97 protein-coding genes (2 of these 97 running past the window's edge) are annotated in these 115,343 nt (G+C 40.9%); 43 read left to right on the forward strand and 54 right to left on the reverse strand.

All coding sequences use genetic code 11. From position 1 onward, the window contains the following. The 17 genes from ispG to Q4561_RS04275 form a co-directional block, all read right to left on the reverse strand. Positions 1-713 carry the 5' portion of a flavodoxin-dependent (E)-4-hydroxy-3-methylbut-2-enyl-diphosphate synthase gene (gene ispG, locus Q4561_RS04195; protein ID WP_013783286.1) on the reverse strand. Its footprint begins 406 nt before the window's first position, so only the first 713 of its 1,119 coding nucleotides appear in the window; its start codon is at positions 711-713; the stop codon falls past the left edge of the window. Positions 714-721: 8 nt separating this feature from the next. Next, a complete protein-coding gene (locus tag Q4561_RS04200; protein WP_303457798.1) occupies positions 722-1,783 on the reverse strand; it encodes a RodZ domain-containing protein in 1,062 nt (353 codons plus the stop codon). An 8-nt stretch (positions 1,784-1,791) separates the two neighbouring features. Continuing rightward, positions 1,792-2,814 (reverse strand): type IV pilus biogenesis/stability protein PilW, encoded by a 1,023-nt coding sequence (pilW, locus tag Q4561_RS04205; protein WP_303457800.1) that lies wholly within the window; start codon positions 2,812-2,814, stop codon positions 1,792-1,794. A gap of 24 nt (positions 2,815-2,838) precedes the next feature. Further along, positions 2,839-3,957, reverse strand: coding sequence for a bifunctional tRNA (adenosine(37)-C2)-methyltransferase TrmG/ribosomal RNA large subunit methyltransferase RlmN (locus Q4561_RS04210; protein WP_303457801.1), 1,119 nt, complete (start codon positions 3,955-3,957; stop codon positions 2,839-2,841). A 416-nt stretch (positions 3,958-4,373) separates the two neighbouring features. Next, a complete protein-coding gene (gene ndk, locus Q4561_RS04215; RefSeq protein WP_211070555.1) occupies positions 4,374-4,805 on the reverse strand; it encodes a nucleoside-diphosphate kinase in 432 nt (143 codons plus the stop codon). Between the two features lie 211 nt (positions 4,806-5,016). Further along, positions 5,017-5,427, reverse strand: coding sequence for a SufE family protein (locus tag Q4561_RS04220; RefSeq protein WP_218419163.1), 411 nt, complete (start codon positions 5,425-5,427; stop codon positions 5,017-5,019). Between the two features lie 15 nt (positions 5,428-5,442). Further along, positions 5,443-5,976, reverse strand: coding sequence for a putative Fe-S cluster assembly protein SufT (sufT, locus tag Q4561_RS04225; RefSeq protein WP_303457806.1), 534 nt, complete (start codon positions 5,974-5,976; stop codon positions 5,443-5,445). Between the two features lie 23 nt (positions 5,977-5,999). Then, entirely contained in the window at positions 6,000-6,356 is a 357-nt protein-coding gene (locus tag Q4561_RS04230; RefSeq protein ID WP_303457807.1) for an iron-sulfur cluster assembly accessory protein, read from the reverse strand. 9 nt (positions 6,357-6,365) lie between these two features. Further along, positions 6,366-7,583 (reverse strand): aminotransferase class V-fold PLP-dependent enzyme, encoded by a 1,218-nt coding sequence (locus Q4561_RS04235; RefSeq protein ID WP_303457809.1) that lies wholly within the window; start codon positions 7,581-7,583, stop codon positions 6,366-6,368. Next, the gene (gene sufD, locus Q4561_RS04240) at positions 7,580-8,836 is read right to left on the reverse strand and encodes a Fe-S cluster assembly protein SufD (protein WP_303457810.1); all 1,257 of its coding nucleotides are present in this window, start codon (positions 8,834-8,836) and stop codon (positions 7,580-7,582) included. Before sufD ends, Q4561_RS04235 begins: the two co-directional genes overlap by 4 nt. Further along, positions 8,833-9,594, reverse strand: a complete 762-nt coding sequence (gene sufC, locus Q4561_RS04245; RefSeq protein ID WP_303457812.1) for a Fe-S cluster assembly ATPase SufC — start codon at positions 9,592-9,594, stop codon at positions 8,833-8,835. Before sufC ends, sufD begins: the two co-directional genes overlap by 4 nt. 3 nt (positions 9,595-9,597) lie before the next feature. Then, on the reverse strand, positions 9,598-11,034 hold the full coding sequence (gene sufB, locus Q4561_RS04250; RefSeq protein WP_303457813.1) for a Fe-S cluster assembly protein SufB: 1,437 nt from the start codon (positions 11,032-11,034) through the stop codon (positions 9,598-9,600). A 281-nt stretch (positions 11,035-11,315) separates the two neighbouring features. After that, a complete protein-coding gene (locus Q4561_RS04255) occupies positions 11,316-12,494 on the reverse strand; it encodes an IscS subfamily cysteine desulfurase (RefSeq protein ID WP_303457815.1) in 1,179 nt (392 codons plus the stop codon). Between the two features lie 29 nt (positions 12,495-12,523). Continuing rightward, positions 12,524-13,009, reverse strand: coding sequence for a Fe-S cluster assembly transcriptional regulator IscR (iscR, locus tag Q4561_RS04260; protein WP_057790573.1), 486 nt, complete (start codon positions 13,007-13,009; stop codon positions 12,524-12,526). Between the two features lie 333 nt (positions 13,010-13,342). Beyond that, entirely contained in the window at positions 13,343-13,600 is a 258-nt protein-coding gene (locus tag Q4561_RS04265; protein WP_303457817.1) for a hypothetical protein, read from the reverse strand. A gap of 30 nt (positions 13,601-13,630) precedes the next feature. Further along, on the reverse strand, positions 13,631-17,449 hold the full coding sequence (locus tag Q4561_RS04270; protein ID WP_303457819.1) for an RHS repeat domain-containing protein: 3,819 nt from the start codon (positions 17,447-17,449) through the stop codon (positions 13,631-13,633). A gap of 290 nt (positions 17,450-17,739) precedes the next feature. Beyond that, the gene (locus Q4561_RS04275) at positions 17,740-18,150 is read right to left on the reverse strand and encodes an RHS repeat domain-containing protein (protein WP_303457820.1); all 411 of its coding nucleotides are present in this window, start codon (positions 18,148-18,150) and stop codon (positions 17,740-17,742) included. An 895-nt stretch (positions 18,151-19,045) separates the two neighbouring features. Here Q4561_RS04275 and Q4561_RS04280 point away from each other — a divergent pair. Further along, complete coding sequence (locus tag Q4561_RS04280; RefSeq protein WP_303457821.1) at positions 19,046-20,167, forward strand: hypothetical protein; 1,122 nt, start codon at positions 19,046-19,048, stop codon at positions 20,165-20,167. A gap of 361 nt (positions 20,168-20,528) precedes the next feature. Here the strand turns inward: Q4561_RS04280 and Q4561_RS04285 are convergent, their stop codons facing one another. Beyond that, the gene (locus tag Q4561_RS04285) at positions 20,529-21,554 is read right to left on the reverse strand and encodes an ankyrin repeat domain-containing protein (protein ID WP_303457822.1); all 1,026 of its coding nucleotides are present in this window, start codon (positions 21,552-21,554) and stop codon (positions 20,529-20,531) included. Between the two features lie 118 nt (positions 21,555-21,672). After that, the gene (locus tag Q4561_RS04290; protein WP_303457824.1) at positions 21,673-22,305 is read right to left on the reverse strand and encodes a hypothetical protein; all 633 of its coding nucleotides are present in this window, start codon (positions 22,303-22,305) and stop codon (positions 21,673-21,675) included. 820 nt (positions 22,306-23,125) lie between these two features. Here Q4561_RS04290 and Q4561_RS04295 point away from each other — a divergent pair. From Q4561_RS04295 to Q4561_RS04340, 10 genes are all read left to right on the forward strand, one after another. Then, on the forward strand, positions 23,126-23,791 hold the full coding sequence (locus tag Q4561_RS04295; protein ID WP_303457825.1) for a Tn7 transposase TnsA N-terminal domain-containing protein: 666 nt from the start codon (positions 23,126-23,128) through the stop codon (positions 23,789-23,791). A gap of 19 nt (positions 23,792-23,810) precedes the next feature. Continuing rightward, on the forward strand, positions 23,811-25,844 hold the full coding sequence (locus Q4561_RS04300) for a hypothetical protein (RefSeq protein WP_303457826.1): 2,034 nt from the start codon (positions 23,811-23,813) through the stop codon (positions 25,842-25,844). Beyond that, positions 25,841-26,764: an ATP-binding protein gene (locus Q4561_RS04305; protein WP_303457827.1), complete on the forward strand. Its 924-nt coding sequence runs from the start codon at positions 25,841-25,843 to the stop codon at positions 26,762-26,764. The genes Q4561_RS04300 and Q4561_RS04305 overlap by 4 nt, the downstream gene beginning before the upstream one ends. Further along, on the forward strand, positions 26,754-28,475 hold the full coding sequence (locus Q4561_RS04310; RefSeq protein ID WP_303457828.1) for a hypothetical protein: 1,722 nt from the start codon (positions 26,754-26,756) through the stop codon (positions 28,473-28,475). Before Q4561_RS04305 ends, Q4561_RS04310 begins: the two co-directional genes overlap by 11 nt. Continuing rightward, complete coding sequence (locus tag Q4561_RS04315; protein ID WP_303457830.1) at positions 28,456-28,794, forward strand: hypothetical protein; 339 nt, start codon at positions 28,456-28,458, stop codon at positions 28,792-28,794. Before Q4561_RS04310 ends, Q4561_RS04315 begins: the two co-directional genes overlap by 20 nt. Before the next feature lie 928 nt (positions 28,795-29,722). Next, positions 29,723-30,625, forward strand: coding sequence for an NAD(P)-dependent oxidoreductase (locus tag Q4561_RS04320; RefSeq protein ID WP_303457832.1), 903 nt, complete (start codon positions 29,723-29,725; stop codon positions 30,623-30,625). Further along, complete coding sequence (locus tag Q4561_RS04325) at positions 30,622-31,917, forward strand: glycosyltransferase (protein WP_303457834.1); 1,296 nt, start codon at positions 30,622-30,624, stop codon at positions 31,915-31,917. Before Q4561_RS04320 ends, Q4561_RS04325 begins: the two co-directional genes overlap by 4 nt. After that, positions 31,914-32,945: a radical SAM/SPASM domain-containing protein gene (locus tag Q4561_RS04330; RefSeq protein WP_303457836.1), complete on the forward strand. Its 1,032-nt coding sequence runs from the start codon at positions 31,914-31,916 to the stop codon at positions 32,943-32,945. Before Q4561_RS04325 ends, Q4561_RS04330 begins: the two co-directional genes overlap by 4 nt. After that, positions 32,942-34,603 (forward strand): methyltransferase, encoded by a 1,662-nt coding sequence (locus Q4561_RS04335; RefSeq protein WP_303457838.1) that lies wholly within the window; start codon positions 32,942-32,944, stop codon positions 34,601-34,603. Before Q4561_RS04330 ends, Q4561_RS04335 begins: the two co-directional genes overlap by 4 nt. A 4-nt stretch (positions 34,604-34,607) precedes the next feature. Beyond that, on the forward strand, positions 34,608-35,231 hold the full coding sequence (locus Q4561_RS04340) for a histidine phosphatase family protein (RefSeq protein WP_303457840.1): 624 nt from the start codon (positions 34,608-34,610) through the stop codon (positions 35,229-35,231). 210 nt (positions 35,232-35,441) lie between these two features. On the opposite strand, the gene cysE is transcribed toward Q4561_RS04340, so the two are convergent. After that, entirely contained in the window at positions 35,442-36,266 is an 825-nt protein-coding gene (gene cysE, locus Q4561_RS04345) for a serine O-acetyltransferase (RefSeq protein ID WP_303457842.1), read from the reverse strand. Positions 36,267-36,289: 23 nt separating this feature from the next. Beyond that, positions 36,290-37,051: a tRNA (cytosine(32)/uridine(32)-2'-O)-methyltransferase TrmJ gene (gene trmJ / locus Q4561_RS04350; RefSeq protein ID WP_303457844.1), complete on the reverse strand. Its 762-nt coding sequence runs from the start codon at positions 37,049-37,051 to the stop codon at positions 36,290-36,292. 266 nt (positions 37,052-37,317) lie between these two features. Here trmJ and suhB point away from each other — a divergent pair, with 266 nt between their 5' ends. After that, positions 37,318-38,094, forward strand: a complete 777-nt coding sequence (suhB, locus tag Q4561_RS04355; protein WP_303457846.1) for an inositol-1-monophosphatase — start codon at positions 37,318-37,320, stop codon at positions 38,092-38,094. Between the two features lie 42 nt (positions 38,095-38,136). Here the strand turns inward: suhB and Q4561_RS04360 are convergent, their stop codons facing one another. After that, entirely contained in the window at positions 38,137-39,471 is a 1,335-nt protein-coding gene (locus tag Q4561_RS04360; protein ID WP_303457848.1) for an acyltransferase family protein, read from the reverse strand. Between the two features lie 107 nt (positions 39,472-39,578). Between Q4561_RS04360 and Q4561_RS04365 the strand changes: the two genes are divergently transcribed. Then, positions 39,579-40,484, forward strand: a complete 906-nt coding sequence (locus Q4561_RS04365; RefSeq protein WP_303457850.1) for a LytTR family transcriptional regulator DNA-binding domain-containing protein — start codon at positions 39,579-39,581, stop codon at positions 40,482-40,484. Positions 40,485-40,564: 80 nt separating this feature from the next. Here the strand turns inward: Q4561_RS04365 and secF are convergent, their stop codons facing one another. The 6 genes from secF to Q4561_RS04395 all read right to left on the reverse strand — a co-directional run bounded on the left by secF (position 40,565) and on the right by Q4561_RS04395 (position 46,741). After that, a complete protein-coding gene (gene secF, locus Q4561_RS04370; RefSeq protein ID WP_303457852.1) occupies positions 40,565-41,506 on the reverse strand; it encodes a protein translocase subunit SecF in 942 nt (313 codons plus the stop codon). Between the two features lie 9 nt (positions 41,507-41,515). Next, the gene (gene secD, locus Q4561_RS04375) at positions 41,516-43,360 is read right to left on the reverse strand and encodes a protein translocase subunit SecD (protein WP_303457854.1); all 1,845 of its coding nucleotides are present in this window, start codon (positions 43,358-43,360) and stop codon (positions 41,516-41,518) included. A gap of 55 nt (positions 43,361-43,415) precedes the next feature. Then, on the reverse strand, positions 43,416-43,754 hold the full coding sequence (gene yajC, locus Q4561_RS04380) for a preprotein translocase subunit YajC (RefSeq protein ID WP_303457855.1): 339 nt from the start codon (positions 43,752-43,754) through the stop codon (positions 43,416-43,418). Positions 43,755-43,778: 24 nt separating this feature from the next. After that, on the reverse strand, positions 43,779-44,891 hold the full coding sequence (tgt, locus tag Q4561_RS04385) for a tRNA guanosine(34) transglycosylase Tgt (RefSeq protein WP_303457856.1): 1,113 nt from the start codon (positions 44,889-44,891) through the stop codon (positions 43,779-43,781). 178 nt (positions 44,892-45,069) lie between these two features. Next, positions 45,070-46,134, reverse strand: coding sequence for a tRNA preQ1(34) S-adenosylmethionine ribosyltransferase-isomerase QueA (gene queA / locus Q4561_RS04390; RefSeq protein WP_303457858.1), 1,065 nt, complete (start codon positions 46,132-46,134; stop codon positions 45,070-45,072). Between the two features lie 394 nt (positions 46,135-46,528). Continuing rightward, on the reverse strand, positions 46,529-46,741 hold the full coding sequence (locus Q4561_RS04395; RefSeq protein ID WP_232043593.1) for a DUF6471 domain-containing protein: 213 nt from the start codon (positions 46,739-46,741) through the stop codon (positions 46,529-46,531). Between the two features lie 237 nt (positions 46,742-46,978). Between Q4561_RS04395 and Q4561_RS04400 the strand changes: the two genes are divergently transcribed. The 9 genes from Q4561_RS04400 (at position 46,979) to Q4561_RS04440 (ending at position 53,573) form a co-directional block, all read left to right on the forward strand. Beyond that, a complete protein-coding gene (locus tag Q4561_RS04400; RefSeq protein ID WP_062087694.1) occupies positions 46,979-47,368 on the forward strand; it encodes a DUF2170 family protein in 390 nt (129 codons plus the stop codon). A 23-nt stretch (positions 47,369-47,391) separates the two neighbouring features. Beyond that, a complete protein-coding gene (locus Q4561_RS04405) occupies positions 47,392-48,072 on the forward strand; it encodes a PspA/IM30 family protein (RefSeq protein ID WP_303457860.1) in 681 nt (226 codons plus the stop codon). A 103-nt stretch (positions 48,073-48,175) separates the two neighbouring features. Then, the gene (locus Q4561_RS04410; protein ID WP_303457861.1) at positions 48,176-49,231 is read left to right on the forward strand and encodes a potassium channel family protein; all 1,056 of its coding nucleotides are present in this window, start codon (positions 48,176-48,178) and stop codon (positions 49,229-49,231) included. Positions 49,232-49,245: 14 nt separating this feature from the next. Further along, positions 49,246-49,890 (forward strand): YjfK family protein, encoded by a 645-nt coding sequence (locus tag Q4561_RS04415; protein ID WP_303457862.1) that lies wholly within the window; start codon positions 49,246-49,248, stop codon positions 49,888-49,890. 24 nt (positions 49,891-49,914) lie between these two features. Then, positions 49,915-50,331: a DUF350 domain-containing protein gene (locus Q4561_RS04420; RefSeq protein ID WP_303457863.1), complete on the forward strand. Its 417-nt coding sequence runs from the start codon at positions 49,915-49,917 to the stop codon at positions 50,329-50,331. Positions 50,332-50,367: 36 nt separating this feature from the next. Further along, positions 50,368-51,033 (forward strand): DUF1190 family protein, encoded by a 666-nt coding sequence (locus tag Q4561_RS04425; protein WP_303458121.1) that lies wholly within the window; start codon positions 50,368-50,370, stop codon positions 51,031-51,033. A gap of 2 nt (positions 51,034-51,035) precedes the next feature. Beyond that, positions 51,036-52,205, forward strand: coding sequence for a glutathionylspermidine synthase family protein (locus tag Q4561_RS04430; RefSeq protein WP_303457865.1), 1,170 nt, complete (start codon positions 51,036-51,038; stop codon positions 52,203-52,205). Positions 52,206-52,271: 66 nt separating this feature from the next. Continuing rightward, positions 52,272-52,811: a rhomboid family intramembrane serine protease gene (locus Q4561_RS04435; RefSeq protein ID WP_303457866.1), complete on the forward strand. Its 540-nt coding sequence runs from the start codon at positions 52,272-52,274 to the stop codon at positions 52,809-52,811. A gap of 63 nt (positions 52,812-52,874) precedes the next feature. Next, complete coding sequence (locus Q4561_RS04440; RefSeq protein ID WP_303457868.1) at positions 52,875-53,573, forward strand: VC0807 family protein; 699 nt, start codon at positions 52,875-52,877, stop codon at positions 53,571-53,573. Here the strand turns inward: Q4561_RS04440 and glsB are convergent. The 3 genes from glsB to Q4561_RS04455 form a co-directional block, all read right to left on the reverse strand. Beyond that, positions 53,567-54,475, reverse strand: coding sequence for a glutaminase B (glsB, locus tag Q4561_RS04445; protein ID WP_303457870.1), 909 nt, complete (start codon positions 54,473-54,475; stop codon positions 53,567-53,569). The genes Q4561_RS04440 and glsB overlap by 7 nt on opposite strands. Positions 54,476-54,512: 37 nt before the next feature. Further along, the gene (locus Q4561_RS04450) at positions 54,513-55,973 is read right to left on the reverse strand and encodes an alkaline phosphatase (protein WP_303457872.1); all 1,461 of its coding nucleotides are present in this window, start codon (positions 55,971-55,973) and stop codon (positions 54,513-54,515) included. Between the two features lie 283 nt (positions 55,974-56,256). Further along, a complete protein-coding gene (locus Q4561_RS04455; RefSeq protein ID WP_303458122.1) occupies positions 56,257-57,210 on the reverse strand; it encodes a chemotaxis protein CheV in 954 nt (317 codons plus the stop codon). 305 nt (positions 57,211-57,515) lie between these two features. On the opposite strand from Q4561_RS04455, the gene Q4561_RS04460 reads away from it, so the two are divergent. The 4 genes from Q4561_RS04460 to Q4561_RS04475 all read left to right on the forward strand — a co-directional run bounded on the left by Q4561_RS04460 (position 57,516) and on the right by Q4561_RS04475 (position 63,984). Next, on the forward strand, positions 57,516-59,111 hold the full coding sequence (locus Q4561_RS04460) for an isocitrate lyase (RefSeq protein WP_303457874.1): 1,596 nt from the start codon (positions 57,516-57,518) through the stop codon (positions 59,109-59,111). Positions 59,112-59,368: 257 nt separating this feature from the next. Beyond that, a complete protein-coding gene (locus tag Q4561_RS04465; RefSeq protein WP_303457876.1) occupies positions 59,369-60,313 on the forward strand; it encodes a LysR family transcriptional regulator in 945 nt (314 codons plus the stop codon). A gap of 194 nt (positions 60,314-60,507) precedes the next feature. Further along, positions 60,508-62,694, forward strand: a complete 2,187-nt coding sequence (locus Q4561_RS04470; RefSeq protein ID WP_303457878.1) for a malate synthase G — start codon at positions 60,508-60,510, stop codon at positions 62,692-62,694. Between the two features lie 312 nt (positions 62,695-63,006). After that, entirely contained in the window at positions 63,007-63,984 is a 978-nt protein-coding gene (locus Q4561_RS04475; RefSeq protein ID WP_303457880.1) for a patatin-like phospholipase family protein, read from the forward strand. 23 nt (positions 63,985-64,007) lie between these two features. Here Q4561_RS04475 and Q4561_RS04480 read toward each other — a convergent pair whose 3' ends face one another. The 6 genes from Q4561_RS04480 to Q4561_RS04505 all read right to left on the reverse strand — a co-directional run bounded on the left by Q4561_RS04480 (position 64,008) and on the right by Q4561_RS04505 (position 68,905). After that, positions 64,008-65,024 carry an NAD-dependent epimerase gene (locus tag Q4561_RS04480; protein ID WP_303457882.1) on the reverse strand — a complete coding sequence of 339 codons (1,017 nt, stop codon included), beginning with the start codon at positions 65,022-65,024 and terminating at the stop codon, positions 64,008-64,010. Between the two features lie 9 nt (positions 65,025-65,033). After that, complete coding sequence (locus Q4561_RS04485) at positions 65,034-66,152, reverse strand: nucleotidyltransferase family protein (RefSeq protein ID WP_303457883.1); 1,119 nt, start codon at positions 66,150-66,152, stop codon at positions 65,034-65,036. After that, positions 66,149-67,060, reverse strand: a complete 912-nt coding sequence (locus Q4561_RS04490; protein ID WP_303457885.1) for an HprK-related kinase A — start codon at positions 67,058-67,060, stop codon at positions 66,149-66,151. The genes Q4561_RS04485 and Q4561_RS04490 overlap by 4 nt, the downstream gene beginning before the upstream one ends. Before the next feature lie 49 nt (positions 67,061-67,109). Continuing rightward, on the reverse strand, positions 67,110-67,298 hold the full coding sequence (locus tag Q4561_RS04495) for a hypothetical protein (protein ID WP_303457886.1): 189 nt from the start codon (positions 67,296-67,298) through the stop codon (positions 67,110-67,112). A gap of 66 nt (positions 67,299-67,364) precedes the next feature. Further along, on the reverse strand, positions 67,365-67,925 hold the full coding sequence (locus Q4561_RS04500) for a twin-arginine translocation signal domain-containing protein (protein ID WP_303457887.1): 561 nt from the start codon (positions 67,923-67,925) through the stop codon (positions 67,365-67,367). A 206-nt stretch (positions 67,926-68,131) separates the two neighbouring features. After that, on the reverse strand, positions 68,132-68,905 hold the full coding sequence (locus Q4561_RS04505) for a serine protease (RefSeq protein WP_303457889.1): 774 nt from the start codon (positions 68,903-68,905) through the stop codon (positions 68,132-68,134). A 49-nt stretch (positions 68,906-68,954) separates the two neighbouring features. Between Q4561_RS04505 and Q4561_RS04510 the strand changes: the two genes are divergently transcribed. From Q4561_RS04510 to Q4561_RS19810, 3 genes are all read left to right on the forward strand, one after another. Then, entirely contained in the window at positions 68,955-69,707 is a 753-nt protein-coding gene (locus Q4561_RS04510; protein WP_303457891.1) for a YdcF family protein, read from the forward strand. Between the two features lie 83 nt (positions 69,708-69,790). Next, positions 69,791-70,615: a PEP-CTERM/exosortase system-associated acyltransferase gene (locus tag Q4561_RS04515; RefSeq protein WP_303457892.1), complete on the forward strand. Its 825-nt coding sequence runs from the start codon at positions 69,791-69,793 to the stop codon at positions 70,613-70,615. An 8-nt stretch (positions 70,616-70,623) separates the two neighbouring features. Further along, positions 70,624-72,630 carry a ThiF family adenylyltransferase gene (locus Q4561_RS19810; RefSeq protein ID WP_368411517.1) on the forward strand — a complete coding sequence of 669 codons (2,007 nt, stop codon included), beginning with the start codon at positions 70,624-70,626 and terminating at the stop codon, positions 72,628-72,630. A 353-nt stretch (positions 72,631-72,983) separates the two neighbouring features. Here Q4561_RS19810 and Q4561_RS04525 read toward each other — a convergent pair whose 3' ends face one another. Continuing rightward, a complete protein-coding gene (locus Q4561_RS04525; RefSeq protein WP_303457893.1) occupies positions 72,984-73,730 on the reverse strand; it encodes a PEP-CTERM sorting domain-containing protein in 747 nt (248 codons plus the stop codon). Positions 73,731-73,916: 186 nt separating this feature from the next. Continuing rightward, positions 73,917-76,622: an XrtA/PEP-CTERM system TPR-repeat protein PrsT gene (prsT, locus tag Q4561_RS04530; RefSeq protein WP_303457894.1), complete on the reverse strand. Its 2,706-nt coding sequence runs from the start codon at positions 76,620-76,622 to the stop codon at positions 73,917-73,919. Positions 76,623-76,723: 101 nt separating this feature from the next. Between prsT and Q4561_RS04535 the strand changes: the two genes are divergently transcribed. Continuing rightward, a complete protein-coding gene (locus Q4561_RS04535; protein WP_303457895.1) occupies positions 76,724-77,851 on the forward strand; it encodes a GNAT family N-acetyltransferase in 1,128 nt (375 codons plus the stop codon). Here Q4561_RS04535 and Q4561_RS04540 read toward each other — a convergent pair. Both Q4561_RS04540 and Q4561_RS04545 read right to left on the reverse strand, forming a co-directional pair. Then, positions 77,826-78,407 (reverse strand): acyltransferase, encoded by a 582-nt coding sequence (locus tag Q4561_RS04540; RefSeq protein ID WP_303457897.1) that lies wholly within the window; start codon positions 78,405-78,407, stop codon positions 77,826-77,828. The two genes, Q4561_RS04535 and Q4561_RS04540, sit on opposite strands and share 26 nt — an antisense overlap. Continuing rightward, positions 78,404-79,603 (reverse strand): TIGR03087 family PEP-CTERM/XrtA system glycosyltransferase, encoded by a 1,200-nt coding sequence (locus Q4561_RS04545; RefSeq protein ID WP_303457899.1) that lies wholly within the window; start codon positions 79,601-79,603, stop codon positions 78,404-78,406. The genes Q4561_RS04540 and Q4561_RS04545 overlap by 4 nt, the downstream gene beginning before the upstream one ends. Before the next feature lie 187 nt (positions 79,604-79,790). Here Q4561_RS04545 and Q4561_RS04550 point away from each other — a divergent pair, with 187 nt between their 5' ends. The 11 genes from Q4561_RS04550 (at position 79,791) to Q4561_RS04600 (ending at position 94,973) form a co-directional block, all read left to right on the forward strand. Beyond that, a complete protein-coding gene (locus tag Q4561_RS04550) occupies positions 79,791-82,352 on the forward strand; it encodes a hypothetical protein (protein ID WP_303457901.1) in 2,562 nt (853 codons plus the stop codon). Continuing rightward, positions 82,349-83,314: a glycosyltransferase family 2 protein gene (locus tag Q4561_RS04555; RefSeq protein ID WP_303457902.1), complete on the forward strand. Its 966-nt coding sequence runs from the start codon at positions 82,349-82,351 to the stop codon at positions 83,312-83,314. Before Q4561_RS04550 ends, Q4561_RS04555 begins: the two co-directional genes overlap by 4 nt. Before the next feature lie 3 nt (positions 83,315-83,317). Continuing rightward, a complete protein-coding gene (locus tag Q4561_RS04560; RefSeq protein WP_303457903.1) occupies positions 83,318-84,409 on the forward strand; it encodes a glycosyltransferase in 1,092 nt (363 codons plus the stop codon). 10 nt (positions 84,410-84,419) lie between these two features. Then, positions 84,420-85,439, forward strand: coding sequence for a polysaccharide deacetylase family protein (locus tag Q4561_RS04565; protein ID WP_303457904.1), 1,020 nt, complete (start codon positions 84,420-84,422; stop codon positions 85,437-85,439). Continuing rightward, complete coding sequence (locus Q4561_RS04570) at positions 85,439-86,509, forward strand: GNAT family N-acetyltransferase (RefSeq protein WP_303457911.1); 1,071 nt, start codon at positions 85,439-85,441, stop codon at positions 86,507-86,509. Before Q4561_RS04565 ends, Q4561_RS04570 begins: the two co-directional genes overlap by 1 nt. A gap of 11 nt (positions 86,510-86,520) precedes the next feature. Then, positions 86,521-88,401 (forward strand): asparagine synthase (glutamine-hydrolyzing), encoded by a 1,881-nt coding sequence (gene asnB / locus Q4561_RS04575; protein ID WP_303457912.1) that lies wholly within the window; start codon positions 86,521-86,523, stop codon positions 88,399-88,401. Next, positions 88,382-89,449, forward strand: coding sequence for an acyltransferase (locus Q4561_RS04580; RefSeq protein ID WP_303457914.1), 1,068 nt, complete (start codon positions 88,382-88,384; stop codon positions 89,447-89,449). The genes asnB and Q4561_RS04580 overlap by 20 nt, the downstream gene beginning before the upstream one ends. After that, positions 89,446-90,552, forward strand: coding sequence for a glycosyltransferase family 4 protein (locus Q4561_RS04585; protein ID WP_303457916.1), 1,107 nt, complete (start codon positions 89,446-89,448; stop codon positions 90,550-90,552). The genes Q4561_RS04580 and Q4561_RS04585 overlap by 4 nt, the downstream gene beginning before the upstream one ends. Further along, complete coding sequence (locus Q4561_RS04590) at positions 90,545-91,858, forward strand: O-antigen ligase (protein WP_303457917.1); 1,314 nt, start codon at positions 90,545-90,547, stop codon at positions 91,856-91,858. The genes Q4561_RS04585 and Q4561_RS04590 overlap by 8 nt, the downstream gene beginning before the upstream one ends. 19 nt (positions 91,859-91,877) lie before the next feature. Then, entirely contained in the window at positions 91,878-92,858 is a 981-nt protein-coding gene (locus Q4561_RS04595) for a glycosyltransferase family 2 protein (RefSeq protein WP_303457919.1), read from the forward strand. A gap of 183 nt (positions 92,859-93,041) precedes the next feature. After that, the gene (locus Q4561_RS04600) at positions 93,042-94,973 is read left to right on the forward strand and encodes an acyltransferase family protein (RefSeq protein ID WP_303457920.1); all 1,932 of its coding nucleotides are present in this window, start codon (positions 93,042-93,044) and stop codon (positions 94,971-94,973) included. Between the two features lie 276 nt (positions 94,974-95,249). On the opposite strand, the gene Q4561_RS04605 is transcribed toward Q4561_RS04600, so the two are convergent. The 6 genes from Q4561_RS04605 to Q4561_RS04630 form a co-directional block, all read right to left on the reverse strand. Continuing rightward, the gene (locus Q4561_RS04605) at positions 95,250-96,095 is read right to left on the reverse strand and encodes a polysaccharide pyruvyl transferase family protein (RefSeq protein ID WP_303457921.1); all 846 of its coding nucleotides are present in this window, start codon (positions 96,093-96,095) and stop codon (positions 95,250-95,252) included. Positions 96,096-96,118: 23 nt separating this feature from the next. Beyond that, complete coding sequence (locus Q4561_RS04610) at positions 96,119-97,573, reverse strand: oligosaccharide flippase family protein (protein WP_303457923.1); 1,455 nt, start codon at positions 97,571-97,573, stop codon at positions 96,119-96,121. Between the two features lie 44 nt (positions 97,574-97,617). After that, complete coding sequence (locus tag Q4561_RS04615) at positions 97,618-98,385, reverse strand: sulfotransferase family 2 domain-containing protein (RefSeq protein ID WP_303457925.1); 768 nt, start codon at positions 98,383-98,385, stop codon at positions 97,618-97,620. Next, complete coding sequence (locus Q4561_RS04620) at positions 98,382-99,059, reverse strand: SGNH/GDSL hydrolase family protein (RefSeq protein ID WP_303457926.1); 678 nt, start codon at positions 99,057-99,059, stop codon at positions 98,382-98,384. The genes Q4561_RS04615 and Q4561_RS04620 overlap by 4 nt, the downstream gene beginning before the upstream one ends. 151 nt (positions 99,060-99,210) lie before the next feature. Then, positions 99,211-101,148 (reverse strand): acyltransferase family protein, encoded by a 1,938-nt coding sequence (locus Q4561_RS04625; RefSeq protein WP_303457928.1) that lies wholly within the window; start codon positions 101,146-101,148, stop codon positions 99,211-99,213. Positions 101,149-101,223: 75 nt separating this feature from the next. Next, positions 101,224-102,207: a glycosyltransferase family A protein gene (locus Q4561_RS04630; protein ID WP_303457930.1), complete on the reverse strand. Its 984-nt coding sequence runs from the start codon at positions 102,205-102,207 to the stop codon at positions 101,224-101,226. Between the two features lie 110 nt (positions 102,208-102,317). Here Q4561_RS04630 and Q4561_RS04635 point away from each other — a divergent pair, with 110 nt between their 5' ends. Further along, complete coding sequence (locus tag Q4561_RS04635; protein WP_303457931.1) at positions 102,318-103,400, forward strand: glycosyltransferase; 1,083 nt, start codon at positions 102,318-102,320, stop codon at positions 103,398-103,400. 28 nt (positions 103,401-103,428) lie between these two features. On the opposite strand, the gene Q4561_RS04640 is transcribed toward Q4561_RS04635, so the two are convergent. Beyond that, positions 103,429-104,241 carry a hypothetical protein gene (locus tag Q4561_RS04640; protein WP_303457932.1) on the reverse strand — a complete coding sequence of 271 codons (813 nt, stop codon included), beginning with the start codon at positions 104,239-104,241 and terminating at the stop codon, positions 103,429-103,431. Between the two features lie 86 nt (positions 104,242-104,327). On the opposite strand from Q4561_RS04640, the gene Q4561_RS04645 reads away from it, so the two are divergent. Beyond that, positions 104,328-105,317, forward strand: coding sequence for a right-handed parallel beta-helix repeat-containing protein (locus Q4561_RS04645; protein ID WP_303457934.1), 990 nt, complete (start codon positions 104,328-104,330; stop codon positions 105,315-105,317). Between the two features lie 171 nt (positions 105,318-105,488). Here the strand turns inward: Q4561_RS04645 and Q4561_RS04650 are convergent, their stop codons facing one another. The 6 genes from Q4561_RS04650 to Q4561_RS04675 all read right to left on the reverse strand — a co-directional run. Further along, positions 105,489-106,967, reverse strand: coding sequence for an oligosaccharide flippase family protein (locus Q4561_RS04650; RefSeq protein WP_303457936.1), 1,479 nt, complete (start codon positions 106,965-106,967; stop codon positions 105,489-105,491). Beyond that, on the reverse strand, positions 106,964-108,112 hold the full coding sequence (locus tag Q4561_RS04655; protein ID WP_303457937.1) for a glycosyltransferase family 4 protein: 1,149 nt from the start codon (positions 108,110-108,112) through the stop codon (positions 106,964-106,966). The genes Q4561_RS04650 and Q4561_RS04655 overlap by 4 nt, the downstream gene beginning before the upstream one ends. A 41-nt stretch (positions 108,113-108,153) precedes the next feature. Further along, positions 108,154-111,861, reverse strand: coding sequence for an acyltransferase family protein (locus Q4561_RS04660; protein WP_303457939.1), 3,708 nt, complete (start codon positions 111,859-111,861; stop codon positions 108,154-108,156). Between the two features lie 20 nt (positions 111,862-111,881). After that, positions 111,882-113,399 carry an exosortase A gene (gene xrtA, locus Q4561_RS04665; protein WP_303457941.1) on the reverse strand — a complete coding sequence of 506 codons (1,518 nt, stop codon included), beginning with the start codon at positions 113,397-113,399 and terminating at the stop codon, positions 111,882-111,884. Positions 113,400-113,461: 62 nt separating this feature from the next. Beyond that, positions 113,462-114,301, reverse strand: coding sequence for an XrtA system polysaccharide deacetylase (locus Q4561_RS04670; protein WP_303457942.1), 840 nt, complete (start codon positions 114,299-114,301; stop codon positions 113,462-113,464). A gap of 2 nt (positions 114,302-114,303) precedes the next feature. Further along, positions 114,304-115,343, reverse strand: the 3' portion of a protein-coding gene (locus tag Q4561_RS04675) for a TIGR03013 family XrtA/PEP-CTERM system glycosyltransferase (protein WP_303457944.1). It continues 367 nt past the right edge of the window; the window shows 1,040 of its 1,407 coding nt (coding positions 368-1,407); its start codon lies off the right edge, out of view; it ends in the stop codon at positions 114,304-114,306.

Genomic DNA, 115,343 nt, shown 5'->3' on the forward strand with positions numbered 1-115,343 from the left:
ATACGAATAGTATCGCCGATGCCTTCGGCTAACAGCATACCTAGACCCACTGAACTTTTTACTGCGCCAGCACGTTGACCGCCCGCTTCGGTAATACCTAAATGAAGTGGCTGATCGATTTGCTGTGCTAATAGTCGATAAGCACCTACCGCCAGAAAGACATCAGAGGCTTTAACACTCACTTTAAACTGGTCGAAGTTAAGCTTATCGAGAATATCGACATGTCGCATGGCCGACTCAACCAAGGCTTCGGGCGTAGGTTCACCGTACTTTTCTTGTAAGTCTTTTTCCAGCGATCCCCCATTCACACCAATACGAATGGGGATGTTCTTGTCTTTAGCGCAATCAACAACAGAACGTACACGTTCCATATTGCCGATATTACCTGGGTTAATTCGCAAACAATCAACACCGTATTCGGCCACTTTAAGCGCTATACGGTAATCGAAATGAATATCAGCGACCAAAGGCGTGCTAACTTGCTTACGAATTTCTTTGAATGCTTCAGCGGCGTCCATGGTAGGCACGGACACGCGAACAATTTCGCCACCCACGGCGACAATACGATTAATTTGATCAACCGTCGCAGCCACATCAGTGGTACGAGTATTCGTCATAGATTGAACGGCAATGGGCGCGCCATCGCCAATAGGAATATTACCTACATTAATACGCGTCGACTTTCTGCGTTTAATAGGGCTTTCTGCAAACATCTAATTACCTACATAGGAAGCGAAAATCGTGCTATCTGGCCATTTTGAAAGGCCGTGATATCCACGGGGTCGCCATTAACTGATATACGTACATTATCCGGTTTGCCGAGTGTAACTGCAACAGGAGGCACACCTTGAATTTCCATTACGCGGCCAGATTGCTTAACACCGTACGCAATTGCTTCCCCAGTGGCGTCTTTTATATTCACCCAGCAATCATCATCAAAAGTAAATGTCATTGATATAGGCACTGCCCCGCTCTGACTGCCTGAGGCTGAAGAATTGCTAGCGGCCTGACTACCAATGCGTAATTCGCCATTATCTGAATCACTCACCAATGCAGTAAGGTTGTTACTTTCATTGATACCTGCTGAAGCAGGAAGATTATCTTGGCTTGAATTACTTGATGTTGATTCACTTTCAGGCAAATTCAGCACATCTCGGCTATTAGCCGGTAGAGGGGTGCCTTGGTTAGTAGTACTCTGGCTACTGTTTGCATCACCGCTTTGAGGAAACGTATTACTAGAAGTACTGGTGCCATTCAACGTACCAGAATTACTATTACGTGCGGTCGCAATAGGGGTATTCGACGCTTCTTCTTTAATTCTATCAAGATTAGGCGTTTCAACAATAGCGTCGTCACTAGGTTGCTGTACCCACCACGCCACAATACCACCGATTATCAGCAACAAAATAACATAAGTCACCATCATCCAGCGGTCATCGTGTGTCTGTTTTGCGACACGACGTGAAAAACTTTGCAGCTTTGCTGGTGGCTCTACGCTGGTATGATACTTCTCAAACGCGGCAACAACCTGTTCGGCATTTAGCCCTAGTTGTTTCGCATAGTTTCTTACATAGCCCTTGGTGAAAGTAATAGATGTGGTTTTATCCACAGCATCTTCTTCTAAGGCATTGATTTGCGAGACTTTCAAGAAAAGCTTATCAGCAATTTGCTGCTGAGTTAGCCCTAGCGATTCCCGTCGCTCTCGAAGCATTTGTCCTGGACTTAACACAGTAGATTCTTGTGCTACGCCTGCTTCTTCAGTCGCTTGTTGTTCTGACACCATTCGACTTCCTATTCCCCTTGCATGTTGTGTGGTACTAACCAAAGCTTCATACCGGCAAAAATCGAGCCAGCATTTTCAATGTTATTCCACTCCTTCAGCGAGGTAATTTTAATGTTATGCATTAGAGAAATACGATAAAGGTTTTCGTTAGCCTTTACTATGTGGAATTGCTTTTGATCAGAAGATGTCTCCTGATTTGTCTCTGCATCGTCTGAGCTTGAGACCGCTTCAATAATAGTATCTTCCCCTTTTACTTTTCGTTCAACCTGAGGCGTATACTGGGCAAGTATATTTTTGTATTTGGTTGTATACGAACTATCAGGGAATAAGGTTGATAGTTTATACCCAACTTCCTTTGCGCCTTCCCAGTCGTTAGAGCCCCTTTGTATTTCAAAGGCTAGCCATAAAGAGTCAGGGGATGGTTTGGCCACACGCTGGTATTTATCTAACGTATATTTTGCTGACGTCCACTGCTCGGTAGCCACGTAAAGTTCAGTAAGTAGGTATAAACTTTTGCCCCGTAAAGGCTGATGTTTTAGTGCGCTCTGAAAGTAAGTAATAGCATCATCGATATTCCCTTGGCTTTGGGCACATAATGCTAAATTTTCGTAGGTTTCTGCTGAATTAGCATATTGCTGATTACTTACCGCTTTAAGGAAATAATGTTTAGCGCCATCGTAATCGCCGTCTTGGCACTTGAACGCGCCATAGCTGTTCGCAATGTCACCGTCTGTGGGTGCTAATGACATCGCGGTTTGATATAAATCATCTGCGCGCTGCGAATCCCCTACTAGCTGATAGTAATACGCGATAGCGTAATTAACCTTAGCAGAACGGGGGTCATACTCTAACGCCTGATCTAAATTAACTTTAGCTTGTTGGTAGTTATTGTTTTTAAGGTAAGTTAACCCTAAAGACATACGAGTTTTAGCAGCTTCTTGACGATCAAAGTTACTGTTGTAACTTCCTGGTTGTGAGTTGCTTACGCATCCTGACAAAAAGACTACCGCTGCTATCAATCCTATTCGCATGTTATTACCCTATTATCTTAATGATTATTGGGCCATTTTTACCGAAATCGCTTCGCCCTTCACCTGTTTTTTTAATAATCGTTTAGTTCTGTCTACAACATCACCCACTAATTGCCCACAAGCAGCGTCAATATCATCCCCTCGCGTTTTACGTACAACAGTGGTAAACCCATAATCCATAAGCACTTTTGAAAATCTATCGATACGAGAATTACTTGAACAAAGGTAGGGTGAACCCGGATAAGGGTTAAACGGAATTAAGTTAATTTTACACGGAGTATCTTTCAATACCTTCGCTAATTCATGCGCTTGGTCGGTGCTATCGTTAATCTGCGACAGCATAACGTATTCGACAGTAACACGGCCCTGGTTAGCTTTAGATTTTGCAAGATAACGACGAACGCCGGCTAAAAAGGCTTCAATATTGTATTTTTTGTTCACTGGCACAATTTCATTGCGCAGTTCATCGTTAGGTGCGTGCAATGAAATAGCTAAGGCTACATCAATTTGATCACCTAACATATCTAATGCTGGCACTACGCCTGACGTACTCAAAGTCACGCGGCGCTTAGATAAGCCAAACCCAAAATCATCTAACATGATATTCATGGCTGGCACTACGTTTTTAAGGTTAAGCAAAGGCTCACCCATGCCCATCATTACCACGTTGGTAATAGGACGTTTGCTGGTATCTTTTGATAATCCAAGGAAGGTAGCAACACGCCATACTTGACCAATAATTTCACTGACGCTCAAATTACGGTTAAAGCCTTGTTGAGCCGTAGAGCAGAAGGTACATTCAAGAGCACAGCCTACTTGTGAAGACACACAAAGGGTTGCACGGTCGGCTTCTGGGATCCATACCGTTTCTACTTCTTGTCCGCCTTCAAGGGCTAAAGCAAACTTAATGGTGCCATCACTGGCTTCTTGAAAATAGGCAATTTCTGGCGCTTTCACTTCACAGTGCTCTATCAACATGGCGCGAAGGTTTTTATTCAGGTTGCTCATTTTCTCGAAATCGCTTTCGCCTTGCTGATAAATCCACTTCATTACCTGATCGGCACGAAATGGCTTTTCTCCTTTCTCTTTGAAGAAATTACGCAAGCCTTCGCGATTAAGATTTAACAAATTTGTCTTTGCCATAAAATGATGACCCTTTTACCTATTCAAGGCTCTTGCCTTGTACTGCTAATATGATGACGCGAACTAATGTTGGTGGTTCGAATCCACGTTGCTTTATATCTATTAACTTAAAATAGTAGTGAAAGCCGTTCGCTTGTGGGACGTAAGCAGAGGAAATGCTGCTTAGAAAACCTTACGCCCAAAACTAACTAAAGCCAGAGACTAAAGCCGTTCAAAATTTGCGCGGATTTTACCATACTTGTTCAAGTAGAAAAAGCGTAACCCGCTGACTAAATGTAGAGGAAAACCTGCAATGTCGTAGTCGAAAGTTAACGGTGTAAAACAAAGCAGACGACGCACTAAATGAGTGAGCCTGTGACTTGCAGAAACAAAAAACGAGGCCGAAGCCTCGTTTTTTTAGATTCGGTCGTTTGCGATTAACGCGTACGAGGACAAATCTCTTCTTCAGAGAAGAAGTAAGCAATTTCGCGTGCAGCTGATTCTGGAGCATCAGAACCGTGACAAGCGTTTTCATCAATTGAAGCAGCGTAGTCAGAACGAAGTGTTCCAGCAGCAGCGTCAGCTGGGTTAGTTGCACCCATGATTTCACGGTTTTTAACAACAGCGTTTTCGCCTTCAAGAACCTGAACCATAACTGGGCCAGATGTCATGAAACCAACTAGAGCGCCAAAGAAAGGACGTTCTTTATGTTCTGCGTAGAAACCTTCAGCTTGTTCTTTGCTCATGTGAATCATCTTAGATGCCACGATGCGAAGACCAGCAGATTCGAAACGGTTGTAAATTGCACCGATAACGTTTTTAGCTACCGCATCAGGCTTGATAATCGAAAAAGTACGCTCTAGAGCCATTGTTCTCTCCAAACAAATTAAGTCTTATGAATTTTTGGCCGCGAATTATAGGCAATTATTAACGGCTTGACCAGCGGCGATTTCAACGCCCTCTGCTATATCACTACACGTGATAACAATGACATTATCATGACAGTGGTTATCGCGAGTACAGTTAGGGCCTGTTGTAACACTTAACTTAAGCAAAAGCCCCACACAAATTGAGGTATAACTAACTGTTTTCTTTAGCAAGATGCTGAATTTTTGCCACTATTGCACGAAGACCATTACCGCGAGTAGGCGTGATATGACGTTCTAAATCTAGTGCTTCGAAATAGCCATCGATATCAAATTCAAGAATGTCTTTTGGCGATTTATTATTATAAGCCGCCAGTACCAAGGCCAATAAACCTTGAACAATCACTGCGTCACTGTCTACTTCGAAGGTAATTTGGTTATTGTCGTACGACTCAACTAGCCACACACTGCTTTGGCAACCTTTTACAAGTCTGTCTGGCGTGCGCTTGTCTTCTGGCAAACCCGGCACAGATTTACCTAAGTCGATAATATATTGATAGCGCTGTTCCCAATCATCGAAAAACGCTAAATCATCAATAATTTCTTCAGTAGAGGGTAATGCCATGGATAATCCTGTGTTTTAAAAGAAAAGGCCAGCTTCTAGCTGCGCTTCTTCACTCATCATTTCTCTTGACCATGCAGGGTCAAATACTAACTCTACATTCACGGCGGTAACGAAGGGAACCAATGCTACGCGATATTCAACATCGCCTACCAATACTGGGCCCATGCCACAACCAGGCGCTGTTAGTGTCATATCAATATCGACTTCGCCGTTATCTTGATTAACTTGTACCTTATAAATAAGCCCAAGCGACACTAAATTAATTGGTATTTCAGGGTCGAAGATAGTTTCAAGCGCATCCCACACCTGTTGCTCACTCACTTTGCCATCTTCAGGATCAGCGAAATTGAGTACTTGGGCTTTACGGCCAATGGCATCGGCATCGGTGCCATCAATACGGTACATATTGCCACGCCACGTAACGGTGTAGTTACCGCCTAAATCTTGCGTGATCGTAACAAACTCACCTTCTGGTATGGTTGCAGGATTTCCCGCAGGAACAAGACGTGCTTTACACTCTCGTTCTGTCACCACCATCTTCTGCTTCATGCTATAACTTCTTTATATTGCAGTTAGCCAACGTTGAAGCTTTCGCCACAACCGCACTCATCAACCACGTTCGGGTTGTTATACTTAATAATGCCGTTCACGCCTTCAGTTACATAGTCAATTTCTGTACTACGTACTAATTCGGCAGCATCTTCTGAAACCGCAACACGAAGGGTTGGCGAAATTTCAACAATTTCGTCACTGTCTTTCGCGCTATCAGCAAAGTCGAGTTCGTATGCATAACCTGTACAGCCGCTTACACGGGTAGATAAACGAATCAACTGACCCGGTTTATCTTTAAGCTTGCTTTCAAAGTGCTTAATGGCGCTGTCGCTCAAGGTAATAAGCTTTGTGCTAGGAACAAATGTTTCAACACTCATAGTGCCTCCTTAGGCCAACATCATTTTCGCTTTCTTAAGTGCAGCAAATAAGCTGTCCACTTCTTCAAGCGTATTGTAAATTGCGAACGATGCACGCGCAGTGCCTGGAATACCAAAGCGCTTCATCAGCGGCTGAGCACAGTTATCGCCCGTTCTTATTGCTACACCTTGTCTGTCGAGAATAAACCCAACATCGGCAGGATGTGCACCGTCTAGTAAAAAGCTTAATACGCCCACTTTATTTGGCGCTGTGCCAATTAAGCGCATTCCTTCAAGGGCAAGTGCTTGTTCAGTGGCGTAGCTTAATAATGCTTGTTCATGGTTATGTAGTGCGGCCATATCAAGATTTTTAAACCAATCAACTGCAGCACCTAAACCAATAGCGCCCGCAATATTTGGTGTGCCAGCTTCTAGGCGATTTGGCAATTCGCCCCATGTCGCTTCATGATAAGTCACGTCTTTAATCATTTCGCCGCCGGTTTGCCATACTGGCCAGTCTTCTAGCACCGATTTACGGCCCCATAAAACACCAATTCCAGTAGGTCCAAACAGCTTGTGTCCAGAGAAGGCGTAAAAATCACAGCCTATGTCTTGCACGTCAACGCCGCCGTGGGCAATGCCCTGCGCGCCGTCTACTAACACCCAGGCACCTACTGCTTTCGCTTTTTCAGTTAAAAGCTTAATGGGATTAACCGTACCTAATGCATTAGACACATGAGGAAACGCCACCATTTTAGTGTTGGGTGTTAACAGTCTATCGAATGCGTCGATATCGAGCTCGCCGTTGTCGAATACAGGCACAATGTTTAATGTTGCGCCTGAACGTCGACACGCTTGCTGCCAGGTAACCAAGTTCGCGTGGTGCTCTAGTTCTGTCACCATCACTTGGTCGCCTTCGCGAAGTAACTGCCCCAACCCGTTAGCCACAATATTAATAGCTTCGGTGGTGCCGCTAGTCCAAATTACTTCTTCTCGCGCGTTGGCATTTATAAAACCCGCCACGCTAGTGCGCGCGTTCTCGTAACGACGAGTGGCTTCATCAGACAAATGATGAGCGCCGCGATGCACATTAGCATTGGTATTCGTGTAGAAATCGACAATGGCATCAATTACCACTTGTGGCTTTTGCGTTGACGCCGCGTTGTCTAGGTAAACCAAAGGCTTACCATCTACCGTTTTAGCAAGAATAGGAAACTGGGCGCGAAGCGCAGCAACGTCTAAGCTCATTTAACCTCCATGTGTGCAAAGCGTTCACTTAGCACGGGAAGTAACCAGTCGCGTATAGCAGCATTTGGCATATCGTTAATTAGCTCTTGAATGAAACCAAAGTTCAGCATTACCAACGCTTTGCTGCGCGGAACACCACGAGTCAGCATGTAATAAAGCGCCTCACCTTCAATTTCTGCCACTGTTGCACCGTGAGCACAGCGCACGTCGTCAGCATAAATTTCGAGCTCAGGTTTAGTATTGATAACACCGCGACGAGACAACAACAAATTACGATTGTTAAGCTCTGCCAAGGTTTTCTGCGCGTCACGGTGAATGTGAATACGACCGTTAAACACCGCACGTGCTTTATCGCCAACAATCCCACGAGCGTTTTCTTCCGTAGTGCCATTAGGCATAGCGTGCTCGATGGTTGAATGTAAGTCGAACAACTCACCTTCAGCCAATAAGTAAATTGCGTTCATTTTGGCGTTAGCAAACTCACCGGCATGGTGCATGTCCACATCTAAGCGTGACAACTCACTGCCATAGCCCACTAAGGTGCTATTTAGCGTTGAGCGGTCGTGCAACATAAAGTGGCTACCACCGAGTTGCTTAGCGCTGCCAGTGAACATGGCAAAACGGTAATGTTCTAAGTGCGCATCATCAGAAATATCGTATTCAGCAAATGCCGTAGTAAGGCTATCGGTATCACCTGAACCTTGTTCAATGATAACCGCGCTTGATGCGTTGCCTAGCTTAACCAATACGCGAGTATGGGCATCTACGTTTTTAGTCGCTAAGTTCACAATGCGAATAGGCTTTGTTACTTTTGCGCCGTCTACTACATTGATGAATACACCGTGCTGACAAAGTGCATCGTTAACACGACCAAATAAATGACGTGTTGGCTTCACTTGACCGAACACACTAGCAATGGCTGCTTGTGTGCTAGCATCGTCAACGTTAAGCGATGTAATTGCCATGCCTTCTGGCACGTCTAGTGTGTTAATTTGCGTCACTAACACACCGTCTACAAATACGATATCAAGTGCGTTTAGATTATCGATGTTTGGTACAGGTACGCTGTCAGCTTGGGTAGCAATGGCAACGTTACGCTTTTCAACGGGCGTAAGTGGTGTATTGATCCAGCTTTCGTTTCGGCGTTTCGGCCAACCATCGTTTTTTAACTGTGTTAAGGCCTGCTGACGCACGGGCGCCAGATAATCATCTAGCGCTGCCCCATCAATGACCTGTTCTAGCCATTGACTCATGCTTCAGCCTCCTCGTATGCTTTACCTAAGAAAGCATAACCACTTTTCTCTACTTCTAGCGCCAGTGATGCATCACCACTTTTCACAATTTTACCGTCGGCAAGTATATGTACAAAGTCAGGCTTTATGTAATCAAGCAAACGTTGATAGTGAGTCACTACGATAAAGCTGCGCTCACCGTCACGTTGGCTGTTAACACCATCGGCAACCACTTGAAGCGCATCAACGTCTAGACCTGAGTCAGACTCATCTAGAATACAAAGCTTTGGCTCTAGCAAAATCATTTGCATGATTTCGTTACGCTTTTTCTCACCACCAGAGAAACCTTCGTTAACGCCACGCTTTAAGAAATCTAGCGGCAATTGAACCTGCTTACAGGCTTCTTTCGCTTTCTTTAGAAATTCAGCAGCAGTAAGAGGCTCTTCGCCGCGCTGTTCACGCATAGCGTTTACAGACTCTTTCATAAATTCCATGTTGCTTACGCCTGGAATTTCCACTGGATATTGAAACGCTAAGAACAAGCCTTCGCGGGCACGTTCTTCAACTTCTAAATCAAGTAAATCTTTACCGTTCAGTGTTACATCACCTTCGCTAACTTCGTAGCCATCACGGCCAGAAAGCACATAACCAAGGGTACTCTTACCGGCACCGTTAGGGCCCATGATAGCGTGTACTTCACCAGGCTCAACTTCTAGGTTAAGCCCTTTAATGATGTTTTTCTCTTCTACGCTGGCATGTAAATTCTTGATACTAAGCATTGATTACCCCACTGAACCTTCAAGACTAATTTCGAGCAGCTTGCCGGCTTCTACGGCGAATTCCATCGGCAGCTCTTTGAATACTTCTTTACAGAAACCGTTAACAATCATAGAAACGGATTTTTCTGTGTCTAAACCACGTTGCTTACACAGGAACAACTGCTCGTCACTTACTTTCGACGTTGTTGCTTCATGCTCAACAATGGCACTTGGATTTCTACTTTCAATATACGGGAATGTATGTGCGCCACATTTATCGCCAATTAATAGCGAATCACATTCTGTGAAGTTACGTGCGCCATCGGCACGTGGGCCCATTTGCACTAATCCACGATACGCATTGTTACTGTTACCCGCTGAAATACCTTTAGAGATAATGGTAGAGCGCGTGTTTTTACCAAGGTGAATCATCTTGGTTCCCGTGTCGGCCTGCTGCCTACCACGAGTTAACGCCACTGAGTAAAACTCACCTACGCTGTTATCACCTTTAAGCACACAGCTTGGGTATTTCCAGGTTACTGCTGAACCCGTTTCAACTTGGGTCCACGAGATTTTTGCGTTTTTATGGCAAATACCACGCTTGGTCACAAAATTGTAAATACCGCCTTTACCGTTTTCGTCACCTGGGTACCAGTTTTGTACGGTTGAGTACTTAATAGTGGCATCATCCATAGCAACTAATTCAACTACAGCTGCGTGCAATTGATTTTCGTCCCGCTGAGGTGCAGTACAGCCTTCTAGATAGCTTACATAACTACCTTCTTCGGCAACAATCAACGTACGCTCAAACTGACCGGTGTTCATTTCGTTTATACGGAAATAGGTAGAAAGCTCCATTGGGCAACGTGTGCCTTTTGGAATATAAACGAATGATCCATCGGTAAATACGGCACTATTTAATGCGGCAAAGTAGTTATCAGTGCGCGGTACTACCGAGCCAATATACTTTTTCACTAAATCTGGGTATTTCACAAGCGCTTCAGAGATAGGACAAAAAATAACGCCCGCTTCTTCTAACTTGCTGCGAAAAGTAGTCACTACTGATACAGAGTCGAATACCGCATCTACTGCAACGCCCGCTAGCATTTCTTGTTCATGCAACGGAATACCTAGCTTTTCGTAGGTACGCAGTAGTTCAGGGTCAACTTCATCAAGTGACTGAGGCTTATCTTTCATACTCTTTGGTGCCGAGTAATAAGAAATGGCTTGATAGTCAACTTTAGGATAGTCGACATGGGCCCAATCAGGCTCTTCCATCTCAAGCCACGAATGATACGCCTTTAAGCGCCACTCTAGCATCCACTCTGGCTCGTTTTTCATTGCTGAAATACGGCGAATTACTGACTCGTCGAGGCCACTTTCAAAAGTCTCAGATTCGATCTCTGAATAAAATCCAGCATCGTACTTTCTTTCTAACGCCTGTTCGATCTGTTCACTCATGTTGGGATCTCACTTGTTTGCCTGCGTTTGCTGCCTTCACTACTGGCCTCTCGGTCTTGCCAGTAAGTCACGTTGCCGTTTTAGCTATTTATTTGCCAAAACGTATTTGCGATATTCCTATCGAATATCTAGACAGCCTAAAATTTTGGAGCCGTATTATATAATACCTGAGTATTTCACTCAAATATTCAACAGCCCTGTTAAATAAAAATTAAATATTGTGCTTCTGAACAGTTAAAATACACGTCAGCGAAGCTTGGCTAAACCGGTACAACATAACCTTAACGGCTTGCAGCCAGCACTGTTGCTTTACGTAAACGGGTTACTACATCGGTGACTTTGCTGATGACGTAAGTAATATCATCTACTGTGGTGAACCTACCTATACTAAAACGTATTCCAGCGTGTGCCAGTTCACTACTTCTACCAATGGCACGTAATACATATGAAGGTTCTAAACTAGCCGATGTACAGGCAGAGCCTGAAGATACCGCAATATCATTCATCGCCATCATCATACTTTCCCCATCCACACCACCAAAACTCACATTTAAAATGTTCGCTATACGCTGAGTTTCGTGGCCGTTAAGGTGAATATCATCTAACTGACATAGCCCTTCCCATAATGCTGTTTTCAACTCACTAATGTGGGCTGAATCCTGCTCTAACTGCTTATAGGCCAGATGTATAGCTTCGCCCATCCCCACGATTTGATGGGTTGCTAGTGTGCCTGAACGCATACCCCGTTCGTGCCCTCCGCCATGAATTTGAGCGGTTAAATTAATTTTAGGCCGACGGCGAACGTATAACGCACCCATGCCTTTCGGGCCATAAATTTTATGTGCCGAAATGGATAACAAATCGACTGGCAACGCTTGCAAGTCAATAGGAATTTTACCTACGCTCTGCGCCGCATCTACGTGAAACAAAATGTTCTTCGATCGGCAAAGCTCACCAATCGCGCTGATATCTTGAACAACGCCTAATTCGTTATTCACGTGCATTACTGAGACCAAAATAGTCTCATCAGTTATCGCCGCTTCAAGCTGTGAAAGTGAAACAAGACCAGAAGCATCTACGTTTAGGTAGGTCACTTCAAAACCTTGCTTCTCTAAATGTTCACAGGTATCTAATACTGCTTTGTGTTCGGTATTAACGGTAATGATATGTTTGCCATTATTCGCATAGCCTTCGGCTACACCTTTAATAGCCAAATTGTTTGACTCTGTCGCACCCGAGGTAAATACAATTTCACGTGGGTCACAGTTCAGCGCATCACTTATCTGATTGCGGGCGACGTCCACTGCTTCTTCGGCCATCCAACCAAAACGATACGAACGGGAAGCAGGATTACCGAAATTGCCATCTATAGTCAGGCACTGCACCATTTTTTCTGCAACCCTTGGGTCGACAGGTGTTGTGGCGGCATAATCTAAATAAATAGGTGTTGAACGTGACATAGCGATTAATACATTCTCTAAAGCTGATGTTATAACTGAAAACTAACTTCGATATCGTTGGCAACATTACGTAAAGACGCGCTTTTATCTTGGCGTCCAGCCACTTCCTGAACATCACGCTTGGCCATTAATTCACCAAGGGTAATATCATTTAAAAAGGAGCTTATACGATCGCTCAAATCTTGCCATAAACTATGGGTTAGGCAACGGTCACCACTTTGACAGTCAGCTTGCCCTTGGCAACGGGTAGCATCTACAGATTCGTCTACCGCACGAATAACTTCACCAATTGATATATTGGCTGCATCGCGCCCTAGTAAATAGCCACCACCTGGCCCGCGAACACTATCGACTAATTGATCTTTACGTAATCGAGAGAAAAGCTGTTCTAAATAAGATAGCGAGATAGCTTGGCGTTCAGAGATATCAGCGAGAGGCACAGGACCGCGTGTTGAATGCAATGCTACATCAAGCATTGCCGTTACTGCGTAGCGCCCTTTAGATGTTAATTTCATAGAATCCTCCCGCTATTAAGATAGCAAGAATTTTCACATACCTGACTAAATTGGTCAAGTATAAGACCTAGTAATTTAGTCAAGTATTATTGTGTGTTTTCCAATCCAAAGCTGGAACGGTTTCTAACGAGTCTGGAATGCTCAACCAGAATGGACGTGCGGTCTAGCTGTGTGTTTTTTTCAAACTTCATATTTTTTCTAACTGAGCGGCTTACGTAGCCGCTCGAAAGTAGTTCGGTGCTTGGGGTTTATTTGATTACAAAGGTAAGATGGCGGACTTCGATGTTTAATAACAGCAGTCCGTTCTAGCGAGGCTTTGGATTCAAAAACTAATTAACTAAACATCCAAGCCATATCAGCCCTTTTCGACAAATCATCCTGTGTTTGAAATACTTTTTTTACTTCAGCAATAGAAAAAGGCAATGAAGTTTTTCCATTCATCCCAATTATTTCATTTGGATACATTAGTAATATTTGATGGAACTTCTTACCGGAATTAAGTTCGACACTTACTATACTTACATCTTGTTTGAACTCTTCAAATGGCCCATCTCTTTTTACTAAATTTGGATCTAAATATAAATTGCTCATTTTTTACCTTAACGATTGGCAGACGCTGAATTAACAACTAGTCCTTTTAATTCTGCTTCCAATACATGACATTTTTTTACTTTGATTAAGAGGTTTCCACTCCCCAGTAGAACCAGCAGGCAACCCTCCCGGAACGAGAACTTCGTTTGCACCTCCAGAACCATTATATGGCCCTTCAGCGCCGGGTGTTGTACCTGTCTTAATAGGGGTGCCACCCGGAATATGTACAGGTCTTTTGCCTGTCATGGGCTTAAAGGGATCTAATTTATCCTGCGCTTCATCTTGTGAACCATATTCATCTGGCGTAGTCCATGTATTAGGTCCAGTACTGCCATCATCATTTATTTTAGGATCGTTTTCAGGTCCGTAGATCCAGCCATCCAATCCACCTTCAGGTGCAGGAGTGGGGTCTGCATCAATAGCTCCTTGATTATAAGCGTTGACTGCATCGACTGTCCCATTGACACCATGATAAATTGCTGCACCAGTTAGTGTAACAAGACCCGCAACACATATAGGGTTTGGTCCCACTCCACACGCAGCGACCATCGCATTTTTACCGGATGGGTCATTAAGGTTTACTGGATCATTCCCCACATAAGCATACATGTTCATGCCATCGTCATACCCAATAGGGTCAGTTTGCAGGAATCTACCTAACTTTGGATGATAAATCCGTGCTTTGTAGTAATATAAGTCGGTGTTGGGGAGGCGGATTTGGCCGGTATATCTAAACCTGTCAGAATAACTGTCTTGTAGCTCACCAAATGGCCCATACTTGTAAGTACGTATTATTGAGCCATTATTACGTGTAAGTGCCAAAATCGAACCTCGCTCATCGGCATGGAAAAAGCGTTTATCTCCAGTTCCGCTACCTTCGTACCACAATAAAAGCTGGTCTACCCCCACACCATGTATGTAACGGCGAAGCAGAGTTCCACTATCATTATACTCTGCTACCAATGCATCGCCGTCGTATAAAAACGTAGTCTTTGTTCCATTACTAGTAACACTATCGAGCATGCCTTTAGCGTCATAAGTCAAATCTACTATTTGTCCGGTTTTAGACGCCCGTTTAACCTGATTAAACGCATCGTAGGTATAACCCCAATTGTCAAAGTTTGTTAGGTTGCCATTGTCGTCATATTGTAAAATTTTACCGTCTACATAATCATATTGATTCAGATTATTCGGTACATATTCTTGACGGTTCAATCGGGGTAGAGAGGTTTGAAATGCTGACGATGTCACCATTCGCGTAGTAAGCTGTCCCGCAGGGTTGTAGCTAAAACTGCTGTTATTAATGCCTGTATGGTCATAATGCTCGAGTCGCCCCAACGCATCTAATTCGATTGAAGTATTTTTGGAGTTTGAACGGGTAATTGAGCTAGGGTTATCTAGAATATCGTAACCAAATGAGAAAAGTGTACCAACGCCATTCTCTTTTATGTTTGATAGCTTTCCAGAGCTATTGTAGGCATATGTGACATGAAACCCATCCGGATAGGTGAGTCTTTTTCGTTGACCACCGGGGTAATAGGCGTAGGTTAATTTACGGCTATTCTTATTACTTGTTTCTACCCTACCAAGACCATCGTAGGTTGTTTTTATATAGGAATTACCGCGCTTTACCTGTTCGAGCCTTCCCAATCCATCATATTGATATTCTATATCAGTTTCATTAGGTACCGAAGTTGATGATGGGTTATTCAATGCATCATAGAAATAGGTAAATTGACTCCCGTTTCGTTTACGCCAAGTCTCTTTCATTCCATCTGAATAATAAGAGTGTTGTTCGTATGTACCGTCTGGGTAAGTGGTCCTGTACAATCGGTCAAAGCCATCATACAGGTAGTTAGTGGTGTTACTGTTACCATCTTTACGAGATTCCAAATTTCCATTTTTAGTATAGGAAAATGCGGCTTCCAAACCTTCATCTTCTGTTCCAACCCCTTCTGTTATTGTACTGACATCAGAGTTTGCATTGTAAGTAGTCATTACAATACGGTCAGGCCCTAAATCGCTTTCCTCGTCAAGTTGACACGCTGGGGTAATGCTGTTGTAGAAAAGACTTTGGTTCATACGTGTTGTTGCACATTCTTGCCTGTTCAAACCATCATAACTAAATTGAAGATAGCTCTCGATGTTACTCCCAATGAACGACTTAGTAGAAAGCACTAAGCCATAAGCACTAATTCCATGACTAACTTTTGACTTTACACTTAACGATTCTGATGTGACGCTAGTTAACGTTCCGGTTTCAACGGTACGAACTTGGTTATTTTGTTCACGATAGGTCATTTTTTTAGCCACGTAGCGATTCTGGCTATTTTTAGGGCCGATCTCCCATTCTAATCGGCCAGAATCGTCGTAGCGATAATACGTTTTATCGCTGCTACCACTGAGTGGCCCGTCACTGGTTTTAACAGCCCCATCATCATAATAAGTGTAAGTAGTAACCTCCGAGGCTGAATTTTCCGCATTGGTACGTGTAACCTTTTCAATTAACGCCGTATCGTTCCAGTATTCATACTTTGTAATTTGTTCGTGTTTTGTGCCGCATTCTTGCTCTCCACAGACTGAGACTGAATCCAGTAATTTAATTCCAGCATTGTTAGTAAGCCATGTTTGCGTGGTGATGCGCGTCTGACCACTTTCCCCAGCAGGTTCAATCTTTGTGAGCATACCGCCATGACTGGCAAAGGTATATTCTGTTCTGTGGCCTTCTGCATCTTCAGTCCAATCGGGCCTGAAACAAATAAGGTCAGCGCAAACTGTCGGATAGTGGGCTTGTTCAACAATGTTGGAGCCTGATTTATTAGGTTTGGGCGATGAGGTCACCTTCGTCACATTGCCTAATCCATCATACTCGTAAGAAACGCTATTCCCTTCTGGTAAGGTAATGGATTTAAGTAATCCTAGACTCCATGTGTATTTAGTTTTGTTACCACGTGAATCGATATCTTCTTTGATGCGACGGAGATCAGAATTGCCACTTATTATGACTTTTCTCGAATAGTTTTCGGGTCCAGAAATAGTTACTTCTTTCACCTGTCTTGAAGCCTGTAAGCCGCTTCCTTGCGCTACATATTCGTAATTGAATATTTGCCCTGCACGTTTTACTTTGGTCACAAAAAATTGATGAGTCGTCGACCCATGCTCTTGATTTGCTGACGTTACCTCTAATTGGTTGATAGACGAAGAAGGTTGCTTTAGTGAATAATTTGGTGAATATTCTGTATACCCTAGACCATTGCTAAAGCCGGAGGTTTTCCATTCACGGCCATTTAAGTCAGTGGCATTTCCAGCGTTGTAGGTTAGCTTTGATAACGCAATATTACTTCCAACCTTAGTTATTGTTGCGGAAGCAACGTCGCCCCATCCGTTGGAGATATTGTTTGTTCTATACGCAATGTCTAGTTTATAACCAACTGACGAAGTGATGGTAGTTGGACGATAATAGGTTACTATGCCTCCATCAGCAGAGGGAAAAGAATGCTCATAACTAGTGTATTCAAAATCTAAACTCTCGCCATTAGGGTAGGTAATAGTATCTATGTAGAAATTGCCGACTGTATGCTTCGGATTATACTGGTCATTGTAAGTAAACATTGACGATTCGTGGTTGTAAACAACCCTAATGCCGGTATTCCCTTGCCGGTAAATAAATACTTTAGTATTGAGATTACCCAGCAAAGTTGAACCAGTTGGCATAGATGGAGAGCATTCATATGATACACAAGTGAAAGATTCTGAAACATTGCTTCCGAATGTTAACGATACTTTTTCAGTGCGCTCTATGTATTGCCTAGTATTAGAGGTGTTTTTATAAAGCGTAACGTTTAGCATTCCTGTAAACTGTTGAATCGATTTGAAGGTCAGATTAGGGGCTGCTGGAATACTAACCGTTGGATAATCTGCGTAGTATTTTCCTGTTAACAGGTCAATGTTATTAATATCTTTGGCAATAAATTCTGGTTTTAGTTGAGTATAATCTGTATGCACTAGGTTGTCGGACAGACTGGCGAGTGCGCTGAACGAAGTCAGTACTAAAGCTAATGTGGTAATCATCCTCGAGACGATGACTTTCGAGCAAATGTTATAGTTTTTCATAATAATTATCAGTCTGTAGGATGTGTTTAATTGTAAGGATTGCTGCCTGAACTTATAACTCGGATAAGTTTACTGGCCGTATCTTTCTCGTCTCCATAACTACAGGTCAGAAGTAAGCCTATGTTGCCATTAACTACAAACGAAACACTACCTACTGTTAGTAGGTCGGTATAGCTAACATCACCATCAATCTTGCAGTGCGTAGTGCCCGTAGACGCCCAACGTAATGTCACTCTAGTACCTGCATTTACCAGACTAGGGCCATCAAAGGAAGAAATTATTGGTCGAGGTTCAAGAGACGCACTTTCATCGGCAGTGGCAATACGGTTACCTGCGTCATCGTAGCCGTACAGGTTTGATTTTTGAGCTTGATCCGTCGCGGATACCAGTCGCCCTCGACTATCATATTTATAAGTGATCTCATAATTTTGTGCCAAAGCCTTAAACGAGGAGAGACAAAATGTACTCAGAATACATAGAGAAATTAGAGATGAAGGAATGGAAAAGGGGTACCTCGGAATTAACATCAAACAATCCTTGTAAAGTTAATAATTTGATTTAAGTTAATGAAACTTCAAACAGTTGTCAATTTTTATCAAGTTGAGAAGGTGGTAAAATCGAACAAGGAAAGAGATACTCTGCCAAGAGAATCATGAAAATGAAGTAAGAACCTATGGACCGGTGATGAGCCTACCTCCTTAGTGTTTCAGTCCGAAAGTCACGCCGAATACTAAAAACAAGTTCTAGTCCGATTTCTGTTCGTAATCTGGTAAATAAAATTTTTAACTGACCACTTTTAGCCTTTGCATGCAGATAGCATTTTATCAATCTGTCGTTTCTCACTCGATACGCATTCTTAATCATACTTACCCATGATAAACACGAATGCTGAAATGTACTGGCATCGATAACGGTGATTCGGCGGTAGCCATTCATCATGCCCCTTTAGCCCCTCTCTGAAGATTCAAAGAGGCTTTCTAATAGTAAGTTTTCTTTATCGTTAGCATAGACTTTCCGCTGTTTTCTCGACCATTTATCGCCGCCATGTCCGTGCGCGAATTTTAGGGATACGATATGGTCTAAATATACGAAGCCCTGAGCGAGTTCAGTCTGGTCAGAGTACACATCGTCGTTCATGCAAGGCATGAAAATAATATAGGTGATTCAAACGGTTTGCCTCATATCGGTCACGTTCTTCAATAATGCTTACCCAATTTGCACAATTGCTTCATCGCAGCGTTCTATACTGAACCTTTAATTAACGCTGGAGCAGGTATGTCACGTACACACATTACTATTAAAGAATGACATGAGTCAGTATGGCAGACGCCATTGAAAAAATTAGCAGAACGATTTGAAATCCACGCACACGCGTTGGGTAAACTCTGTGATGATTACGGTATTCCGCGTCCGCGGTCTGGATACTGGACTCAAACATCTGTAAATAAGACAAAATCGATTTCCGCACTCTCCAACAGTGTATCGCCAGATAAGCGTATCGACTTGTCGTCACTCATTGCGTCAAAGCGTGAGAAGCGAAAAATGGCGGCGACACCTCTACCTCATCTAGTGACAAAACTACATCACCATCCACTACTAAGGCGGATAAAAGGCTCATTCACCCAACCTCAAGATAAGTACAACACCATCTCGTATCAGCCATTTGATGACCGAAGTGTAATGCGACTGGATGTCTCCAAAGAGCAGCGCAATCGCGCTATCCTAATATTACATACATTGACTGATGCGTTTGAAAAGCGCAACTGGCCTCTCGAAGTAGGCAAAAATTTTAAGCGAACGGGCTTGGAAAATATCATCAGAACTGATGGCCAACGGCTAGGATTTCGGTTGAGAGAACGGCTGGTACAAACAACCAGAGCACTCACAAAAGAAGAAATTGCGACAAGGGCCCGCGGCGGTTACGTCTGGAACGAAAAGTACAATGCGCCGAGTGGGAAGCTGCAACTTGTCATTGAAGCCGGGACACCAAAAGGCACACGTTCGCTCTTTGAAGATAATGAAAAGCTTTCTCTCGAAAATCAACTAGGTCATTTTATAAACGCACTGAAAACTACAGCAAGCTATCAGCATGAGCTTGCGCAGCAGCGTGAACTTCAACAACGGCATTTGGAACAGGAACAGGCAAGAAAACACGAGTACGAGAAACAAATACTCGAAGAGCAGTTGAAGGTGAAACGCCTTTTGCTCGCCACAGAACAATGGGACCGAGCCCAAAGATGTCGCCACTTTCTTAACAAAATCCGCGATAGTAAAGTGTTTGAAGCCCTTAATAATAGTGCGAAGAGTGATTTTATAGGATGGACAAACACAGTAATCCGACAGATAGATCCACTTACAAACGGCGAGATAGCATCGTTACTGACATCAATACAAGGCACGGAGTCTATGATCATTGAAGCGCTCGCAAGACTAACAAACGATGCAAGAAGTTAAAACTAATGTATGAAGACGCTAGTGTGCTCGTCGCTCCTGAGTAAAACAATACTTAGCGCTTATTACTTGACGTCGTTTCAGCGTGTATCGCATACATCACCTTTTAAGCCAGCAATCAAATGACCGATTCAATAAAAATAGTAGCCTGATTCTGCTTAAAGCAATAGGTCACAGCCCCCTTTGTCGCAGTAAACACTTTATGATGACCAGCAGTAAACACTTTGTGATGACCAGCAGTAAACACTTTGTGATGACCAGCAGTAAACAAGTTGCGCTAAATATATTGTGATGACCAGCGGTAAACAGAATGTGTTTACCGGCGATAATATTACCGATAACAAGCAACGGAATGCTTAATAGTCTATTGTGAGCAATATTGTTTAATGTCTTCGAGCAACTCAAGCACTTGTCGACTCTGAAAAGCGCTGGCAATTGTCCAGCAGTTCACATTCTGGCGAAGACTCTCGCTGTAATAACTCTTCCGAAGATCACCATCATGGTTCAACATCTTTTTTACCAATTCTGACTCATCTAATTCTACTGCGAGCATCAACGGCGTGTAGCCGTTTAACGGGGATGTGTGGCTGGCATTAACATCAGCACCATTATCAATGAGTATTGCTGCAATCGTCCTCAGGTTACTCAACGAAGCATGGCGTTGCATATACTCAGCCCTAGAGCGTATTAGCGTTTCTTCTATTTCCTGTAACTGCGGTTCTAGACGACTCATACTTAGGTTGTCAAATTGGTGTTTAAGCGTGAAACCGGTCATTCCGGGATTACATCGGCGAATAGAATCCAATGCCTCCGGGGTAATAGGCATGTTAAGTTGCTGTTCGATATACTTCTCACTGTTTTTCAGCATGCCTATCATCTTTATGCACACGTTAAGAGAGCTTTGCTGGTCCGTTTCGCCACGTCGGTTAATATCGGCTCCCATTTGTAGCAGCGTATTTACTATTTCAGGTTTCCCTGACTTAACTGCTTCGATTAGCGGTAACAACTTTCGTTTTGACGTGAGTGTATTTACCGTTTCGACGCTGTGGGAATACTCAACTAACATCCGATAACATCTCTCATCCAGTGATGGAAGTGAGATGTCTGTTATATCTAACTTCCCCAGAGCCATGAGGAGTGCCGACTCATTGGAGCTACTAAAACTATCTACTTTCGCTCCTTTATCCAGCAACTTTTTCACGGCATCAACTTTATTCAACCATACAAACCAAACCAGTTGTGGCCATACCTTTTTTATATCGCCACGACCAATCTTTATATTTCGATTAGGATAACGGAGGTCTGGCTTATATTTTTCGAAATCGTCAGGAGTAAGAAATAAAGGACCAATACTCTTCTCTATTCGATTTTTTCTCCCACTATCAAACAAACCAGATTCAGGAAATACAGTATGAAAAGATGAACGCCAATTATCTATCTCCCAGTCTTCAATCGCGGCCGATATTTTATTGGACGCTTCATTGACCTGTACGGATGGAATGTCACATTCAAATGTCAGACTCGCAAATTTTAGCGGATACGCAGACTGTCCATGATGTAAGCAGGGATAACGACACAGTATCTGGGATATGCTCTCCGTTTTGCCAAGCTTTTACTTTCGCCGTATTTTCCTTGTTTAGGCCGGAAACGAAATTCCTCCATGAGTGATCCTTTTCCGTCAGCCAATTCAGAAGTGATGACGTGGCTTTACCCGGTGAACTGAAGAAAAGAATTGAGGATGGAGAAGTTTCAATGTTTCTCTCAAGCAGTGTCCGTACGAGATTAAGAACAGCATCACGGCCCAAGGTTGCAGATAGAAGTTTATTCATTTCAGCACGAGTTAGCCCATCAGCAGGTGTTCTGGCTATCAACTCGACATATTTACTAAAAAAGCCATCAAGATGACTTTTACACTCTTCTTTTATTTGCTTAGTGCTGTAGGAGCCCAGCTTTTGGACCAAAACGTCTTTAAAGTCTCTGGTTTTTCGGGGATCTATGGTTTTGTCTAACGCTTTGTCATCCAGTTCTTTATCGCTCCCTTTCACACCGAGCACTCTTGAACAAGCACGAATAATCTCAACGAACGTTGGGTACGGAAAATCAACCATGAGTCCCTCCTCATCACTGCTGTTTTTTTTCATTATGCCTGCATGAGAGTGCGGTAACTACCGCACTCTTGGTTACCTTAGAGTTGTTACTTTTTACTTGGGGTAGCATTTCCCCGATTGTTTCCAGACTTTCCACCCGTCGTACTTGGCCAGTTTCCACCCGGTCCCAGATGCGAAGAAGGTCCACGACCTTTTCCTGAGGATGATTTCGACATAGATAATAAATTCATAGTTATATTCCTGTATTAGTACCCGATATTGGGTGAATGCACTGTAATAAATTTACGTAGCCACTGCGGTAATCTATCTGGCGAAGAAACATCTAATTTTACAGATAAAAAATAAAAACCTTTGCTTTCAATATCTTATTTATAAACCCGATGTTCATGTAGCTAATCATCCTTTACCCATGTATCACCCTCATTCATTTATCGGTTGTCCCGTATATCACTATAAAGCGCCCCTAGTTTGCCTTTGTTCAATAAATACGATTAAAAAATACCGCTCAAATAGATGAAACAATAAATTGACTCCTAAGGATCCTCTGTTGTTTATATTTTATTCAGATAGCGAATGATTTACTGATTACTTTTTGCTCTATAGGATCTGAGCATAATTAGACGCAAAAAAAGATAACCAGAAATAAATAAAACCAATAAAATTATTTTATTTCAAATAGTTAAACTAGTACAAAAAAGATAAAATGTCATATTTTGACAGTTTATCTTTATTTTGCACATTTAAGCCTCAAAATAATCACTTTATTTCTAGACAATCAATTCCAAAATGTTAGATCTAGATCCTGAAATTAGATCTAAACTGATCATCTTGATTAATTATTTTGGAGTGGAAGATGAAAGATATATACCGTAAAGAGCATATGAGACGTATGCTGGGAAGATATAGCAAGTTTAATATTAGTGGCCTATTTAAAACGCGGAAAGGGAAAAGTGGTGAAAACTGGCTTTTCTTTGAGTCTTACCTAGAAAATGCCTTTTTTAATCAATATGAGTTTGAACCGAGCATTGTCACATTGGAAAGTCAGCCATTATCTATCTCTTACTATTTCAGAGGTAGAAAGCGCTTTTATACTCCTGATATTGGTTTAGTACAGTTCACTGGCAATGAGCTAATAGAGAAATATAAGGAAGTAAAACACAGCTCGTTAATGAAGGACGAAGAGACACGTAATAAATACAAAAGGGTTCGTCGTGTCTTTAAAAAACTCGGCTATGAATTTGAGGTCGTCACAGAAAAGAACCTCAAATCGGAACAAGCTCTTAGAAACCTAGAAATTATCTACAAATCAATCGGGCACATTACCAGTAGCTCGCCACTCATCGATGATGCGCTTTCATTTATACCAAACCATACGACGTTTGGTGAAGCTTCGATAGCCCTCAAGGCTCTGCAAATAGATACCAGTGTCCTCTTTTACCTGCTTTACAAGCAACTCTATCAATTCGAACTAAATCAGCCACTACGCTCTGACACCGTACTAACCCGCAATATCCATTAACACGTAAGGAGAACTGACTATGCAAGCCAATTTATTTAAAGCCGATACCCCTTTTAGAGTGGGTGAAGAATACTACATCATACAAGCGATGCACCCCGGTCAGTCCGATACCGAGTTGTTCTGTAAACCCTACGACCAAGAGACAGGAAAGCCTAAAAGTACACGAAACGCTTCAATTTTTAGTTCTTCAGAACTTAAGCGTATGATTTTTAATGAGGAAGCCTGTCTTCTCGACCCTCACTTACAACGTTTTACCTCGTTGAGTTTAACGGACAAGCAAATTCAGCAACAAGAGATGTGGCTAGAGTTTGTGTATTTTCACATTGATCGTTGCAAAGGGGTGAGGTTACAAGCCAACGACTTGGTAGACGAATCCATAGCATTGTTTGACTGGAATTCTTATGGCTACAGTCCTTACGGACGCAGCTCCTGCCAAGCAAAAATATCTTCATTTAGGCATTCGGAACAAGACCCTCGCTCCCTTGTTAATTGGGGAGGCTCCAGTGACAAGGGTCAGAGTCGCCTACCGGATGCTGTCGAGCTAGTCATATTAGAATACATTGTAGAAAAATATCTAGTTCGCAAAGGCGATAGGGAAAACTCAAAAAACAAAGTCGCTGATATTATTATTGATCGCCTAAGAGAACTAAGAGCAATTAACCCGAGCAAATACAACGTTATTCCCTCGAAGGCAACTATCTACAATCGTTTTGACGCTATAGAGCCCCTCAAGGCAGCCGAGAAACAATTAAGTAAGCAAGAACAAAAACGGTTACGGAGAAAACTAAAAAGTCAGTTGGTGGGCAACTATCCACTTGAGCGGGTTGAAATGGATGCTATATATGCTTCCATTGGCTTACTTGATGACGATGGTAAAACGTACCTCGGTAGTGTCGTTATTATGGTAGCTATCGATACATTTACACGAGCGATTGTCGGCTACTCCTTGGATGTAGGTGAAGGTGTCAGTGAATCCGCAGATTTGGCAATTGAATGTATAAAGAATGCAGTATGCGAAAAAGAGAATCCTGACTGGCCGATGCACGGTAAAATGACATATATAGTGCACGATGCGAGCACCTCCATCACCAGTAACCTCTTTAAAAAAACGGCTTTAGACTTTGGTGTTCGCCCCATCACAGTGCGCTCAAATGAACCATGGGCAAAGCCATTTATCGAGCGTTTTTTCCTAACTTTACGTATCGAGTTTTTATCTGAACTTCCGGGCTATCTAGGATCAAAAATATTTAGAGGAACACGACATCTTAACCCTGACGACACACTTAACAATCACGCCACACTCACCGTATCTGAATTCAAAGATAAATTTGAAGAGTTTATAACGGACTATTACCACGAGTCAGGACATGCGGGCCTGAACTTCCGCAGTCCAAATGATGTCTGGAGCGACCAAATCGCTAGGGGTTTTGTATTCCCCTGTGTACCTAATACGGTTAATGATATGGATAGTTACCGAGGGATTCAGGTGTCCGAACGAACTCTTAATGAGCTGGGTTACGTCAAAATTGAAAATGAGATATACCGAGACGACGCGCTAAAGAGTCTGTGGTTAAGAGGTGTTAGAAAGGTCACCGTTCAATATAGCAGGATTGGGGCTTCGTCAGTGGTCATTCCGGTCGACAATGCCGCCCACCAAAAAGAACTCGGCAAATCAATCATTATCGCTGAACGTCGTAATACAGAGTATCAACCGTTAACTTCACTTCGTTCCTCGTTGAATGTTGCACGCGAAGGGGTAAATAGCCATCTCAAAAAGAAAGAGAAAAAACGCTACACATTGGCTGGAGGTATTAAAAAAGTCTCTAAAAATTCGTCTTCTAAAGACGCGGATATCAATCCCGACCAAACAACTCAGCGTAAACCACGCAAGTTTGATAATACGAATGCCATCGATACCTCCGCTCCCGACGCCATAGAACAGTTCGATAAGGCTACAAAAAACTGGGCCAGTCAGCCAACAGCTAATTCGTCTGACACACCGTTAGCCCCTCCTAAAACCGATGTCTCTGTTAATGTTGGAGAGGAGCTATGAATAACATCAAGCCACTGCTAAATATCATCGAAGAACTGCCACATCGCAGGGTTACTACAGGTACTCTTAAAGAGGACATTCAGAACATTTTAAACGATGCTGATGATGCAATACTAACAGGGATTGGGGCGTGTGCCGTGGTCTCCGGAGAGTCTGGTTCGGGGAAAACCGTGTTGCTAGAAAAAGTTATCGAGCGATTTAATGCGATATATCAGTCATCGAAAATACCAAGTAAAGGGGTTTATATCCGCTCTCCTTCAAATATGAAGCCATTGGACTTGCTGCGTAAAATGCTTTCAGCTTTTGGCGAACCCGGTGAAGTCAGAGGGACAGAAGATGAAATGCGACGCCGCATTACAAAGCAAATTATCAACAAGAACATCAAATTGATGGTATTTGATGAATTTCAGCAAGTAGTCGAGAAGTTGGGTGAAAAGTCCGTCAGACAACACGCTGACTACCTTAAAGAGTTACTTGATGAATACAACTTATTCTTGGTATTTGCTGGTACACCACGCGTAACTGAAATCCTCAATGCGAATGAACAATTTGAATCGAGGTGCAATCGTGTTATCCACAAATCTTTAATGTCGGTCAGTACACCCGAAAGTTACTCGATACTGGCAAGCTACCTTACAACACTCCAGAGCGTCCATAAAATTGCAGGCACTGATTTGTCTCATCCATCGGTAGTGCTACCTATACAGCATGCGACAGGTGGAGATTTACGCCGCATAACACGCACTTTGGTGAAAGCTTGCCAGCATGCCCGTCGTGACAACCGCGACAAACTTAGCAAAGATGATTTTCAGGCCAGCTGGGTGCCCTCATCAACCGCTGGAAAGCGACAAGTCGTAAACCCCTTTCGCCGTCAACTTAGCGTATTGAAAAAAGATATGGGGGTGAGCTATGACATCTAATAATTCAACATTGCAGACGACTGCTTGGGGTGTATGTGCCGCGATTGCTGATTTTTATGGCTTTACATCACCAGCACGATTACTTTCCAGTGTAGGTATTACTCCACCAACAAGATGGTATGCGTATTCGCTAGAAACGATTGATTTATTGTTTGCAAATAAAACTATTGCATACGACGTGAAGTCCAATGAACTACTTAAGGACGTGTGTTACACATTCACATATCACAAGTACGCACACTCTCAGTCTTTGAAAGTGTGCAAGCATTGCCTAAAAGAAGGGGTACTTCACCACTTTGAATGGCAAGCTGTAGAAACGACAATGTGCAGCAAACATCGCACACCTCTAACTGAGAGCTGCTCCCATATGTACGTCGAAGACAGTTGGAGCGACTCCATTCGATGTAAAGCGTGCTGTATATCAATGCCAGAGACAGCAACTATGCCGAAGTATGAACGGTATCTCAATAGTCTTGGCAGCGATGAGGAGAAAGCCTCATTCATTTCTACGCTAGAAGTGCTGGCAGAACGTATGATCAGGCCTTTCGATTTCATACCTTCATCTATCCGCTGGACTAAGCTAGCCCCCTCACAAATTATGACTTTGCTTGAAGATGCTTTTTATCTTGGAGGGAATGAAAATTTGCTAGAGCTTTGGCAAAACCTAATATTGAACCATCGCGGCAATATAGAGATTTTAGGTCACGCCGCCACTCATATTGAGCTAGCACGTTTGCAGACTATTACCAAGAGGACTTGTTGGCCGCGACATAATGTTAAAGGAGGAAAAGTAGCCTATGAAAACCTACTGGTGAGTTACCATCAAGCCCCCATTCCAAGTGAAGTAATTTCTGAAAAAGTACGTCTTAGATACTGCCAGCAACCTGAAAGTTTCAGCTTTATGATCACCGGGGTGATGGCAGGTAAACTGTTAGGGGTGCCCCCAAAGATAGTTACCGAGCTTTTGAAATCAAACATTCTTAAAGGCATCCATGTTTGCCAGCAGCCGGACAAGCAATTACTCGATATTAGGGAATTAAAACAATTACTGTCGGGAAGTAACGTTGATAGCGCGCTCCAGAAAAATGATTACATTAATCTCAATGACATTCCGAATGTTATTTACGAACTATATGACTTAACACCTGAGACTGTTGCCAACAAAGCTTTGACCGGTGATTTGAAATCATTAGTACGCGTCAACTCAACAGTTCACTACATAAACAGCCTTCAAGTCTCTACAGAAAGTTTGAAATCACTTTTGAAGCAAGCGTGGGATAACTTGAAAGATTGTTCCATAACGAAAACTGCCAAAATACTACGGACAAACTTTCAAATTGTATGCGATTTGCTCGAGCAGGGTCTATTGAGGTCTCAATCAGATAACCCAAACCTGATAGACGCCGACTCAATTCGTAAGTTCGTTGATGAATACCTCTTGGTCAATCGGAAAGCGACATTTAGTCAATCGCGAAACATAGCGCAGAAAATTTCATCATGTTGCGATGTAAAACCCATACTTTCTACATATAGGAACCCTACCACAACTGAATTTGTCGTATTCAAAAAATCGGAACTGTCGCCTTGTTGTATTCAACATATTCCAAAGCGATTCGCGCATTTCGCAACCCCTCGGGTCGACTTGTCCAAAAACATTCGATTATTATTCAGCAACTTTTCGGAAGATAGCAATGAGCACCGTTATTCGTAAATACCTAGTGGCAACAACATCATGTCCAATATCTCAGCGGTCCCTGCTGGATTGGATGAAAACGTTAGAAGAAGTTGCGCATGAAAGGTTTATGTTGGCCGAAAACAACGCGACGGGTTATTTAACTATCGTGTTTACATGGAGTACTGGAACAGAAGACGATAATCAGGCCCGGACCTTTCAGAAATACTTACGGGAAATCATTGAGCTTATTGAAGGTATGCAGAAAGCCGATGGGCATAATCCAGTTTCAATGAATTTCCTATGCAGTGAAGACAATCAATTAGTATTGATAAACCCGTATCATCACACCTCGTAGGGTTAAAACTGGCAAACTAAAAATAAGATGCCTAATACAACAGAAACATTCGACTAATCCACATTTGTACAACTCGAACTTAAGTTCGCACAGCACTCCTGACTATTCGGCAAAAAGCTGAATTTTATTGATTACCTCAAAACCCAATTTTGCATAAAAGCCGCCTTCGATATATATTTAGGTATCAGTGTTGCCTTTTTTTTCACTTCCTGTGTGCGTAGCCCTGATATATTTTAAAGTGCCGTCTTTATTCCAAGCGAGTTCTGGAAAAATAGCTCCATTCCAGTCTTTTTCTAGAAACTTTTGAGACGAGCCATTAGAAACTCACCATCAGCTTCCCCCAAATATATAAAGCCGCATTCCAGCTTTGGATTGGAAAGCACAATTGATTGGGGTAATCGATTTTAATCATAATAAAAATTGTCTTTGAATTTAGACGGTTATATGTATCATTTTGCTTCTAATCGCAACTTTCTTTGATCTACATATCTTTCCAATTCTCAGATTTAAAAGTTATGAAAAAATTGTTAGAGAATAAAAGGGAAAACTAACCCGAGTTTGCAACATGTAAGAACATTTATCCGTCTATATTGAAATACTTTAAAAATCTAGACGTAAACATGGAAAAACGAATAACATTTCTCTTTTACTTATTAAGACGTAAAGGATATTTTTACTAGTTATTAAATTATCAATTAGTAAAACAGAACAAATACTCACTTTAACGTCGCATTGAGGTTGATACCATGTGTATATACAACGGCAAATACACAATGATAATAAGAAGCTTTCATAACTCAATGATGTCTTAGCAAAACAACTTTTATTGGGTTGATTAGTTAGATAGCTATTGACTCGATAACGCGGTGAATACTTGAATCGCTAGTACACGGAAAGCTTTAGTTAAGCAGTAAAAGGTTCAGAATTAATGAATAAAATTTTAATGACAGGCCACTTAGGATTGATTGGCCGTCATTTATCCCCCCTATTATCTCAACTAGGTTATGAAGTAGTTGGTTTTGATATTGCCGATGGAACGGGTGATATTTGTAATACAGGGCAGTTAAGCCAAGCACTCAATGAATGCTGTGGCGTAATACATTTAGCTGCTGTTTCGCGCGTTGTATGGGCGCAGAGCGATCCCGCAAAGTGCTGGCAAACTAATGCACTGGCCAGTGAGCAACTTCTCAAATTAGCTGCAAATAGCACACATAAACCTTGGGTACTGGTTGCCAGTAGCCGCGAGGTTTATGGCGAACCAAAAATTTTACCCGTCTCAGAAGCCATGCCTTTAGTACCCGTTAACATTTATGGCCGCTCTAAGCTGTACATGGAGGATGCCGCTTTAAGCGCACGAAGTGCAGGTATTAATACCGCCGTTGTTAGGTTAGCCAACGTGTATGGTTGCACGCTTGATCATGAAGATAGAGTATTACCCGCATTTAGTAAAAACGCCGCCTTAGGCGTTGATTTACGGGTTGATGGCTTTGAGCATTTATTTGATTTTACCCATGTAGATGACACCGTAGCAGGTTTAGTAAAAGCAATAACATTGCTGAGTGAAGGTGAAAAACAATTGCCACCCATTCATTTATTACCTGGGCATGGCACAACCTTAAAACAAGCGGCACACATGGCGATTAAAACAGCCAATAGCTCATCAACTATTGTTGAGGCGGCGTCTCGTGCTTACGATGTGGCTCGCTTTATTGGTGATCCGTCTCGTGCTAAATCGCTACTGGGTTGGCACGCGAGTGTTTTACCAGAACAAGGGATTGCAAGGTTAGTTGACGCATATAATAAAAAATTAAAATTAGGAGCGCATTCGTGAAAATATTAAAAGTGATACATGGCTACCCTATGTTGTATAACGCGGGTTCTGAAGTTTATTCTCAAACTATTTGTCATGGATTGGTTAAAAAAGGCCACGAAGTTCGTGTGTTTACCCGTGAAGAAGATGCATTTAGACCTGACGGTGATATAAGAATTAGCCACGACGCTGATGTGCCTGAAATTGCATTACACCTTGTTAATAACCCACGCCACAGAGATAGATATCGCTTAGCAATTATTGACCAAAAATTTGCCGAGTTATTAGATGAGTATTGCCCTGACATTGTACATATTGGTCATTTAAATCATTTATCGACCTCTTTGGTGTTTGAAGCTAAAAAACGCAATATTCCTGTTGTTTATACGTTGCACGATTACTGGTTGATGTGCCCGCGTGGGCAGTTTATGCAAATGCATTCTGCTGACGATAACCTTTGGGCTGCGTGTGACGGACAAGAACATAAAAAATGTGCCACACAATGTTATGCCCGTTACTTTTCGGGTGATAAAGAAGAGCTAGACCAAGACATTGCTTATTGGGAGAACTGGGTTGAACGCAGAATGCGCCACGTAAAAGAGGTTGTTGAGCAGGTTGACCTATTTATTTCGCCTGCCAAATATTTAAAAAACCGCTACGAAAAAGACTTTGGTTTACCAACCGATAAAAGCATTTACTTAGATTACGGTTTTGATCGTTCTCGTATGTTAGGCCGTGTTCGTGATGAAGGCGAACCTTTTACCTTTGGGTACATTGGTACGCATATTCCGGCTAAGGGTATTCACCAGTTAATTGAGGCATTTGGCAAAATAAAAGGCGATGCCATTTTACGTATTTGGGGGCGAGATAGAGGGCAAGATTCACGTGCTTTGCGTGCCATTGCAGCCATGTTGCCTCTCGAAAAACAAAACAGTATTCAGTGGATGCCAGAGTATAAAAACCAACACATTGCTGTTGATGTATTTAGCAAAACTGATGCGATTGTAACGCCTTCGGTTTGGGTTGAGAATTCTCCGCTTGTGATACATGAAGCGCAACAGTCAAGAGTACCTGTGATTACAGCTAACGATGGCGGTATGGGGGAGTACGTTATAGATGGCGTAAACGGCCTGACCTATGAGCATAGAAATGTTGATGCACTAGCTGAAAAAATGCAGGTATTTGTTGATGATCCACAGTGTGCAAGACAACTTGGAGAAAAGGGTTACGCATTTAGTGACGATGGAGAAATTCCATGCATAGACCAGCATATTATTGATTTAGAGGCTTGCTACAAGGAGTTAATGCAGTGAGGGAAACCGATTTTTGGCGCATTACCTTAGACACTAACCCTGATACCTGTAATTTAAACTGTGTTATGTGTGAGGATCATTCGCCTTATTCTGATAGCCCTAAATTGCGTAAGAAGCAAGGACGATTGCGAACTAATATGGATAGAGTGATGCTTGAGCAGGTGATCCGCGATGCGGCTGCAATGGGCATTAAAGAAGTGATCCCCTCAACAATGGGAGAGCCTTTACTATATACGCATTTTGATGTGTTTTTAGATTTATGCCATGAGTTGGGTTTATCGTTAAATTTAACCACTAATGGCACCTTCCCAAGCCCCGATAAACACCACAATGTTGAATACTGGGCTAATCGTATTGTACCTATTGGTAGTGATGTAAAAATTTCGTGGAATGGGGCAACCGACGCCACTCACAGTAACATAATGCTTGGTGCTCAATTAAGCGAACATATTGAAAATGCGAAACGCTTTATTGCTGTTAGAGACAGCTGGGCCGAGCGTCATTACTGTTCAATAACAATGCAGTTAACGTTCTTACGCAGCAACCTAGAGGAAATCCCTCAAATGGTTGATCTTGCTATCGCTCTGGGGTTTGACCGTATAAAGGGTCACCAGTTATGGGCGCACTTTGATGAAATAGCGACTGAAAATTTACGTAACGATATTGTATTTGCAGAGCGTTGGAATCAAATAGTTAAGTATTGTCATGAGCGTGTAGAATTACATAATAAAACCGCAATAAGACCTTTTAAGCTAGATAACTTTTCTGAGCTACACATAGACAATTTAGACGATATAGCACCGAATGGCCGCTGCCCTTTTTTAGGTAAAGAGATTTGGATTGATCCATCGGGTCGTTTTAATGTGTGTTGTGCGCCTGATCAAGAGCGTAAATCATTAGGGGAATTTGGCTCAGTTGCCGAGTCGTCACTCTTAGAGTTAGCACAGAGTGAGCAGTATGTTGAGTTGATGAATACATATCAAGATCACCCTTTGTGTAAGCAGTGCACTATGAGGCGTGTGTTATGAGTATATTAGCTAAACTCTTTGTTTCAGATGATGCTAGATACCACACTTTTGCTGATGGCACTCCAGCTTACCCCGCACGCTTTGATGAAGTTTTATCATTTCATGATATAGACAACGCCTATCAAGTTGCGCCTGTTTGTTTAAATAGCCAAGCGTGGCACATAAACGAAACAGGCGATGCAATTTACCCGCACAAATTTAACCGTACTTTTGGTTTTTACTGTGGCTTAGCCGCTGTAGTAGAAAACGATGATTGGTTTCATATATTGCCAAATGGCTTTACAGTTTATGCACAGCGCTATGCCTTTGTTGGTAATTATCAACAAAATATTGCTGTTGTATGTGATAAGGACGGTTTTTACTTTCATATTGATAAATTAGGCCAACCTCTTTACGAAAATAAATGGTTCTACTGTGGAGATTTTAGAGAAGGCATTGCCGTTGCTCAAGCTGAAAATGGCCTGAGTACGCACATTAATAAGCAAGGTCGGTTTATTCATTCTCATTGGTTTTTAGACTTAGATGTTTTTCATAAGGGGTTTGCAAGAGCAAAAAGTAATGATGGTTGGCATCACATTGATAAAAGTGGCAAACCTATTTACGCACAGCGCTACGCAAGTGTTGAACCGTTTTATAATGGGTTTTCACGCGTTGAAACGCATTTTGGCGCACTGCAAATTATTAACGAACAAGGCGATGTAGTTAGAGAACTTAGAGCTGCAAAGAATGATGATTTTGGAGCTTTATCTGCTGATATGGTTGGTTACTGGCGAACTTTTACTATTGCGGCAGCCGCTGATTTAAAAGTATTTGACTACTTACCTAACAACACAGCTCAATTAGCCATACACACAAACACGTTAGAAAAACGGTTAACTCGCCTGCTCAATGCCTTAGGGGAGTTAGGGTTGGTAAAGTGCAAACAAGACATTTGGCAAGTGTTACCCAAAGGCGCTTTTTTAAATACAAACCATGCTATGTCACTTGCCAGTGCTGCGATAGAGTACCGTGGGGAGTTAATGCAAAGGTGGTATAACCTCACGCAATTAATGCAAGAAGACATTAAAAGTGATGACATTTTTAAACAAGTTAGTTTGTCAGAAGAGCATACTGAAAGGCATCACAATATGCTGCGCAGCTACGCATTAAAAGATTATGAAGAGCTTGTTTGCTATTTAAATATTGAAAATAACGATGTCGTTTTTGATGCTGCGGGAAGCAATGGTTTATTAGCACAGCTTATTCTCAATAAGTTCCCCTCTACAGATGTTATTTTAGGTGACCTTGAAGGTGTTATTGATTCAAGTAACTTCAGTAATAAGGTAGCCTTTGACCTTTTTGAAACATGGCCTGTTAGAGTAGACAAAATAATGCTGGCGCGTGTGCTTCATGACTGGAACGATACAGATGCTTTGCAAATTCTTTTGAATGCAGAGGACGCATTACAAAATAATGGTGCGATTTATGTGTTTGAAATGTTACTTGATGAGTACAGTTTTGGTGGCTCTCTCTGCGATTTACATCTACTCACAGTGACAGGCGGACAAGAAAGGACGCAAAGCCAATTTGAAGCGCTATTTAAAAAAGCAGGGCTTTGCATTGATTCAGTTATTAACAAAGATGGCTTAGTAACTGTAATAAAGTTAATACGGACATAAATAAATGAAAAGAATGCTCATTGTAAGACATGCTGCGCGGCCCGATATTTTACCGAACACAGTGGGTAATGATGTAATGCTGACTGATGAAGGTATTAAGCAGAGTAAATTATTTGCTTCGCTAATAAGCGGTCAAGTATTGAGTATTAGTACCAGCCCTATAGGCCGATGTGTTCAAACTGCCGAATTAATAGCACAGGCCACTCATTTCAAACTTAATGATATAGAGCAGTGCCGCTTATTAGGCGATCCTGGTTTTATTATTAAAGATGGTGATTTAGCTTGGCAACATTGGCTGAAAAAAGGTAATGAAGCCGTAAATTTACATTTGCTTTCGGGTACTGAATCATGGGATGGTTTTTATGATTTAAACGATTCGGTTGCTCGTATTTTTAGTGATATAAAAGCGCTGTTAAGTAACTCGGCAGATGGAGTACATTTATGGGTTACTCACGACACTATATTAGCCACCTTAGCGGCTCGTATAGGAGAGAAGCGATTAACGCTTCAAGATTGGCCTAACTTTTTGGGTTATTTGGAAATAAAACTGGATAAGAGTCGGATTCAAGTAAAATATTCCCAAAATCCTAACTTTGAACTCGTAGAAAAAAGTGCGTTCCAAATCTAGTTATGACAATAACATCCAGATACCGACTGATAACTTGAAGTGAGCTCAGTGCTTCTCAAATATCGAAAGCCAAAAAAATGTTTAGAACGAACTTTGAATAAATAGCATAGCTTATTAAACTCCAACTGCATCCGCGCTCAAAAATCCATGCTCGATAAAACATAAAATATTGGCATGAGTATGTAGCTCAGCTTCCCCACTGGACGTTAGCTAAATTGTTGGATCAAACGCTTCTTGACCCGCCTTAGCTTTACTTTGATCCCCGAAATCAATTCCCGTATCTGCAAAGTCTTGCGCAGAAATGTTATGTAAGTTATCAGTACACACGTCCCCACCTAGAGATTGGATCACTTTGCACATCTCTTCCACTTTGGTGTCCATTTGATGCATATGCTCAAGCATGATGCCCATTGCATTGGCGACAGGATCTGGATTATCAGGTGCAACAGCGTAAGCATCGAAACCGTATTTTTCCGCAATTTTATTGCGGTTAGGGTTAACCCGCGCAGCATCACTTTGTTGCTTAGAGATAATAATACGCCCTGGAATACCCACTGCAGTGGCACCTGCTGGTATATCTTTTACCACTACGGAATTTGAGCCAACTTTGGCATTTTCGCCTATGGTAATAGGACCAAGTACTTTAGCGCCCGCGCCCACTACCGCGCCTTTTTCTAAAGTAGGGTGACGTTTCCCCGGCGTCCAACTTGTACCGCCTAATGTCACTCCGTGATAAAGCGTTACATCGTCGCCCACTTCTGCGGTTTCGCCAATCACTACACCCATACCGTGGTCGATAAATACACGGCGGCCTAACGTTGCTCCAGGGTGTATTTCTATACCCGTTAACCAGCGACTGAACGTAGACAAGGTTCGAGCCAACCACTTCCAATTAGCTTTCCACAATTTGTGACTAACACGATGCAGCCACACCGCATGTAAACCTGGGTAGTTGGTTAAAACTTCGAAGGTATTTCGTGCCGCAGGGTCACGATGAAATACCCCTTGAATGTCATCTTTAATTCTGGAGAACACAAGTGCCTCGCCTAGTTTCGTAATTAGTTATTTTCTTTATCTTCGTTTGAGTCACAAGTTAGAGCATTATCGGCTTTCACCGATTTATCAATAGATGCCAAAATACCACGTAAAATATTAAGTTCTTGCGACTCAGGACGCGCGCGATTGAACAAGCGGCGAAGCTTAGTCATTACTACGCCAGGGTGGCTTTTACGGATAAAAGACGTACTTTCTAAAGTGGATTCAAGGTGTGTATAAAAACGTTCTAAATCTTCATTAAGCGGGTAGGTATCTTCGGCTGTTGGCAAGGCTTCTTTATTTAGGTAGGCCATACGAATTTCGTAACATAAAGTTTGTACCGCAGCAGCTAGGTTAAGCGAGCTGTATTCTGGGTTTGCCGGAATACACATATGGAAATGGCACTGCTGTAACTCTTCATTGCTCAAGCCACTATTTTCTCGACCAAAGACTAATGCTACTGGGAAGTTACTCACTTCTTGCACTAATTTTTCGCCACATTCGCGCGGGCCAAGCATAGGCCAAGAGTGGGTTCTAGAGCGGGCTGAAGTACCCACTACTAAGCCACAATCAGATACGGCTTCTTCTAAGGTGTTCACTATTTTTGCGTTGGCTAACACGTCCCCTGCCCCAGCAGCCAAAGCACTTGCTTGGCCATCAGGCTCATGAACAGGGTTAACTAAATAAAGGCTACTCAAGCCCATGGTTTTCATTGCTCTTGCGGTAGAGCCAATGTTGCCAGTGTGTGATGTACTCACCAAAATAATGCGAATGTTCTCGAGCATGCTTTTTTAATACCTGTAGCCTCGTCAATATTGAGCGAATAATAGCACAATGGCGGTATAGATGGCTAACTGTAGCCTAGGGTTGATGCTTTGATTACCTTATAGATGTGCGGTGCTGCCCATATTTCATTTGCATCACTCGGCCATTCTGGTTAAGATGCGCGCGTTTTGAACACCTTGCCCAGTTGAGACTTGCGGATAACGCATGTTGAACTAATCTTTGGTCAAGGTCTGTTCTTTGGTCTTTTACAATTGGTGGTTTATCTATGCATCCTATGCTGAATATTGCGGTGCGCGCAGCGCGTGCGGCTGGCACAATTATTGTTCGTGGTTTCGAAAAACACAACGAAGTAGCAACTGAATCTAAAGGCGCTAACGACTTCGTTACGCAAATTGATAAAGAAGCTGAACAAGCTATTATTGCTAAAATTCAGCAATCATTCCCAAATCACTGCTTTTTGGGCGAAGAGTCTGGTGAAACTGCCGGTGCAGACACTGACTTTCAGTGGATTATCGACCCGCTAGATGGCACCACCAATTTCATTAAAGGCATTCCTCACTTTGCCGTTTCTATTGCATTACTTCACAAAGGTCGTCTAGACCAAGCTGTTGTATTCGATCCTATCCGAAGCGAATTATTCACCGCAAGCCGTGGTCAAGGTGCTCAGTTGAATGGTTACCGTATTCGTGCGTCTAAGCCTCGTGATTTGAATGAAACGATACTTGCCACCGGTATGCCGTTTAAGAACAAAGCAAAATTTGGTGAGTATGCGCTTAGCCTAAACAAAATCTTCCACGAATGTGGTGATATTCGCCGTGCGGGTAGCGCAGCGTTAGATTTAGCTTATGTTGCCGCTGGCCGTCACGACGGTTATTGGGAACGTGGTATTAAAACGTGGGATATCGCAGCGGGCGAATTGATTGTTCGTGAAGCAGGCGGTCTAGTCACCGACTTTAAAGGTAACAACGACCCTCTGTATAGTGGTGAAATTGTTGCAGGTAGCGCCAAGGTTGTTCAAGGTTTAGTTAAACACTTAAAATAAGTTTACTACCTACATTAAAATGTTGATTGGAAAGCGGTGTCACTACACCGCTTTTTTTGTTTCTGATATTGTTGTCGCACCTTCGTGATGACCTTCGTGATAAAAAGCGCAAGCCGTTCTCTCACTTTTACTGTCACTGCCACTATCAAAGCGCCTTTCATTTTCGATCTTTGCTTTTTGTACCTTCAAGCCGAACAACAACCGCGTTATAGCATTTCTTTTTACAAGCTCAAATGTAAGTGCACAGCCAATTAGCGTTACCAGCAATATCAGTACAAATTGAATACTTATGGGTAAACCTACTGAGTGCAGGTAATAAGCAGCCATTACAATTAGGGTTTGATGCATTATGTAATATGGCAGCACTGCGGTATTTAGGTACTTCACCCACGCTCTTGGTTTGTTTAGATATCGCTTACCAAACCCTAATATTGCCGCTAACCATGCCCAATGATTCAGCACTACAATGTAGCCTACTATCACTTTAAACCACCAGAATTCAGCTATCCAATCTCCAACGGGGCCTAACACGTCATGCCTATCGGCGATGATAAGCGAATACATGCATAACGCCACCAGCACGCTTACGTAGCGAGTGCGCTCTAGTGCTTGCCACAGCCCTGGCTGCAAGATAACCACTGCGCCAATTACCATCACCCAAAAATACTTAGCATGACTGTACCAATCATTAAGTAAATCATGAGTGGTCGGATACTTACTACGCAGCAATAACCAGATGGCGACCATTGCGGTGCAGGTCACAAATGCAAAAACGGCAATGCCCATTGAGGACTTTCGTACTTGAGCAATTAGAGGAAATAACAACACGAGCAAAATCGAATACACCCACAAATACGGTAGAAACCAAAGATGATTCCAAGTGAGTAGGCCTATGTCAGAATGGCGCTCGGTAAGCCACTGGGTATTGGGGTTAATGTATCCTTCATAGAACTGCATAAATGAGGTATCAATCACCCCATTAACGGTCCACTCAATGTAAACTTGTGGGGCAACGATCACAAACATGCCAAATATCAATGGAATTAATAAGCGCTGTGTTCGCTGGGCTATTAACCCACCAGCACGTTTAAAAAACAAAATCGGCCGAAGCCCAACGCGAGTCAACAGCACCGTAAGTACCATTGAAGAAATTAAAAACAACAGTGACATTCGCCATTGGCTCGTTAAAACCATCACGTCTTGTAACCACGCCTGCGGATGATCGCTTTTGATATGCCACCCCCACTCCAAAACGTAATACATGCCAATGTGATACAAAATCAAAACACCAAATGCAATAACCCTTAGCGCATCAATGGAATGGTATCGGGCTCTTTCTTCGCTGTTTAGTCCTCCGCTATTTAATACTTGCGTCATTACTGCTTGTCCTATTCAATAATGTGGTTACGAAGTTTGATTTAACGAAGAATTTTTCACTCGCACTAGCGGAAAGTGACGAAAGAATAGGATTTAAGGGGTAAGCGGTGGGTAGAAGGGATGAAAAACTCAGTCAGTTTTTTCGGGATACCGAGCGCTACCATCAATGGGCAGCGTTTCTATTGTTGGTATTTTATTTATTTGTGAACAACTCTATAAACGCGGCTTCTGATTGGACTGAATTAACAAGAGATCCTAATAATACAACTCACTTGTGGGAACCTTATTTATGGGAGTACACCAGTGCACTGGCTACCGCACTGATGGTTGTTCCTCTTATACTATTGGTTCGAAAACTTGATGGCTGCACTTATGGAGCAAAAGCATGGCTTGTATGGCATTTTGTGTTCGCGAGTTTATTCTCACTCGCACATGTAACCTTGATGGTGACATTCCGCGAAACTGGCTATTTACTGTCTGAGAAAGAATACGATTTCGGACCGCTGGCCAGTGAATTTTTCTATGAGTACCGCAAAGATTTATGGGGTTACATTACCCTAATCACATTTTACTACATCATCATGTTCAGCTATCGCAGACTTATAGGTGAAGCCTCTATTATTCGCGAGCATAATACCTCTGAAAAGCATGGTTCTGATGAAGAGCATTCTCCATCCATGCCCAACAATTTGTTGGTGAAAAAGCTTAATAAAGAATTTTTGGTAAAACTGAGTGACGTATATTGGATTGAAGCGTCGGGCAATTACATTAATCTACACACAATAAAATCTACCTTCCCGTTAAGATATACCATGAAGCAGTTCTGCGAACACGCGAGTGAAAAAGGCTTTGTACGGGTTCATCGTTCCTATGCTATTCAAAGCGCACTTATAGATAACATACGATTTGAAGACAGCGGAGATGGTATTGCCGAACTACTAGATGGCACGTATGTATCGGTATCTAGGCGTTACAAAGAGGCGCTGAAAGCGCGTTTAACCCCTACGGCCTAAATTGAAAATATAAAAAAAGCTAGTCAGTAGCTGACTAGCTTTTATGTATTAAAAAAGAGGTGTTAGTTTTTAAGTTTGTCCTATGGCATAGGATCCAAATCCGCCCCTTCTTTTTCCACCTGTGGTGGCATCAAGTCTTCTTTGCTGATACCCAGCGACAACGCCACTGAACTTGCAATATAAACTGATGAATACGTACCAACAACAACACCAAACAATAATGCAGTAGCAAAACCGTGAATGAGTGCGCCACCTTTATAGAACAAGGCAATTAACACTAATACCGTGGTGAGTGATGTAATGATTGTACGATTCAAAGTTTGAGTAAGCGAAATATTGATAATATCAATTGGCTCGCCCTTACGAATCTTGCGGAAATTCTCACGAATACGGTCACACACAACGATAGTATCGTTTAGCGAGTAACCTATTACGGCGAGTACCGCCGCTAATACCGTCAAATCGAACTCAAGCTGTAATATTGAGAACAAGCCTAGTGTTAAGATAACGTCGTGAGCAAGAGCCGAAACAGAGCCCAATGCAAAGCGCCATTCAAAACGCATCGCTACGTAAATCAAAATACAGATAAGTGCTACCAGCATGGCTAGACCACCTTGCTCAGTAAGCTCTTCACCCACATTTGGCCCCACAAATTCAATACGACGCATATCAACAACGGTACCATCGGCGCGAAGTGCTTCTAGCACTTGCTCACCAATAGTCGCTGCTTTTACACCATCACGAGGGGCAATACGAATAAGTACTTCATGGCTACTTCCGAAGTTTTGCACAATAGCATCTTCGAATTCAGCGTTATTAAGTAACTTACGGATAGATTCTAAGTTCGCTGCATCTTCGTAACCTACTTCAATAAGGGTTCCGCCAGTGAAGTCTAACCCCCAATTTAAGCTATTTACGCCTAATGACACAAAAGAACCTAAAATAAGAAGTGTAGATAACACCATAGCAGGCATGCGAAGACGCATGAAATTAACGGTTTCGGATAAGTTTAATAGCTGCATAATTTGCTCCTAAATCGCCAATTTCTCTACGCGTCTGCCGCCCCACACTGCGTTAACAATTACGCGTGTAACCAAAATGGCAGTAAACATAGATGTTGCAATACCAATCATCAGCGTAATAGAGAAGCCTTTAATTGGACCGGTTCCCACTGCAAACAAAATAAGCCCAGCAAGGAAGGTAGTAATATTGGCATCAAGGATGGTAGAAAATGCACTGTCGTACCCCTGATGAATAGCTTGTTGTGGACTACGTCCATCTCGCAATTCTTCTCGAATACGCTCAAATATCAGCACGTTGGCATCTACTGCCATACCGACGGTAAGTACGATACCCGCCATACCTGGTAATGTTAACGTAGCCCCTGGGATCATAGACATAATGCCTACTATCATCACTAAGTTAGTGATAAGAGCAACATTCGCCACAATACCAAACGCCTTGTAGTAAATAAGCATGAAAACAAGCACAGCAATTACGCCGTAAACAATCGCCTGTGTGCCTAGCTCAATATTTTCTTTACCTAAGCTTGGCCCAACTGTGCGTTCTTCAACAATTTGAATAGGCGCAATCAATGCTCCGGCACGGAGTAACAAGGCTAAGTCACGGGCTTCTTTCGGTGAATCTAGACCCGTAATTTGAAATTTACTGCCTAACTGTGCACGAATAGTAGCTACAGAAATAACCTGTTCGTGCTTTTCAAATATTAGCTTGTCGTCTTTGTTACGCTCGCCGTTCGACTTGTATTCAATAAATACCGTAGCCATCGGCTTACCAATATTGCCTCGAGTTGAGCGAGACATTTTATTGCCGCCCTCAGAATCAAGAGAAATATTAACGTTAGGCAAACCGTACTCATCAACACCGCTGTTCGCATCAATGATGTGGCTTCCGGTAAGCATGATGCGTTTTTCAAGAAGCTGAGGAATGCCTTGCTGGTCTTCAATAACTTGAGATCCAGCAGGTACGCGGCCATTTAATGCGTCACGTACGTCGTTTTTCTGGTCAACCATTCTAAATTCTAACGTTGCCGTTGCATTTAGAATTTCTTTTGCGCGAGCGGTGTCTTGAATACCTGGAAGTTGCACAACAATGCGATCAGCACCTTGCTTTTGAACCAAAGGCTCAGCAACACCTAACTGGTTAACACGATTACGAATAATCGTAATGTTTTGCTTAACCGCATTCTCGCGAATCTCTTGAAGTTTAGCTTCAGAGAAAACCGCGCGAAGGACTAAATCATCAGTTTGGTTTAACGTAAGGTCACGATTTTGATTGCGTAGGAAGAACTCTGCTTTATCTAAGGTTTCTTCATCGCGAAAGGTAATTTCAACGTAGTCGTCTTTTTGCGTTACACCACGATAGCGAATGCCTTCTTCACGAAGAGAAGTACGAAAACCGCTTTCAGCATCTTCCAATGACTTGGTGATCACTTCGGTCATGTCCACTTCCATTAAGAAATGAACGCCACCGCGTAAATCCAAACCTAGTTTCATTGGCGTACCACCTAGCCCTTCAAGCCATTCTGGCGTATCAGGTGCAAGGTTCATTGCCACGAAATAATCGTCGCCAAGAACATCTTCTAACACTTCACGGGCAACTAGCTGAGTATCTGAATCTGAAATTCGAACAAGAATTTGTTCGTCTTCAAATTCGATGCGTTTGGGGGTAATGCCTTTAGCCGACAACGCAGACTCAACTTGGCCTACCATCGACTCGGTAACGACAGCATCACGACCGGCAGAAATCTGCACCGCGTGATCTTCACCGTAAATGTTGGGAAGTGCATAAAGTGCGCATAGTCCAATGACGATAAGCGTACTTAGCACTTTCCAGATTGAATTTTTATTTAGCACTGGATAGTTCCTTTCGTGCCAGTACCGGGAAGGTCCCGGCCCCGGCGTTTCTCAATTACAGCGACTTCATAGTGCCTTTAGGCAAAACAGCAGTAACAGATGATTTCTGTACAACGATGTTGTTAGTGTCGTTTAGTGAAATTTCGATGAAATCTTTTTCATCAGACACTTTAGTAATACGACCAACAATACCGCCTTGCGTTAGTACTTCATCGCCTTTACCCAGTGAGGTAACTAAGTTTTTATGCTCTTTTACACGCTTCGCTTGAGGGCGATAAAGTAGGAAGTAAAAGATTAAACCGAACACGGCCAACATGATGATCATTTCCATGCCACCGCCTTGTGCAGCGCCGCCAGAAGCTTGCGCATGTGCGCTTGAGATAAATAGGCTCATAAAATTCCCCAATTATTTTCGTTGTTATAGTGCCGGAACCGGCATATTTTTTTGTTCATAGAAAGTGTGTACGAAATCGTCCAACGAATCTGCTTCAATAGCATCGCGAAGACCTTGCATAACACGTTGGTAGTAGCGAAGGTTATGGATGGTGTTTAAACGCGCACCCAAAATCTCATTACACTTATCTAGATGATGTAGATAAGAGCGAGAATAGTTTTTACAAGTGTAACAATCACACTTTTCATCAAGGGGCGAGGTATCGTTGCGGTGTACCGCATTACGAATTTTTACCACGCCATCGGTAACAAATAAGTGACCGTTTCTAGCATTACGGGTTGGCATAACGCAATCGAACATATCGATACCACGGCGAACCGCTTCAACGATATCTTCTGGCTTACCCACACCCATTAAATAGCGGGGCTTGTCTTCTGGAATTTGTGGCGCAGTATGATCAATAATTCGAATCATATCTTCTTTAGGTTCACCCACCGATAAACCGCCAATGGCATAACCGTCGAAACCGATGTCTTCAAGGCCGGCTAACGATACATCGCGCAAACCTTCGTACATGCCACCTTGAATAATACCGAACAACGCGGCAGGGTTGTCACCATGTGACGCTTTGCTTCGCTTAGCCCAGCGCAGTGACATTTCCATCGATACTCGCGCTTCCTGTTCAGTAGCAGGATAAGGCGTGCACTCGTCGAAAATCATGACAATGTCGGAGCCTAGATCGCGCTGCACTTCCATTGATTTTTCAGGCGTAAGTAAAATCTTTTCGCCGTTAATTGGCGAACGGAAGGTTACCCCTTCTTCAGTAATTTTACGTAAGTCACCTAAACTGAATACTTGGAAACCACCTGAATCGGTAAGAATAGGTTTGTCCCAATGCATAAAGTCATGCAGGTCGCCATGCTGGCGAATAACGCCTGTGCCTGGGCGCAACATCAAGTGAAACGTATTGCCAAGGCAAATATGCGCGCCACTGTCCTCTAACTCTTCAGGGGTCATCCCTTTTACTGTGCCGTAGGTACCTACAGGCATAAATGCCGGGGTTTCTACCACACCACGATCAAAAACCAAACGTCCACGTCTGGCTTTACCATCGGTTTTTAACAACTCAAATTGCATGTAAAGCGTTCCCAATCAAGCGCGCCTTCTGGCGCTGGGTCAAACGAAATTGCCGGCGATTATACCAGTTATTCTGGTGAGATCATGCCCAATACGCATGTTTATCGTTAAGATAAAGAAATTGGAAGCTCATCCCCTTCCCTATTCTCGCAAATAACACTTTTATATCGGTTATCAACTAGGCTTTTTCAATAAACATACTGTCGCCGTAACTAAAGAAACGATATTCTTTTTCAATAGCTTGTTCATAAGCGCTCATCACGTTTTCTCTGCCTGCGAAGGCACTAATTAACATCATGAGGGTCGATTCAGGTAAATGAAAGTTAGTGAACATGGCATCAACCACTCTAAAGGTAAAACCTGGGTAGATAAAAATTTCGGTATCTGAATAAAACGGCGCAATGACAGGATTTTCAGTATCGCCATTGTCAATCGCTAGTTCAGCGCTGGCTTTAGCTGCTGATTCCAACGAACGAACCGATGTAGTCCCTACCGCAATAACTCGCTTGCCATTCGCTTTAGTTGCTAATACGGCATCAACCACGTCTTGGGATACTTCAGCGTATTCAGCATGCATTTTATGCTCTTCAATATTTTCCACCCGCACTGGCTGAAAAGTCCCCGCGCCAACGTGCAAGGTGACAAAGGCTAAATTCACGCCCTTTGCTTTTAGTGCGGCCAACATATCGTCATCGAAATGCAAGCCTGCAGTTGGGGCCGCTACTGCTCCTGGCGTTTCGTTGTATACCGTTTGATAACGTTCTTTGTCGGTAGACTCATCAGGGCGGTCTATATAAGGAGGCAATGGCATATGGCCATACTGTTCTAATAATGAAAGCGCCGTCTCTTCATGGTCAAAGCGTAATAGAAACAAGGCATCGTCACGCCCTTCAACGGTAATATTCACATGCTCCTCTAGCAATAAGCGAGTGCCGGGTTTTGGTGCTTTGCTCGCTCGTACATGCGCAAGGGCGGTGTGCTCAGTTAAAATACGCTCAATAAGCACCTCAACTTGGCCACCGGTTTCCTTTTTGCCCAATAATCGCGCTGGGATAACCCGAGTATTGTTAAAAACCAGTAGGTCGCCGCTGTCCAGTAACGACAGCATGTCATTGAACATGGAATGCGTAACAGTGCCAGTTTTGCCATCTAACAGTAGTAAACGACTGGCCGTTCTACTTTCAGTGGGATACTTAGCAATAAGGTGCTCGGGAAGCGTAAAACGGTAATCTGATAATTTCATATTGTATTAACTTTGCTGGTGCCATAATTAACTAAAGGATTAAGACCAAAGTCTTATATTAAGTAAATTTAAGTTACCACTCGAAAAGGCAACTTTGAGTAGAACACACATTTATAAACTTACCCAACACCATTCAAACACTTACTTCCACTAGCCTAAAGTAGAGATGTATAATTTCCAATACCTACTTATAGGACACAATACGGTTAAATATCATGCAGCGATAGAAGAAAAAACCTTAAACGGTTAAGATACGTTTCAGATAGTGATGATGTTCTCCCTTAACATTCCTTATCTTAGACCCGACATTTGTCGGGTTTTTTTTCGCTCATTTATTGCTCATCGTCAATCATGAACGTTGACTTTATTTCTTAATCCATGTGATGGGGGCATTTTACCTGTTTGTATCGTCAAGATCAGTTAAGATTTCTTCGATTAATGCCGCATCCACCGCTCGCGCTTTTAGTACGTATAATATTTGTACTAATAGGTCTGCCCCCATAATTCCTTTGTTTACCTTGTTCCTCAGATTATCAGCGCTTTGTTCTACGCCAATGTCGGCTAAACGCTGGCTGAGCGCTTGATATTTTACTCCACGCACAGACATTTCAGACTTAACGAGTCGTGCTACGGTTTGTCGCCATGCATTTTTAGCACTCAATTTAACACCCCATTTGTGACGTATGATTTACAAAAACACACTTTTTTACACATTTAAAGCGTATTCGTTGTTGACGATTATGGCATAATGGGTCTACACTGCAAGTCAAGAATATTGGCGAGTGCGGAAATTGTGGTTACAGTGGCACTCGACATTATCGCTTCAATCGAAAAGGAGAACTGTATGAGTTGGGATCTAGAGAGCATCGAATCTTTGTTTAAAGGGCACGATGACTTTGTGGTGACGCGTGAGGAAAACTGTTTACTCATTGCGAATCAAGATGGTATCGACGCGTGGCTAGCTATAAGCGGCGAGCAAATTTTAGTAGAAACCTTATTGTTTGCTTCATCAGAAGTGAAAGACAAAGCGGCTTTAGATCACGAGATTTTATCTACCCATATGCTGTTCCCATTAACCACGGTAGGCATTTCGACTGTTGGTGACGAAGAGTATTACGTTGCCTTTGGTGCCCTAAGTGCACAGTCGAAGTCAGAAAGTATTGTGATTGAAGTAGAAACACTGTTTCAGAACGTTGCATCATTTTTAGATGCCTACGAAACACACCTTAGTTAATATTTACTTCGAAGGAGAAGCGAATGTCAGTTTGGAAAAAATTAGTTACTGCAGTAAAGGGTGGTGCCAACGAAGCGGCACAGTCGGTAGTAGATAGCCAGGCTATCCGTATTCTGGAGCAGGAAATTAGAGAAGCTAAAGAAGAGTTACGTAAATCTGATCATGCAAGAACACAGATTTTAGCGAAATGTAAGTTGTCGCAGCAAAAAGTTGCTAGCTTTAACTCTTCCATTTCAGAATATGAAGCGCATGCGCGTAAAGCGATTGATAACGATCGCCAACTCGCGCTTGATTGTGCTCAGAAGGTGTCTGAATTGAAGGAAGAACAATCGCAAGAACAAGCGTACCTTGATCAGTTCCAAACATCAGAAAAGCAATTGGCGCAAAATATTCAGCAAGCGAAAGCGAACTTACGTCGCTTAGAGCAGCAAGTGGATATGGTAAAAGCCACTGAAAGTGTACAAAAAGCACAAGTTGCGGTTTCATCTCGCCATATGGGCGCGAACAGTAAAATGAAAACCGCGACAGAATCGTTATCTCGCATTCAAGATAAACAGAAAATGCGTACTGCTGAACTTCAAGCGGCTGAAGAACTAGCCACTGAAGAGTCGAGCAGCGATTTAGAGAAGCGACTTTCAGAAGCCGGTATTAAAGGTGGTAAAACATCTGCCGATGATGAACTTGCTCGTATTTTAGGCAAATAAAGTAATATTTAACGGGAGCTTAGGCTCCCGCTTTGTCTTTTATAGACATATCCCCCGCTTAAAGGCACAGTTAAGAAAAGACAAACAAAGGTTGTTTCTCGCTATGTCGCAATGGACAAAACTGCGCAAAATAATGTTGCAGTATTTCGCCGAGTCTCGCTGGTATACCATCTTAGGTGCCACCGCATTTTATGGTGTGAGTAGTTACTGGCTACTTTATGCCGCCAATGAAAATGCATTAATTGCACAAGCCGATTTTATTTACTGGTTAGCAGTCACCGCATCTACGGTAGGTTATGGCGACTTATCGCCCACCACATCTGCCGGCAAACTCATCGTTGCATTTTATGTTATTCCGCTAGGACTAAGTATTTTTGCCATGGTTATTGGTCGAATTGCTGCCTGGGTATCTGGACAATGGAGAAAAGGGGTCATGGGCATGACAAGCCTTCACGTTAGTAAGCATATTTTAGTTATTGGTTGGAATGAGCAACGCACCATGCTGCTGCTCAATTTATTACTGCAAGAGCGGCAAGACATGTCTGAACAACCGGACATTGTGTTGTGTGTAAAAGCCGACATTACTAACCCCATGCCTGGTGTTATTGAATTCGTAAAGGTAGATTCGTTTAATAAAGATGACGATATGGACAGGGCCTGTATAGATTCAGCGCAAACGATTCTTATTGACAATCCACAAGACGACGTGACTATGACTACCGCATTGTATTGTTCAAAGCGGAATCCAGAAGCTCATCAGGTAGCCTATTTTAACGACGATAGCCTGGTAGGTTTGCTACAGGAACATTGCCCGAAGGTGGAATGTACGCCGAGTGTGGCCGTTGAAATGCTAGCCAAAGCGGCGTTTGACCCTGGTTCCAGTATGTTGCATCACGACTTACTCAGCGTAGATGAAGGCCAAGCCCAATTTTCAGTAAAAATTCCTAGCGATAGCCCAACCATTTCTGTCGCCAAATTATTTATGAACTTAAAGCGCCGTCACGATGCCATATTCATAGGTTATGCCCCAGGCGGACAAGTAAAAGAAATGGTGGTAAACCCGCCGCTGGAGTCGACGTTAGCACCTGGCGATACTTTATTTTACATTGCCGACAGGCGCATTAAAGCTATCAACTGGCCATCGTTAGACGCCGAATAGCACAGGAGTGTATTGTGTTTAGTAAATTATTTAAGAAAAAAGAGCCCGAAAAACCAAAAGCCCCAGAAGTGATGGGATTATACCTAGGTGGTTCATTCGAGCTAGATAATTTAAAGCTGTCGCTACTTGAGCCATCGCTCACGATAGAAGGCGCTGCTCGTTCACAACTAATTCAAGCTGTTGGCGAAGCGCCCCTTGATACTGGCGGTACTTTGCTGCGTTTTTACACTGATGATGACGCTTTTCTGCAAGTTGTATTAGATGGCGGGCTTACTGAAAACCACATTACTGACGTTAAACTGTGGCATTTTTACAGTACAGAAACTATTGGCAGTGAACAACAATGGAAATCTTGCGTAAACTCTTTGATTAGCCAACCCACTTACACCCTTGATGGCAAAGTATTTAAGCGGGTTTGGGAAGCGGTAGGGGCTGAATCACCGCCCGTGGCAGTAACAGAAACCACCTACGAAGAAGATGAAGATGTTAGCACTACCGATCAATTTATGATGCTCTACGAACGAGAGATAGAAAATGATAGAGTGGAATCATTACTGGTAGCGGGCGAAGAAAAGTTGGTAGGAAGCAACTTCGACCGTTGTCTAGTTATCTCCACAGGGTTTGATGTAGAGCCTGCAGATATCACAATAAATGGTTAACGACTAAAAGGGTAAGGAAGTTATATGGACACTATTATGAACTCGCTAAGCGGATTAGATAATTTCGCATTGTATTTTGGGCTCTCAATTGTTTTCCTTTTTGTTTTCAAATTAGTGTACGCACTAGTGACCCCTCATGATGAGTGGAAGCTGGTAAAAGAAGAAAAAAATGTGGCGGCGGCTATTGGCTTCGGCGGTGCAATCATTGGATTTGCCATTGCGCTAGGTAGCGCAGCATCTAACTCTGTAGCTATTGTTGATTTCGTTATCTGGGCAGTCGTCGCTATTATTGCGCAATCACTAGCTTTTGCATTATTACGTTTTACGTTTATGCCAAGAATTGCACAGCGTATTAATGAAAATGAAGTATCTGCGGGTGTAATGCTAGCCAGTATGTCTATTGCAGTGGGTTTATTAAATGCGGCATGCATGACCTATTAAGGGGGAGCCATGACAAATTCAAATAAATCACACAATATGCAAGATAATATACAAGGCGATATGGCAGATAATAAATCAGGTATTGCTACCACCAGCCGCAAACGCAGTTCAGGTATTAATCTGTCTCGCATGCGTAAAAGCTATGCGTTAAAACCATTGGCTATTGGTATTGCCAGTGTTTTTCTCACTGCCTGCGGTGAAGAGAAACAAGACGCGCAAATTTATACCTCATTAGAGGATTGCAAGCGTGACTTCCCTGATGCAGTAGAGCGCTGTGATGCGGCTTATAAAACCGCGACAGAAGAAGCGATGCGCACCAGCCCTCGCTTTAATAGCGAATACGATTGTGAGTACGAATTTGGTGCCAACCAATGTCGTACGGTGAACACCAATTCTGGCAGTGTATTTATGCCCTTTATGGCTGGCTTTATGGTAAGCCAGTTGTTATCGCCAAATCGTTATTACTCACAGCCACTCTATACCTCATACTCACCCTACTCTTCTTATCGTTCTCGTTGGGTTACCGCAGATGGCAACGTGTTTAGCGGTGATATTCGCAAGCGCAATTACAAAGTGGGCTCAGATACACTGAAACCTAAACCTACGGTAAACCGCACAATGAAACGCGGCGGTTTCGGTAGTAGTGTTAGGGCAAAATCATCGTGGGGCAGTAGCTCACGTAAAGGCAGTTGGGGCGGATAGCCATGTTTAGAATGCCATGCCAGCCTCGCAAAGGCTGGCAGCAGTTGGCCGGTGAGTTTGGTTTTCACTTTCATACCATGTATGGCGAACCCTACTGGGATGAAAGTGCGTACTACCAATTCACCTTAGCGCAAATTGAAAAAGACATTGAAGATCCCACCGCCGAGCTTCACCAAATGTGTTTGGCCGTGGTTGATGATGTAGTCAATAGTGAGCAGTTACTCACCCGCTTTTCTATCCCCGAAGCTCATTGGGGATTAGTGAGAGACAGTTGGCGCAACCGCGATCCTAGCTTGTACTCCCGCCTAGATTTAGTTTACTCAGGCACAGGCCCAGCCAAATTACTTGAAAACAATGCAGATACGCCCACCAGCTTGTACGAGTCTGGTTTTTGGCAATGGCTATGGTTAGAACAACAAGTGAATGCGGGTGTTTTAGCGCGAAATGCGGATCAATTTAATAGCCTGCAAGAAAAGCTGGTGTTTCGCTTCGGTGAAATAGCCCAGCACTATCAGCTTAATCAAATGCACTTTTCTTGCTGTAAAGACACAGAAGAAGATCGCGGTACGGTGCAGTATTTACAAGACTGTGCGCGTGAAGCTGGTATTAAAAGCGACTTTGTTTTTATTGAAGATATTGGTTTAGCAGATACTGGCGTATTTACCGACCTTGCCGATGCCCCCATTACCGACTGTTTTAAGCTCTATCCTTGGGAGTTTATTCTACGAGAAGAGTTCGGGGATGTATTAGGTGATGCAGAAGTAAATTGGCTAGAGCCTGCGTGGAAATCTATTATTTCAAATAAGGCATTGCTGCCCTTGTTGTGGCAGAAATTTGAAGGCCATCCTAATTTATTACCCTCCTATTTTGCTGACGATATTCCTCATGATGCAAAACATTCAGGCAAATGGGTTAAGAAACCACTATTTTCCAGAGAAGGCGCGAATATCTCATTGATTGAAAATGGAAAGGAATCGGAATTGAGCCCAGGACCGTATGGAGAAGAGGGGTTTATTGTACAAGCCTTTCACCCCTTACCTGTGTTTGACGGTAACCATACGCTTATTGGGAGTTGGTTAGTGGATGACATGCCCGCAGGAATTTCGGTTCGCGAGGATAGCAACGCTATTACGCAAGATTTGTCTCGATACTTGCCGCATATCATCTTGTAACTTAGGTTACACAGCCAATGATTTCGCTAAGGCTAAGTGTCATAACAAAGGAATAAAATTCTGTATATGAAGCCATTATCATTTCAACTTCGCGTGTTACTTACCTTAGGTGCTGTTCTAATTTTAATAGAAATAGTGAACCTTGTTACTGGTAATAGCTTAAATCAGTTTGGTGTATATCCCCGCTCCTTATCTCATTTGCCGTATATATTCACCGCCCCCTTTTTGCATGGCACACCGTCGCACCTAATGGCTAACTTTATCCCGCTTTTGCTGTTCATGTGGCTTACTATGCAATGGGGAAAGCGCACTTTCTTTATCGCTACGGCCAGCGCGTTAATCATTGGTGGTCTGGGTGTGTGGATTTTCGGCAGAAGCGCTATGCATATTGGTGCTAGCGGAATGGTTTATGGTTACTTTGGTTTTTTGGTATTAGCAGGTTTTAAGAGTAAAAAAGTTAAATACCTGCTCATTTCTATCATTGTCGCCATAGTATATGGCGGAATGTTAGTAGGAATATTGCCAACCTCACGATTTATTTCATTTGAATATCATTTTTTTGGCTTTTTAGGTGGGTTATTTGCCGCTTGGCACTGGGCACGCTGAATGTATGCCGTATAATTGAGGCTCATTAAACAGTGCGGCTATTAAGAGAAAGATAAAGGCGTTATGGCAGAAGTACAATCGCAGCAAAAAAATCAGGGCTTTTTCGGCAACCTTGCTTTCAATATTATTATACCCGTAGTGCTAATGAGCTATGCAAGCTCTGAAGATTACTTAGGCCCAGAATGGAGTATTGTCGCCGCACTTGCTTTCCCTATCGGTTATGGACTTTGGGATTTAAAAGCATCAGGCAAAGTAAATGGCTTCTCTATTTTAGGTATTATTAGTGTATTGCTTACCGGTGGTTTTAGTTTGTTAAAACTACCTGCTGAGTACATTGCTATTAAAGAGGCAGCTATTCCTGCGGCTATTGGTTTAGCAGTATTGATAACCCAGTATACTGAAAAGCCACTGGTAAAAATGCTTATTCTGAACGACCAAATTATAAATTGGCCGCACCTAAATAGCGTGCTCGATGCACAGAACAAGCAAGCCTTGTTTAAACGCAAAGTCGCAGTGAGTTCTTATATTGTGGCCAGCTCATTCTTCCTATCCTCAGCCCTCAATTATATTCTGGCAAAGGTAATTCTGGTAAGCGAACCTGGCACTACGGCTTACACCGAAGAGCTGGGAAGAATGACAGCGTTAAGTTACCCCGTCATCGTCATTCCAAGCATGATTTTGCTTATTGCAGCCCTGTGGTATTTATTTAGCCAGATAAAGAAAATTACTGGCGAAGAGTTGGATGACTTTATTAATCAGTAAACCGACCAATTGATGCGCTTGCTCAATGACGTTAGCGCAGCAACACCTAACAGAGAGTTTCCTACCGCGTTTAGCGCCGGTGAAAATACACAAATAGAAAAGCGGCCTGGTACCACTGCAATAATGCCGCCCCCTACCCCACTTTTACCCGGTAGGCCTACCTTAAACGCAAAGCTGCCTGCTTCATCGTACATGCCACTTGTCGCTAATAGGGCGTTTACTTGGCGGTTTTGATCTGGGCTTAATACTTGTTCTCCAGCACAGTTTGAATAACCGCGATTTGCGAGAAAATTAGTCGCTCGCGCTAAATCAATACAGCTCATTTCTAATGCACAGTTATTGAAGTAGCTATGTAGTACATCTTCAACTTCGTTCTCGAAGTTGCTGTAAGCTTTCATTAAATACGCCATAGCAGCATTTCTGGCCCGATGCTCGAACTCTGAATCGGCAACCACTTTATTAGCAAAGATTTGCTCATTACACGCTAAGCGTCTGACAAAATCTCGCATACCAATGTGAGGCGACGCAAAGCGAGACTGCGTCATATCACTGACCACTAGCGCCCCTGCATTAATAAATGGGTTTCGTGGAATACCATTTTCATATTCCAGCTGCACCAGCGAGTTAAAGGGTAAGCCTGACGGCTCACACCCTACCCGTTCCCACATGCTCTCGCCATAGTGATTCATGGCGAGTACTAGGTTAAATACTTTGGAAATACTTTGAATAGAAAAAGGCACATCAGCGTCACCAATTGACGTGATGTGACCTTCAATATCACAAATAGCAATACCAAATTGATGGGGGTTCACACTGGCTAGTGCTGGAATATAGTCTGCGACTTTACCCTCTCCTAGCATAGGTTTTACTTCATCAAAAATGGCTTCTAACAATGTAAGCATTAACGCTGGTTTCCTTTAGTGCTAGTTTCCTTTAGTGTCATTCGCAGCGCCAATTTTCTTTAAAATCACAGCTGGTGCTTGTGCCTTCAGGCTTCTCGCTATCTTTCATCAGCTCTACATTAGAGGTAATACCTTGAGTAGCTGCGCTACGCTTGTCGATAAAGTTGAATATTTTTTTAGCGATATCCGTGTTATCGATTTGCCCCATAAATGCACTGTACCCAGCACCAAATGCGAACACTTCAACATCCACACCGGTATGACCTGAAGACGTCCACCCAGTATTGGTTTTATTATCTAAAAATACCTTCAATGCCTTAAAGCGTGCTTCTTCATCTTGTTGAGCGATGCTGTCGAAGGTCGCAAGTTCTTCTTCCGTCACATCAAAACCAAAATTGGTTGCCACATATTCACCTGGGCTGTCTTGTTCAGCCATGTTCTTTGCAACGGTCGCCAAAGACGCTTTTAAATTGTGCAAGTATTCGGGGCTCCAACGATAGTCACCACGCGCACCAATAGTTAAGCCGCCTGTGCTGTGATCAGCCGTCAAAATAACTAACGTATCTGGGTTAGCTTTCACATACGTTTTTAGGTATTCCATGGTGTAGGCAAGGTCTTGCATTTCTGCCATCGCAGAGGCTATGTCATTGGCATGTCCAGCCCAATCAACTTGGCTAGCTTCTACTAATAAGAAGTACCCGTTGTCATTTTCGAGGTGCTTAATAGCATGTTCAGTTAAGTATTTAAGGCGATTATCGCGGCTATCGTCCAACATGGCGGGTAGTGCTACCGGAGCAAACAAGCCCAATACATTACTGCCTTTAGGTACAGTGGCTAAACGGTTGTAACTATCGGTATATTCATAACCGGCATCAATAAACTCGCCAATAATATTGCGGTCTTCACGCTCAAAAAAACTGGTGCCGCCACCTAACATAACGTCAGCAACTAATTCACCGTTTACACGAACGTCATAAAAGTCGTCAGCGATTTCATTATAATTTTTACGGCTTTCATTATGCGCAATATAAGCGGCCGGCGTTGCGTGTACAATTTGAGAAGTTACAGCTAACCCGGTACGCATGCCTTTTAATTTGGCGTAATGCATCACTGATTTTACTGGCTGCTTGTCTACATCAACACCAATCGCGCCGTTATATGATTTAACGCCTGAGGCTAACGCGGTAGCGGCGGCAGCTGAATCAGTCACAAAACCTGAAACTTTGGCAGGGTATGTTGATGCATTACCCAATAGAATGTCGTCAAATACTACTGCTTCAACTTCGGGTGTATTTTCATCGTCTACATAATTACGATAAGCGGTGGTGAAAGCTGGCCCCATACCGTCAGCCACTACCATGATGATATTTTTTGGTGCTGAGTATTGCGTTACAGGAGTTTGAGCACTTTCTTTTGGGGTAGCGCCACAACCTGACAATACTGAAATAGAACCACCCACTAATAATGTGGTTAAAAGTTTACGTTTACTATTAATCATGAAACTTCCCTGAAAACTGAAAAAATGCGCTTAAAATTAAAACAATAGCGCAAACGACCTTCATCCTATATGGAAGCAATTAGGCCTTTGTGTCATATAAAATTTGCACAAAATATTCCCAACATAATGGCTCGAGTATAAACGGACATTGAAGGTAGTACTTATTGAAGGCGATAGTGTAAGGCAGAGCTCACTTTTTCACAAAGTATTAAGGGTAAACAGTATTGTTAGGAGGGTTAACGGCTAAAGGTTAACGGCTTAGGGTTAATGGGTTTAGGGTGAACTACTTTTCTGAAAGAAAATCTCGAAGCCGCTGTTGAGCAACATCTACGAGCATATCTGGTTGAAACTTCGAAATAAACCTATCGCAGCCTACTTTTTCTACCATGGCGTCATTAAAACTACCGCTTAAGGAAGTATTTAGGGTGATAAAAAGATCCTGCATTCTAGGGTCGTTACGAACTTCCGAGGTTAACCTATAACCGTCCATTTCAGGCATTTCTGCATCGGTAAACATCATTAATATTTCATCGCTGGGGCGCTTACCAGCGTCAGCCCACTGTTGAAGTAACGCTAAGGCTTCGGCCCCATTTTCTCTTTCAATAATGTGTAAACCAAGTTGCTCCAAGGTATCTCTAACTTGTTTTCTTGCCGTACTTGAGTCATCAACGATAAGCACTTTTTTACCCACGAAGTGATTGATAATGTCTTTATCTAGTACCTTTTCAGAGATTGAAGTGTCGTAATCAATGATCTCGGCCAACACCTTCTCAACATCAATAATTTCGACTATTTCTTTTTTACCTTGCACCTCGACTTGCGTGATTGCAGTAAGGTAATTTGTTTTTCCCATTCCGCTAGGCGGTGGTTGTATGGTGTCCCATGAGGTGTTAACGATATTCATTACTTTACCAATAATAAAGCCTTGAACACTGCGGTTGTACTCAGTAATGATCACATTGTGCGCATCGTCACCTATTGCTCCGCCACGCATTTTAATCGCTTGGCGTATATCGATAATAGGGATTGCGCTTCCGCGATAATTCATTACCCCTTTTAGGTTGCAATGCGAACCCGGCATACTATTAAACTTCGGAACATTAATAACCTCTTTGATTTTGAACACGTTCATGGCAAATATGTGACGAGAGCCTAACTGAAACATCAGCAACTCAAGCCTATTTTCGCCCACTAGTTTAGTGCGCTGATCAACCGAGGAAAGGACGCCATTACTCATCATTACTCACTTAATTTTTAAATCAACAATTCACGTTCGTTTTTTAACTTGTGTTTTAACCAGCCTTGCCAGCAGCGGTTCTAATTGGCTACCGGCTAAATCCCACAAGCAAGGCTTCACCCTGCATTCTCAAATCGCTTCTCATCTGGGCCAAAATATCATTCACAATATGAATGACGGCAATGCAAAATATACACTTTTATTATTCCCCCTACCGCACTAGGATGAAATGGAAGCTTAAGAGAACGCACCAATGCGGTATCTCAAAACAACATTGAAACTAATTATAGTAGGGAGAAACGCTCATGTCGCAGTATCAACGAGATATTGATAACTTCGCCACTTTAAAAGCAGCACAGAAAGGTGCTTGGGAAGGCATTAACCCTGAGTACGCTGCTAGAATGAAAGTTCAAAACCGATTCCAAACTGGTTTGGACATTGCGCGTTACACTGCTGCTATCATGCGAAAAGACATGGCAGATTACGATGCTGACACAGCAAAATACACGCAGTCTTTAGGTTGCTGGCACGGCTTTGTAGGTCAACAAAAAATGTTGTCTGTTAAAAAGCACCAAGGTACTACAGATAAAAGCTATTTATACCTTTCAGGTTGGATGGTTGCTGCACTTCGCTCTGAATTCGGTCCTCTTCCAGACCAATCAATGCATGAGAAAACAACGGTTTCTTCGCTTATTGAAGAGCTTTACACCTTCTTACGTCAGGCTGACGCCCGTGAACTAGGCGACTTATTCCATAAGCTAGATGACGCGAAAGCAAGTGGCGGTGATGTAGCCGCTATTCAAAGCCAGATTGATAACTACGAAACCCATGTTGTACCAATTATCGCCGATATCGACGCAGGTTTCGGAAACGAAGAAGCCACTTATTTGCTTGCTAAGCAAATGATTGAAGCCGGTGCATGCTGTATTCAGATTGAAAACCAAGTTTCTGATGCGAAACAATGTGGACACCAAGATGGTAAAGTAACGGTTCCACACGAAGACTTCTTAGCTAAAATCAATGCGGTTCGTTATGCATTTTTAGAGTTAGGTGTAGACGACGGTGTTATTGTTGCCCGTACCGATTCACTAGGTGCTGGTTTAACACAGAAAATCCCAGTATCAACGTCTGAAAGTGACCTTGCTGCTCAGTACAATGCTTTCTTGAAAACAACACCAGTAAACGGTGCTGACGATTTATCTGAAGGCGACCTTGTATTGAAACAAGGCGGACAATTAGTTAAACCTGAGCGTTTACCTAACGGTTTATTCCGCTTTAAAGATAACTCAGGTTTTGACCGTGTAGTACTTGATTGTATTACGTCACTTCAGCACGGCGCTGACCTATTGTGGATTGAAACTGAAAAGCCACACGTTGGCCAAATTGCAGAGATGGTTAACGCTATTCGTGAGCAAGTGCCAAACGCTAAGCTTGTTTACAACAATTCACCATCTTTCAACTGGACATTAAACTTCCGTCAGCAAGTATTTGATACATGGGCTGAAGAAGGTAAAGACGTATCTGCGTACGACCGCGCTAAATTGATGAGCGAAGAATACGATACGACTGAACTAGCGACTACAGCTGATGAAAAAATCAAGAGTTTCCAAGCAGATGCTGCTCGTGAAGCGGGTATTTTCCATCACCTTATTACACTACCGACTTACCATACTACGGCATTGTCTACTGACAACTTGGCCAAAGGTTACTTCGGTGAAGAAGGTATGCTGGCTTATGTTCGCGGTGTTCAGCGCCAAGAAATTCGTCAAGGCTTAGCGTGTGTTAAACACCAAGCAATGGCAGGTTCAGATTTAGGTGATACACACAAAGAGTACTTCTCTGGTGAAGGTGCACTTAAAGCTTCTGGTGACGATAACACCATGAACCAGTTCGACGTTTAAACACAAAGTATCCCAACTTTCTTCAAAGGCACCTTCGGGTGCCTTTTTTAGTTATTCAGCAAATTTATTATAATTGCCAACACGTCTCAAAGCTAAGCTCTACGGCTTTCCCGCCATATGATAATAAATAGATATATCTTTCAGTAATTTGAGAATTTCAGTCTTTTTAGAACTAAGACCAAAAGCGTATCTGACAGCAGATTAAAAAGCCTTTATAATAGCCCTGTCTAATTGAGTTTATTAAGAGCATTACAATAATGAATATAGCGAAGGTCGACTTAAATTTACTAGTGTATTTAGATGTTTTGCTGCGAGAAGGCAGTGTAACGAAAGCGGCCAATCAGCTAAGCATTACGCAACCTGCAATGAGTAATGGGTTAAAACGCCTGCGTGACTTATTTAAAGATCCGTTATTGGTGCGCACCAGCGATGGAATGACGCCAACGAAACGAGCATTAGAGCTTCAACCTACTATTCGCGACGTGCTAAGCCGATTAGAAAGCTCAATTCAGCCTGAAACTGATTTCGACCCGCTAACTAGCGAACGTACCTTTCGCATAATGACCAGTGACTATGCAGAAAGTACCTTACTGCTTGAGTTAGTGGGCCGTTTAACCGATCTTGCGCCTAATATCACTCTCGACTTGATTACGCCTAGTGACGTGACCTTTCACGATGTAGAGCAAGGCAAGGTCGACATGGCCATTAATCGCTTTGAAGAGCTCCCGCTCTCATTTCATCAAAAAGTGATTTGGTACGATACGTTTAGTTGTGTAATGAGTTCAGATCACCCGCTTGTTGCAAAGTGTGATCTAGATAGCTATTTAAGTGCTCAACATATTTGGGTAAGTAAAACTGGCTTTGGTGTTGGAGTAGGTATTGACCCAACAGAAGTGCAGAAGCTTGGCTGGGTAGATGCCGAGCTAACTAAAATAGGAAAGCAGCGCGCTATCAGGGTATTTACCCGCCATTATCACGCCGCATTGCAAATTGCTAAAACCCAAAAGCTTATAGCTACCTTGCCAAGTAAAGCGGCGAAGTTGTTTAAAGACGATCCTAGTGTTGTGGTAAAAGAGCCGCCGTTTGATATTCCGCCTATTGCATTGAAAATGGCATGGAGTGCATTGCTTCATCACGATGCAGGGCATATCTGGCTACGCCGTTTGATTAGTGATGTAGCAAATGAAATGAGTGATAACTAGGTTATTAGTTAGTTTAGGGTAGCCGAAAGTTGTCTTAGACACGCTTTAACAACCTTTAGCAAACACGATTTTCATTATGAATACGACTTGCACACCGTCATTCACTATAAAAATGGCAAAGATAGAAACCATAAATTAAAAAACTGCCTTTATACTCTCTACACTAGAGCTACAGAAAATGTATAGAGGTAGTTATGCAAAATTATATTACACGTGGCCGTTTACAGGTTGCTGAGCAACTCGATGATTTCATCAACCAACAGGCAATGCCAGGCACTGGTTTTCAACCAGACGCATTTTGGCAAGGTGCAGAAGCCCTCTTCTCAGAATTCGTTCCTCAAAATCGTGCCCTACTAGAAAAACGAGAACAACTCCAACTGGCCATCGATGACTATCACAAAGCGGGGAACCCTGCTTTCGGTGAGCAATACGTTACTTTCCTAAAAGAAATCGGTTATTTAGTTCCACAACCAGAAAACGTTCAAGCCGATACCACCAATGTGGATGCCGAAATTGCCACCATGGCCGGGCCCCAATTAGTTGTACCTATTAACAATGCTCGCTATGCGTTAAACGCCGTTAACGCCCGTTGGGGCAGTTTATACGACGCCTTATACGGTACTGATGTTATTAGCGACGAAAACGGAGCAGAACCCGGGAAAAGCTACAACCCTATTCGTGGGGAAAAGGTAGTAGCAAAAGCCAAAGCGTATTTAGACGATATGCTTCCCCTTGCCAAAGGAAGCCATGTTGATGTTACCGGTTATAAAATAGAAACAGGTAAATTAGCCATTTCTCTAACCGATGGCGATATCACAACACTTGCGAACACCGAGCAATGGCAAGGTTACCAAGGTGACATTAGTGCACCCACAGCGCTATTGTTCGTGCACAATGGTTTGCATTTTGAAATTCAGATAGATGCCACCAGCCCTATAGGTAAAACCGACGCCGCAGGGGTTAAAGATGTTTTAATTGAAGCTGCGTTAACGACTATTATGGATTGCGAAGATTCAGTTGCAGCGGTTGATGCCGAAGATAAAACCTTGGTTTACAGTAACTGGTTAGGCCTAATGAAAGGCTCGCTAAGTATTGAAATGAACAAAGGTGGCAAAACCATCGTTCGTGCTATGCATCAAGATAGAGTGTATTCGCCATCAAAACATGTATCGAACCAAGAGCAGTTGTCTTTATCTGCCCGCAGCCTTATGTTCGTGCGCAACGTTGGTCATTTAATGACAAACGACGCTATGTTATTTGACGGCGAGCCAGTGCCAGAAGGCATTATGGATGGCTTGGTGACCTCGCTAATAGCAAAGCATGATTTGCTAAATAATAGCCAGTTTCAAAATAGCCGGCATGGCAGCATTTATATTGTAAAACCCAAGATGCATGGCCCTGAAGAAGTGGCGTTTTCTGATGCCCTATTCGCCAAGATAGAAACCGTAATTGATGTACCTAAAAATACATTGAAAATGGGTATCATGGATGAAGAGCGTCGCACCAGTGTTAACTTAGATGCCTGCATCAATGCTGCGAAGTCTCGGGTTGTGTTTATCAATACTGGTTTCTTAGACAGAACCGGCGATGAAATTCATACCTCTATGCTTGCGGGTGCTTTCGCCGAAAAGGCAACCCTCAAGACCATGCCTTGGATTATAGCGTACGAAACCGCCAATGTGGCCGTAGGGCTTCGATGTGGTCTTTCTGGTAAGGCACAGATTGGTAAAGGGATGTGGCCTATTCCCGATGAAATGCAAAATATGATGGATGCTAAAATTGGGCATCCTAAATCTGGCGCAAATACCGCTTGGGTTCCCTCACCTACCGCTGCCACTTTGCACGCTCTGCATTATCATGATGTAAATGTTTTCGACATTCAAAAGGGTTTAGATGAGACATTCTCAGGCCTTAACGATATTTTGACTATTCCACTGTTAGAAAATCGAGAATCGCTAACAGAAGACACCATACAGCGTGAAATAGACAACAATGTGCAAGGTATTTTAGGTTATGTGGTTCGTTGGGTGCATCAAGGTGTAGGCTGCTCAAAAGTGCCCGACATTAACAACGTTGGCTTAATGGAAGACAGAGCAACCTTACGTATTTCATCACAGCACATCGCTAACTGGCTTGAGCACGGCATTGTAAGTGCCGCGCAAGTAGATGAATCCCTTCGCCGAATGGCAAAGTTAGTTGATGAGCAAAACGCGGGCGACGCAGAATACATTGCTATGATGCCCGACCTTGATAACTCTATTGGCTTCTTGGCTGCAAGCGATCTTATTTTTAAAGGAAAAGAACAGCCAAGTGGTTATACAGAGCCTCTTTTACACGCAAGACGTCGCGAAATGAAAGCAAAATTGGTTGCACGAAATTAGTCATGTCCAATTGCTCACGCTTAATTGATCACGCCTAATTAATAACGTCTAATCAATGACGCTTAATTAATGACGTACAGTTAACAGCCTAGCGTGTAACGCGAGGGACATATCGAGCCCATCGTAGCAATGCCGAGCTTACATTAGTTTGCTCGGCTTTTTTTATTAACAACACTCTCCTGACTTAAGCAACTTGGCAACTCTTGTGCACATTGTAATTTTTTTAATAAAGGCCCGTGTATTTGCCCATCAATAAAGTGGCAGCTTAGGCTAACTCTACTAAGCTTCAGTGATAACAACTGGAGTTAAAAAATGCAGGTAACTTCAAAAGTGCCCACATCCGAGGGGCCAAATTCTAAAGTTATGAGTGCTAAAGCTCTGGACTCTAAAGACCTAGCCGCTAATGTGTCAGACGATAGCGCTAAGGATTTAATAATACCTAACTCTATCGTGCCCATTTTATCTGGTGGCGGTACTCGGCTAAGTGCGCATATTGGTATTCTTAAAGCCCTAAAAGACCTAAATATCGAAATTAAAACCCTAGTAGGCGTATCAGGCGGCTCTATTATTGCCGCTATGTTTGCCAAAGGGCATAGTATTGATGACATGCGAGAGTTAGTTATCGCTACCGATTTTAGGCAATTTACTGCTTTTTCCGTATGGCGATTGTTGCGCGAAGGCGGTTTATCGTCGGGGGATCATTTTGAACGCTGGATAGATAAAAAACTAGAAGGCGCAACCTTTGCTGACCTCCCTATCGCACTGACCATATTAGCAACTGATGTTAACGGTGGCGGCCCGGTATTGTTTGGTAAAGAAAGTACGCCAAATATGAAGGTTTCAGAGGCGGTGCGTTATTCCATGTCAATTCCTTTGCTGTTTTCATTCAAGCCTTATAGGGAGCACTTGTTAGTCGACGGCGCTATATTGTCTGAAGACGCATTGTTTGAAGATTGGCAGCAGGATGGTACCCCTACCGTGTGCTTTCGTCTTCAAAGTGCCATGCAAAAACGCCAGATAATTAAAAAAGGCGTGTTACTACTTCCCCAGTACCTCTCCATGCTAATACGCACTTTTATGACGGCAATTTCTAGGGAGTATATTAACGCGAAATATTGGCATAACACGGTAGTTATTAATACGGGGGAGATTTCAGCGGTAGACTTTACTTTAACACCAGAAATGAAAAATCATCTATTTGAACTAGGTTATGAAACCACAAAAGAATACCTTCCCAGAAAGTGCGCCGCCTTTCAAACTTTCAAGGTGGCGACTACTGGCACTGGCTAGGTATTCAATTTAACTAAAACGATTTAAATGTTGTAGAAGTCTTTGTACCAATCGACAAAGTTCTTAACACCCACATCGATAGACGTAGACGGTTTATAGCCTGTGTCGTTAACCAGTGAGGATACATCCGCATAGGTGTCTGGAACATCACCTGGCTGTAATGGCAATAGCTCTTTTTTCGCTTCAACGCCCAATGATTCTTCTAGCGTTTCAATGAACTTCAGCAAATGCACAGGGGTTTGTGCGCCTATGTTATAAACCTTGTAAGGTGCCTTACTTGAACTTGGATCTGGCTCACTGGCGTTCCACCTCTCGTTGGACTGCGCCACATTATCAAGTGAACGAATCACCCCTTCAACGATGTCATCAATATAGGTGAAATCTCGTCTGTGGTTACCGAAGTTGTAAACCTGAATTGTCTTACCTTCCAATATCGCCTTAGTAAATTTGAAAAGCGCCATATCTGGGCGCCCCCAAGGGCCATAAACGGTGAAGAAGCGTAAACCTGTAGTAGGTAAGTCGTATAAATGGCTATATGTATGTGCCATAAGCTCGTTAGCTTTCTTCGACGCTGCGTACAAACTTACTTGATGATCAACATTATGCTGCTCTGAGAACGGCATGGTTTCGTTAGCACCATAAACCGAACTTGATGATGCATAAACTAAATGACCTACTTTGTTGTGGCGACATCCCTCAAGAATGTTCATGAAGCCAACCAAGTTAGCATCTACATAAGCATTAGGATTTTCAATTGAATATCGCACACCAGCCTGTGCGGCTAGGTGAACCACTTTGTCGAATTTTTGATCTTCGAACAAAGCTGCCATTTCTGGCCTTTCTTCTACACCCATTTTGATAAACGTAAAGCGCTCGCCTGCTTCAGAGTTCTGAATCTGCTCTAATCTGGCATGTTTAAGGGCGATATCGTAATAATCGTTAATGTTGTCAATCCCAACAACATCGTCACCGCGATTAATTAAATATTGAGAAACGGCTGCACCAATGAAGCCTGCAGCGCCGGTAACCAGAATTTTCATAAAAGTCCTTTAAGATAAATCGTCTTTTGATCTATTTTTTCTGTCTATGTTTCCAACAAGCAACTCTGTCATGTAGCGACTCATTTTTTTCGCACTATGCTTGAGCAAAATACGAAATGGCATCTTGAGCAAGTGGCCTCTTACGAAGGCTAAATTAGTGGCAAAATTGCGAAAATTAGACGGTATAAGTTTGTGATTTAATGCTAGCACTCGAGTAAAAACGAAATCACAATAAACCAATTGAAGTTTAGATAGTTTAACTTGCGGCAGAAGCGCTTTTAAGTCAAGTTCAATCTTTACGTTTAGCAGCTTTTCTAGATACCTAAAAGCTAAAAAAACTTCAACAGAAAAACCCATTTGCTCAGCCAGTTTACCTAAGTGAGCTACTTCATTTTCATCATCAACAAATTCTTCAAGCAAATACGCTAAATCCGTTAAGTCTCTATAACCATGATGAAATTCTTCGCCGAAAAATAAATGCACTGCGGAGTGCAAGAACATTGCAGATGGTCTTAGAACTTCGATACCGTTGGGCAACGCTACTGTAGAGTTAAAAAGAATATCCGCATTAGGCGCTCTTCCGCTTATTGGAGGTACGATATTATGATGAACATCCAATACAGCTCCTCTTTTAAAATGTCGAAGAGGTGGAATTTCATGCGCCCACTCCCTGTAATAGTGCTGATCATAGTCATCTTCGGATTGAGAAAGCCAACCAAACATCATTAGGCACTTTTCAACTTTTTCTATCTCGTTCTTTGGCAACAAGATATCAATATCAGAGAATACTCTACCATTCGCCGCTTTGTTTTTACCTAATACGTAGCCTGCACCTTTTAAAATAACCAGTTTAGTATCGGTAATTTTAGCGACCAACTGTCTTACCGTTTCGGTCTCAAAACGAACTTGGTTGTGGAATAAAGCTTCATGGCGACGCGCTGCCTGCAAATGAGTTTTTGCTTTAGAGGGTATTACGTTACTCGGGTCGCTCAACACAATATACGCTAAGCGTGGCAGCACTGAATTCGCCCTGCTAATTAGGATAATATCTCGCCACTGTCGCAAGCTTAAGTTAGGAACGCTACGATGAGCTATGATTTGATTGATTAACTTGTGACTATCTTTCATCGATGAATTACTTCATTCAATAGTCGCTTACCTAAATCCTGAACATCGCTATAGCGCGCTTCAAAAAGAGCCACATTAGGAATGATGTCAGATAATATTTCAAAACCACTATGTTCAAAAAGGTCAAAGTTGAATGCATTTTCAATTAATTGGTGTAAAGCAAAAGTCTGCGCCATAGGCGTTAAAGTAGTTTGCATACCTCGTTCGAATTTAGGAAATACAATGCCGCAAATAGGCGCACTAACATGTCGATTTTCAACAGCAACTGTTGGCGGTCGCACGTGGGCCACATTTCCTTTTTGAGTATCCCTCGCTAAAGGGGAGATATAAGTATCCGGAAACCACTCTTTTACCAGTGATATGGAGTTATTCTTTAAACAGATGGGTCTCACAAAAGGTTCGACATGGTGGGTATTCAAGTTTATTACCGCCATTTCATCTGACAGCAAGCGCCAACCACTCAACGCTAGATAAGCGCACAGAGTACTTTTACCGGAACCTGGAGGCGCTGGAAAAATTATCGCTTTCCCATCTTTTTCTAAGACTGCGGCATGTAACAGTAAATAATCATGAAAAAAGTTAGCAACGCACCAATTCATACCCCACTCTAGCAATGGGTATGAGTGAGCGTAAGGCAAAGGCTTGAAGGGAATATTTTCATCGAGTTTGAATACTGCTTGGGGCTTATAATAGCGCCTCAAGTTAGTAGGTAGATTTACAGAAACGTTAAAATCAAACCAGTCATCTTTAGACGCAATATCATAATCTCGATAGAGCTCAAAAAGCGTATCGCTGACTAAATTAACTTTTGACGATACATTCATCATTAAAAGACTGAAATTAATGGATATATCGCCGCGATGAATGCGCTGCTCGAATGAGGATTTTGATAGCTGGCCTAACTTCAAGATTATCGCACTCTTATTTTCTTTAGTTCGCTAATATATGCAGATAATTTCAGGAAACCAGTTTTTTCTCTTTCAAAAATGCTAAAAGCTCATCATATTGTGAGTCATTAAAGTTGGGAGAAAACGGGTTTTGCAATGCACTAGGAAGGGTACCTTCATGCTTAAGTTGTTGCAACACCGGCAACACTTTAGCATCAAAAGTATACAGCCCACCGGAGGGAAGGTGGTGTAGAGACACTCCCGAACCATCCGATGATGAAAAAATACTAACCGAACCAATTAACATCATTTATTGTGGGCTATATTAGTATGTATCTTGAACGGCTTCTACGATCTGGCTTTGTGTGAAAGTACCGTTACTTATATTATCGTAAAGGTTCTCGACATAAGCGTACGCTGTGATACCACCAGCAAGCGGATAATTTCCACTTTCTGCATTAAGATATGCAGTCACTAATGCTTCGTTAATATCATTACCAGTCTTACCTGAATGCTTTCCGCCAGGTAAAAACTTTATCAAATTATTATTATTTCCGCCTATACCATTAAGGGGTCTTCGGCTTGTACCAAAAATAGCTTTCCATTGTATGTTCGCAACACCATAACTTGATTCGTCACCGTCGCTGAAAATGGTTGCCCATTCAGTAGGAGAAAGCCCTTGAACACTATCAGTTGAACAGTCTCTGGCTTGTGAAAGGTTACCTGAAAGGTTACCTGACACTGAACAACCTGTACCGCCGCCACTAGCCCATGCAGTTTTAGAAGCTAGTGTAGCAACTGCAGTGCCTGCCGCAGCCTTATAAATAAACTGTCTGCGACTATTGCTCTGGTTTTCAACATCCATGTTTTCTTTAGAGTTATTCATAATATTTTTATTATCCTGTAATACTGCTTCTAGGAATTAATGCAAAAAGCGAGCCCAAAATAAAACCTAATCAGTTCAGTGCCTTAGCCAACTGGTAATTTTATAGTGTTAATATACCTGACACAAACTTTACTGTTCAATACATCTATTTTGTAATAGATGTATTGTACCGTCCTTCCCATTAATGTTGAACTCAGAGCGACTTATCAATTAGTCCTAGATAGAAGCTTATGAATATAAGTGACGGGGACCGCATATGAAATTCCAGTAGGGTTGGATAAAGCACTTTCTTTGGTATCTTTTACGATGACTTTGTTAATAATTCCAACAACCTTACCTGAGTGAATATCATAAACGGGGCTACCGCTATTTCCAGGATAAGCCGTAGCATCAAGCTGATAAATTTTGCTTGTACTCACTAGTCTTTTCATCATTTCCAGTGTTAATTGGTCGGAACTTCTTGCAGGTATGGCATCTGGTGTTAACGCAGAAATGTAACCTCTATGTGTGGCAGGAAACAACCCGAGTATTGCACCAATCGGGAAGCCGGTGAACGCAATTTCAGAGCCTGCTGGCAGTAGCGTTTCATCTGCCAATTTCAAGGGTGTCAAAGGCTCAGAAAGAACGATTAAAGCAAGATCATGTTGAGGGTCAATATGCTCAACGGTTCCTTTAACCATTTTAACTTTGGCTCCCTCTCCGCTTAAAACAACATAATCTTCAACAATGGTAGGGTCGAGAGGTTCCGACACCACATGATAATTAGTTATTACGTATTTTCCATTACCTACTACAAAACCGGTACCTAATATTCTGGGGCTAGAATGCTTAAGCGGTGCATTAACTGCAATGGCTACCGTACCTTTTGATACTTCTTTAACTACATCGGGGAAAAAAGAATTGTTGTTCGCATAACAATCAAAGCCAGAACTTGTTAATACGGCGAAAGAAAAAAGAAGAAGTCTTACTATATTTTTCATGTTATTTTCCTTAAAACACGTTACATAATTTGCCTAGTACAAAACACAAATGATAAGTTTCTTTCGTGAAATTACACTCTTTATCATCTCGCCACTCTGTTTAATTGCAGCGTTTTTCGCTGCAAGTTTATGGCTACTCTATTCTTCCAAAGTAAATTCTGCAAAACTATTGTTGTCGATTACTTTTATTTCTCTGATGATTTTCTCACAGAGTTGGGTTTCAAGTATCATCCTATATCCCCTTGAATTCGGATTCGATGAAGAAAGTGAAACATTCGAAGTCCCCGAATATATCTATACGCCAGCATGTTACTACTCTACCCACGGTTCCGTACCTGAAATATCACGTTGGCACGAATGCTCCTTACAACGATTACTTCAAGCTAAAATGTTATCTGAACAGTATCGAGTGCCGCTTATATTGACAGGTGGTAATTTTCTGTTTGATGAAACAATAGGCTACGCCGTTAAAGCGCAAGAGCTGTTGGTATCTTTAGGTATGTCTGCAGACAATATAATTACACTCAATGAGGGCACCAGTACATTCACAGAGATAAGAGCCCTCGAAAAAAGTTACGCTAACGCTAAAGTATTAGCCGTTACCAGTGCAACACATCAAAGGCGTGTGTCGATGATGTTAAAAGATGCTGATATTCGGGCTATAGTAAAAGGTGTAGACTTCCAAAGCTCTGGAGAATTAAAGCCTTTCGTTACCACGCCATCGGCATCTTCATTAGACAAAACAAGAAAGGCATTTTATGAATATATCGCTTTATTAAAGTACCTTATCTTTGGCAATTAGCACAAAGATTAAATTAAAAGAGTGCTGACATCTGCTAAAATCAGATATGTTATTAACAATTTTATAACGGAAGAACATTTACAGTGGCTTCAAAATCATTTCTTGGTAAGGTAAAAAAGATAGTCGGCCCAACTTCAAAGGTCGGCAAGCTTTTAGGTGGTTACGAGAAACTGCGTGAAGCTAATTTTATCTCAACGCATTTTTCAAACTATCTCGCACCTGTAGTTGCGCAAACTCAAAACCTAAAGGCAGAAAGCTACCAAATCCGGCACAATGTATACTGTGAAGAGCTCGGTTTTGAACCATTAAGAGATGATTCACAAGAGAAAGATGAATTTGACGAATTTTCAACGCCCTGTCTAATCAAGCATAAAGGTTCAGACCATTATGCTGGCACTGTACGCTTAGTTAAACCTCAAGAAAGTCATCAACAGTTGCCCATTGAAAAATATTGTCTTAATTCAATAACCCACGAAACACTGAATCCTACTCACTTTGAACGCCATCAAGTTTGCGAGATATCGCGACTAGCCGTTCCTCAAGAGTTCCGAAAACGTGTAATGGATCAATATCAAGGTGCTGCAACGGGTGTCATTAACCAATACACTTATTCAGAAAATGAGCTTCGATGCTTTCCGTTTATCGCTATTGGGTTATATTTTTCAGCTGCTGCGCTTGTGATGCACAATGACATTAAACACACTTATGTAATGATGGAACCCCGATTAGCTAGAAGTATGCGCTTTATTGGAATTCAATTCGAGCAGATTGGTCCTGTCGTTGAATATCATGGAAAACGGGCTCCGTACTACATAAACCCATCTTTACTATATGCCAATCTGAGACCGAGCTTTAAAGTCATGCTCGAAAATATACAAAACTCAGTGAATCAGCATCCTAAAGGGTAGATACAAACATGTTCGATTATGACAGTGCCATTTCAAGAAATATTGGCTGGTTGACCGACGTTGAGCAACAGATTCTTAAAAATAAAAAAGTCGCTATTGCCGGAATGGGAGGCGTGGGCGGTGAACACTTTATTACGTTATTACGGTTAGGGGTAAGCCGTTTTTCTGTTTCTGACTTTGATGAGTTCGAAATACACAACTTTAATAGGCAAGCAGGGGCGTTTATATCAACAATAGATAAGCCTAAGTGCTCGACTATGGTAAATATAGGCTTAGATATTAACCCTGAGGCGGATATCACCTCTTTCGAAGATGGAGTTAATGAAGGAAACGTAGACCGTTTCTTAGAAGATGTAGACATTTATGTCGATAGTTTAGATTTTTTTGCTCTTAGAGCACGCAAACTCCTATTTAAAAAATGTGAAGAAAAAGGAATACCGGTCATCACGGCCGCGCCCATGGGAATGGGTACAGCTATATTATGTTTCCTTCCGGGCGGAATGACATTTGAAGAGTACTTCCGATTCGAAGATGCTGATACCGAAGATGAGCAGTATGTGAAATTTCTTATTGGCTTATCACCTTCTATGCTTCAAAGAAGTTATTTGGTAGACCCAACAAAAGCTGACTTTAAAGCGAAGAAAGGCCCATCAACTATCACTGCCGTTAAACTCTGTGCAGGTTTCGCTGAAACTTATGTTCTCAAATTGCTGTTGAACAGAGGCAAAGTTCCTTGCGCGCCTAATGGAATTCATTTCGATGCTTATACTAATAAGCTGAAGAAGACATGGCGCCCTATGGGTAATAGAAACCCTATACAAAAGCTGATGTTTAACGTTGCAAAAAGTATAGTACTAAAAGAAAAAGAGCCTCTTCCCGCCGCCCTCCCCCTTTCGCCAATTGAAAAAGTATTGGATACCGCTCGTTGGGCCCCTAGTGGGGACAATACTCAAGTTTGGCGATTCGACATTCAAAGCGAAACATCCTGCGCAGTGTATGGGACAGACACCAGAGATTGGGTAGTTTATGACTTAGATGGTAGTGCCAGTCAAATGGCACTGGGTGGCCTTATTGAAAATATCAAGTTGGCAGCAGGTAATATTGGCTACCAGGCCGATGTAAGTTACGAGCCAACAACTGATCACAAGAGCCGTTATAAATTTCTAATTACACTGTCTGAATTGAATGCTGTACAACCTAAATTCGATAAAGAACTTCACGCTCATATCAAACGACGAACTGTCCAGCGTAAGCCTATGGGCACCCTATCCTTATCTAATATAGAAAAGGGCAAGCTTGAAAAAGCTTTGCCAACAGGATACAGCATTATTTGGAAAGAGAGTTTTGAAGATAAATTTTCTATGGCCAAATTGCTTTATGGAAACGGAAAAACGCGCCTTTCAATGAAAGAAGGCTTCGATGTTCACAGCAAAATTATTGAATTTACGCCAAAATCTCAAGACTCCTCGAAAGAGCAGCTTAGTAACAATGAACTCAGCAAAGATAAACTCCCTGCAAAATCGTTGGGCGTAGATCCACTAACGGTTGCTTTAACAAAATGGTCTTTAAGCAACTGGCCTAGACTTGAGTTTATGGGGAAATACCTTGGCGGTACTGTGGTACCTAGGTTTTTAATGGATTTCGTTCCAGCTTTAAAATCTTCAGCCATTTTTGCTATTGTTGCAGATGAAGAGCCAACATCAGAACAAGACTTTTTTAGTGCGGGTAGAGCTGTTCAACGGTTTTGGTTAGAAAGTTCAGTATTAAATTTAGGGTTTCAACCCTGCCAAACACCAGTCATATTCTCAAACTACCTACGTAACAATGTAACTTTTACTGATAACCGCATTACTATAAAAAACGCTGACAAGATGGATGAGAATTATAAAAATATATTCGGCGATGAGATTAGTAAGAAAATAGTATTTATGGGTAGATTAGGAAGAAGCGAAGTCCCTGAATTTAGGTCTGTACGATACTCTCTGGATGAGCTCAGCATAACTAAGCCAGAGTAGCCTGTGAATCATGGTATTTAAGCCCTGTTGCTATTAGTCGAGCTTTAATACAACGTTCAGACTCTAGATATCCTCTTAAATCTAAACATTTATTAAACTCAATTCATTATTTTAATATTTAGTAAGCTAAGGATAGCTGCTAACTGCAATAGACGATGTGTAAAGGCTTATTTTCAACGCTTTTTTGAAGCAAAGGGCAAAGCTTTATAGCGATTAAAATAATTGATAATTACATTTTTAACGAGCCGCAATACACACGTTAAATCCAAACTAATATTAAGCAACTACACATACAAAAATGCCAGTGAAATTCACTGGCATTTAAAAAAAGATTACTAATTTTATATTAGCAATTATTTAGCATTTTTACGGCGACGGAAGCCAAGACCAACAAGACCTAGACCTAACACACCTAATGCAGCTGGCTCTGGAACAACACCAATTTCAGAAATGATGAAGTCTGCACCATCACCTTCGTTTACGTAATTTACGCTTGCAGAAACCAAAGATGCAAAAGAGAATGATGGGTCAGATAGAGTAAACGAAGCGAAACTAAACATTAGAGTTTGGCTTAAAATTTGATTGTTGAATTCAAGAGCAGAGATTGTTGCTGTATTACCCGCACTATCTTCAACCGTAACGTTTACGCTAAAGCCTTCAGAGTCGCCATCACCTAAAACAGTATCGAAACCATCGTCAACACCATCGCCATCATCGGTACCAACATTCAATTCTTCAACAACAACATAGAATGCTTCACCAAAAGCAGTAAAATCGAGAGGAGTAGAAGAGTAAGTTACGGTTAGGTCTGAAACATCATTATTGGCACCAGCCGAATATGAAAGATTACCAGTACCAGTGGTAACGTTAGGATTGATTGAACTACCTGTCGCATTAAACGTGTACGACGTTGCTGCACCAATAATCGAGAAAATGTTTAAGGGAGCGTCTCCAGTTACTAGTGCGGTTTCACCTAGCGGGTTTGTAAGCGCAGCGTCGGTAAAGTAAGTGAAGTTATCCAGAACGATATCAGCTTTAACTGGCATAGATGCTGATAATGCGATCGCAGCTGTACCTAAAACTCTTTTAAATGTGTTCATAATTTTTTCCTTTGTAAAATTTGAATGCAAAGCACGGCTTAAATCTTCGCTCAGTGTGAGTAATGCACTAAAGATGCCAAAAGTATAATTGACATCAAAACAAGTACTTACAAAAAAGACTATCCATAGTTTTTAAAAGTTGTAAAAGTACCTGACAATATTGAACAGCTTTAAAGAATTGAACATTTACAACACCTTTTCTAATTGAGCTACTCGCTCTTCATCACCCACTTTCGAATAGACACTTATCATACGCTCAACAAGACCTTTACTGTTCGGCGCTAGCGCGAACATTTTTTCGTAAACCTTTGCTGCACCATCATAGTTTCCACTACTTTCTAACACTGTACCTCGAGTATCCAAGTAGGAAAAGCTATCAGGGGAGACAGCAATGGCTTTTTCAGAATGTTGTAATGCTAATTCCGTATTACCATTTTGGTTATACAAATAAGCGAGATTATTATTAACTTTTGCGTTATCTGGCGTTTTTTGAATTACACTTTCGTAAATATTTATTGCGACTTTGTATTGCTCAGCATGTAATGCTAACTCTGCCAGATCCATTTCACTGGCTTCATTCCTATCCTCAGGGCTTGATATTAAATGCTCATTATAAAAGTTAAATGCCTGGCTCTTCTCTCCTAAACTCAAATACGCTTTAGAAACCAACCATGCAACTTTGACTGACTCATCTATTTCGTATATTTCTTTTAACAAGTTTAACGCGCGCAAGGGTTTACGTTCAGAGAGTAACACTTGTGCTTCTAGTGTCTGAATCGTTACCTCGTCACGAAGGTCAGGAGAGATATTATTAAATTTAGATCTTGCTAACTTCCCGTCCCCAGCTTTAGAGGCTATGTCAGCTAACAATACTTGAAACCTGTTCGTTTTAAAAAGTTCTGCAGCTTCCCTAGCGGTGTCCATCGCTTTGGACAACTGCCTGGTTCTTTCATATAAATTGACCAGTCTCGCGTAAGCTGTTTCAGAATTGCTATCGGCATCTATCCATTGAATTGTCGATTCAATACTTTCTTGAACTCTGCCACTAAAATAAAGGCTATTTCCTAACGTTATCCAATATATTTCTGAATGACCATCAGGACCCACTAACTCAAGAATACTCACTGCATCATCGTACCGTTGAAGTTGAAAGAGTATTCTTGCTAGAGATACTTGCAATGTACCTTTCTTAACAGCCTCGGCCTCATCAATTTTGCTTTGAAAAACTTTGATTCCGCTTTCTACGTCACCCTTTTCTGAGTATAACGACACTAATTTTTCTAACACAAAGGTGCTGGTATTTGGTTTCTTTGTTAAGGGTTGTAGAAAACCTATAGCTGCATCAATTTCACCTTTTTTATAGCTTTCATCAGCAAAATAGACGGCCGCAATTGTGTTCTGGTTATCTAAATTCAACGCTTTTTCCAGTACAACTTGCGCTTGTTCTTCCTCGCCCATTTGATTAAGAGCTAGCCCTTCTAAAGCAAAACCCGAAGCATCATCAGGGTTAGCTTCTTGCCATTTTTTAGAAAGCTGAATAGCTTTGTCATATTGTTTTGTATCTATGAGTGTTTTTGCAAGAAACGTATTAGCAGCAACTGACTCAGGCTCAATTTCGAGGGCTTTTTCAAGATCGGCTATACCAGATAACTCTCCCACTTTAATATTTCCTATCCCCCTAGAGATTAGTGCACTTTCAGTTTGTAAAGAAACGTCATCTAATTTTGACATCACTTCTTTTGCTCTATCAATTTTTCCGCTTTTCACTAACTCAGCACTAGCTGAAGACAACATTAAAACATCTGACTCTGTAAGCGCTTCCTGATTCAATAAGCTATCTAATTCTTCATCCAAATAACCCAACTCAATACTTAACCCAGTTAGTATTTTTAAAACAGGGCTATCAGGGTCTAATCTTGTTTTTAAAGAGCTCAAATGGTCGTACGCACTTTCTTTTTTGCCTGTTCCCAGCGCACTAATACCCGCGATAACACGTACCGAAGTGTTATTCATTCCGTTTTGAAGTGCTTTTTCAGCAGCTCCAAACGCTAGCTCTAGTTTGCCAGTTTGATAAAGGGCAAGGGATTTTAAAAAGTTGACATAGGGTTGGTTGGGGCTCACTTGAAGTAAGTTATTAAGAAGCGGGTTAGCTTCGTCATATTCACCGGCTCTAACTAAGGCATTAGCGAGAAAAATACTACCTCTCATATCTTGTGGATGTAATTCTGTGTAGGTTTTGAAGTACTTAACCGAATCGTCAAAGTCGCGCTTAGCAACCGATATTTGGCCCTTTAAGAAATAGGTTTCTTCTAAAACAGTGTCGGAAGTTAATAGGTTATCGCTAATTTTAACGGCTTTAGCTACATCGCCCTTTGCAAGAGCATAATAAGCATCTGCTAATTTTGTGTAATCACTGTCAGGTGCAATGCGTTCTAGATTTCGCAGAGTTGCCCTGAAGCCACGTCTATCTCCCAGCTCTAATGAAAGTAAGCCATCGTAAGCATAAACAATGTCTAGCCGCTCAATACTCTGCTCCTCTCCATCTTCCACCAGCTTTTTCAACGAAACAGCATCAGTTTGGTTATAATATGCTTTGGCTAAATTTGGGAAAACCTGATTGCTGTCCTGCCCCATTTTTAAGGCAAACTCTAGTTCTTTCGAGGCACTATTAAATGCGCCTTGGCTTATATAGATATTTCCTAGCAGCAGCCTTGCCTCACTGTTTTTAGGCTGAGCTCGTAAGGCATTCTTCAAATCGATAATAGCAGCTGGTTTTTCGTTTGATGCTAAATGTTCTTTAGCAGAGAGCATCAAAGCTTCAGGGTCTTTTTCGCCACAACCACCTACAAGAACTGCTATTATCGCGACTAACGGTACAAGTACTGTCTTCATGTATTCTCTCCAAGAACTAGACTGATATCCTATATTTTGTAATCATAACCATATATCTTTCTCTTTTCTAACACATAACGGTACAGCAGGACATTGCTTAAGTGAATAACAATAATAAAGCTGCTAGTTACCTTCACGTCTGTGATTTTTCAAAAAGCTCAATAGCGTCAATAGAAACTGCGTCTATTTGGGCTCAGTCTGGCAAAATTAGCTTTTTTCAATCCCAACATTGGTTTGAAGCATGGGTAAACTCCCTTCCAGAGCATGCTAATGTCGATGTCATAACTTTTTACAGCGGTAATGATGAGTTGGTCGGATTTACCCTGCTTGGAAAAGCACGCTTAAATAGGTTCTTACCCTGTGCAAAGCAGCTTTTTTTAAACCAAACCAACAGTTTCACGTTGGACCAAGTGTGGGTAGAGTTTAATAAAATTCATGCTATCAAGAGGTTCGAAGATGGTTGTTCCGAGCAGTTACTCAAGCGTTATTTTAACAGCTGGTTTAATGTTCGCATTCACTTATCAATGCTTTTGAACTCAACTTCATTTTTAAACATCGCGCGGGTTCAAGGGTACAATTTTTCATCTCAAAAAATAGCCGGATACCGAAGAAATTTAGTATCTAATGACACTATTGAAACTATCATCAAATCCCTCTCCAAAAACAGCCGGCACCAACTAACTCGGTCATTGAAAAAGCTCAATAGCTTGTGCGGTGAAATTAAAGTAGAACCCATTAATAATAGAAATTACACAGGTGCTTTTAATGAATTAGCAAGCTTGCACAAACAACGTTGGGGAAATACCGAGCACGGTAGTGGTTTTGACAACCCTTATTTCGTAGCGCATCACAAGTATCTTTTCGATAATCACCCTGAGCGAGTAGAGTTAATCGCTGTGAAGGCTGGAGAGCTATTACTTGGTATTTGTTATAATTTTTTGTCCAATAAAAAAGTAGAGTTTTACTGCAGCGGTGTTAACGAAAACGTTCCTGATAAGCATATTAAATCAGGTTATCTCATTCACGTTGCTCTCATGGCCCATTACGCGTCTTTGGGCTATCAGGTATATGATTTCTTGGGCGGTGAGGCGCAATACAAAAGAACAATAGCTAATGAAAAATATCATTTTGAATCATTAACTATATGGAACAATTCTACTTTTGCTAAAACGCTTTGGTTTGTTAACAAAGTAAAGACGTATCTTAACCGATTTGTTTCAAAACTTTAGCCGGATTACCACCTACAATTACGCCATCAGGTACATCATTTACAACCACTGCGCCAGCTGCAACTATACTCCCAGTCCCCACACTAGCCATAATAAGTGCACAATTACCAATCCAACAATTTTCGCCAATAGTTACCTTTGTAAACGTGCCACCTTGGTCTTTAATCGGTACATCAGGATCGCTAAAGTTATGTTGACTTTTACCACTCATAACATGAACACCGCTACCCAGTAATGTGTTCTTGCCAATGCAACATTTTCCAATGTTACACTGCGGCCCAATATACACCCCCTCTCCTATTTCAGTATCCTGCTGAGAAAGTAACGTACCAAAGCTTATCATCGCATCAGGTGAGCAATAGGTAAGTGCTACGCGATAAAAGCCTGCTCTTAAATAACTCCCCGTTTTACCCGGCAGAATTGAAAGAATTTGACTGAAAGAGGATATCAATTGATCTTGATTTAAAAACTGAGCGAATACTTTGAATGCTATTGAAAAAGGCAGCATCACAGTAACGCAACATAGAAAAAACAAACTCTTTACCATAGATTTCATAGCGAACTCAGTGTGACTTCTAGTGGTTTCAACTGTTGTTCCCAACTATATTCCGCTCTTATAGCCTCATAAGCTGATGTCGCTCTGCTTGTTGATTCAATTCTGTTTTCGATTGTATTAATACACGCTTGTGCAAATGCATTTTCATTATCTTCTATCCACATTGACGATGGGCTAGCGAAAGCAATACCTTCAGCGCCCATCGAAGTGGTTACAATGGGCAACTTACATGCAGCCGCTTGCAACACCTTATTTTGTACGCCCCTAGCTAAACGAAATGGCGCTACAAATGTATCAGCTTCATGAAAGCACGGCAGAATATCATCTACAAACCCTGTCACTTTAACACCATCGACACTGGCTAAAGTATTTACCTCAGCGATAGGGTTCATACCTGCAATGGTAAAAATGGCATCTGGAAAACGAGAAATAATTTTTGGCCAGCATGATTTAACAAACCACACTACGGCATCAACATTGGGTTTGTAGTCCATAACGCCGGTAAACAAAAAGTGGGGAGCCGCGTTATTAGGAGGGCTTAATGCTGGATAGAAAGCATCAAAATCCAGACCATTGCCAAGCACCTTTACAGGCTTAGCGTCAGTTACTTGGCGACGAAATAGTGAGACCTCTTCGTCTGCTATTAAATAAGTTTGTAGAAACTCAGCGCATGCTTGTTTCTCTAATTTGCGAATTTTGTTGCTTTCACGCTGATATATGTACCGCATCGGCCATTTTGTAGAGGTGGCGTACTGTTTCCACTTATCAGAATCAACATCCATGAAATCCATTAAAATATGGCAATTTGTAGTGCCGTATTCTGACGACTCAAAAATGTAATAGCCCAAACTTGAGGCTGTTAATAACACCACATCGCAGTTACTCGCTAAACGTTGATTCAATGCGCCCTGCAGCGCTTCACTGTAAAATGCACCAACACTTATCGGTTGGCCCTTGAGTAATGCCCATGAATAGCGGCGCGCTTTAGACGCTAATTTACATGCTGTTACGCGAATATTTAAGTGCGACTCTAGCGCACTTACATTTTCTTTGTCTTTTTCCGATTCTAGTAATGTTAGTACCTCTACCTGATAGCCAAGCTGAGTCAGCCGTTCTATTTGGTGGTATGTTCTTAACTTTTCGCCTTTGTTAGGAGGGAAAGGGACACGCTGCGCTACCACGCAAATTTTCAACATCTATGCCATCCAAGCTATTTTAAGAGATTTAATCCTAACACCATATTACGTTGTACACTTTTCATCGTCAAAGGGAGTTAATATAGATTAGGGCTACCCAATACCGTTATAGATTGGCATACTAAGCACAATAATGTGGAGTAATGCTGCGCTTACCCATTCATGGAAGAAGTAAAAGAAAGAAGTAATGACGCAAACCGTATTTTCAATTCATTTCCCTAAAAATAATCAAGCATCTGTAGGGCATTTTGTTGCAGGTATTCCTTGCCCGAAAGGGAAATGGCCAGCTACTGCCCCATTAAAGTTGCAACGCGATGCGAACAACATAGAAAATACGACTATTCGTACCACCTCTTTGTGGCCAGATGGGACGATTAAATGGCTTCATGTAGAGGGGCTGGTAGAGCGACCTTTTGCTAGTGATGACAAAAACAATGAATTCGCAGCCAATATGGATGTTCGGTTAACGTTAGCTGAACATTCTCCTAACACCCTAACAAACCCAGTTTTAGAAGATAAAAATAAGCTTTTAATCACAACCCAAAATGACAAGTGCATTGAAGTAGACGGCAAACAACTGCTTACATTTCATGAAACGTCTTTGGGAGATACGCAGTTTTATCTTTTAGAAAAGGATATGTCTCATTGTCATATTCAAAGCTTTTCATACACTCTAGAGGGTAATCATTTAGGGTATCAGGCAGTTCGGATCACTCAAATTGCGCATCTCGCACTTGCAGATGGCAAGGATTTAGAAGTCGAACTATTCGCTACCGTTTTTCTAAATGATGGTCACATCAAAGGTGAAGTGACGATTAAAAACCCCAATGCCGCATCACATCCGAACGGACAATGGGATTTAGGCGACCCTAATTCATGCCATATTAAAGAATTTGGGTTAGCAGTTAATGCCACTGACGCAACGATATCTCTGTTGGTTGATAGTAAGACCTATTCGGTTGAACCAGATAAGACACTATCAATTTATCAGGCATCAAGCGGCCATGATAATTGGCAAAGTGTGGTTCACGTTAATGCAAATAATGAATTACCCTTTAACTTTAAAGGATTTAAGTTATTCACGGATGAACAAGAGCTAAGCAATGGCATGCAAGCGCAGCCTATATTGCAATTTCAAAGTAAGAAAAACACCTACTATCTTGAAGTTAATCAATTTTGGCAAAACTTCCCGTCTTCCTTCACGGCAAATAATAGTGAATCATGTGTTAGCTTATTAGGTTCGCGCTATGGCGCCCCTGTTGAGCTTCAACCTGGGGAGCAAAAGACACGACACTTCTATTTAGCCGAAGAGGCTATTGCTCAAACTAGTATCATTATGTGCCCCGAATGGGTAAGAAGTACGCGAACCCTACCTTTTCTAACGGATAACAGTGCTTCGTTGAGTAAGATGATTCAACATGGTGTTAGCGGTGCTTCATCATTTTTTCAAAAAAGGCTGGATATTGACGAATTTGGCTGGCGTCACATGGGTGAACTCTATGCTGATCACGAAAAAGCAGAATCTCCTGACGTTGAGTATTTCGTGTCTCATTACAATAACCAGTACGATCCTATTTATGGCATGCTTTGCCAGTGGATAGTAACAGGAAATGAAAAGTGGTTTGAATTAGCCGACGACTTAGCTAAGCACGTCGCGGATATTGATGTTTACCACACTAATAATGATAAGCCAGAATACAGTGGCGGGTTGTTTTGGCATACCGACCATTATGTTCAAGCCTGTACTGCTACCCATCGCACCTATTCAAAACACCAACCTACTGGTGTGTATGACGACCATGCAGGCGGTGGTGGTCCAGGAGGGCAGCATTGCTATACCAACGGATTAACACTCCACTACTTAATGACGGGATACCCACCTTCAAAAAATGCCGTGCTCTCTATTACAAATTGGGTCAAAAATTACTACGAAGGTGACGGTACCTTATTGAGTGCTTTGTTAGCCATTAAGAACAGTGCCGTGCCTGGGGTTAAAAATGTCAAAACGGGAAAATACCCGCTAGACCGAGGTACCGGAAATTATATTCAGGCATTGATGGATAGGTATGAATTGCTCGCCGACATTAGTGATATCCATTGGGTCTCAGATATTATCAAAAATACTATTTCGCCATCTGACAACCTAGCCGAACGAAACTTTGCAGATGTTGAAAACACGTGGTTCTATACCGTATTTTTACAAGCGGTATGTCGATTTATATCGATAAAAGAAAGTTTAAGTCAGTTCGATGAAGACTATAATTATGCCGTATCATCCTTAGCGCTTTACACTCAATGGATGGTGCAAAATGAGTATGCATATTTAGATAAGCCGGATATTTTAGAATTCCCCAATCAAACATGGAGCGGACAAGATTTACGAAAGCTTTGTGTATTAAATTTTGCTTCCAATTATTTGTCAAACACTCAAGCTCAAAACGCACTAAAAAAAGCAGCTGAATTAGAAAAGCAAATATCTGAGCGACTATCTAGTAGTAGCGAGTCATCAACAACCCGTTTGTTGTGCTTAATGATGCAAAACTCAAACTATGAGAGCTACCGCAGCGCAGCGGCCCCGTTGCCGAGTGTAAATAAACACTCGACAACTGCTAATGCAGAATATAATGCCAGCAACAGCGGTATTTTTTCTCACTTAGTTTCACATTTAAAAACCTTTTCAGTTTCAAATGAGCGAAGACAATTTGTTAAGCGCTTTCCACAGTTTCAAAAATGGCTAGGTAGGCCATGAGTATTCTTACTAGCTTTATCATTCCACACAAAGGCCGTGAGGCTATGCTTATTGATACTATCAATAGTATCGCGAACCAAACTGTTTCTAGAGACAGTTATGAGGTTATTGTAGTAAGCCAAAATACATCAGCTTCCCAAGTGCTCTCTGCACTTGGTGAGACGTTAAATTTGTCTATAATTTATAACGCTGAAAGTAAAACTATCTCACATTCAAGAAATCTAGGTGCCGAACACGCAAAGGGAAGTTTTTTAGCATTTTTAGATGCTGATGTAGCCCTATCCCCCAATTGGCTTGAGACTGTGAAGGCAAAGCTAGAATCTGATGCTGCCACCGCTTTAGTTAGCACTATGCAGATAAACAGCAACAATGCGCCGCCTTTAGAGCGTATTCGAACTGCGTTAAGTAATGCTGACTTAGATACCGAAGTAAGCTTCCTTCCTGGCCGCAACTTATTTTTAGCAAAGCACACTTTTTACGAGGCGGGACAATTTCCAGAACACCTTTTAACATGCGAAGATTACTACTTTACCGACAAAGTAAATCAAATAGGCACCTTGTATTACACTTCAAAAGCACACTACGTGCATTTAGGTGAAGATAAAGCTTTTATTCCTATGTGGAAAAAAGAAATTTGGCGAGGGCAGTCAAATTTGGCATCGCTTAAGGGTAGAGACATACCACTACGAGAATTCCCTAGTTTTATTGTGCCGTTTGCGGTTACTGGCGGCGTTATGCTTTTTTTCTTAGCGTTAATTTTATCACAAACCGAAATAGCGACTCTATTTGCTTTGGGTACGCTCATTCCATTGTTAGCCTATACAGCAAGATTAAAGAAGCTTACTGGCAAACAAGTGAGTGTGGGATATTGCTTACTATTTTACAGTCTTTACTTCCCGGCAAGGGCTATTGGAACATTATTAGGAGTTCGCGGCACGGTTGATACCAGTTCGCATAGATAGATTATGAAAATATTGCAGTTTATATGCTCCACAGGTTTTTACGGTGCAGAGCGATGGGTACTCGCGCTATCGAAGCACTTACCGGACAATGTAACAAGCGAACTGGCCGTTACCCTTGAACCGGGAACCGAAGAGCTTGAACTTGTGAAGCAGTTTGCGCCTATTGGCAACACACATTACATCCCAATGAAGGGGCGTTTCGACTTCTCTGCCGTTACTAAATTAGCTGAATTAATTAAACAGCAAAATATCGATGTGATACATACGCATGGATATAAATCAGATATTTTAGGGGTTCTGGCGGCACGAAAGGCTGGTATCCCCTGTGTTGTGACCCCCCATGGTTTCGAAAACGCTGCAGATTTCAAACTTCGTTTGTTCATCTGGTTAGGCTGCCAATCGATGCGTTTTGCGGATAAAGTCGTCCCGCTGTCGAAACAGTTAATGGTAGATGTTCAAAAATTTAATATTAAGCAAGACAAGTTAGCTTATATTCAAAATGGTGTAGACCTTTCTGAAGTAGAGGAAGTTCGCCTTACCAAAGCGCCAAAATCAAGCGATATCAAAACTATTGGCTTTGTTGGGCAAATGATCAGCCGAAAGAACATGAAAGCTATACTTGATTGTTTTGATACCTTGTATAAAAAACGACAAGATATAGAATTAGTTTTGCTAGGAGACGGTGAAGATAGACCTGAATTGGAACGCTATACTGGCACTCTGCAAAGCAAAGAAGCGGTTAAATTTTTAGGCTTTAGAAACGATCGATTACAATTATTACGTGATTTTGATTTATTTGTAATGACATCGACGCTTGAGGGTATTCCTCGCTGCTTGATGGAAGCATGCGCAATGGAAATCCCAGTCTCTGCTTATGATATTGCTGGTATTGATCAACTAATCACGCATAATAAGTCGGGCCTACTTGCGCCATTACATGACAGTCAACAACTGCAGCAAGACTGGGAAAAGCTATTAGATGACGTTGACTACGCAAAAGCGCTTGCCGCTAATGCAAAAAACTTCGTTGAAGAAAACTTCTCGGCAAAGCGTATGGCCGATGAATACCTGCATTTATTTAAGCAATTAGTGTAAGAGAAAGCGAATGCCTAAACAGGACGTTTTATTTGTTTTAACTATAGACACAGAAGAAGAATGGCTGTGGGACGACGAGTTTCCGCAACATGATTGCTCGGTCAAGAATGTAGCTAAACTTCCTGAGTTCCAAACTTTTTGTACATCCCTAGGTATTCGCCCCACTTATTTTGTAGATTATGCTATTGCTAACGACGCCAATGGCTGTGAAATTTTAAGCCAATTCGCAAAAAATAACGCTGCGGAGATAGGAGCCCACTTACACCCTTGGTGTAACCCCCCTTATTTCGGTAAAACGACTGAAGCGGAATCTCATGTAATCAACCTCCCTATAGAACAGGTTGAACAAAAGCTAGATGCATTAACTGATATTATTTATCACAACATTGGCGTTCATCCTCAATCCTTTAGAAGTGGGCGATGGGGAATCAATGGAAAAACCCTTTCGCTGTTAGCATCTAAGGGCTATAAGGTTGATTCAAGTGTTTATCCGTTTTATAAAAATGACTTTTTCAGTTGCTTAGGTGCGCCAGGCTATCCCTACTTCCCTAGTTTTAAAAATGCATTAGCGCCAAGTAATCAACGTTCACTTTTAGAATTACCAGTAAGCGCCGGTTTCAACATTAAAAACTTTGAGTTGGGTGAAAACATTCACGATACTCTATCTCAACCTCCATTTAGTTGGGTTAAGTCTATCGGCGTTCTGTGGCACAGCAGACTCTTGAGAAAGATTTATCTAAGCCCTGAATTAACTAAAAGTGAAGATATGGCCACACTTGTAGATCAGTGTTTAGCAAAACAACATCCGGTGGTGCACATGTACCTTCATAGCTCTAGTTTAATTGATGGTGCCACGGGGCTTTTAAATGTTGAAGACGCATTCACTCGTATTTGCAAGCGTATAGAAAATCTAGTTAGCCATTTAGAAACAAAAGCAAATGTTAGGTTTTGCACAATTTCAGAGGCCAAAGTGTTACTCAGTAATTTGCCGACAAAAGATTCAGTTATTAAGTTAAAGGAAGTGTGTTAATGACTCCCTCCCCAACACTTTCTTTTCAACTTGCTACCACGAACCAGCGAGAAGAATGGGATAATTACGTAAGTACTCACGAACAAGCTACTGCTTACCATAAGTTTGCGTGGTTACTTGCGGTTAAAAACGCATACGGGCACGCTATATTTGGTGTTATTGCCCGAGAAACGCCAACGAATAAAGTTGTAGGCGTTTTTCCTGCAATTTTAATGAAAGCTCCAATTATAGGCCGTCAACTTTGTAGCCTTCCCTATTGCGATGTAGGTTATCCAGTTGCCAATAGCCCTGAAATTATTCGTGAAATGCAAAGTTTTTTAGAAACTCAGCAAATTAAGCATAGCAGCCAGAACTTTGAAATTCGTGATATCGCAGAAACGCCTACTGAAGCAACACAACTCCAACATAAAAAAGTAAGAATGCTGCTGCCGTTACCCGAGAGTAGTGAAACCTTACTAGCGAGCTTTAAATCGAAGTTAAGAAGCCAGGTTCGTAAAGCTGAAAAAAATGGTTTAGAAGTTAAAGTTGGCAATACTCAACAGCTAATAAATGAATTTTATGATGTTTACGCTCGCAATATGCGCGACCTAGGCTCGCCAGTACACGCAAAAAAATGGTTTGAGCATATTGCCTCGGCATATACAGATTCATGCATTATTTCTGTTGTATATAAGGGTGATACGCCTATAGGGGCTGGCCTAGTCATAAAAAATGGTAAACACGCTTCTATTCCTTGGGCTTCTACCCTAAGGGAGTTCAACCCTTTAGCGCCTAATATGATGCTTTACTGGTCGTTATTGGCGCACTGTGCTGATAGCGGAATCACTGAGTTTGACTTCGGGCGCTCTACCTTCGAAGAAGGGACATACCGATTTAAAAAGCAATGGGGCGCTACGCCACAGCTATTAAACTGGAAAAAGCTTGATAAGAATAATCAATACGTTAAAGAAAAAGAACATAGTCAAACCCCTTCAAAATTACGGCCATTAATAGAAAATGTTTGGAGAAAATTACCATTGGGGTTAACAATAACGACTGGGTCGGTAATTCGCCCTTATATTAGCTTGTAGGGAATACATTAATGTGTGGCATTGCAGGATTTAGCCTATTTGATTATCAAGAAGGCAATACAACCACGCTGGAAGCGATGGGACAGGCTATTTATCATAGAGGGCCAGATGCTAGCGGTACCTACTTAGATGAAAAAATAGGACTATGCCATCGACGTCTCAGTATTCTTGATTTGACGGAAGCGGGCAATCAGCCTATGTATTCTGCCGATGGTAAGCTTGTTATTGTGTTTAATGGCGAGATTTACAATTTTCTCGAGCTTAGAGCCGAACTTGAACAGCAAGGTGTTACGTTTAAAAGCCATACCGATACAGAAGTTATACTTGCGCTGTATGCCCGCGAAGGCGTTCAATGCTTAGAAAAACTTAATGGTATGTTTGCCTTTGCACTATGGGATATAAGTAAGCAAGAGCTTTTTATCGCTCGTGATCGGTTAGGCAAAAAACCCCTTTATTATTATTCACAAGACGGGCGATTTGCGTTTGGGTCTGAAATAAAAGCCATTTTAGCACTGGATAATATTCCTAGAGAAATAAGACTAGATGCGGTTTACGATTTCTTTGCTTATCAATACGTTCCAGACCCAAAGAGTATATTTAAACATATACACAAACTTCCCCCCGCCCATTATATGGTGTTGAACAAAAATGGGTTTTCAATACATGAATATTGGGATTTAAGTTTTAAAAATACTTCGCATCAAAGTGAAGAAACCCATAAAACTCAGCTTAAAGCTTTATTAGAAAAAGTAACCAAGCAGCGCATGGTAAGTGACGTACCTTTGGGCGCGTTCTTAAGTGGTGGCGTAGATAGCTCTGGTGTAGTCGCTATGATGGCTGAAGCAAGCGATAACCCAGTGAAAACTTGTACCATCGGTTTTGATGACAAAGCGTTTAACGAGGCCGATTTTGCTCGAGAGATAGCAGAAAAATACAAAACAGAACATCATGAGTATACGGTACATCAAAATGTAGCCGAACGCTTAGAACACATCGTTAGCTTTTTCGACGAACCTTTTGCTGACCCTTCGTTAGTACCTACTTTTTTCGTTTCTGAACTAGCTCGAAAAGCGGTAACGGTAGCATTAGCTGGCGATGGCGGTGATGAGATGTTTGCCGGGTACGAAAAGTACACTACCGACGATATAGAGAATAGGCTAAGAAACAAATTTCCTGAGCCTTTAAGAAAGAAGCTTTTCCCTACCTTGGCAAATGTAGCTGGCATACTGCCTGGCTCTGTGGGCAGAAAAGGTAAGTCTTTACTTAACAGTTTGTCACACGACCCTGCTATGGGTTTTTACATCACCAATAGCATGATGACAGACAAAATGTGGAGCAGTTTAGTTAAACCAGATGTTGCAGCCCAGCTTAAAGATTATCACCCAAGCCAATATACTATTGATGCCTATAACAAAGCTGACGGCCCTGACCACTTAAGTAAGATTTTATATACCGATATTAAAACTTATATGACAGGCGATATATTAGTTAAAGTGGATAGAATGAGCATGGCGCATTCCCTCGAAGTTCGTGCCCCTATCCTTGATTACCAAGTAGCAGAGTTTGCTGCATCTGTTCCATCTACCCAAAAGTACCGAAATGGTGAAAAGAAATACTTACTAAAAGAAGTATTTAAGCCCTTTATTCCTGACTCCCTACTGTACAGAAAAAAAATGGGTTTTAGCACACCGCTTGATGAGTGGTTCAGAGGGGAGTTAAAAGCGACCACCGAAGCATTAATTCTAAAACCAAATGCAGGGCTACACTCGATTTTTTCTGAGTTAAAAATTTCAAGCATTTGGAATGAACATCAATCTAATACAAAAGATCATGGCATAGTGCTGTGGAGCATGCTTATGTTCGAAATGTGGTATGAAAGATATGCAGCGTAACTTCGCCCTAGATTGTTTTCGGGCCCTAGCAATAATGATGGTGTTTACTGGCCACAGTATTCTGGCCTATGGTTCTCCGCCAATGTTCGCACCTCTGCAATTTGGGGGCACTGGCGTAGATTTATTTTTCGTACTGTCAGGGTGGTTAATCGGAAATCAGTTACTTATAGAAAAGAAACAATTCGGTGATATTGAGGTTTCAAGGTTTTGGTTTAGGCGCTGGATGAGAACGATGCCTGCCTACTATGCTGTTTTAACAATAACCATATTCCAGTTATATATTACCAAGGATAATTTTTCTTTCCCTTGGGCACACCTTTTTTTCCTCCAAAATTATATTGGCAACCTAGATATATTTTACGTAAGTTGGTCTTTATCGGTGGAAGAACAGTTTTACTTGTTCATCGCACCATTGTTTGTATTTACTCTCAAACTACCAAAACGCTATCAAATATTTGTATTACTTACCTTATTAATTTGCCCAACACTTTTTAGATACTTGGATCTTTACACATCATTAAATGAAACGCATGTGCGCCTTGATTGCTGTGCTATGGGTGTACTTCTTGCCTACATAAAGCATTATAGAGCCAGTATTTGGCATGTATTGCAAGCCAATATTAACTTATCTCTTGCTGTTTCAATCTTTGCCTATTTATTTTTCTATTTAGCGCGATATAACCCTGAGTGGGAAATAGTTGATCCAAGTAAATTGTTGCTATCAGTGCTTTTCGGTATTTGGATTCTTTGGGGCGATCAAACAAACTACTCACCCAGTGGCTACTTATCAAAAATTGTGATGCATATATCGACTCGTTCATATGCAATGTACCTGCTTCATATCGACTCATTAGCGCTATTGAAAAGAATAGGTTTATCGGAGCATTTTCTTGCTTTTTATGCATTAGCACTATTATTAACCCTAACTCTTTCTGAATGCCTTTATAGAGTAATTGAGCTTCCCTTTATGAGGGTAAGAAGCAATTTCTCATTTGTTAGGTCTCGAAGCAAGAAAGTTGAGCTTGAACGGTATAAAGAAAATTTATGATAAATGTCCTACATGTTACCTTTGACATGCGCATTGGCGGAACCGAAATGGTGATAAAAAACATCATTGAAGGTAATACTGACGCTAACATTAAAATGTCAATTTATTGCATAGAATCCCCTTTAGGCCCTTGGGGTGAAGAACTAAAAAATTCAGGCTTTGCAATTACAATAAAAGAACGTAATCCTGGTTTTGATACAACGCTAATCAAAGCAATTAGAAAGCATATAAAAGAGAATAATATAGACGTTTTACATTGCCACCAGTACACCCCTTGGGTATATGGTGCATTAGCAGCTGCATACACAAATACAAAAGTTATTTTTACTGAGCATGGGCGCTTTTACCCAGATTCACGTAGTTGGAAGCGTAGAATTATAAACCCAATTTTGCTAAAACTTTCAGATAAAGTTACAGCAATTTCCGAGGCTACTAAACAAGCCTTAATAGATTACGAGTATATTCCAGAAAATGATATAGAAGTTGTTTATAACGGCATTGCCACACTGAGCGTTGAAACCAGTAGGGAGCAAACAAGATCTGAGCTTTCTATCCCTGATGATGCATTTATATTTGGTACAATCGCCCGGTTAGATCCTATAAAGAATCAGACAATGATGATAAGAGCATTCGCCAATGTTGTCCCCGTTTTAAAAAATGTATTTCTCGTAATAGTCGGCGATGGCGAGATGAGAAAGCCTCTCGAATTATTAGTCAATAAACTCGGTATAGAGCAAAACGTAATATTCACTGGCTATATTTCTAAGCCAGCAGCCTTATTAAACTCTTTCGATGTATTTCTGCTATCGTCATTAAGTGAGGGAACCTCGATGACATTACTAGAGGCTATGGCGCTTAGTAAACCATGTGTTGTAACTGACGCTGGTGGTAATGCTGAAGTTATTAGGCACAAATTAAACGGATTGGTAAGCTTAAATGATGACGTTGATAGCTTTACACAAAATATGATAGAGGCCACGCGAGAAGAACTTAGTGAACAGTTTGCAACGCATGCTATAGCAATATTCCATCAAAACTTTGCCGTTGGTGTGATGCTAAAAAAATATCTGAAAGGTTATAGAGAATTACACCAAAATGCTTAACATTTTATTATTCTGGGGAACATATTTCGGTGGCCTGTTTATGGCTTTTAGCAGGGCCCCTATCTACGCATTCTTAGTGTATCAAGCCGTATATTTCTTCAATCCTCCGAAAAGATGGTGGGGTTCGTCAATACCGGATCTGAGTTTTTCTTACTATGTGGTTGTTTTAATGGCAGTACTAATGCTTTTTAAATACAAAGAGCTGTCTAAAAACAAATTATTTAATGTACCACAAACGAAGTGGGTGTATTTATTTTTGTTAACACACATCATAGCTTATGGTTTCGCATCTTTGCCATTGAAGCACGACATATTTACTATATATTTTTTAAAATTAGTAGTGATAGTTTCCATCGCGTACAAATTAATTAACTCCGAAAAAGACTTAAAGCTCGTTATTTTCGGTTACATTTTCGGTGCTTGGTATCTAAGTTTCTATACATTTCAAATCGGGAGGAATCGGGGTGATAGAGTAGAAGGAATAGGTACCGTTGACTCTACCGATTCAAATGGAATAGCAGCCGCTATTGCGCCTGCAGTAGTACTAGGTATTTATTATTTATGGAGCTCAAATAAATTGTGGCAAAGAGTCGTGTGCTTAATAAGCCTCGCTTTTTTGTGTAATGCTCTTGTACTGATCAACAGCCGCGGCGCCGTTCTTGGCTTGATTGTTGGAAGCGCTTATTTTATTTACAATTTATATAAAGGCAAGATTAAAGCCAAATTTCAAAAAGCAACTGTTTACGGATTAGTCGCTATTGGTGTTATTGGACTTAGTGTTATTATGGATGACGGATTTACCGATCGTTTTTTGTCTTTAAAAGAGGAAGCTCAAGGTGTGAATGAGCAAGGAGAAACAGGTAGTACTAGGGTTGTTTACTGGAAAGCAGCTTTTGATCTGGCGCTCGATCACCCGTTGGGAACTGGAGCATACGGATTTAATTATCACGCAAATAAATATATACCTGCCGATACGTTTGTGGGAAGAAATCTTAGGGAATCCGGCGGCGTAAAGTCGGTTCACTCTTCTTGGTTTTCAGCCCTTGCAGAAGTCGGTTTTTTAGGTCTTCTGTTCTTTATTCTAATGATTTATTCCTGCTTCAAAACAGCTAAAACTCTAAAGGCATTATTCTTTAAGGAGAGTAAACCATACGAATATTATTTCATCTGCGCCTTAGAAGGTTCATTGATCACTTTCATGGTCACGATGACCTTTTTAGATAGACATCGTGCTGAGGTTTTGTATTGGTTAATTTTATTCTTCATGGCCGCACACAATATTTATATTAATAGAGCCAAAAGTTGAGCATTGGGAAACAAAATATATGACTGCACTCGTATCAATTATCGTTCCTATTTTCAATCGTGAACATTACGTAGAACAATTAATTTCTACGGTTAAGCGACAAACCTACCCATATTGGGAGCTGCTGTTAATAGACGATGGTAGTACAGACAAAACAGTGGCATTGCTACAGAAGCATTTAGAACTAGATTCCAGAATAAAATGTTTTAGTAACAGCCATATAAAAGGCGCTAGCGGGGCACGAAATACCGGACTTGAACTGGCTAACGGAAAATATGTTGCGTACCAAGATAGCGATGATGAATGGATTGAAGACCATCTTAAGATCATGGTCTATTATCTAGAAAAATATCCTGAAAAAATTAACTTAATGTCCGCGAACCCATTAAGAAAATACCGAGAATCAGGTGAAGTATTTAATTACGACCAGATTGAATTAGAAAAATATTCCTTTGAAAAGGTTGAAGATGCTTTTGTCTTTTCTCAAGAAAAAGCATTTGACTATCAACTTCGAGGTAGAATTATTACAACTCAGTGCATCGTAGCTCAACGTGAAATAATCAAAAACATACGATGGGACGAATCTCTAAAGGCAGCAACTGATAATTTATATAACCTTAGGCTTTCTGCACAACAACTGAAGATTGGCCATATACAGAATTATCATGCTATTTACTGGGCACATGATGACAATATTACGAATTGTGGAGGTAATCATGATGCACCTAGAATGGAACGTGTTCAAAGTAACTTCATAAAATATTGGCGTATAATTTTGAAAGATTTTTCTCTTACAGTTGAACAAAAGCGTTACGTTAAGAAAAATCTGTCTGAAACGCTAGCATGGCACTATGCATACGCAGCGCTTGAGCCCCAAGAAAAATACGTTGAATCAATTAGCGTGTATTGGTCCGCTTTTTTGATATGGCCAAGCAATATTGGCGCCTTCAATAGCGCTTTAAAATGTACCTATAAAGCCTGCCTTTCGAAATTCAAGTAGTCTCGGCTTGGTGGTCACAAGTTACCATGATCATCTAATGAGTTAGAACCTTTTGTCATTCAAAATTCCTATTGGAAAATATAATATACAAAAGGAACACAGTATCAACTCTAACAGTGGATAAACCAACGTTCTGATTAATCGTGACGGATTATCCGATCTTAACCTACTATAGAAAGTGTTATGAAATACAGATCAGACATTGACGGCTTAAGAGCCGTTGCAATATTACCAGTTGTTTTGTTCCACCTCGATATATCGTGGATATCTGGCGGATTTGTTGGTGTCGACATATTCTTTGTTATTAGCGGTTACCTTATAACTTCTGTTATTTTTAATGATCTGGTAAATGGCACATTTTCTTATTCATACTTTTTTTTTCGTCGCGTTAGAAGGCTATTTCCTGCTGCCTTTGTAGTTTATCTTTTTACTCTATCTACGTTTATAGTTGTTTATCCAAACACCTTTTTTGAAAAGGTGGCCATTACAACACTTAGTTCTCTATTTTTTGTCTCAAATTTATATTTCTGGCAACAGGGCGGGTATTTTAGTGACAATCTAGAATTAAACCCCCTTCTCCATACTTGGAGCCTAAGTGTTGAAGAGCAATTTTATCTCTTTTTTCCTCTAGCTCTAATCGTGTTGTTCAAGTATATAAAACCGCAAAAGTTAGTGTTGTTGATGTTTATATTCCCTGTTGTTATGTCCCTTTGTCTTGCTATTTACTTTACTCCTTCATCGAAATCATTCGCAGGTTTTTATTTACTACCTACCAGAGTTTATGAGTTAGGGGCTGGTGCATTACTTGCGGCGATTATTCGATACGGTTATTTTGAAAAGCATAGGAAATTGACGCTCCTTCGTAATATTGGCTTTACAATGACCATATGCGCCATTTTTGGCTTCGATGCGACAACGCCTTTTCCTTCGTACAGTGCCTTGTTACCTGTTGTTGGAACTTGTCTGATAATATTTACAAACAGTAAGTCTGGTTTAATCTACCGATTACTTGTAAACCGTGGCGCAGTTTTTATTGGGCTTATATCTTACTCAATGTACCTTTGGCATTGGCCATTAATCGTCCTTAAGAATTGGCTTTTTGATGACCATTATCCCAATATTATGAATTTCACCGTTCTAGCTACCACAACATTTTTAGCCTTTCTAACCTATAGATTTATTGAGACACCTTACAGAAGTCGAAAACTAATACCTGATAAACAGCTAAAAAGAAGAGCTATATGGGGATATATTACGCTTGTGATATTTTCATCAACAGTCATCTTTACTGGCAATGATTTTATAACAGATCCACATGGGGATATATCTGCAAAGTATGAATTAACTATAAGCCCAGAGCCTTTTAGAAAAGAGTGCACTAACAGATTAAAGAATTCTAAAGACTCTACTCCGTGCTTGATAGGAAAGGAGAAGCAAGGCACCAAAAATATACTGGTTTGGGGAGATAGTCATGGTGGGGCATTCATTCCAACACTTATGGGTGCGAGTGAGAGATACAATATATATTTCTTTATTAATACGGGTTGTCCTCCCGTATACAATTTAACTAGGCCCAATAGCCCTTTTGGTGATTGTGAACCAATTAATAACGCTATTTGGGAACATGTCCAGAACAATTCATACGATCTAATCCTCGTTGTAGGTGCATTTAACAATTATCTTAACTGGGAACTAATTGGACATTCTCATCAAAGTGATTTGTCGTCATTACAATCGTTTGAAACCACCGTCGGCGAGCAAATCAATTTGCTTAAAAATATTAATACGGAAATAGCGTTCATTCCCCAAGCACCGCGCTTCAAATCTAATATACCTGAAAATTGGTTGAGAATGGCCACACTCAATTACAAGGGGGATTATCCATTTTTATCAAACGAGGAATACGAAACGCAACTAAAAGAGTTTAGTTCTGTATTAAATGATGACATGATTTTGTTTCCTGCACGGACATATTGTATCAATGTAATATGTGATTCGGTATATAATGACAACATCTTGTATAAAGACTCACATCACATTAGTAATTTTTTCGCAGAATTGCTAGCACCGACAGTTGATAGTGCTATTGCCGAACGTCTGAATCCTTCATTTTGAGAGCTCTATTAAGCCTAGTCTTTCGAAAATGTTAGTTGTGACTTGACTAGGCTTAAAAAGATAGTTTTTGTTTTAATTCCTCTCGCCTCCCATAAACTAGTAAAGGCACATCACTCGCGCGTGTCCGTCCGGTAATTCACACATTCAATTCATAAGTTAGCGCATGGTGTTCTTTTTGCTAAGGAGAGTGCACAGATAACTTCAAGCTTAAATGCTTTGCTACGCTCGCTTTAACTACCGGACAAATGAATTTTTCGTTTTTTACTGATATTTAATTCACTTCAAATTCTGAAATCTTTCTTTGAAAGAGAAAATTGCGTCTTCGAATTTATCATTCATCTCATCAAGCTTTTTATCGGAGGATAGTACAAAGGAGGAAGATTTTTCTAACTCTATTAACCTTTTCGAAAAGGCTTTATGTTTTACAATTTTGACTACCTTTCTGACGAAGTTGGTAGTATCTACTCCCCATAGACGCGGAAAACTCATGGGATTGTAGTTTAGATCTAGTGACATACAAAAGTCACGCCATTTGAAGCTTAAAATATCTTCTGAGGTAGCAATAGGTATCCACGGCACTCTAAGAGCTTCCGCAAGAATAGCGCCATGCATAGCCTCACAGATAATCTTTTCGCTATTATTTACTTCACCAATGACTTCTTCAGTTGAAAGTGAAGGAGATATATAATTTATCCCCGCACTCTCTACTACGGACTGAAGCTCTTTTGACATTGTCTGATAATGTGGCATAAAACTGCATTTGTATTTTTTATCGGTATGTAAATTTATTACTCTATTGAGGTAGATTACCGGATCGCTTAAAACAAGAGACTTTTCAACTCCAATAGCGTTAGCTGTCAGTGGTCCCCTTACACCATGTACAATCCAATTTTTCCCGACTTTAGGTACTGAATTGCCATAGCCAGCACCAGTACCGAAAACATGCACTCTTTTTTCAGAAGGCCTAAGAAAACGATTTTGATCGTTTAACAAAGTTCCGATACCAATAAATATTTCGTCATTATCACCGTCAAAATTAATACCAACAATATCTTTCCAGAACCAAGGGTTTAATGCATCCCCAAAGTTGCTACTTTTACTATTAAAATAGTGTAGATACATAGGACTCTCAATTTTCTAGTCAATCATTTAAAATTCATTAATTTTTGCTTTAAAGAAAATATATATTTCCACTCTTCCATCTTATTAAAGCCCAAAATGAATTGAATAAAAACAAAAACAAAAAACAATGCAGTGAAAATTAATATATCCAACACTCCATTAACAATCAAAAGAAAATTGAAATTAAATAGGTTAAGTATATAACCTGACGCCAAGAGGCTGGTTACAACTGGTATAACCGCTAAAAGCAGCCTGACGGTAGAAACAAGACCGTTATAGTAGAGAGATGTCATTATTAAAAAAGTATGCACTGTTAGAGCTTCTACAATCACTCGAACTAAAGCAAAATCATAGATTTCTTTAGTCTCAAATAAAAATAGGCTAAATATGAACACAAGAAGAGATAATATTTCAAAATAAAACATTACTTTTGTTTTACCGTGTATTAGAAGTAAACGTCTAGCTTGGTTTAGTGAAGCGAAGGAAGGTATCAAAAAAGCGAAAATCGTAAGTAAGTTGCTGTAGATAATCCAGTTTTCACCCAGTAGTATATTTATAACGAGTTCGCTTCTAAAACAAAGAAACGCCGTGATGTACCCTGCGACAATCATTGTAACAACGTAAGTCATATTGTATTGACTAATAAGGTAGTTATAGTTGCTTTTTATCTTTGTTAACGAGATTAAAAGAGGGTTAGTCGCCGGGAGTATAATTTGACTACATGGCAAGAAAGCTAAGTACTTCAAAACATGATAAGAACCTAGCGAACTTTTACCAAATTGATTGCTTACTAGTAAAGTATCTAATTGAGTACGAAAAAAACCTATTACAGATTGCGGAATCATCCAAGATGAAAATAGCCATTGTTCTTTTAAGTTCGAGAAGTTAAATCGAATTTTATGTTTGTACAAGAAAAAGCTTCCAATCGTCGTTATTAGCATCTCCGAACAGGTACCAATAACGAGCGCCCAATAGCTCTGATAGTTAAGCGCAATAGATATTGCAATTACGACACTTACAGCCTTACTAAACAAAGATAACTTTATTATATTTTTATAGTTAAGTTCTCTTCTTAAATAAATCAAGCCTGGATTTTTCAACAAAGTAATAGCAGAAGAAGCAGCTAGCACATAAAGTATATTCTCTATCCGAACCTCATTAAACTGTGTCGATATATAGTTAGCAAAAACTGCTAGTATTAACAGAATAGGAAGCTTAATGATTATATTGAGAGACCATGCTGTATTAACGGTGTCGTCGGTAATTTTTTCACAACGCTGAAGATACTGATCTGCTCCAGCGTCGACTAGTGAATCGATGAACCCCATTATTAATGTTGCAATTGCGACTATGCCAAAATCTTCTGGTACCAACACTCGAGCGAGAATGAGCGTACTTATTATCCCAATTGACCTTTTTGCAAGCGCCTCCACCACAAGTAATACGGAGCCTATCATCCCCCTTCTGGCATTAGACATAAATCAAGATTCCGTTTGAGTAATACATGAAAACACCGTTACACCTATAAATCTTTTAAGTTTAGTTTTCTTGTATATTGCGTTACGCCTGAAAACTCATAGTTCAATAAAAAAATATCATCTTTGTAGATTTCTTGGACTACATTTTTACTTTCATCATCATAAAAAGAACGGTAATCAGATCGAGAAACTTGATTTAACTGTTCGAGTGGTGTTTCAATATTTAGTTTTTTTGCAATATAATTGTAGTCTTCCTCCATATTCTCTAGATAGGCAATGTAGTCTACGCTTACTCTTTGATACTTATCGACAATGAAATCTATTTGAGGCTTAAAGTGATGATGTTTCTGAATATTTTCCTCATTAAGCCAATTCATCACGAAATCTTTAAAGTTTTTATACTTTTTTAATTCCTCTTCATAAAACTTCTCATCCCACTTATTCATTCCACCTTTTTGTAAAAAAGTATACGCTGAAACTACTCGATCCCATGGATTTCTTACGAAAGTAAATTTAAAGTAATTTAAAAATTTTGTTGGCTCATATACGTTAATATATTGATCTATAGATGTATGTCCGCCAGCAAGATTCCCAAAGAGGGATCTGTTTACCGAAACTCCTGCACATTTGGGGATATGAACGAAAATAGATTTTTTTTGATCGAAAGGCTTATATGAACCCCATTCGGATGTTTCTCTAGTCCTCAACTTCTGTATTTCTGCGAATTCTTTTGGCCTTGATATTTTATAATCCCACCATCTCGCATATAAGTATGTTTTAGTTGGTAAAGCTCTTACTATAAATTGTTTCATTTAAATATTTTATTTAACTCTTTTAATAAAGTATGGGCATAGACATTATTGTCATAATGATGATTATTAGCGTCTTCATTAAGCAAAATTTTACTCACTGTACCATCATCCCCCATACATATTGGGTCCAAATTCACATGTATTAACCCTTTCGTTACGCAATATTTTTCAATCTTTTTATTAAGTTCGATGGTCAACGCTGTTCGATCTAACTGAGTTGCTCGGACCTCTTTTCGCGCATTAGCGATTTCGCCCCAGTCTTGAGCATCTTTTATTGTTGGTAGAGGCGCACTTATTACCACTGTCTTATCTTTTCCCATGTGCGAATCTATAAATTTAATATATTTTTCTACACATAAATCTAACATTTCACCTATAGGTCTAGATTTTTTTTCAGACTGAAACCAAAGCACGAAACCAGTGTCAACTTCTCCAAGTAAAATGATAACCAAATCAGGTTTATGCAACTCATAAGCTTTTTGAAATATAGGTAAAGCCTTTGTTTTTGAATTAGGATTCTCGATTCCAGATATTGTGGCACCATGTACAAGCTCTAGTCTTACATTGTAACGATCTAGTAAGCTACTACTAATAACCTTTGTTCTAAAGACCTCAGCATGTGAATCCCCTAGAACTAAAAGCTTCTTCTTTTTAAATAAAAAGTTAAATTTCATTTTTATTTTTTACCTCAAATTAACTTATTTATAGTAATGTGGGCTACATATCTATTCTTGCGAACTATAATTTATATGCAAGATTAATTTGAATGATATGGTACTGCTTTACTTTCGCCTCACACCGTTAAATAGTAAAATTCTCAAGAAATTAATTTGAAATTTTATTTCGGTCACTTAGAAACGTAAGCTCTTCTAGTATCAAGTCGGCTCCAGCAATAGACAGATGATTTGAGTCAAAGTATAAAATCTGTCCATCTAGTTCGTACATACACTTTGAGTCACTACAAACTTCTAGTCTTGGTCTAATTATTTTGATTGATTTTTTTTCTATATAGTCAGAAATAGTATGTTTTTTAGATTCAAAACCATTAATTTTTTTGCCAAATATCTCAGCCCTAACTACCGTCTCAGGAACTGGAAAGCCTGGTTCTGGGACACTATCGAATAGAACGATATCATATGATAACCTTTTAAATACGGATATCATTTGCAATAGACGATATTCAAAGTTTTCTGAAGACATTTTCCCCGTCGAAAAGTCTTGTCCGTAGAGTTCGGCTTTTTCATAACCAATCCATCTTCCTGCTAACAGCACAGTCTTTATTTTACCCATATTGTTTAGTGCAAGCTCAAACGAAGTTCTCTGAACATCCTCACATATAGATTTTTCTATATCAGTAATCGTCGGCACTCCGGGCATAAACGGAGGGCATCCACCTTTCGCCACTATAATTGCAGAACCCTTTTTTTCTTTAAGTAATTTATCTAATGACCATACTAAAACTTGCGCGTGAGAATCACCAAACACCAATAGCTCTGGTTCGGAACTTAAATCTCCAATTTTACAGTTATAAAAACGCTCTTTTACTTGAGTTGCATAGCATTCTCCGGGAAAGTCCGCCCATTTTTGAATATTTAAAATACTAAGTTGTTGTTGCGTAAATCTAGATTCTACTCCTTTAGTACTTAATACAGTAATAAATACAGTGGCACTAAAAACACATGTAAGCGTAAACATCCACCCTACTGACTTTTTATTTCGAGGGTTATTAGTACGAAACCTACACTCTACAAATCGCCAAGAAAGATCGGATAGGAAAAATGTTAGTAAAACGATAATACAGTAGTCGAAAAAACCAAATGGTGCCTGCAAATATAATTTATAGAATGTGATAATTGGCCAATGCCAAAGATAAAACGAATAGGAAATATTTCCTATATAGACTATAGGTTTAAGGCTAAGAATTTTTATCCATGTATTTTCTTGAGTCGTCGAATTTCCGACGTAAAGAATGGCCCCTGTTACTAAAGCTATAATTGTCGCGTAAATTCCCGGAAAAAGATGTTCTTCATTTATCAAATATGACAAAAGAACTAAAGTTACAATACACCACCAACCAATAGTCTGAAACCAAAATGAATTGCTTATCCCCCTATTCAACTTTCTCCTTTTGAATAACACATAGACCAAGGTCCCGACCAAGAATTCCGACGCGCGAAAAGGTGTATTATAAAACGCTAAACTTGGGCTATACATGCTTACAAAGTATGTCACTGCCGTGCAAATGCCTATGAGAAATATCAATATTAAAGGCGTATAATGCTTGGGCAATCTGAGTATTGCAGCGAGTATGAAGGGAAATAAAAGGTAAAATTGCCATTCTACAGATAGAGACCAAGTGTGTAAAAGCGGAAAAAATTCTGAATTTCCTGCAAAATAGTCTGAATTTAAATAAAAAAATATGTTCGATGTAAAAGAAGATGCGGCGATTAAACTTTTTGAAAACGTTATTAGCTCGTTAGGAAGCAAAATGTACCACGAAAATACTAAAGTAAATGCAACAACTAAAATATATACTGGTAAAAGTCTTAATATTCTGCTGATAATAAACTTACGATAAAAACTCTTTTCGGTATGCCTCTCAATGATGATACCGGAAATAAGATACCCAGAAAGCACAAAAAAAATGTCTACACCAATAAACCCACCCGGCAAAAATTCCGGCGAAAGGTGAAAAATAAACACTAGCATTACTGCAATTGCACGTAGACCATCAATGTATCGTATGTAATTATTCTTTAGCACATCAATCTCTCAGGTTTTCAACTGTGTTTATACCTCACCTACAGATATAATATAATTTATGTCGTTATCGAAATACTATTTTAAAAAGCTCAGAACGTATGACTTCAGCATTTTAAAGTCCCTATAATCAGAAAACTTCAAGGCTTTCCGATAACACATCCTCGCTTTTTTCTTATTTCCTGATTCCCAGAACAGAGAGTAGCCAAGTTTCCAAAAATAATCTTCAGCCAGTCGTTTATTAAGTGCGTCGGTTTCAGCCGAGTTCAAGAGTATATAGTCTTTGGTTGCTTCGTAACTTGAAAGCAATTGCTCCATTGACTTTATCCTGCGCTCGAATCTATCATCGCCAGTGGCGGTATCAGATGTATTGCCATCGTGGACATTATAAATAACTGTCACTTTATCTTTAAAGAAAAGGTTGAAGCCATTTTTTATAGCCATTAATATTAACAGCCTATCTTCACCTATTCTAAAAGGTGGAATAGAAATTTTTTCAAAAATAGTTTTGCGCACAAGAGAATTCTGCAATCCACTATCTATTCCATCTTGAAGCTGCATAATTGAGGCTTTTTTGGAATTTAACTGGTAAACATTGTCTGCTCGTAACTCTGCAATTGAAAAAAGCTTATTTTGTTGCGAATTGTTATAAAATGTTGAGTCTAACAATGTGCATTGCTTTGATTTCTCAACCCTTTTACAGGCAAAGTAAACCCAGTCGCACTCTGGAAAATTTTGCAGCACTTCTACACCAGCTAATAAATGCTCCGGTAACCACTCATCGTCACTGTCGAAAAATGCAACAACTTCACCAGAAGCTTTATCGATTCCGTTCTGCCTTGCGACACCAGGCCCTTGATTGTTTTGGTATATATATCGGACCGTTTGCGACAGTGTAGACGAAAGAGAAGCAACAACTTCTTTTGTGTTATCTGTGCTGCCATCATCAACAATTATAACTTCATAAAGAGTATACTCTTGAGCTCTTAAAGAATGAAATGCTTGTTCTAGGAAATGAGCCCTGTTAAATGTAGGTAATATTATGCTGACTAGTGGAGTCATACTTCTTTTCTCACTTTCCTTTTCATAAATGGAAAATACAAGGTTTTTCGCGTTGAAACAAGCGCAGTTTCAGCGGTATGATAACTCGACTATTCAGGAAAACATATAATATGAAAAAAATACTCTTTGTTCATTCAGTGGGCGAACTCGGCGGTGCTGAACGGATGAGTTTAAGCTTAATGGAGCATTTAAGTAAAGATGATTTTACTTGCGTTGTCACTACTCCAGAAAGCGGAGAATTCGTTGAAAAAAGCAAAAATGCCGGTGCTATACACTTTCTGCACACAGCTACCCAACCAAGCCTATCAACGCCAATTAGGACAATTAAAAACGCATTGCAATGGCGTCATATTCTTTTTAAAGTCAAACCTGACATTATTCATACTGCGGACCTTCTCTCAACTCGTTCGATATCTGGTGCAGCAAAGTCACTAAATATTCCCGTTATTTTTCATGCTCACTTCCCTTTTTCTGAAGATTTTGCAAATTGGGCATTGAGAAAAGCCCCTGCAAAGGTCGTATTTTGTAGTCAAGACTTGCTTAATTCACATAAAGCGATACTAGCAAAGTGCTGCCCTGTCACTGAGCTTAAAGTTATCCATAATGGCGTTGATACTAATAAGTTTTCCCCATCAACAGTTAACAATAGTGTTCCAAAAATCGGCATTGTTGCCAATTTGCAAGAACGTAAAGGTCATAAAGAATTCCTCGAAATGGCTGCTATGATAAAAGACGCAGGTGTTCAAGCAGAGTTTCACATTATTGGGGGGGATATTATGCAGGGTCCTCGAGAGTTATTGCTAAAAGATATGTCTTCGAAACTTAACATTTCGGAACTTGTTACATTCCATGGGCAAGTAGCTGATGTTCGGCTTTTGGTAAATAGTTTGGATGTTTTAGTATGTGCATCCTATGAGGAAGCGTTCCCGGTTTCGATACTCGAAGCTATGGCGATGAAAAAAGCAATCGTGTCTACTAAAGTGAATGGAATTCCAGAAGCTATAGTGCACTCTTCATCAGGTATGCTTGTGAATCCTTATTCTAGTAGTGAACTTTGTGAAAATGTATTGAAATTATTGAGTAATTCGCAGCTAAAAGAAAAAATAGCAAGTAACGCACTTATTCGAGTAAAGGAAAATTTCAGTGTCGAAGCTTTCGTCGCCGAATGGGTCCTCTGTTATCATCATCTTTAGAAATACGCTTCCGAAGAAAACGTCACGCTTAATCATCTTTTTTTTTGTGCTTGATGTTGAGCAATATTAACGAGGTTGCACATATCAGTATTGGTAGAAGCCAAATAAGTACGTAGCTTACTCGTTCAAAATAATACTTTTTTTGCACAAAGTGTCTAGAGCCGTCCCAATACAGAACATCACCAGTTTTCATGCCATTTTTAACTACGTCTTCGCCATTACCAATAAAACCTTTCTGATTGTATTCTTTTTCTAACTCATCGGCGTTTTGTATATACGTACTTACGTCATAATCAAGTACTACACCAAAATCTGGATCGAGCAATACTTCTCTTCCATCAAGTAAAGCTTCAACCATTACATGGCCTGGTACAGTAACAATACTGTTATGAATATCCTCTCTCATTAGCAGCTCGGAAAGTAGCATCGAAGCGTCGCCACACAAACCGACTCCTCTTTCCATGCTTTTTTCAGGAATAGTAAAATGATATCTCTCAAATTCCGGAATACCAGAAAACTTTCCCATCAAATATAGTATATAGTTCTCCCATATTGGAATTGTTTGATTGTATTGGCTTGGATTGAAACGCTCCCAATGTACGTGAGCCATGCCATTAGAGATAACATGTGTTAGCCGAGTCGCGTATTGAAAGTCCGTCTCTGTACTTATACGAGAAGAACTAGCGATGAAGGCGTCCTTGGAAAGTGTAAGGTCGTTTTGGCTAAATCTTAAGACTTCGGGAGTTAAGCCTTCTGGCCGAAGTGATTTCGTTAAACCATATACATTGATAGCTAATAGTACTGCGCCAAGTAATAGTGTTACTGTATATATTCCACGCACTTATTTAGGTCTTTTAAATTATTGATGAATTAAAAATCCATAGTGCATCAAATTTGTAATATTGTGAATAACCTAAAGGCTAAAATGTGGCTTACCGTATCCTTGTATTCTTATTTTTCGTTTCTATATCATCAGCCTTTGCCACAGAACAACTTTATGTAAGCTCTACCCAAGACCTATATAAGGCCATTAAACTGGCTCATAGCAAACCTGAACTCAATAGAATCATATTAGAGCCTGGAGTTTATCAACTCACGCATCGCATTGTTTTAAAGCGGGACGGTCTAACCCTAACAGGGAGGAAAGGTGCGCTTAGTACCATTTTAAAAGGTAAAGGAATGAAAAAAAACCAGACTCCTGAAGTTTTAATTGATGTCATGGCAAGCTACATAACAATTAGTGGCGTCACTTTAAAAAATTCAGGAAACCATTTGATTCAAGTCCGTGCAGAACATGACGCTGACTTCTTTCACTTGAGTAACTGTATTCTACAAGACTCCTACGAGCAACTTTTGAAAGTTAGCGCTAGCAAGGCTATAGGTCATTATTCTGATGATGGAAAAATAGAGAATTGTGTATTCGAATATACAGCAGGTATTGGCCCTCAATTTTATATTGGTGGCATAGATGCGCATAGAGCAAATAATTGGTTAGTCAAAAATAACAAATTTGAAAATATTGCGAGCCCCTCTGGAGGCGTTGCCGAACACGCTATACACTTTTGGAATAATTCATCAAATAACTACGTAGTTGATAACATAATCCTTAACAGCGATAGAGGTATAGGTTTTGGACTTGGTAAAAGCCAAAATCAGGGTGGAGTTATTAAAGGCAATTATATAATTCACACAGTCAAAAACCACCCTTATGCCGATGCTGGCATTATTTTAGAGAGCAGCCCCGATACTGTAATAAAAAATAATACTATACTTTTGTATCACGACTATCCAAATGCAATTGAGTACCGTTTCCCATCAACAACTAATATTTCAATTATACAAAACAAGACTAATAGGAAAATCAAAAAAAGAGATGGAGCATCTGCCTACATAAGCCGAAATGTGACGCTGAAGTAAAGTTGAAATATCAAAAAAATAACTCTTATTAGCAGTATGATAATATACCTATCGCGCTCTCCTCATTAGCGTGACGAGCATAGTACATTTCAAACTAATCTCATCCCCTCTATTTTAAATATATAACATCGCCTAAGATGATACCTTAATAAACCTTTCAACAAACTAACGTTATTTTTTATTTAAAGTGCTCATTCCTTTGAATAAAACTATTCTTGCAATACTTATTAATCTCGCAATATGATAATGGGTATTGACTCTCCATAAAGCAGTAAGAGCTAAAGTTAAAATAATCATCAGTTCAAGTCCGGAAACGAACATCTCGAGCCATGGGGGGAAGTTTGCAAAGCAGGTAGCTTGGTAGCTAACAAGAACACCCCATATATAAGAAACTATAACTATTAGCAAAAAAATCCATACAACTGACACTAATTGTTTCAAATAACCTTCGAACAGTTTTACTAGTAAAATAAGACTGCCCAATAAGCCTGTTACTACTCTAATCCACGCAAGCTCATATATATTGAGCGAATAATTTACACCCACAATAAGACTTCCAGCGATAAAACATAATGAAAACAGATCAAAATAAAAAATAAGCCTTACTTTACTTTGTGCTATCAATGCCGTTTCTACCACATGAAGCATTGACCAGTACAAAAATAAAAAAGACAGTATTGATAAAAGCGCACCAGCTTCGCTCCAGTTTTTTCCCAGCAACACAAGCACTATTTCTGGCGAAAATGCCCATAAATAAGCACACAATGGAATTGATATTAAAAACACCACAATTAAAGTAAAGGCTACATTATTTAGAAGCTCTGCTTTGTTGTTTTTATCATTCTTAAATGCGCTTAACAAAGGGTCAATAGCCGGCCCTAAGATAAAGTGTGCAGGCATCATGGCGAGTTCTCGTGCCATATGATAGTTTCCTAACATTGCGGCCGAGAATGCCTTTGATACCACAACAGTATCAATTTGTGAACGAGCATAACCTACTATGCTTTTCGCTAGCATCCACTTAGAGAATGTCCACTGAACTGCAAGACCACTTACTGTAAATACGGGGCGCCTTTTTGCAATAAAATAGGAAATACCCACCGCTAATACGCCAGCTACTATATCAGTAATAATGAACGCCCAATAACTTTGTAAAATAATTGCCAGACCTATTAGTAAAGGCACTGCGAATAAGCGCTCCGCCAGTGAACTCCAAAACAAGGGAGCAAACTTTAGTTGTCGTTTTAATAGAATATAAATTGGCGATTTCAATGCTTGCAGCGGCAAGATAAGTGCACTAACCCTGATCGCATTTGTTAAGACAGGACGTTCGAAAAATAAGGCTACCCAAGGAGCTGAGAGTACAATCAACACGCAAATTAGCGACTTTAACACTAAATTTGCTGTCCAAGCCGTTCCTAGCTCTTTCTTAGTAACCGAAGATTTCTGAATAATATACTGCTCGCTAGCAGTGTGAGAGAGAATATCGAAGAAGTATAACGCTATACTTACAATAGCGATAAGACCAAACTGCTCCGGCGCTAATAAGCGGGCCAATACCATAGTGCTAAACAAACCAAGCACTTTACTAATAATTTTAGCTGAAGCTGCAAACATAGCACTGTTTACAATTTTACTAGTTACTGTCACCGTTTAAAAAGCTCTAGGGCTTTTAGAACATGAGCTTGCCAATCCAAGTTACTTTTAACATGTTTAAGCCCTTGCTTTCCGGAACTCATAAATTTAGGTTCAGCTAGAACATGTTCAAGGCCTTCAACAAGCTGACTTGGTGTTGAACAATCTATTATTTGCCCAGTTTTACCTATAATCATAGTTTCAGCAGTACCTCCTGAATCCCCCGCGATAACAGGCTTACCACACGCTTGCGCTTCTACTAGTACCATGCCAAATCCTTCGATATCATTACCTATCGTTCTGTTTGGTAAGATAAAGCAATCGCATTGTTGGTAACATCTAATAAGATCTTCATCGTTTAAATCAATATATATTTTCACATGATTTTCGAGTTTTAATTTTTGTATCAATTCCCTAAGCGCTTCCTCACACTCGCCCCGCCCCACAACAGCATAAAATAAGTTCGGGTATACTTTTAGCAAGTCAGGCATGGCTTGTATTAAATAATCCTGCCCCTTCCTCTGTTGAAGCCGCCCTACCGTTAATAAAACCTGCTTATTGGTCCACTCCATTTCATCTCGAAACACACTGTCTGGATCAGCGGGAACAAACTTTGTGGTATCCACACCAGGGTGCAATACTTCGCATTTTTCTTCGGATTCGAACCCTAAATTAACCACTAATTTCTTAGAGTTGTAACTATTGCATATAAGCATTTTTGATGCGCCGCAAACCTTGCGTACCATTAAAGACTGCTCTCTACTCGTTGCAGCCGTTTCTACATCTTCTCCATGCACAAAACATAAATAAGGAATTCCGGTCAGCATTTTAATTAACCAAGCAATTACACCTTCATGGATTACTCTTCCACAATGTATTTCTTCTATGTTGTGTTGCTTAACAATCTTTCTAACTTGTTTTACGAGACGCCAATAAAACTTAATGCCTGTAACACTTTTAAAGCCCCACTCTGCCGATGACATAGGAGTTCTAATTACGCAAAGGCTGTGCCTCTTATCAAACTCACTTCCACCTTCAACATTATGTGTTAATACCACCACCTTATCTCGTGGAATTCTAGAGTAAAGCTCCCAAAACCATCTACCACTTCCTCCTTCAATAGGCGGAAAATTTTCTGTAAGAAGTAACACTTTTTTCATATTATTTTTCTATATTAATCGTTTAACTATTATGGGAGTTTTTAATGACTAGATATAAACACTGGGTTCGAATATCCCGCCAAGTTTTTACCAGCGGTGTTTTCAAAAACAACTCTCGACCGAATGAAGCAATTTTCTACGTCGGCATTTTTAGCAATTAACAACTGCTGAGACGAAGATTCTGGAGGTATATAGTGACTACTAGCGGTTACTGAACCATTCTCACAGTTGGTGATGATATCTGCCCGTAAGAAGTCATTCTTATATGGTTTGTTACGCAAAAGTGCAATATTGACTAACATAATATTGTCTTCGCCGCTTAAACTTACTTCAGCACCAGGATAAGCAAGTTGCCGCTTTGGTCCAACTTCAACAGTAAACTGATATTTCGCTAGTAGATTGCCATGGTCAGCCCAGAAGGTGCCAGCGTTAATAGCGTTTAGCACTCCAGAATAGGATTTATCAGGCACGTTTACGTGAATTCTGGAATACTCACAAGGTGGCAAGTCCATAATATTGTTGTGGTAATCTGATGAAGCTAATGCTCCCCAAACTCGCTCTCCGTTTGCAAGCAGTTGGTCCCATCCACCACCAATTTCAGCAACGAATGGATCCCAGCCGTCAATAGTATTGAACTTAGTATTATATGCACCAACAGGATTATCTTTTTGGTGCCCCGGCGCACCAGAAAAAGCAGTGAGGGTGAATCCACTTTTTTTCCATTCGTTGTAATCTTTAAGATTTTCACTCAGATTTTTATCTTTTCTACTCGGGTGATTGTAAATTGATATAAATTGCGGAGGCGTTTCACTAGAAGAATACTGAGCAAGTGCGTCAAAGAAAATATCATCACTCGCCGTTTTAATATCGTTCGATTCGGTAGTAAGTATGCGGCTCAAATTTAGTAACATTTCGTTTTCGATGCTCGGCAATGGCAAAATATTCATATGTTCTCGCCCTTTATACGACGGAATATCTACTTCAATGCCGGCAAATATAAGCATGCCTGGGTACATTTCTCTTAACGTTTCAAGCTTAGCCAACTTAGCAGCAGAAACCGTTTCTCCATAATTGGAGTGATCGGTAACAGACATAGCGTCACATCCATTGAAATAACTTAATTCAACTAAGTCTTCTATGCTCAAAGAGCCGTCAGAATAATTGGTATGCGCATGATGATCGAAGATTATTTCACTATTTTGCAATGCCCAACCAGGTTGCTTAATTGAAGTTTGCTTGTTACTTATAAACTGTGTGAAGAGTACAACACAAATAGTCACTAAAATGGCGATAACCATTAATGCTTTTTTATGCATAAAAGCCTGTATGGAAGTAGAACCCAATTCGGCGCTATCCACGCTGGTATTTTTGCTGATTTTCACACTTTCCTCTTTTTCAATAGTAGATTTTGAGGTGCGAGTTTTATTCTTACCAGCTTTGAAGTATTGAATTATGGGGCGCTCGAATGCGATATATGACACTGAAGCCAATGATACCGTTATAACTAAAGCAATAAACCCAAACGACCATGACTGATCACTTACCGAATAGCCTAAACGCTCGAAAAATAGCTTAACCCCTTTTTGTACCGGATAGTGAAAGATATATAAGCCATAGGAAATGATACCCAGCCATTTCAACACAGGCAGATCTAAAATACGTTTTATCCAGTTAGATTGAGGCGTTAAATATACTAAAAGCGTTAGCAAAATAGGGACTACTGGAAAGTTGTAGCGCCCATAATCTATATAGAAGTATTCATCTAAATTTGTAGCTAGTACTAATATTAATAGCAAACAACATACAATAAAGAGAACATCGTTTCGAATAGCATGTTGTCGTTTTTTAGCTGATAAAAATAAACTCGATGCGAATATCCCCATTAAAAAATGAGGTAAATGCCCTGCTAACGAATAAGTTATTGCAGGGCTGTCAGGGCCGGAAGCATAAACACCAAACGGCCAGATAAGAGGAAACGAAAGAGGCCACCCTCCCCACGTTTCTAGCAGTTGCATAGCAAATATAAAACCACCACCCCACATCACAATGAATACGGGTAAAAACACTTGTGCACTTCGATAACCAACTTTACGAAGTAACAGAAATAGTAAGGGCAATAAGACGTAAAATTGCATTTCGACTGCTAGCGTCCAAAATGGCGGATTTAGGCTCATAACCTGCTTATCTTTTAAATTGTGCAGAAAGAGAAGGTGTGACATAACATTATTGAAACTTGCTTCAGCACCTGAAAAGCCTTTTAAAGCCAGTAAGGCGACAAAGCAAAGGTAATAAAGGGGTACGATTCTTACTAATCTATTCTTGAAATAATTACGCATTGAAACTGGTTTGTCTGCTTCTAAACCTCGCCAAAAAGGTATAGAAAGCAAAAAGCCACTAAGCGCAAAAAATAATGCCACGCCAGTATTTCCGTTAATCATCCAACGCGTAAAATCTATCCCCCCTACAGACCCCGAAACAGCGGTAAATTGTTGGAAATGTACAATGAATACTGAGAGCGCAGCTATTGCTCTGAGGCCATCCAGCCCAGCAATATAATCGATAGAATTAGGTGGTCGTCGAACCGAAGCCGGAGCCTCTTTATAATTGGGCGCTTGTTTATGAACTGTCGAAGACGAAGGAGGTGCGGCATAAAATTGCATAACAATAAAAGTGCCGAAAAGTACTAAAATTGCATCTGTTATTTCCGCCACAGAGTTTGGAACATAAACCTGTCCTAATTCGGATATTAGTACGATAGTCGCTACTATTATTCCAGAAAATATTAATTTTCCGGTTATTCGTGACAATAGATAAACTGCTGCGACATAAAATAATAGCTTTTTTGTTACCGCGAGAATATTAAGTAATAAATTACCACCTAAAGAACCGGTAAACGGGATCCAATTAAATGACACAGGATTGTTTCTGTACTCGAACGGGTAGTAACCATTCGCGACTACCGCGAATAGCAATGCAATGACCAATAAAACTTCTGATAACCGCCGCCGAGACGCATACCAAATCCCGAGCGCCGCGATACCGCCAACTATTTGAGAAAAGTTGACATTGTTTGAGATGATCACGCACTTTAAAACGAGGACACAAGCAACTAAATAAATGGCGTTATTTCTCGAAACAAGTTTTGAGCCTGCTAGACCTAAACAATAGAAAGCAACAAGCCATGATACTGTATTTTCATATAGCCAAAACCAATCTATAGAGGGACTTAACAGCAGTGACTTTAAGTTTTCTTTTAATATGCCGAGGTCCATTGATGGTGCAAATGGCGCTAGCTTAATGATGACTAAGCCTATACCTATTGCTAGAGCAATCATCAATTCGGGTTTGAGAGACTGATTTAACCTCTTAGAATTGATAAAAAACAAACGACTTAAATAATACCCAAGTAAAGCACCTATAGTATTTAAAGCCGCATCCCCTCCCCATGGAATACGACCGCTCGCCCACAGTTGGGCTACTTGAACTACGTATCCAAATACAAATGCGCTAATTAAACAAGGCCATAGTTGCTTACGACCTTCTGTCTTTGTAAAACCAATAGCGTAAAAGTAACCGTAAGGAACGAACAGGATGATATTAGAAACTGCATCCGCCAACCCTGCGGCGAATATATTAAAATGGAATAACGGAGCAATATCGGAAGTAGAAGGTAAAGCCAACGATAATTTGAATGGATACAATGAGCCATATACGATAAGAAAGCATACTAATAGAAATACCTTTTTCATTATTTAGACGCCTTGTAAAATTATAGTTGCGAGTCTTCTACCATTAATTTCGACAATGGTTTATTTAAGTCAGAGTCGAAGGGTGTGGCGACTATAGTAATTTTTCCTTGGCGTCTTTTCCCAAATAAGGCATCGGTTATTTCTTGTAATTTAGTATCTATTTTTGAAGCAAAACGCGAGTTACCCAACTCAAACCATAAAGTGTACTTCACTTTATCTCCGGAGGGTGATGACAGCAAAAATGTTGGCAGTGATAATCCTAAACGAGAAACCTCCACGGTACTGTCTTCCTTAGAAATTAAGCTCCAACTATCTTGACTATAAGCCCTATTGATGTCACTAATGAGCTCGTTCTCGACGCCACTAAACCAAGCTTCATAAATGGTCCCTACGCACTGCCCGTCTACTAAAATACCCGTTTTACTAACGCTGTTTGGGTTATCAAACTCAGGCTTCAAATCAACGGCAATGTTATCGCATTGGCTCGTATTAATACTCACAAAGCTTGATGTTAAGTTACTAACGTTGTCCGATGCCTGCTTAACTTGATACAACCAAGCGCTACTTGAAACTATCAACAATACACAGCAAAAAAACGCTGCTTTGTTTATTTGCCAAGAAGGCGATAATTGAATTTCGGATTGCGCTGGACTGTTCTTTTCTCTCATCAGTTCACCTATACCCAATAAACATACGATCACGAAAGCAAAAAAGAACCAGCCGTAAATTAGATGATCTGCTCCTGCCGCATACTCCATATCGGTCCAGTATGCGATTAAGATAATCCCGTAAACGCGAAGCACGTTGGCCATAATCGGGAATACTAGAGAGATAGCGACAAACGTAATTTGGCGCTTGGAAGAAACTAAATTTAAGTAAGAATACAAGCTTCCAATAACAAAACTTACAATGAAAAAGCTTACGCCTGAACAAGCTTCTGCAACTAAAAAGCGACCTTGAGGAATTTCGATATAAAGCCCACTTCTAAAAAGGGGAATTCCAGTAAGCTTTAACAGAGCAACCGAACCATCTGCAGCTATTTCCTGCAAGTAGGGAATTAATTGTTCTCCTACCGGCACGCTAAAGAACATAAAACACAATGGAAACAGTATCGTTCGCGCGGCTTTATCGCCAACAATAAACCAAATTAGCGAAGGCAGAAGTGTAAATGTTGCAGCGTGCAAAAATAGTTGAACGTCACCTGCAACTCCAATCACATAGACTAATAAACTAGGAATAATAACTACAAATGCGTACCACGACGTTTTCCATGGTACGCTGAGAAATTGTTTTCTGTTGAGATATATTAAGTAAAAAGCACCTGGAACCACGAAAAAACCATGGTTGAATATTTCGTTACCCCACCATATATCCACGACAGTGACTAAACCCTGCCAACAAAAAAAGCACCATAAAATAAGAACAAGTAAGATTGATAGTAAGTGAAGTGGCCGACCAACTTTAGCTTTAAATTCTAAGGCGCTAGCATTGTTATTAGTATTTTTAGGATCAGACATCACTTCACTTTTCCTTGTCATTACGGCGCGTCCCTATATCACTATTATCACGCTACAAGTAGTTAGGGTGACAGAATAGCATTTTATTTAATATCATAAGCTTCTTGCATAGTGACCCAATTAAAATCGTTCAATAAACTGGTCACCTTACCTTCCATTCTGGATAGGTTAACATAATGTCTAAATTTGGACTTCCAAGGAGCGTCTGACAATTTGGGTTGTTCTGCATCAATTTCCCACGGGTGGAAATAAAAGCTATAAGGGTGCGGTTCTTGCTCCATAAACTTTAAAATTCGTTTTTTGGATAACCAATAAGGGTAAAGGCGAAAATACCCACCGCCGCCAATACCAACATTATCTCCGTTTTTTCGAATAGTAGGGATAGGAATTTCAGTAATCCCTTCCTTCCTTTCATATTTAAACCTAGGCCATTCAGGTACGCCGTACAAATCATGTTCTATAGGGTAAGTACTCGAAGAATAACTAAAGCCTAAATCTTTAAGCGTTTCATAAATCCATGTATTGCTATCATTTACCGAAAAGCTTGGTGCACGGTAACCCTTAAGGCTGACACCACTAATATCTTCTAGGATTGCCTTACTTTGCGTTACATCTTCTCTAAACTCTTCAGGTGTCATTGTAGTTAGTCTGCGATGAGCTAAGCCATGGCTTGCCAACTCATGCCCTTCATTGACCATACGTTTTATGACGTCAGGGCAGCGTTGCGCCACCCATCCCAAAGTAAAGAAAGTGCATTTAACGTTGGTTTTAGCGAATAAATCAAGAAGCCGGTGAGTGTTATCACCAACCCGAAGACTTAAACTATCCCAATCTTTTTTATTTATTACACCTTCGAAGGCAGATACTTGGAAGTAATCCTCTACATCTACTGTCATGGCGTTTAAACGACCATCAAGTTTCATGATTATCGTCCTTTACCAAATAGCACCACTTCTACGGTACGAATAAGTATGTCTAGCAACAAGCTTTGATGCTTAACGTAGTAAAGGTCAAACTTTAGCTTTTCCATTGAATCTTCCACACTAGCACCATAGGGATAATTAAGTTGTGCCCAACCAGCTAAGCCGGGTTTCACATTGTGTCTCTGATTATAATAAGGCACTTCTTTGACTAACTGCTCTACAAACTGAGGCCGCTCAGGTCGGGGGCCAATGAATGACATTTCACCTTTAAACACATTGAGTAATTGAGGTAATTCGTCTATGCGGTACTTCCTAATAAAATGCCCTATTCTTGTTACGCGGTCATCATTTTTACTTGCCCATTTTGCACCATCTTTTTCTGCATCAGGCCGCATACTTCTGAATTTTAAAATTTTAAATAACTTACCGTTTAAACCTACTCTTTCTTGCCTGTAAAGAACAGACACTCCGGTTCTTCGTCCATCATCAAAGTAAATTATAACCGCTGTCACCAACATAATTGGCCATACAAACGCAAAAACGCAAAACGCTAAAACTGTGTTTAAGCTATAATCCAAGGCGTCCCGAAGGTAGTTTTGACTTTGAAATCCATTCGAGTAAATAACCCAACTTGGGTACATTAAATTAACGACTATTTGACCCGTTTCACGTTCCATGAAATCGAGTAACTCTGTTACTTCAATACCTCGTAAACGACAGTCGAAAAGTACCTCTACTGGTAAAGTTCCTCTGCGCTGATCGCATGCAATAACAATTTCTTCAATATCGTTGTCGATAATAAACTGTTGGAAATTTTCATCTACCTTCACGTGCACGACTTTTTCTCGTCGTATACCGTCTTCTCGATTGTCGCCTGGAATAGGTACAAACCCGATTAAATCAAAGCCTATCCTGTCGACATCTCTGCGCATGCGCTTTTCAATAATTGATGCTCTTTCCCCTGCCCCTAATACGACTATTCTAACTTTACCTAGCCCAAGCAGACCCAGTCTATTTGTAAAATAACGAAAGATGACTAAAG

The organism is Alteromonas sp. 1_MG-2023 (genome assembly GCF_030547075.1).
Lineage (GTDB): Bacteria > Pseudomonadota > Gammaproteobacteria > Enterobacterales > Alteromonadaceae > Alteromonas.

What these genes read in the sequence shown, in the direction of transcription:
- Q4561_RS04295 (WP_303457825.1), top strand. Translation starts at nt 23,126, where the DNA reads ATGAAAGATATATACCGTAAAGAGCATATGAGACGTATGCTGGGAAGA.
- Q4561_RS04670 (WP_303457942.1), bottom strand. Translation starts at nt 114,301, where the DNA reads ATGAAACTTGATGGTCGTTTAAACGCCATGACAGTAGATGTAGAGGAT.
- sufT (WP_303457806.1), bottom strand. Translation starts at nt 5,976, where the DNA reads ATGAAGCAGAAGATGGTGGTGACAGAACGAGAGTGTAAAGCACGTCTT.
- Q4561_RS04465 (WP_303457876.1), top strand. Translation starts at nt 59,369, where the DNA reads ATGAATATAGCGAAGGTCGACTTAAATTTACTAGTGTATTTAGATGTT.
- suhB (WP_303457846.1), top strand. Translation starts at nt 37,318, where the DNA reads ATGCATCCTATGCTGAATATTGCGGTGCGCGCAGCGCGTGCGGCTGGC.
- Q4561_RS04500 (WP_303457887.1), bottom strand. Translation starts at nt 67,925, where the DNA reads ATGAATAACTCTAAAGAAAACATGGATGTTGAAAACCAGAGCAATAGT.
- Q4561_RS04485 (WP_303457883.1), bottom strand. Translation starts at nt 66,152, where the DNA reads ATGAAAGATAGTCACAAGTTAATCAATCAAATCATAGCTCATCGTAGC.
- Q4561_RS04220 (WP_218419163.1), bottom strand. Translation starts at nt 5,427, where the DNA reads ATGGCATTACCCTCTACTGAAGAAATTATTGATGATTTAGCGTTTTTC.
- sufD (WP_303457810.1), bottom strand. Translation starts at nt 8,836, where the DNA reads ATGAGTCAATGGCTAGAACAGGTCATTGATGGGGCAGCGCTAGATGAT.
- Q4561_RS04510 (WP_303457891.1), top strand. Translation starts at nt 68,955, where the DNA reads ATGATAAGTTTCTTTCGTGAAATTACACTCTTTATCATCTCGCCACTC.
- Q4561_RS04450 (WP_303457872.1), bottom strand. Translation starts at nt 55,973, where the DNA reads ATGATTAATAGTAAACGTAAACTTTTAACCACATTATTAGTGGGTGGT.
- Q4561_RS04230 (WP_303457807.1), bottom strand. Translation starts at nt 6,356, where the DNA reads ATGAGTGTTGAAACATTTGTTCCTAGCACAAAGCTTATTACCTTGAGC.
- Q4561_RS04405 (WP_303457860.1), top strand. Translation starts at nt 47,392, where the DNA reads ATGTCAGTTTGGAAAAAATTAGTTACTGCAGTAAAGGGTGGTGCCAAC.
- Q4561_RS04255 (WP_303457815.1), bottom strand. Translation starts at nt 12,494, where the DNA reads ATGTCACGTTCAACACCTATTTATTTAGATTATGCCGCCACAACACCT.
- Q4561_RS04655 (WP_303457937.1), bottom strand. Translation starts at nt 108,112, where the DNA reads ATGAAAAAAGTGTTACTTCTTACAGAAAATTTTCCGCCTATTGAAGGA.
- Q4561_RS04550 (WP_303457901.1), top strand. Translation starts at nt 79,791, where the DNA reads ATGACGCAAACCGTATTTTCAATTCATTTCCCTAAAAATAATCAAGCA.
- xrtA (WP_303457941.1), bottom strand. Translation starts at nt 113,399, where the DNA reads ATGACAAGGAAAAGTGAAGTGATGTCTGATCCTAAAAATACTAATAAC.
- iscR (WP_057790573.1), bottom strand. Translation starts at nt 13,009, where the DNA reads ATGAAATTAACATCTAAAGGGCGCTACGCAGTAACGGCAATGCTTGAT.
- trmJ (WP_303457844.1), bottom strand. Translation starts at nt 37,051, where the DNA reads ATGCTCGAGAACATTCGCATTATTTTGGTGAGTACATCACACACTGGC.
- prsT (WP_303457894.1), bottom strand. Translation starts at nt 76,622, where the DNA reads ATGAAGACAGTACTTGTACCGTTAGTCGCGATAATAGCAGTTCTTGTA.
- Q4561_RS04335 (WP_303457838.1), top strand. Translation starts at nt 32,942, where the DNA reads ATGAGTATATTAGCTAAACTCTTTGTTTCAGATGATGCTAGATACCAC.
- secF (WP_303457852.1), bottom strand. Translation starts at nt 41,506, where the DNA reads ATGCAGCTATTAAACTTATCCGAAACCGTTAATTTCATGCGTCTTCGC.
- sufB (WP_303457813.1), bottom strand. Translation starts at nt 11,034, where the DNA reads ATGAGTGAACAGATCGAACAGGCGTTAGAAAGAAAGTACGATGCTGGA.
- Q4561_RS04430 (WP_303457865.1), top strand. Translation starts at nt 51,036, where the DNA reads ATGTTTAGAATGCCATGCCAGCCTCGCAAAGGCTGGCAGCAGTTGGCC.
- Q4561_RS04410 (WP_303457861.1), top strand. Translation starts at nt 48,176, where the DNA reads ATGTCGCAATGGACAAAACTGCGCAAAATAATGTTGCAGTATTTCGCC.
- Q4561_RS04660 (WP_303457939.1), bottom strand. Translation starts at nt 111,861, where the DNA reads ATGAAAAAGGTATTTCTATTAGTATGCTTTCTTATCGTATATGGCTCA.
- queA (WP_303457858.1), bottom strand. Translation starts at nt 46,134, where the DNA reads ATGAAATTATCAGATTACCGTTTTACGCTTCCCGAGCACCTTATTGCT.
- Q4561_RS04265 (WP_303457817.1), bottom strand. Translation starts at nt 13,600, where the DNA reads ATGAGCAATTTATATTTAGATCCAAATTTAGTAAAAAGAGATGGGCCA.
- Q4561_RS04620 (WP_303457926.1), bottom strand. Translation starts at nt 99,059, where the DNA reads ATGAAATTTAACTTTTTATTTAAAAAGAAGAAGCTTTTAGTTCTAGGG.
- sufC (WP_303457812.1), bottom strand. Translation starts at nt 9,594, where the DNA reads ATGCTTAGTATCAAGAATTTACATGCCAGCGTAGAAGAGAAAAACATC.
- glsB (WP_303457870.1), bottom strand. Translation starts at nt 54,475, where the DNA reads ATGCTTACATTGTTAGAAGCCATTTTTGATGAAGTAAAACCTATGCTA.
- Q4561_RS04315 (WP_303457830.1), top strand. Translation starts at nt 28,456, where the DNA reads ATGAGCACCGTTATTCGTAAATACCTAGTGGCAACAACATCATGTCCA.
- Q4561_RS04545 (WP_303457899.1), bottom strand. Translation starts at nt 79,603, where the DNA reads ATGTTGAAAATTTGCGTGGTAGCGCAGCGTGTCCCTTTCCCTCCTAAC.
- tgt (WP_303457856.1), bottom strand. Translation starts at nt 44,891, where the DNA reads ATGCAATTTGAGTTGTTAAAAACCGATGGTAAAGCCAGACGTGGACGT.
- Q4561_RS04440 (WP_303457868.1), top strand. Translation starts at nt 52,875, where the DNA reads ATGGCAGAAGTACAATCGCAGCAAAAAAATCAGGGCTTTTTCGGCAAC.
- Q4561_RS04635 (WP_303457931.1), top strand. Translation starts at nt 102,318, where the DNA reads ATGAAAAAAATACTCTTTGTTCATTCAGTGGGCGAACTCGGCGGTGCT.
- Q4561_RS04360 (WP_303457848.1), bottom strand. Translation starts at nt 39,471, where the DNA reads ATGACGCAAGTATTAAATAGCGGAGGACTAAACAGCGAAGAAAGAGCC.
- Q4561_RS04525 (WP_303457893.1), bottom strand. Translation starts at nt 73,730, where the DNA reads ATGAACACATTTAAAAGAGTTTTAGGTACAGCTGCGATCGCATTATCA.
- yajC (WP_303457855.1), bottom strand. Translation starts at nt 43,754, where the DNA reads ATGAGCCTATTTATCTCAAGCGCACATGCGCAAGCTTCTGGCGGCGCT.
- Q4561_RS04570 (WP_303457911.1), top strand. Translation starts at nt 85,439, where the DNA reads ATGACTCCCTCCCCAACACTTTCTTTTCAACTTGCTACCACGAACCAG.
- Q4561_RS04610 (WP_303457923.1), bottom strand. Translation starts at nt 97,573, where the DNA reads ATGTCTAATGCCAGAAGGGGGATGATAGGCTCCGTATTACTTGTGGTG.
- Q4561_RS04435 (WP_303457866.1), top strand. Translation starts at nt 52,272, where the DNA reads ATGAAGCCATTATCATTTCAACTTCGCGTGTTACTTACCTTAGGTGCT.
- Q4561_RS04580 (WP_303457914.1), top strand. Translation starts at nt 88,382, where the DNA reads ATGAAAGATATGCAGCGTAACTTCGCCCTAGATTGTTTTCGGGCCCTA.
- Q4561_RS04235 (WP_303457809.1), bottom strand. Translation starts at nt 7,583, where the DNA reads ATGAGCTTAGACGTTGCTGCGCTTCGCGCCCAGTTTCCTATTCTTGCT.
- Q4561_RS04560 (WP_303457903.1), top strand. Translation starts at nt 83,318, where the DNA reads ATGAAAATATTGCAGTTTATATGCTCCACAGGTTTTTACGGTGCAGAG.
- asnB (WP_303457912.1), top strand. Translation starts at nt 86,521, where the DNA reads ATGTGTGGCATTGCAGGATTTAGCCTATTTGATTATCAAGAAGGCAAT.
- Q4561_RS04455 (WP_303458122.1), bottom strand. Translation starts at nt 57,210, where the DNA reads ATGAGTAATGGCGTCCTTTCCTCGGTTGATCAGCGCACTAAACTAGTG.
- Q4561_RS04340 (WP_303457840.1), top strand. Translation starts at nt 34,608, where the DNA reads ATGAAAAGAATGCTCATTGTAAGACATGCTGCGCGGCCCGATATTTTA.
- Q4561_RS04320 (WP_303457832.1), top strand. Translation starts at nt 29,723, where the DNA reads ATGAATAAAATTTTAATGACAGGCCACTTAGGATTGATTGGCCGTCAT.
- Q4561_RS19810 (WP_368411517.1), top strand. Translation starts at nt 70,624, where the DNA reads ATGTTCGATTATGACAGTGCCATTTCAAGAAATATTGGCTGGTTGACC.
- ndk (WP_211070555.1), bottom strand. Translation starts at nt 4,805, where the DNA reads ATGGCTCTAGAGCGTACTTTTTCGATTATCAAGCCTGATGCGGTAGCT.
- Q4561_RS04270 (WP_303457819.1), bottom strand. Translation starts at nt 17,449, where the DNA reads ATGCTAAACGTTACGCTTTATAAAAACACCTCTAATACTAGGCAATAC.
- Q4561_RS04460 (WP_303457874.1), top strand. Translation starts at nt 57,516, where the DNA reads ATGTCGCAGTATCAACGAGATATTGATAACTTCGCCACTTTAAAAGCA.
- Q4561_RS04555 (WP_303457902.1), top strand. Translation starts at nt 82,349, where the DNA reads ATGAGTATTCTTACTAGCTTTATCATTCCACACAAAGGCCGTGAGGCT.
- Q4561_RS04290 (WP_303457824.1), bottom strand. Translation starts at nt 22,305, where the DNA reads ATGAAAAAAAACAGCAGTGATGAGGAGGGACTCATGGTTGATTTTCCG.
- pilW (WP_303457800.1), bottom strand. Translation starts at nt 2,814, where the DNA reads ATGCGAATAGGATTGATAGCAGCGGTAGTCTTTTTGTCAGGATGCGTA.
- Q4561_RS04300 (WP_303457826.1), top strand. Translation starts at nt 23,811, where the DNA reads ATGCAAGCCAATTTATTTAAAGCCGATACCCCTTTTAGAGTGGGTGAA.
- Q4561_RS04400 (WP_062087694.1), top strand. Translation starts at nt 46,979, where the DNA reads ATGAGTTGGGATCTAGAGAGCATCGAATCTTTGTTTAAAGGGCACGAT.
- Q4561_RS04630 (WP_303457930.1), bottom strand. Translation starts at nt 102,207, where the DNA reads ATGACTCCACTAGTCAGCATAATATTACCTACATTTAACAGGGCTCAT.
- Q4561_RS04470 (WP_303457878.1), top strand. Translation starts at nt 60,508, where the DNA reads ATGCAAAATTATATTACACGTGGCCGTTTACAGGTTGCTGAGCAACTC.
- Q4561_RS04310 (WP_303457828.1), top strand. Translation starts at nt 26,754, where the DNA reads ATGACATCTAATAATTCAACATTGCAGACGACTGCTTGGGGTGTATGT.
- Q4561_RS04585 (WP_303457916.1), top strand. Translation starts at nt 89,446, where the DNA reads ATGATAAATGTCCTACATGTTACCTTTGACATGCGCATTGGCGGAACC.
- Q4561_RS04200 (WP_303457798.1), bottom strand. Translation starts at nt 1,783, where the DNA reads ATGGTGTCAGAACAACAAGCGACTGAAGAAGCAGGCGTAGCACAAGAA.
- Q4561_RS04595 (WP_303457919.1), top strand. Translation starts at nt 91,878, where the DNA reads ATGACTGCACTCGTATCAATTATCGTTCCTATTTTCAATCGTGAACAT.
- Q4561_RS04475 (WP_303457880.1), top strand. Translation starts at nt 63,007, where the DNA reads ATGCAGGTAACTTCAAAAGTGCCCACATCCGAGGGGCCAAATTCTAAA.
- Q4561_RS04305 (WP_303457827.1), top strand. Translation starts at nt 25,841, where the DNA reads ATGAATAACATCAAGCCACTGCTAAATATCATCGAAGAACTGCCACAT.
- Q4561_RS04480 (WP_303457882.1), bottom strand. Translation starts at nt 65,024, where the DNA reads ATGAAAATTCTGGTTACCGGCGCTGCAGGCTTCATTGGTGCAGCCGTT.
- Q4561_RS04600 (WP_303457920.1), top strand. Translation starts at nt 93,042, where the DNA reads ATGAAATACAGATCAGACATTGACGGCTTAAGAGCCGTTGCAATATTA.
- Q4561_RS04565 (WP_303457904.1), top strand. Translation starts at nt 84,420, where the DNA reads ATGCCTAAACAGGACGTTTTATTTGTTTTAACTATAGACACAGAAGAA.
- Q4561_RS04605 (WP_303457921.1), bottom strand. Translation starts at nt 96,095, where the DNA reads ATGTATCTACACTATTTTAATAGTAAAAGTAGCAACTTTGGGGATGCA.
- Q4561_RS04505 (WP_303457889.1), bottom strand. Translation starts at nt 68,905, where the DNA reads ATGAAAAATATAGTAAGACTTCTTCTTTTTTCTTTCGCCGTATTAACA.
- Q4561_RS04615 (WP_303457925.1), bottom strand. Translation starts at nt 98,385, where the DNA reads ATGAAACAATTTATAGTAAGAGCTTTACCAACTAAAACATACTTATAT.
- Q4561_RS04590 (WP_303457917.1), top strand. Translation starts at nt 90,545, where the DNA reads ATGCTTAACATTTTATTATTCTGGGGAACATATTTCGGTGGCCTGTTT.
- Q4561_RS04420 (WP_303457863.1), top strand. Translation starts at nt 49,915, where the DNA reads ATGGACACTATTATGAACTCGCTAAGCGGATTAGATAATTTCGCATTG.
- Q4561_RS04395 (WP_232043593.1), bottom strand. Translation starts at nt 46,741, where the DNA reads ATGTCTGTGCGTGGAGTAAAATATCAAGCGCTCAGCCAGCGTTTAGCC.
- Q4561_RS04210 (WP_303457801.1), bottom strand. Translation starts at nt 3,957, where the DNA reads ATGGCAAAGACAAATTTGTTAAATCTTAATCGCGAAGGCTTGCGTAAT.
- Q4561_RS04425 (WP_303458121.1), top strand. Translation starts at nt 50,368, where the DNA reads ATGCAAGATAATATACAAGGCGATATGGCAGATAATAAATCAGGTATT.
- Q4561_RS04540 (WP_303457897.1), bottom strand. Translation starts at nt 78,407, where the DNA reads ATGAAATCTATGGTAAAGAGTTTGTTTTTTCTATGTTGCGTTACTGTG.